The 114,333-nt window shown below is 58.9% G+C and carries 107 protein-coding genes, 2 tRNA genes, 1 pseudogene and 1 riboswitch (1 of these 111 only partly in view); of the genes and pseudogenes, 51 read left to right on the top strand and 59 right to left on the bottom strand.

Translation table 11 applies throughout. The features are described 5' to 3' along the window. Positions 1–1,694 carry the 3' portion of a selenide, water dikinase SelD gene (selD, locus tag LC334_RS00550; RefSeq protein WP_085798291.1) on the top strand. It extends 523 nt beyond the left edge of the window, so only the last 1,694 of its 2,217 coding nucleotides appear in the window; its start codon lies beyond the left edge, outside the window; it ends in the stop codon at positions 1,692–1,694. A 69-nt stretch (positions 1,695–1,763) separates the two neighbouring features. Here selD and LC334_RS00545 read toward each other — a convergent pair whose 3' ends face one another. The 6 genes from LC334_RS00545 to LC334_RS00520 form a co-directional block, all read right to left on the bottom strand. Beyond that, a complete protein-coding gene (locus LC334_RS00545; protein ID WP_085798290.1) occupies positions 1,764–2,525 on the bottom strand; it encodes a hypothetical protein in 762 nt (253 codons plus the stop codon). An 18-nt stretch (positions 2,526–2,543) separates the two neighbouring features. After that, positions 2,544–2,999, bottom strand: a complete 456-nt coding sequence (locus LC334_RS00540) for a glycine/sarcosine/betaine reductase selenoprotein B family protein (protein WP_176237583.1) — start codon at positions 2,997–2,999, stop codon at positions 2,544–2,546. A gap of 472 nt (positions 3,000–3,471) precedes the next feature. After that, positions 3,472–3,840, bottom strand: coding sequence for a bleomycin resistance protein (locus tag LC334_RS00535; protein ID WP_139836248.1), 369 nt, complete (start codon positions 3,838–3,840; stop codon positions 3,472–3,474). 100 nt (positions 3,841–3,940) lie between these two features. Beyond that, positions 3,941–4,471, bottom strand: a complete 531-nt coding sequence (locus LC334_RS00530) for a YecA/YgfB family protein (protein ID WP_085798289.1) — start codon at positions 4,469–4,471, stop codon at positions 3,941–3,943. Positions 4,472–4,626: 155 nt separating this feature from the next. After that, positions 4,627–4,703, bottom strand: a tRNA-Met gene (locus LC334_RS00525). Positions 4,704–4,879: 176 nt separating this feature from the next. Further along, on the bottom strand, positions 4,880–5,647 hold the full coding sequence (locus tag LC334_RS00520; protein WP_085798288.1) for a DeoR/GlpR family DNA-binding transcription regulator: 768 nt from the start codon (positions 5,645–5,647) through the stop codon (positions 4,880–4,882). Between the two features lie 111 nt (positions 5,648–5,758). Between LC334_RS00520 and glpD the strand changes: the two genes are divergently transcribed. The 4 genes from glpD (at position 5,759) to LC334_RS00500 (ending at position 11,359) form a co-directional block, all read left to right on the top strand. Then, positions 5,759–7,330: a glycerol-3-phosphate dehydrogenase gene (gene glpD, locus LC334_RS00515; RefSeq protein WP_085798287.1), complete on the top strand. Its 1,572-nt coding sequence runs from the start codon at positions 5,759–5,761 to the stop codon at positions 7,328–7,330. Between the two features lie 70 nt (positions 7,331–7,400). Beyond that, positions 7,401–8,879, top strand: coding sequence for a glycerol kinase GlpK (gene glpK, locus LC334_RS00510; RefSeq protein WP_085798750.1), 1,479 nt, complete (start codon positions 7,401–7,403; stop codon positions 8,877–8,879). Between the two features lie 102 nt (positions 8,880–8,981). Next, positions 8,982–10,322: a phosphoglucosamine mutase gene (gene glmM, locus LC334_RS00505; RefSeq protein WP_085798286.1), complete on the top strand. Its 1,341-nt coding sequence runs from the start codon at positions 8,982–8,984 to the stop codon at positions 10,320–10,322. 245 nt (positions 10,323–10,567) lie between these two features. Beyond that, positions 10,568–11,359, top strand: a complete 792-nt coding sequence (locus tag LC334_RS00500) for a response regulator (RefSeq protein WP_085798285.1) — start codon at positions 10,568–10,570, stop codon at positions 11,357–11,359. Positions 11,360–11,506: 147 nt separating this feature from the next. Here the strand turns inward: LC334_RS00500 and LC334_RS00495 are convergent, their stop codons facing one another. From LC334_RS00495 to LC334_RS00475, 5 genes are all read right to left on the bottom strand, one after another. Beyond that, the gene (locus LC334_RS00495) at positions 11,507–13,015 is read right to left on the bottom strand and encodes a TIGR01777 family oxidoreductase (RefSeq protein WP_085798284.1); all 1,509 of its coding nucleotides are present in this window, start codon (positions 13,013–13,015) and stop codon (positions 11,507–11,509) included. A 3-nt stretch (positions 13,016–13,018) separates the two neighbouring features. Continuing rightward, entirely contained in the window at positions 13,019–13,678 is a 660-nt protein-coding gene (locus tag LC334_RS00490) for a DUF4166 domain-containing protein (protein WP_217809093.1), read from the bottom strand. 60 nt (positions 13,679–13,738) lie between these two features. Next, positions 13,739–14,299 (bottom strand): GbsR/MarR family transcriptional regulator, encoded by a 561-nt coding sequence (locus LC334_RS00485; protein ID WP_085798283.1) that lies wholly within the window; start codon positions 14,297–14,299, stop codon positions 13,739–13,741. A gap of 124 nt (positions 14,300–14,423) precedes the next feature. Further along, positions 14,424–15,125 (bottom strand): anti-sigma factor, encoded by a 702-nt coding sequence (locus LC334_RS00480; RefSeq protein WP_085798282.1) that lies wholly within the window; start codon positions 15,123–15,125, stop codon positions 14,424–14,426. Beyond that, the gene (locus tag LC334_RS00475) at positions 15,122–15,664 is read right to left on the bottom strand and encodes a sigma-70 family RNA polymerase sigma factor (RefSeq protein ID WP_085798281.1); all 543 of its coding nucleotides are present in this window, start codon (positions 15,662–15,664) and stop codon (positions 15,122–15,124) included. The genes LC334_RS00480 and LC334_RS00475 overlap by 4 nt, the downstream gene beginning before the upstream one ends. Before the next feature lie 512 nt (positions 15,665–16,176). Here LC334_RS00475 and LC334_RS00470 point away from each other — a divergent pair. Next, complete coding sequence (locus tag LC334_RS00470) at positions 16,177–16,620, top strand: MmcB family DNA repair protein (protein ID WP_085798280.1); 444 nt, start codon at positions 16,177–16,179, stop codon at positions 16,618–16,620. On the opposite strand, the gene LC334_RS00465 is transcribed toward LC334_RS00470, so the two are convergent. Then, the gene (locus LC334_RS00465) at positions 16,615–16,803 is read right to left on the bottom strand and encodes a DUF6324 family protein (RefSeq protein ID WP_085798279.1); all 189 of its coding nucleotides are present in this window, start codon (positions 16,801–16,803) and stop codon (positions 16,615–16,617) included. The two genes, LC334_RS00470 and LC334_RS00465, sit on opposite strands and share 6 nt — an antisense overlap. Positions 16,804–16,951: 148 nt before the next feature. Between LC334_RS00465 and LC334_RS00460 the strand changes: the two genes are divergently transcribed. Further along, positions 16,952–17,028, top strand: a tRNA-His gene (locus LC334_RS00460). A 14-nt stretch (positions 17,029–17,042) separates the two neighbouring features. Here the strand turns inward: LC334_RS00460 and LC334_RS00455 are convergent. Next, on the bottom strand, positions 17,043–17,348 hold the full coding sequence (locus tag LC334_RS00455; protein WP_085798278.1) for a DUF6476 family protein: 306 nt from the start codon (positions 17,346–17,348) through the stop codon (positions 17,043–17,045). Between LC334_RS00455 and LC334_RS00450 the strand changes: the two genes are divergently transcribed. From LC334_RS00450 to LC334_RS00440, 3 genes are all read left to right on the top strand, one after another. Continuing rightward, entirely contained in the window at positions 17,347–18,372 is a 1,026-nt protein-coding gene (locus LC334_RS00450; RefSeq protein ID WP_085798277.1) for an RluA family pseudouridine synthase, read from the top strand. The two genes, LC334_RS00455 and LC334_RS00450, sit on opposite strands and share 2 nt — an antisense overlap. A 159-nt stretch (positions 18,373–18,531) precedes the next feature. Beyond that, a complete protein-coding gene (gene rpoH / locus LC334_RS00445; RefSeq protein WP_085798276.1) occupies positions 18,532–19,428 on the top strand; it encodes an RNA polymerase sigma factor RpoH in 897 nt (298 codons plus the stop codon). Between the two features lie 60 nt (positions 19,429–19,488). Continuing rightward, positions 19,489–20,556, top strand: a complete 1,068-nt coding sequence (locus tag LC334_RS00440; RefSeq protein WP_223412829.1) for an alpha/beta hydrolase — start codon at positions 19,489–19,491, stop codon at positions 20,554–20,556. Here the strand turns inward: LC334_RS00440 and LC334_RS00435 are convergent. The 3 genes from LC334_RS00435 to LC334_RS00425 form a co-directional block, all read right to left on the bottom strand. Further along, positions 20,553–22,373 carry a M3 family oligoendopeptidase gene (locus LC334_RS00435; RefSeq protein ID WP_085798275.1) on the bottom strand — a complete coding sequence of 607 codons (1,821 nt, stop codon included), beginning with the start codon at positions 22,371–22,373 and terminating at the stop codon, positions 20,553–20,555. The two genes, LC334_RS00440 and LC334_RS00435, sit on opposite strands and share 4 nt — an antisense overlap. A gap of 61 nt (positions 22,374–22,434) precedes the next feature. Further along, a complete protein-coding gene (locus LC334_RS00430; RefSeq protein WP_085798274.1) occupies positions 22,435–24,033 on the bottom strand; it encodes an ATP-dependent DNA ligase in 1,599 nt (532 codons plus the stop codon). Next, positions 24,030–25,031, bottom strand: coding sequence for a ligase-associated DNA damage response exonuclease (locus tag LC334_RS00425; RefSeq protein ID WP_085798273.1), 1,002 nt, complete (start codon positions 25,029–25,031; stop codon positions 24,030–24,032). The genes LC334_RS00430 and LC334_RS00425 overlap by 4 nt, the downstream gene beginning before the upstream one ends. 95 nt (positions 25,032–25,126) lie before the next feature. Between LC334_RS00425 and LC334_RS00420 the strand changes: the two genes are divergently transcribed. Beyond that, a complete protein-coding gene (locus tag LC334_RS00420; protein ID WP_085798272.1) occupies positions 25,127–25,957 on the top strand; it encodes a fumarylacetoacetate hydrolase family protein in 831 nt (276 codons plus the stop codon). 76 nt (positions 25,958–26,033) lie between these two features. Here LC334_RS00420 and LC334_RS00415 read toward each other — a convergent pair. Continuing rightward, positions 26,034–26,897: pseudogene (locus tag LC334_RS00415) on the bottom strand (alpha/beta hydrolase); the annotation flags it as partial. Continuing rightward, entirely contained in the window at positions 26,897–27,187 is a 291-nt protein-coding gene (locus LC334_RS00410) for an SCP2 sterol-binding domain-containing protein (protein ID WP_085798270.1), read from the bottom strand. The pseudogene LC334_RS00415 and the gene LC334_RS00410, both read right to left, overlap by 1 nt. A 70-nt stretch (positions 27,188–27,257) precedes the next feature. Between LC334_RS00410 and LC334_RS00405 the strand changes: the two genes are divergently transcribed. The 5 genes from LC334_RS00405 (at position 27,258) to LC334_RS00385 (ending at position 32,302) form a co-directional block, all read left to right on the top strand. Further along, a complete protein-coding gene (locus LC334_RS00405; protein ID WP_085798269.1) occupies positions 27,258–27,821 on the top strand; it encodes a tetratricopeptide repeat protein in 564 nt (187 codons plus the stop codon). A 19-nt stretch (positions 27,822–27,840) separates the two neighbouring features. Further along, the gene (locus LC334_RS00400; protein WP_085798268.1) at positions 27,841–30,690 is read left to right on the top strand and encodes a helicase-related protein; all 2,850 of its coding nucleotides are present in this window, start codon (positions 27,841–27,843) and stop codon (positions 30,688–30,690) included. 16 nt (positions 30,691–30,706) lie between these two features. After that, positions 30,707–31,099 (top strand): RNA-binding S4 domain-containing protein, encoded by a 393-nt coding sequence (locus LC334_RS00395; protein WP_085798267.1) that lies wholly within the window; start codon positions 30,707–30,709, stop codon positions 31,097–31,099. A 58-nt stretch (positions 31,100–31,157) separates the two neighbouring features. Continuing rightward, positions 31,158–31,496 carry a ferredoxin FdxA gene (fdxA, locus tag LC334_RS00390; protein ID WP_085798266.1) on the top strand — a complete coding sequence of 113 codons (339 nt, stop codon included), beginning with the start codon at positions 31,158–31,160 and terminating at the stop codon, positions 31,494–31,496. Between the two features lie 296 nt (positions 31,497–31,792). Next, entirely contained in the window at positions 31,793–32,302 is a 510-nt protein-coding gene (locus LC334_RS00385; RefSeq protein WP_085798265.1) for a CarD family transcriptional regulator, read from the top strand. Between the two features lie 178 nt (positions 32,303–32,480). Here LC334_RS00385 and cobS read toward each other — a convergent pair whose 3' ends face one another. Next, positions 32,481–33,239 carry an adenosylcobinamide-GDP ribazoletransferase gene (cobS, locus tag LC334_RS00380; RefSeq protein ID WP_085798264.1) on the bottom strand — a complete coding sequence of 253 codons (759 nt, stop codon included), beginning with the start codon at positions 33,237–33,239 and terminating at the stop codon, positions 32,481–32,483. A gap of 78 nt (positions 33,240–33,317) precedes the next feature. Between cobS and cobT the strand changes: the two genes are divergently transcribed. Then, the gene (cobT, locus tag LC334_RS00375) at positions 33,318–34,337 is read left to right on the top strand and encodes a nicotinate-nucleotide--dimethylbenzimidazole phosphoribosyltransferase (RefSeq protein ID WP_085798263.1); all 1,020 of its coding nucleotides are present in this window, start codon (positions 33,318–33,320) and stop codon (positions 34,335–34,337) included. Here cobT and LC334_RS00370 read toward each other — a convergent pair. The 12 genes from LC334_RS00370 to LC334_RS00315 form a co-directional block, all read right to left on the bottom strand. Then, positions 34,334–36,286, bottom strand: coding sequence for a monovalent cation:proton antiporter-2 (CPA2) family protein (locus LC334_RS00370; RefSeq protein ID WP_085798262.1), 1,953 nt, complete (start codon positions 36,284–36,286; stop codon positions 34,334–34,336). The genes cobT and LC334_RS00370 overlap by 4 nt on opposite strands. A 127-nt stretch (positions 36,287–36,413) precedes the next feature. Next, entirely contained in the window at positions 36,414–38,822 is a 2,409-nt protein-coding gene (locus LC334_RS00365) for a hypothetical protein (protein ID WP_085798261.1), read from the bottom strand. A gap of 146 nt (positions 38,823–38,968) precedes the next feature. Beyond that, entirely contained in the window at positions 38,969–40,264 is a 1,296-nt protein-coding gene (locus LC334_RS00360) for an O-acetylhomoserine aminocarboxypropyltransferase/cysteine synthase family protein (protein WP_085798260.1), read from the bottom strand. An 81-nt stretch (positions 40,265–40,345) separates the two neighbouring features. Then, entirely contained in the window at positions 40,346–41,332 is a 987-nt protein-coding gene (locus LC334_RS00355) for a hypothetical protein (RefSeq protein ID WP_085798259.1), read from the bottom strand. Positions 41,333–41,420: 88 nt separating this feature from the next. Next, positions 41,421–42,935 (bottom strand): sulfatase-like hydrolase/transferase, encoded by a 1,515-nt coding sequence (locus LC334_RS00350; protein WP_085798258.1) that lies wholly within the window; start codon positions 42,933–42,935, stop codon positions 41,421–41,423. Between the two features lie 34 nt (positions 42,936–42,969). Then, the gene (locus LC334_RS00345; protein ID WP_085798257.1) at positions 42,970–43,974 is read right to left on the bottom strand and encodes an ABC transporter ATP-binding protein; all 1,005 of its coding nucleotides are present in this window, start codon (positions 43,972–43,974) and stop codon (positions 42,970–42,972) included. After that, positions 43,971–44,972: an ABC transporter ATP-binding protein gene (locus LC334_RS00340; RefSeq protein WP_176237581.1), complete on the bottom strand. Its 1,002-nt coding sequence runs from the start codon at positions 44,970–44,972 to the stop codon at positions 43,971–43,973. The genes LC334_RS00345 and LC334_RS00340 overlap by 4 nt, the downstream gene beginning before the upstream one ends. Continuing rightward, on the bottom strand, positions 44,969–46,102 hold the full coding sequence (locus tag LC334_RS00335) for an ABC transporter permease (RefSeq protein ID WP_377150195.1): 1,134 nt from the start codon (positions 46,100–46,102) through the stop codon (positions 44,969–44,971). The genes LC334_RS00340 and LC334_RS00335 overlap by 4 nt, the downstream gene beginning before the upstream one ends. A 14-nt stretch (positions 46,103–46,116) precedes the next feature. Continuing rightward, positions 46,117–47,121, bottom strand: a complete 1,005-nt coding sequence (locus LC334_RS00330; RefSeq protein WP_085798255.1) for an ABC transporter permease — start codon at positions 47,119–47,121, stop codon at positions 46,117–46,119. A 93-nt stretch (positions 47,122–47,214) separates the two neighbouring features. Then, entirely contained in the window at positions 47,215–49,254 is a 2,040-nt protein-coding gene (locus LC334_RS00325; protein ID WP_085798254.1) for an ABC transporter substrate-binding protein, read from the bottom strand. Between the two features lie 339 nt (positions 49,255–49,593). Then, positions 49,594–50,484: a phytanoyl-CoA dioxygenase family protein gene (locus LC334_RS00320; RefSeq protein ID WP_085798253.1), complete on the bottom strand. Its 891-nt coding sequence runs from the start codon at positions 50,482–50,484 to the stop codon at positions 49,594–49,596. Between the two features lie 18 nt (positions 50,485–50,502). Then, positions 50,503–51,285: a maleate cis-trans isomerase family protein gene (locus tag LC334_RS00315; protein WP_085798746.1), complete on the bottom strand. Its 783-nt coding sequence runs from the start codon at positions 51,283–51,285 to the stop codon at positions 50,503–50,505. 130 nt (positions 51,286–51,415) lie between these two features. Between LC334_RS00315 and argE the strand changes: the two genes are divergently transcribed. The 6 genes from argE to LC334_RS00285 all read left to right on the top strand — a co-directional run bounded on the left by argE (position 51,416) and on the right by LC334_RS00285 (position 57,274). Beyond that, positions 51,416–52,579, top strand: a complete 1,164-nt coding sequence (argE, locus tag LC334_RS00310; protein ID WP_176237580.1) for an acetylornithine deacetylase — start codon at positions 51,416–51,418, stop codon at positions 52,577–52,579. Positions 52,580–52,672: 93 nt separating this feature from the next. Beyond that, a complete protein-coding gene (locus tag LC334_RS00305; protein WP_085798251.1) occupies positions 52,673–53,488 on the top strand; it encodes an MBL fold metallo-hydrolase in 816 nt (271 codons plus the stop codon). 44 nt (positions 53,489–53,532) lie between these two features. Continuing rightward, on the top strand, positions 53,533–54,957 hold the full coding sequence (locus LC334_RS00300) for an FAD-binding oxidoreductase (RefSeq protein WP_085798250.1): 1,425 nt from the start codon (positions 53,533–53,535) through the stop codon (positions 54,955–54,957). 90 nt (positions 54,958–55,047) lie between these two features. Then, the gene (locus LC334_RS00295) at positions 55,048–55,752 is read left to right on the top strand and encodes an ABC transporter permease (protein ID WP_085798249.1); all 705 of its coding nucleotides are present in this window, start codon (positions 55,048–55,050) and stop codon (positions 55,750–55,752) included. After that, entirely contained in the window at positions 55,749–56,462 is a 714-nt protein-coding gene (locus LC334_RS00290) for an ATP-binding cassette domain-containing protein (protein ID WP_085798248.1), read from the top strand. Before LC334_RS00295 ends, LC334_RS00290 begins: the two co-directional genes overlap by 4 nt. A gap of 14 nt (positions 56,463–56,476) precedes the next feature. Further along, the gene (locus LC334_RS00285; RefSeq protein WP_085798247.1) at positions 56,477–57,274 is read left to right on the top strand and encodes a substrate-binding domain-containing protein; all 798 of its coding nucleotides are present in this window, start codon (positions 56,477–56,479) and stop codon (positions 57,272–57,274) included. 87 nt (positions 57,275–57,361) lie between these two features. Here LC334_RS00285 and LC334_RS00280 read toward each other — a convergent pair whose 3' ends face one another. The 4 genes from LC334_RS00280 to LC334_RS00265 form a co-directional block, all read right to left on the bottom strand. Further along, complete coding sequence (locus tag LC334_RS00280; protein WP_085798246.1) at positions 57,362–58,369, bottom strand: extracellular solute-binding protein; 1,008 nt, start codon at positions 58,367–58,369, stop codon at positions 57,362–57,364. Positions 58,370–58,486: 117 nt separating this feature from the next. Continuing rightward, positions 58,487–59,284, bottom strand: coding sequence for an iron chelate uptake ABC transporter family permease subunit (locus LC334_RS00275; protein ID WP_085798245.1), 798 nt, complete (start codon positions 59,282–59,284; stop codon positions 58,487–58,489). Further along, entirely contained in the window at positions 59,284–60,027 is a 744-nt protein-coding gene (locus LC334_RS00270; RefSeq protein ID WP_085798244.1) for a metal ABC transporter ATP-binding protein, read from the bottom strand. The genes LC334_RS00275 and LC334_RS00270 overlap by 1 nt, the downstream gene beginning before the upstream one ends. After that, positions 60,024–60,503 carry a Fur family transcriptional regulator gene (locus LC334_RS00265; RefSeq protein ID WP_085798243.1) on the bottom strand — a complete coding sequence of 160 codons (480 nt, stop codon included), beginning with the start codon at positions 60,501–60,503 and terminating at the stop codon, positions 60,024–60,026. Before LC334_RS00265 ends, LC334_RS00270 begins: the two co-directional genes overlap by 4 nt. A gap of 91 nt (positions 60,504–60,594) precedes the next feature. Between LC334_RS00265 and LC334_RS00260 the strand changes: the two genes are divergently transcribed. From LC334_RS00260 to gcvP, 6 genes are all read left to right on the top strand, one after another. Beyond that, positions 60,595–61,551: a zinc ABC transporter substrate-binding protein gene (locus LC334_RS00260; RefSeq protein ID WP_085798242.1), complete on the top strand. Its 957-nt coding sequence runs from the start codon at positions 60,595–60,597 to the stop codon at positions 61,549–61,551. 112 nt (positions 61,552–61,663) lie between these two features. Continuing rightward, positions 61,664–63,547, top strand: a complete 1,884-nt coding sequence (locus LC334_RS00255) for an acyl-CoA synthetase (protein ID WP_085798241.1) — start codon at positions 61,664–61,666, stop codon at positions 63,545–63,547. Between the two features lie 76 nt (positions 63,548–63,623). Beyond that, on the top strand, positions 63,624–63,938 hold the full coding sequence (locus LC334_RS00250; protein WP_223412828.1) for a cupin domain-containing protein: 315 nt from the start codon (positions 63,624–63,626) through the stop codon (positions 63,936–63,938). A 467-nt stretch (positions 63,939–64,405) separates the two neighbouring features. Beyond that, positions 64,406–64,492: riboswitch (glycine riboswitch) on the top strand. Between the two features lie 156 nt (positions 64,493–64,648). Continuing rightward, the gene (gcvT, locus tag LC334_RS00245; RefSeq protein WP_085798239.1) at positions 64,649–65,773 is read left to right on the top strand and encodes a glycine cleavage system aminomethyltransferase GcvT; all 1,125 of its coding nucleotides are present in this window, start codon (positions 64,649–64,651) and stop codon (positions 65,771–65,773) included. Positions 65,774–65,794: 21 nt separating this feature from the next. Then, positions 65,795–66,154 (top strand): glycine cleavage system protein GcvH, encoded by a 360-nt coding sequence (gene gcvH / locus LC334_RS00240; protein ID WP_085798238.1) that lies wholly within the window; start codon positions 65,795–65,797, stop codon positions 66,152–66,154. 103 nt (positions 66,155–66,257) lie between these two features. Continuing rightward, entirely contained in the window at positions 66,258–69,107 is a 2,850-nt protein-coding gene (gene gcvP / locus LC334_RS00235) for an aminomethyl-transferring glycine dehydrogenase (protein WP_085798745.1), read from the top strand. A gap of 81 nt (positions 69,108–69,188) precedes the next feature. On the opposite strand, the gene LC334_RS00230 is transcribed toward gcvP, so the two are convergent. From LC334_RS00230 to LC334_RS00220, 3 genes are all read right to left on the bottom strand, one after another. Next, on the bottom strand, positions 69,189–69,611 hold the full coding sequence (locus LC334_RS00230; RefSeq protein ID WP_139836246.1) for a CBU_0592 family membrane protein: 423 nt from the start codon (positions 69,609–69,611) through the stop codon (positions 69,189–69,191). A 164-nt stretch (positions 69,612–69,775) separates the two neighbouring features. Then, entirely contained in the window at positions 69,776–72,295 is a 2,520-nt protein-coding gene (locus tag LC334_RS00225; RefSeq protein ID WP_085798236.1) for an ABC transporter permease, read from the bottom strand. Further along, positions 72,292–72,990 carry an ABC transporter ATP-binding protein gene (locus LC334_RS00220; protein WP_085798235.1) on the bottom strand — a complete coding sequence of 233 codons (699 nt, stop codon included), beginning with the start codon at positions 72,988–72,990 and terminating at the stop codon, positions 72,292–72,294. Before LC334_RS00220 ends, LC334_RS00225 begins: the two co-directional genes overlap by 4 nt. On the opposite strand from LC334_RS00220, the gene LC334_RS00215 reads away from it, so the two are divergent. After that, positions 72,989–73,663, top strand: coding sequence for an arylesterase (locus LC334_RS00215; protein ID WP_085798234.1), 675 nt, complete (start codon positions 72,989–72,991; stop codon positions 73,661–73,663). The genes LC334_RS00220 and LC334_RS00215 overlap by 2 nt on opposite strands. 38 nt (positions 73,664–73,701) lie before the next feature. Here LC334_RS00215 and gatB read toward each other — a convergent pair whose 3' ends face one another. Beyond that, positions 73,702–75,213: an Asp-tRNA(Asn)/Glu-tRNA(Gln) amidotransferase subunit GatB gene (gene gatB, locus LC334_RS00210; RefSeq protein WP_085798233.1), complete on the bottom strand. Its 1,512-nt coding sequence runs from the start codon at positions 75,211–75,213 to the stop codon at positions 73,702–73,704. Positions 75,214–75,598: 385 nt separating this feature from the next. Here gatB and LC334_RS00205 point away from each other — a divergent pair, with 385 nt between their 5' ends. Both LC334_RS00205 and LC334_RS00200 read left to right on the top strand, forming a co-directional pair. Next, a complete protein-coding gene (locus tag LC334_RS00205) occupies positions 75,599–77,146 on the top strand; it encodes a matrixin family metalloprotease (RefSeq protein WP_085798232.1) in 1,548 nt (515 codons plus the stop codon). Between the two features lie 337 nt (positions 77,147–77,483). Continuing rightward, complete coding sequence (locus LC334_RS00200; RefSeq protein WP_176237579.1) at positions 77,484–78,623, top strand: matrixin family metalloprotease; 1,140 nt, start codon at positions 77,484–77,486, stop codon at positions 78,621–78,623. 179 nt (positions 78,624–78,802) lie between these two features. Here LC334_RS00200 and LC334_RS00195 read toward each other — a convergent pair whose 3' ends face one another. Further along, positions 78,803–80,083, bottom strand: coding sequence for a hypothetical protein (locus LC334_RS00195; protein ID WP_085798230.1), 1,281 nt, complete (start codon positions 80,081–80,083; stop codon positions 78,803–78,805). 138 nt (positions 80,084–80,221) lie between these two features. On the opposite strand from LC334_RS00195, the gene LC334_RS00190 reads away from it, so the two are divergent. Beyond that, positions 80,222–80,896, top strand: coding sequence for a transglycosylase SLT domain-containing protein (locus tag LC334_RS00190; protein ID WP_085798229.1), 675 nt, complete (start codon positions 80,222–80,224; stop codon positions 80,894–80,896). 21 nt (positions 80,897–80,917) lie between these two features. Here the strand turns inward: LC334_RS00190 and LC334_RS23245 are convergent, their stop codons facing one another. After that, on the bottom strand, positions 80,918–81,451 hold the full coding sequence (locus LC334_RS23245; protein WP_223412866.1) for a hypothetical protein: 534 nt from the start codon (positions 81,449–81,451) through the stop codon (positions 80,918–80,920). On the opposite strand from LC334_RS23245, the gene LC334_RS00180 reads away from it, so the two are divergent. Continuing rightward, on the top strand, positions 81,348–82,463 hold the full coding sequence (locus LC334_RS00180; RefSeq protein ID WP_223412862.1) for an NnrS family protein: 1,116 nt from the start codon (positions 81,348–81,350) through the stop codon (positions 82,461–82,463). The genes LC334_RS23245 and LC334_RS00180 overlap by 104 nt on opposite strands. A 28-nt stretch (positions 82,464–82,491) precedes the next feature. Here LC334_RS00180 and LC334_RS00175 read toward each other — a convergent pair whose 3' ends face one another. After that, a complete protein-coding gene (locus LC334_RS00175) occupies positions 82,492–83,022 on the bottom strand; it encodes a flavodoxin domain-containing protein (protein WP_085798226.1) in 531 nt (176 codons plus the stop codon). Between the two features lie 251 nt (positions 83,023–83,273). On the opposite strand from LC334_RS00175, the gene LC334_RS00170 reads away from it, so the two are divergent. Next, a complete protein-coding gene (locus tag LC334_RS00170) occupies positions 83,274–84,491 on the top strand; it encodes an MFS transporter (protein ID WP_085798225.1) in 1,218 nt (405 codons plus the stop codon). Positions 84,492–84,609: 118 nt separating this feature from the next. Here LC334_RS00170 and trhO read toward each other — a convergent pair whose 3' ends face one another. Continuing rightward, positions 84,610–85,524, bottom strand: coding sequence for an oxygen-dependent tRNA uridine(34) hydroxylase TrhO (gene trhO, locus LC334_RS00165; protein WP_085798224.1), 915 nt, complete (start codon positions 85,522–85,524; stop codon positions 84,610–84,612). Between the two features lie 98 nt (positions 85,525–85,622). On the opposite strand from trhO, the gene pncA reads away from it, so the two are divergent. The 9 genes from pncA to LC334_RS00120 all read left to right on the top strand — a co-directional run bounded on the left by pncA (position 85,623) and on the right by LC334_RS00120 (position 91,646). Continuing rightward, positions 85,623–86,219 (top strand): bifunctional nicotinamidase/pyrazinamidase, encoded by a 597-nt coding sequence (pncA, locus tag LC334_RS00160; RefSeq protein WP_085798223.1) that lies wholly within the window; start codon positions 85,623–85,625, stop codon positions 86,217–86,219. 68 nt (positions 86,220–86,287) lie between these two features. After that, positions 86,288–86,743, top strand: a complete 456-nt coding sequence (locus LC334_RS00155; protein ID WP_085798222.1) for a universal stress protein — start codon at positions 86,288–86,290, stop codon at positions 86,741–86,743. 89 nt (positions 86,744–86,832) lie between these two features. Continuing rightward, the gene (locus LC334_RS00150) at positions 86,833–87,396 is read left to right on the top strand and encodes a NifU family protein (protein ID WP_085798221.1); all 564 of its coding nucleotides are present in this window, start codon (positions 86,833–86,835) and stop codon (positions 87,394–87,396) included. Continuing rightward, entirely contained in the window at positions 87,386–88,054 is a 669-nt protein-coding gene (tsaB, locus tag LC334_RS00145; protein WP_085798220.1) for a tRNA (adenosine(37)-N6)-threonylcarbamoyltransferase complex dimerization subunit type 1 TsaB, read from the top strand. The genes LC334_RS00150 and tsaB overlap by 11 nt, the downstream gene beginning before the upstream one ends. Then, positions 88,041–88,460: a GNAT family N-acetyltransferase gene (locus LC334_RS00140; RefSeq protein ID WP_306372149.1), complete on the top strand. Its 420-nt coding sequence runs from the start codon at positions 88,041–88,043 to the stop codon at positions 88,458–88,460. The genes tsaB and LC334_RS00140 overlap by 14 nt, the downstream gene beginning before the upstream one ends. Positions 88,461–88,562: 102 nt before the next feature. Beyond that, entirely contained in the window at positions 88,563–89,198 is a 636-nt protein-coding gene (locus LC334_RS00135) for a LysE family translocator (protein ID WP_085798219.1), read from the top strand. Between the two features lie 22 nt (positions 89,199–89,220). After that, a complete protein-coding gene (locus LC334_RS00130; protein WP_085798218.1) occupies positions 89,221–89,841 on the top strand; it encodes a LysE family translocator in 621 nt (206 codons plus the stop codon). A 135-nt stretch (positions 89,842–89,976) separates the two neighbouring features. Then, positions 89,977–90,891, top strand: coding sequence for a sulfite exporter TauE/SafE family protein (locus tag LC334_RS00125; RefSeq protein WP_085798217.1), 915 nt, complete (start codon positions 89,977–89,979; stop codon positions 90,889–90,891). Continuing rightward, on the top strand, positions 90,891–91,646 hold the full coding sequence (locus LC334_RS00120; protein WP_085798216.1) for a TIGR02186 family protein: 756 nt from the start codon (positions 90,891–90,893) through the stop codon (positions 91,644–91,646). The genes LC334_RS00125 and LC334_RS00120 overlap by 1 nt, the downstream gene beginning before the upstream one ends. Positions 91,647–91,755: 109 nt before the next feature. On the opposite strand, the gene LC334_RS00115 is transcribed toward LC334_RS00120, so the two are convergent. The 10 genes from LC334_RS00115 to gpmI all read right to left on the bottom strand — a co-directional run bounded on the left by LC334_RS00115 (position 91,756) and on the right by gpmI (position 101,208). Next, positions 91,756–92,490 carry an SDR family oxidoreductase gene (locus LC334_RS00115; RefSeq protein ID WP_085798215.1) on the bottom strand — a complete coding sequence of 245 codons (735 nt, stop codon included), beginning with the start codon at positions 92,488–92,490 and terminating at the stop codon, positions 91,756–91,758. Next, positions 92,487–94,010: an AAA family ATPase gene (locus tag LC334_RS00110; protein ID WP_085798214.1), complete on the bottom strand. Its 1,524-nt coding sequence runs from the start codon at positions 94,008–94,010 to the stop codon at positions 92,487–92,489. The genes LC334_RS00115 and LC334_RS00110 overlap by 4 nt, the downstream gene beginning before the upstream one ends. A 152-nt stretch (positions 94,011–94,162) precedes the next feature. Next, positions 94,163–94,747 (bottom strand): acyl-homoserine-lactone synthase, encoded by a 585-nt coding sequence (locus tag LC334_RS00105; protein WP_085798213.1) that lies wholly within the window; start codon positions 94,745–94,747, stop codon positions 94,163–94,165. Positions 94,748–94,912: 165 nt separating this feature from the next. After that, the gene (locus LC334_RS00100) at positions 94,913–95,638 is read right to left on the bottom strand and encodes a helix-turn-helix transcriptional regulator (RefSeq protein WP_085798212.1); all 726 of its coding nucleotides are present in this window, start codon (positions 95,636–95,638) and stop codon (positions 94,913–94,915) included. Then, positions 95,577–95,786, bottom strand: coding sequence for a hypothetical protein (locus LC334_RS00095; protein ID WP_139836245.1), 210 nt, complete (start codon positions 95,784–95,786; stop codon positions 95,577–95,579). The genes LC334_RS00100 and LC334_RS00095 overlap by 62 nt, the downstream gene beginning before the upstream one ends. Positions 95,787–96,085: 299 nt before the next feature. Further along, entirely contained in the window at positions 96,086–96,565 is a 480-nt protein-coding gene (locus LC334_RS00090; RefSeq protein ID WP_085798211.1) for a hypothetical protein, read from the bottom strand. Beyond that, positions 96,562–97,044, bottom strand: a complete 483-nt coding sequence (locus tag LC334_RS00085) for an RNA pyrophosphohydrolase (RefSeq protein ID WP_085798743.1) — start codon at positions 97,042–97,044, stop codon at positions 96,562–96,564. The genes LC334_RS00090 and LC334_RS00085 overlap by 4 nt, the downstream gene beginning before the upstream one ends. Before the next feature lie 174 nt (positions 97,045–97,218). After that, positions 97,219–98,556 carry a S41 family peptidase gene (locus LC334_RS00080; RefSeq protein WP_085798210.1) on the bottom strand — a complete coding sequence of 446 codons (1,338 nt, stop codon included), beginning with the start codon at positions 98,554–98,556 and terminating at the stop codon, positions 97,219–97,221. Between the two features lie 7 nt (positions 98,557–98,563). Beyond that, the gene (locus LC334_RS00075) at positions 98,564–99,694 is read right to left on the bottom strand and encodes a murein hydrolase activator EnvC family protein (RefSeq protein WP_085798209.1); all 1,131 of its coding nucleotides are present in this window, start codon (positions 99,692–99,694) and stop codon (positions 98,564–98,566) included. Beyond that, on the bottom strand, positions 99,685–101,208 hold the full coding sequence (gpmI, locus tag LC334_RS00070) for a 2,3-bisphosphoglycerate-independent phosphoglycerate mutase (protein WP_085798208.1): 1,524 nt from the start codon (positions 101,206–101,208) through the stop codon (positions 99,685–99,687). The genes LC334_RS00075 and gpmI overlap by 10 nt, the downstream gene beginning before the upstream one ends. Positions 101,209–101,387: 179 nt before the next feature. On the opposite strand from gpmI, the gene LC334_RS00065 reads away from it, so the two are divergent. The 4 genes from LC334_RS00065 to LC334_RS00050 are packed head-to-tail and all read left to right on the top strand — an operon-like array spanning position 101,388 to position 103,975. Beyond that, on the top strand, positions 101,388–102,149 hold the full coding sequence (locus LC334_RS00065; protein ID WP_223412826.1) for an energy-coupling factor ABC transporter ATP-binding protein: 762 nt from the start codon (positions 101,388–101,390) through the stop codon (positions 102,147–102,149). Further along, positions 102,124–102,738, top strand: coding sequence for an energy-coupling factor transporter transmembrane component T family protein (locus LC334_RS00060; RefSeq protein WP_085798206.1), 615 nt, complete (start codon positions 102,124–102,126; stop codon positions 102,736–102,738). The genes LC334_RS00065 and LC334_RS00060 overlap by 26 nt, the downstream gene beginning before the upstream one ends. Continuing rightward, positions 102,739–103,302 (top strand): biotin transporter BioY, encoded by a 564-nt coding sequence (locus LC334_RS00055; RefSeq protein WP_085798205.1) that lies wholly within the window; start codon positions 102,739–102,741, stop codon positions 103,300–103,302. Further along, a complete protein-coding gene (locus LC334_RS00050) occupies positions 103,292–103,975 on the top strand; it encodes a nitroreductase family protein (protein ID WP_085798204.1) in 684 nt (227 codons plus the stop codon). The genes LC334_RS00055 and LC334_RS00050 overlap by 11 nt, the downstream gene beginning before the upstream one ends. A 16-nt stretch (positions 103,976–103,991) precedes the next feature. On the opposite strand, the gene LC334_RS00045 is transcribed toward LC334_RS00050, so the two are convergent. The 5 genes from LC334_RS00045 to LC334_RS00025 form a co-directional block, all read right to left on the bottom strand. Then, positions 103,992–105,104 carry a thiolase family protein gene (locus LC334_RS00045; RefSeq protein WP_085798203.1) on the bottom strand — a complete coding sequence of 371 codons (1,113 nt, stop codon included), beginning with the start codon at positions 105,102–105,104 and terminating at the stop codon, positions 103,992–103,994. After that, positions 105,101–106,324: an ANL family adenylate-forming protein gene (locus tag LC334_RS00040; RefSeq protein ID WP_223412825.1), complete on the bottom strand. Its 1,224-nt coding sequence runs from the start codon at positions 106,322–106,324 to the stop codon at positions 105,101–105,103. Before LC334_RS00040 ends, LC334_RS00045 begins: the two co-directional genes overlap by 4 nt. Positions 106,325–106,423: 99 nt before the next feature. Beyond that, complete coding sequence (rlmH, locus tag LC334_RS00035; protein WP_085798202.1) at positions 106,424–106,894, bottom strand: 23S rRNA (pseudouridine(1915)-N(3))-methyltransferase RlmH; 471 nt, start codon at positions 106,892–106,894, stop codon at positions 106,424–106,426. Next, on the bottom strand, positions 106,895–107,260 hold the full coding sequence (rsfS, locus tag LC334_RS00030) for a ribosome silencing factor (RefSeq protein ID WP_085798201.1): 366 nt from the start codon (positions 107,258–107,260) through the stop codon (positions 106,895–106,897). Between the two features lie 233 nt (positions 107,261–107,493). After that, positions 107,494–108,888 (bottom strand): mechanosensitive ion channel family protein, encoded by a 1,395-nt coding sequence (locus LC334_RS00025; protein ID WP_085798200.1) that lies wholly within the window; start codon positions 108,886–108,888, stop codon positions 107,494–107,496. Positions 108,889–108,984: 96 nt separating this feature from the next. Between LC334_RS00025 and LC334_RS00020 the strand changes: the two genes are divergently transcribed. After that, positions 108,985–109,911, top strand: a complete 927-nt coding sequence (locus LC334_RS00020; RefSeq protein ID WP_085798199.1) for a histone deacetylase family protein — start codon at positions 108,985–108,987, stop codon at positions 109,909–109,911. Here the strand turns inward: LC334_RS00020 and LC334_RS00015 are convergent, their stop codons facing one another. Beyond that, complete coding sequence (locus LC334_RS00015) at positions 109,912–110,841, bottom strand: LysR substrate-binding domain-containing protein (protein WP_085798198.1); 930 nt, start codon at positions 110,839–110,841, stop codon at positions 109,912–109,914. A gap of 420 nt (positions 110,842–111,261) precedes the next feature. Between LC334_RS00015 and LC334_RS00010 the strand changes: the two genes are divergently transcribed. Together LC334_RS00010 and LC334_RS00005 are read left to right on the top strand one after the other, a co-directional pair. Then, positions 111,262–112,290 (top strand): quaternary amine ABC transporter ATP-binding protein, encoded by a 1,029-nt coding sequence (locus LC334_RS00010; protein ID WP_085798197.1) that lies wholly within the window; start codon positions 111,262–111,264, stop codon positions 112,288–112,290. Between the two features lie 205 nt (positions 112,291–112,495). Then, a partial coding sequence (locus LC334_RS00005; RefSeq protein WP_223412860.1) for an ABC transporter permease occupies positions 112,496–114,333 on the top strand: 1,838 nt, incomplete at its 3' end.

Genomic DNA, 114,333 nt, shown 5'->3' with positions numbered 1-114,333 from the left:
ACCGATTGAGCACAGCGCTTGAGACCGCGCAAAAATCCTTGGGGATCACCATCCATGTCATCACGGATAAAGCCGATATTCTCACCAACCATTCAGCAGCGGTGCGCAAACGTCTACGGGCCGCCCTGCGCCGCAAGAATGTGCAAGTCCACACGCGGCAGAAGGTGGATCGCATCACTCAGAACGCGGTGCATGGCTCAGACGGGTTCAGGCTGAGCGCAGATGCCACGGTGATTTCAACCCACGCCAGCGCGCCTGGCTGGTTGCGCGACACCGGGCTTGCGCTGGACGGCGCCGGGTTCATCCGCGTAAACAACCAGCTTCAATCCGTTTCAGATCCGCGGGTTTTCGCCGCTGGTGATATCGCGTCGTTAGATCCTCCGCTGGCCAAGAATGGTGTTTATGCCGTGCGTCAGGGGCCGGTTCTGGCTGAGACGATGTTCAGAATTCGAAGCACGGCACCTCCGGCAGTTTTTTCGCCGCAAAAACGAACCCTTGCGCTGATATCTACCGGGGATCTCAATGCGATTGCTTCTTACGGGCCCTTTGCGGTTGAAGGGGCTTGGGTCTGGCGCCTGAAGAACTGGATCGACCAGCGCTGGATGGATAAATACCGTTTACTGGGTATGGGTAGTGCCACAGAGATGTCACCGATGCGCTGCGGCGGGTGCGGCGCGAAGGTATCAGCCGACATACTGGGCCAGGTACTCTCTGAATTCCAAACCGATATGGATGACGATATCCTGGTTGGCCTTGCAACCCCTGACGACGCTGCTGTGACCCGCCCGCCGCAGGGTAAGGTGGCAGTGCAGACTGTGGATCACTTCAGAACCTTCATTGATGATCCGTATCTTTTTGGCCGGATCGCCTCGACCCATGCGCTCAGCGATATTTATGCGATGGGCGCTGATCCCAGCACGGCGTTGGCTATTGTGACGCTGCCTTTTGCGAATGAGGCCGCGTTAGCGGATGACCTGCGTCAGGTGCTGACAGGCGCGCGTGAAACCCTGCATGACGCGGGCGTTAGGTTGGTGGGTGGCCACACCGGAGAAGGGTCGGAGTTGTCATTTGGCCTGTCCGTCACCGGATATGCCGATGAAGATCAGGTGATGAAGAAGTCCGGTATGCGCGAGGGCGATGTACTGGTCCTGACGAAACCACTGGGCACCGGTGCGCTGTTGGCAGGCTGGATGCAGGGCAGTGTCAAAAATGACGATCTACAGACCGCAATCGCATCGATGCGGGTCTCTAACCGGGATGCGGCCCGCATTTTCGTAGCAAACGAGGCGTCTGCCTGCACAGATGTAACCGGATTCGGATTGATCGGGCATCTTGGAGAAATGGTCAGGGCCTCGGGTGTCCATGCTGTGATTGACCCGCTGGGCATTCCGATATTGCCGGGGGCTGCCGCAATGCTGCGCCAAGGTGTCCAGAGCACGCTGCATCCCGGCAATCGTGACGCGGCCAGCCGATACACTAACATGGGTATTGATCTTGCCGATGCGGACATCCTGTTCGATCCGCAAACCTCGGGCGGATTACTTGGCGCGGTTCTAGACCAGTCTGTTGAGAATGTGATAGAGGTCCTAAGGCAAAGCGGTGCATTCCACGCTGCCGCCATTGGCCGCGTGACCGAAGGTGAACCCGGACGTATCAGCCTAAAGCGCCACCGCGCTGGAATTTCACCCTTATAACCCCACACAAACGAGTAATGATCAGTGCCACGCCCCAATGGGCAACCAAGTGACAAAGGCCCCTGAAATTCACCACCCAGCGGCGGATGTGCCGGGCAAGGGACCCTCGGACCAGAAACGAGGCGCCATCAGGGACATTTCGACAATCTGAAGCATCACTTTGTTGTCGGATGCGATCGATACGGCTTCCAGCAAAAGCAACATCCGTCCGGTCTTACTCTCTTCCCAAAACCATTTACCCATTAGCTCCAGATCATCAATGCTGTCGCGGTGCGTTCGCGTCTCGGTGAAATAGGCTTCCAGATCCTCTACCACGAGCTTCAGCAATGGAATGGCCGGCATGCCCTTTCTGGGGCTTTGGGGCATTTCCCCATTCAGGAAGCCGGCCACAAAGGGCGCAAACTCTTCGATCTCTAACCCACTGGCCCCGACCGTGGTGCGTCCTCGTGCGGCGACCGCAGCCTCATAATCCGGTCGCAGAGCAGCCATTTCAGCCTTCACCTCGGCCAGAACAGCGTCCACATCGCCAATATCTTCGACACTCAAAACAAGCTCTGGCGGCAGCGCATACCCCATGCGCCCGTCTTTCACGGGGATGACCTCTGGGAAATCGCTGATCACCGGGCCGCTATCTGTGTCCAACAGGCCAAACGCCTCGCGTATGACTTTTTTCTGGAACACCGGATCATTCGGCTTGCCCATGCCGCGCCCCATTGGGAAATCCAGAAACAGCGCCCGAGGCGGTTTTATCGCTTCAATATGCTCGCGCACAAAGCCAACCAGAACGGTCGATAAGCCTTCGGATTCAAAGTAATGAGCCAGCCCGCACACGGCGCGCGTGCAAAACGGTCATATAGGTATCAGAAAAACCGTATTCACACCGTCCTGCTTCATTCGCGCGGCGGCTTGGCGGGCGGATTTCTCCATGGTGACCGGGTCAGCGGCCCCCATGAAGGAATAGTGCTCTTCTGCAACCGAACCGATTTCGCCGTCATCGGCCATCTCTTCAAGCCGTTCAAGTGGAATGATAGTGTTCAGGTCTTGCTGCCAGGCCGAGCGGTCAAACTCCACTGCGACATGGGTCATCACCAGATCGCGGTCCGTTTTATCAAAGGCCCGGAAATCTTTGGCCAACCAGGAAAAAGGCTTGTCCCCGCGCCGATGAACGGCTGCTGTCGAGACAATTGAAATCCGCCGCTTATTCGCGGGCACGGGTTGCGTCCATGAGGGATCGTCAACGACTGGCAAGTCGAGATTTGAAATGAAACCCCGGGCAACAGCGGGCATCTCTGATATCTTGGTCAAATCACATCTCCTGCGAAGGAATGGAACGCGGTGTTGCCCGACAATGAAACGCCAGGAGCGATGCTGCAAGCGAAACATACTGAATACCACATTCAATGTAGTTGAACTATTGTTAGACGAATTTGACCCCATGCCAGCCGCAACAGAGGCATTGTTCCTGAAACGGCACCCGTATCGCGCCTTGGTGCAGCAACGGCAACACTGCAGGATAAGCCAACACAATGAACCCAGACCCTGTCGGATAGTTTGGGCGACTTTCGCCTAATCCAGTCTTGTCAGAAGCCTCATTAGGGTATCAGCCAATACATCAAAACCGGCTATCTTTCAGTTGCTAATTTCAGCCTACCAGGCGCCATACCCGAAGTCGCAAAATGCCAGAACCAGACTGTGGTGCAAAGTGCAGCAAACGGCAGCAAAGTCCGCTCTCCAGTCATTCATCAGCCCGTGGCTCTAGGTCAGCTTTGCGGCCCATTCACCTTTCCAAGATATGTCCTATCCGCAGCAGATTGCCATCCGGATCGATGACGGCCAATTCGCAAATGCCCCAAGGTTTGATTTCGGCCTTACCAACTCTTGGTATGCCTTCATCGGGTAAGTTAAGAGCCAGAAACTCAGTGGAAACAACGTTGGCATTGTCAACGCGTACGAAAACACCATGGTCCGAAGTTTCCGCAACATGCTGTGGAGCGCTGAAAAAATGCAGCTGGACGTCATCGCGATCAAGTATCAGATATCCATGTTCGGGATATTCAGAAGCTGCTCGAAAGCCAAGTAGATTATAGAAACGCTTGGTCTCCTCAAAATCTGAACTTGGTAGTATTGGACACGCGCGGTTAAGCAATGATCAGGCCTCCGTATGTTGACCGCATGCTACCAGGTTCTATGGAAATGCCCGCGTCGTCTGAATAGCCGACTACAAGAGCCATCCTCTGGCAAAACGTTCAGTTCAATTTCAAACCTCTAATTTCCCGATATATGGTGGGAAGGATTGTAGGTATGGCTTCGGATGCCGCATCCAACATCTCATCCAACTCTTCCTGAGGAATGTTGAATAGCGAATTGCCGTTTTCATCCAGCAGATGAACCAGGATAGGCATCATCATTTTCAAACCATTGGCCGTGCTGGTGAATTTATCCCATGTCTCGTGACGGCACTTCACGGCTTCCATGAAACCCTCGCACCAGTCCATGGCGATAGCGTGGCCTTCCTTTGCCTGCCAGAATATTGGTTCTGCCGCTCCTGGCTGTGTATGTAGCCGAGTGCGTATTTCATTTAGCCTTGATGATACGATGGACAGTATAGTATCGGGAATGTCTGCTGCGCCCCCGCATGCAATATCGAGCCATTCATCTATCGGTACAGGCGTACAAGCGACGCCATGCAGGAATCCGTCTAACTCTGACAACAACATGCGGTTCTCGGAGTTATCTTCTGAGCTTAGATAGCAATCAAGCTTGTCGAGGTCTTCCATACGGTTGGAGTAGACGGATTCGCCGCATTTTGGAAGCTGAGGGGAAGAGGACGCCAATCACCACGAAACCACACCAATTGTCCCCCATATGTCCCCCAGAATCACTTTTGAGTCGCAGAGTTCAGGCTGTTTGTCACGTAAATAGTTGATATTGTTGGTAGCGGAGGAGGGACTTGAACCCCCGACACGCGGATTATGATTCCGCTGCTCTAACCGACTGAGCTACTCCGCCAAACCGAGCCGGTAGGTAAGACAGGTGATGGGCCGCGTCAAGTCTCAATCGCGGGGAAAAGTGGATGGTTGGTGGGCGAGGTGAAGGTCAATACCGACGACGGCGCGATTAGCAGCGCGCAGGTCATCACTGGTATTCCGCGCGCGGGCAGCTTGTTCTGGTGTTGAGCAGCAGGGTCAACCCCCAGAGGTGAGGATCACTTCGGTGCCGGAACTGGCGCATCTGGCCGCAATCGCGTCCGGCAGCGGGGCGTTGGTGACGATGGTGTCTATCTGATTGACCGACCCGATGCAGATCGGTGCGTTGCGGGTGAATTTCGAGGCATCGGCCAGCAGGATCGAGTGTCGCGCACGCGAAAGCGCGTGTTGGCTGACCATCACCTCCTGCGGGTCGTAGTCGAGCAGCTCACCATCATCATCGACGCCGGAGCAGCCGATGATCGCGATGTCGAACTTGAAACTGTCGAGGGATGCCGCGGCCATTTCTCCGACCAACCCGCCATCTGTGTGGCGAAAACTGCCACCGGTCAGAGTGGTTTGGCAATTCCTGTTCGCGCCCATGATCTGGGCCACGTTGATATTATTGGTCACGGTAATCAGGTTCTCGCGGCTGGTCAGTTCCCGCGCCAACGCTTCGGTCGAGGTGCCTATATTCATAAAGATACAGGCATTGTCAGGGATGAATTCCGCGGCCCGGCGCGCCATCGCCTCTTTTGCAGCGCTGTTAAGCTGACGGCGCTCTTCGTAGACGATGTTGCGGATGCCCGAGGGCAAGGTGGCCCCGCCATGCACCCGCGTTAGCCGCCCGGCATTGGCCAGATCGGTCAGATCGCGGCGGATGGTTTGCACGCTGACGCCGAAGCGCTCCGCCAGCCCCTCGACGGTCACCTTACCCTCGGCGCGGGCAATCTCAAGGATATCCGGATGGCGGAAGCTCTGTGGCATTTCGGGTTCCCTTAGGCACTGTATAGTCAAAGCGAAAGTAAACGAACGCGCGATATTGACAAGTTTTATGTTTTCAGAGATCAATGATGCTCTGAGCCGGGGGGCCATTCCATGTCTGCACTGTCACCCAATTGCGATGTCGATCTTTTTGTGATCGGCGGCGGCATCAATGGCTGCGGTATCGCGCGGGACGCGGCGGGTCGGGGGCTGCGGGTGGAACTGGCCGAGATGGGTGATCTGGCCTCGGCTACGTCCTCTGCCTCGACTAAACTCTTTCATGGCGGACTGCGCTATCTGGAATATTTCGAATTCCGGCTGGTGCGCGAGGCGCTGATCGAACGCGAGGTGCTGCTGCGCGCGATGCCCCATATCAGCTGGCCGATGCGCTTCGTGTTGCCCTATCACCGCGATATGCGCTTTGATGTGGAAACGCCGACCTCGCGTCTCTTAGGCCGTTTGATGCCCTGGATGCGCGGACGCCGGCCCGCCTGGCTTATCCGGCTCGGACTGTTTCTTTACGATCATCTGGGCGGGCGCGAGATTTTGCCTGCCACCAGCGTGGTCGATCTGGCAAGCGATCCGGTGGGGCGCCCGTTGCAGGAGCGATTTGCGAAAGCCTACGAGTATTCCGATTGCTGGATCGAGGATAGCCGTCTGGTGGTGTTGAATGCCCGCGATGCTCAGGCGCACGGCGCGCGGATCAATACCCGCACAAGGGTGACAAAGGCCGAACGTCGTCCGGATCACTGGGTGGTGCATCTTGATGGGGCCGATGGTACGCGACAGGTCAAGGCTCGCATGTTGATTAATGCCGGCGGGCCGTGGGTCAAAGATGTGATCGAGGACGTCGCCGGGATGGACGCAACCGCTGGCGTGCGTCTGGTGCGCGGCAGCCATATCGTGACCCGCAGGCTTTTTGATCATGACAAGTGCTATTTCTTTCAAGGCGAGGATGGGCGCATCATCTTTGCCATTCCCTATGAGACTGATTTTACACTGATCGGCACCACGGACGCCGAACATCGCGAGTTGCGCGAAAAACCTGCCTGTACCGAGGAAGAGGCGACATATCTGCGCAAATTCGCGGCCTCCTATTTCCGCAAACCGATCGAGGCTGACGATATCGTCTGGACTTACTCGGGGGTGCGACCGCTTTATGATGACGGTGCCAGTTCTGCGACTGCCGCCACGCGGGAATACGTGCTGAAGCTACGCCAAGAAGGCGGTGCGCCGATGTTGAATGTGTTTGGCGGCAAGATCACGACTTACCGCAAATTGGCCGAGGCGGCGATGGAGAAGATCGTGCCATTCTTTCCCGGGACGAAAGGACCTTGGACTGCAGGCGTGGCATTGCCGGGAGGGGATTTCCCGGTGAACGGGTTTGAGGCGCAGGTGATGTCACTGATGCAGGACTATCCGTTTCTGGAGCCGCGCCAGGCGCGCCGTCTGGTGCGCGCATATGGCACCGAAGCGCGGGAGCTGCTGGGTGATGCCAAAACCTCCGACGATCTGGGTCAAGATTTTGGCGCGAGCCTGAGAGCGCGCGAAGTACGTTGGCTGATGACCCGAGAATTTGCCCAAAACGCCGAAGATATCGTCTGGCGGCGCACTAAGCTGGGCCTGCGATTGAGTGCCGATCAGATTGCTGCGCTGGATGAGTGGATGCGCGAGGCGCACAACTAGCCCCTCGCGGTTATTGCCTTCTGCCGGTGCCATTGCCAAACTGTTCGAACAAAGCAGCAGGGGGCACGCGGTGACATATATATTGGCGATTGACCAGGGAACGACGTCCAGCCGGGCGATTGTCTTTGATGGCGAGATGCAGGTTGTCGCCGTGGCGCAGCAGGAATTTCCCCAACATTTTCCCGCCTCCGGCTGGGTTGAACATGCGCCCGAGGATCTGTGGGAGACCACGCTGAGCACCTGCCACGAGGCGATGGCACAGATTGACGGCAAGATCGCAGCGATCGGCATCACCAACCAGCGCGAAACGACGCTGGTCTGGGATCGTACGACCGGCGAGCCAGTGTATAATGCCATCGTCTGGCAGGACAGGCGCACCGCTGACTATTGCCGGGAATTGCGCAAAGCCGGGCATGGCGAGATGATCAGCGAACGCACGGGCCTGCTGGCCGATCCCTATTTCTCGGGCACCAAGCTGCGCTGGATCCTCGAAAACGTCGACGGCGCGCGGGCGCGGGCGGAAAAAGGCGAGTTGCTTTTCGGTACGGTCGACAGTTTCTTGATCTGGCGGCTGACCGGTGGGCAGGTACATGCCACCGATGCCACCAATGCGGCGCGGACCCTGCTTTATGACATTCGCGAGGGCTGCTGGAGCAGCACAATATGCGAGCTTCTGAACATCCCAATGCAGATGCTGCCAGAGGTGCGCGACTGCGCGGCGGATTTTGGCCAGACACAGGCTGATCTACTGGGGTACGAGATACCGATCCTCGGTGTTGCGGGTGATCAGCAGGCGGCGACCATCGGGCAGGCCTGTTTCAGCCCGGGCATGATGAAATCGACCTATGGCACGGGCTGTTTCGCACTGCTCAATACCGGTGACACGCCGGTTGCGTCCCAGAACCGTCTTTTGACCACCATCGCCTACCAGTTGGATGGCAATCCAACCTATGCGCTTGAAGGCTCGATCTTTGTGGCCGGGGCAGTGGTGCAGTGGTTGCGTGACGGGTTAAAGATTATTGAGGACGCGGCAGAAACCAAACCGCTGGCCGAAGCGGCGGATGACGAGCAATCCGTGGTGATTGTCCCGGCCTTTACCGGCTTGGGCGCGCCGTATTGGGACGCCGATTGCCGGGGTGCGATCTTTGGTCTGACCCGCAATTCTGGGCCAGAGGAGTTCGCCCGCGCGGCACTGGAAAGTGTGGGCTATCAGACCCGTGACTTGCTAGAGGCGATGCGCAATGACTGGCCTGGCGCCAGCGACCATGCGGTGCTGCGGGTTGATGGCGGGATGAGCGCCTCGGACTGGACGATGCAATTCCTGTCGAACATCATCAACGCCCCTGTCGACCGGCCGAAAGTGCTTGAGACTACGGCGCTTGGCGCGGCCTGGCTGGCAGGGATGCAGGCGGGTCTTTATCCAAAGCTGGAAGAGTTTAGACAAAGTTGGGCCTGTGACCGACAGTTCACGCCCGATATGGAAGAGGCAGCGCGCGAGCGCAAATATGCCGCCTGGAAGCGCGCCGTTGCCGCAACAATAACCTACTGAGAGCATAATCAGGCCAACATGCTGCTAGAACTCAAGCCGATCAAAGGATAAAGGCTTAGGCGCCCGATATGCGGGCTGGTATTTTCAGCGAGTGGATTTGACATGGCGGAAAAACTCTTTGGCACCGATGGGGTGCGCGGGCGCGCAAACAGCTGGCCGATGACAGCTGAGATGGCGCTGAAACTTGCCGCGGCTGCGGGCAGGTATTTCCGCCGTGATAAGAACGAGCACCGCGTTGTGATCGGTAAGGACACCCGGCTGTCGGGCTATATGATCGAAAACGCGCTGACGGCGGGATTCACCTCTACGGGTATGAACGTATTTCTTTTGGGGCCGGTGCCGACACCGGCCATCGGGTTTCTCACCCACTCCTTGCGCGCTGATCTTGGGGTGATGATCTCGGCCAGTCACAACCCGGCCTCGGATAACGGGATCAAGTTTTTCGGCCCGGACGGGTTCAAGCTGAGCGATGAGGCCGAGGGCGAGATCGTCCGGCTGCTGGAGGCGGGTGTGTCACCGGTGGCGCCCGAAAATATCGGCCGGGCCAAGCGAATAGACGACGTGCGCGGTCGCTATATCGAATATGCCAAAACCACCTTCCCGCGCGGCAAGCGGCTTGATGGGCTGCGCGTCGTACTGGACTGCGCCAATGGCGCGGCCTATCGCACTGCGCCCGAGGTATTATGGGAATTGGGCGCCGATGTCATCCAGTTAGGGGTGGAACCTAACGGGTTTAATATCAATGAGAATTGCGGATCGACCCATCCCGAGAAAGCGGCGCAGAAGGTGATCGAAACCCGAGCTGATCTGGGTATCTGTCTGGATGGCGATGCCGACCGGGTAATCCTGATCGACGAAGCGGGGCGTGTGTCGGACGGGGATCAGATCATGGGGCTTATTGCGTCGCGGTGGGCGCGCGACGGACGCCTGAGCGGTGAGACGCTGGTTGCGACGGTCATGTCGAACCTCGGCCTGCAACGCTATCTCGAAGATCAGGGGATCGGATTGGAGCGAACGGCGGTCGGCGACCGCTATGTCGTCGAAAAGATGCGTGAAGGCGGGTTTAACCTTGGCGGTGAGCAATCCGGCCATATCGTGATGACGGATTTTGCCACTACCGGTGACGGGCTGATCGGAGCGTTGCAGTTCCTGGCGGCTATGGTCGATACCGGTGAAAGGGCCAGCAAGCTTGCGCGGGTCTTCGAGCCGGTGCCGCAGAAACTGATCAATGTCACCTATGAGCAGGGTAAGGCCCCGCTGGAGGCGGATCGCGTGAAACAGGCAATCGCAGCGGGAGAGGCAGCACTGGGATCAAGCGGCCGCCTGCTGATCCGCAAGTCGGGCACCGAACCGCTGATCCGGGTTATGGGTGAAGCCGAAAATTTGCCGCTGCTGGACCAGGTACTCAATAGCGTGACCGAGGCCGTGCGCGGTGCTAGCTAGCGGTTTTGCGTCGCGACCCTGGACCGGGAATCATGTCCCCGCCAACACGTACTGACCCGTCAACAGGCTGATGCCTACATTTTTGGATCGCATCTTTACCGCAAATTCACCTTCGAACGCGCTTTGAGCGGCTTTTCCGGCCAATCTAGATTCAATTGAATGGAACTGCGTGTTTCTTGGCATTTCCTTAGTGAAATTGCTTCTTTTCTGTCGCAACACGAACAAGGAGCAGAACTGTGATAAGTATGCAGGAAATACGCCAGAGGGCCCAGACGGTCGCAATAAAACCCCCGGACTTCGCGAGTATTTTGATCGTTGATGATCAGCGATTTGACCGTGCGCGTCTCAGGCGCATGTGCAAGGAGCTTGAGTTTGACGTAACTATCTCTGAGGCCGATAGTCTTGAATCCTTAGGGACGGCGATGGGGCAAGATGCGTTTGATCTGATTTTCCTAGATTATCACATGTCGGATGGAAGCGGATTGCAGGCGCTGGATGCCATACAGTTTGATCCGCGTAACCGGAATGCAGCGACGATCATGGTCACCGGAGACGAGCAAACCGAAATCGCTATCAACGCGATGAAAAACGGCTGCAGCGACTTTCTGAAGAAGGATGATTTGTCGAACGCATCCGTCCGGCGCGCCGCCATTAACGCGCTTCAGAAAGCGAGCCTCAACCGAAGCCTTGAGACGCAACATGTGATGCGCAGCAAGGTCGAAGCGGTGCTTGATAGCTTTACTGAGGAATGCGCCAATGAACTAAAGCCTATGCTTTTCAAGATGATGCGGCACGTTCGTGATCTGTACACCATCAGAGATGATGATGTTAAATATCAGGCAACGATTCAGCAAATTTCCAATGCCTGTAACCGGCTGTTTGATTTCATGAACGATATCGACGATCAGGAACGCAAAGAGTTTTCACTGGTCGAAGTCGGTGAGGGTCCGGCATCCTCGGTGGAGAGCGAGGCGCTTGAGGAATTGCAGGGCGGCAGACCCCGCCTGTTCGGACGTCAACCCATACGGCCAAACTGACTTAGTTGATCACGCGACTGGGGCAACTGGATTGAGCGAGTGCGGCGGCACGGGAAACCGGTGCCACCGCCTCCACCTCATGGGTTTTGTTGCTTAGGACGGTGCTGGACGCGGGCGCATGGCTCATACGCTGTGCCCATCGCGCCGTTAGGCCGTCCGCGCTGGTTCGGGTTTTGCACTCTCACCTTCGACGGCAACAGGTTTTGCGCCGCTGGCCCCGGTGATCTGGCGCAGCATTGGCGCCAGCATTTGGTGCCGGAACACGAAGCCGTGGTCGAGAAGTGTCTTCGGCCGCACGTATTGCCCACTGAGCATGGTTTCGCGCGCCATATCACCCAGTCCCAGGCTCAGTATCCACGCGGGAAATCGCAGGAACAATGGACGATGCAACGCAGCGGCAAGATCGCGTGAAAACTGGGCATTGTGAACTGCCTTTGGCGCGACGGCATTGATAGGGCCGCCGATCTGCGGATTGCCGACCGCGAAGGCGATCACGCGGATCAAGTCATCATGCTCGATCCACGACATCCATTGCTGTCCGTCGCCGATGATACCACCGCCGCCGAACTCAAACGGGGTGAGCAGTCGCGCCAGCATGCCGCCATCAACGCCAAATACCAGGCCGATACGCAGCACCACCAATCGCACGCCGTGATCAGTGATCGGCAGCGCTGCCTTTTCCCACGCTGCACAGACGTCATGGGTAAAGGCCGGAGCCGGGTTCGATGCTTCGGTAAGCTCGGTGTCCCCTTGCGGCCCGTACCAGCCGATGGCCGAGCCGTTTATGAAGCATTCGGGCTTGTGGTGCAGCCGTGTGACCAGCGCTATCAACGCCTGAGTCATCTCGACCCGGGAGGCAATGATGCGTCTGCGCTTTGCCACCGTCCAAAGCCCGTTGGCGATGGGTTCCCCGGCTAGATTCACGATCGCGTCGAAATGATCTTCATTCTGGACCTGATCAAGGCGGGAGATGATCCTGACAGGATGCACAAGCGCGTCCGCTTTTCGCGGGTCGCGTGTCAGAACGGTGACATAATGTCCGGCGGCGACAAGCGCTTGTACCAGACGGCTGCCGACAAACCCGGTGCCGCCGGTGATCAGGATATGCTGCCGGGGTTTCAGCGCGGCGACCAGATCGGCCGGATCGCCCCGGTCAAGCCGGTCGCTGCGCGCCGCCGCCAGCAGATCGCGGGCACTGAACAGGCCAACACCGATGGCAGATGCCGTAGCCATCACGCTCCACCAGCTATAGCTTACGGGCACCATCTCAGACGGCAGGAACGCCCATTCCCAAAGATATGGCGTCGCGAGCGCAAGGATGGCGCCGTAGTTTAGGGCCAGAAGCGTATGGTTGATCCGCTCGGACGCCGGGAGTTTGCGGGTCAGATCCTCTTCGACAAAATCCCACAAGGTGATCAGAACCTCAGTGAGCAGAATACCCGCCAGGATCATCGTGAATACGCCATGCGGCTCGAACCAGGCAAGGCACAGGAAGATCAGCGCATAGAAGAAATTGCGCACGCCATGCAGGCGCAGCTCGTGTTTCTGCGAGGGCCGCCAGGCCAGTCGCTCGGTTCCTTCGTGATGCACCAGCGTGTCGAATGCGCCCATGAAAACCTGAACGGCAATCAGGGTCCAGAGAAGAGGGTTATCCATGACTTACTCCTTGGAATCGTTGAAGAGGGCGTCCTGGCGGATCAATTCTCCGAACAGGCGGTTTGTGAGGCTTAGGGAAAAGACGAAGCGGCCATCGCCCAGATCGTGATGTCCGATCACCAGCGCGCCGGGGCTGAGCAGACGCGGCAAGCGCAGCCGATATCCGAGAACCTGCAGGAAATAGTGATCGCTTTTGAAAAGCAACGCGTTGGCCTCGGCCTCGATCCGCAGGGCCATGCCGATGCCAAAGCCCACATATTCCTCAAGCCTGGTAGGACCAGAAAAACGTTTTAAGCTGTGGACGACCTGCGGGAAACTGGTCGCACGGCCATATTGGCGGATCCAGAATTGCCCGTCGCTCGTGGCATCTTCGGTCACGACCACGACCGCGGGTTGCCCGACCGAGGACAGATCATAGGGCAGTGGGGCGCCAACCAGCCGGGCGATTTGGGCCAGGCACTTGCCTGCCAGGTTCATTTTCATAGACGTGACCTTGCCCTGATAGGCTATGCTGGCGCCGCCGCTTAATCGTTTGCCAAAACGACGACGAATGGCGGCGGGTAGGCCGTTCCATGCCTTTTGGCCAAGCAGGGTGCTAAAGCGGCTATCTGCGTGCAGGGCTTTGGCGGGGGAGTTAGGGCACATCTTCATTATATCACTCATTCAGTATTGTCGTTTATTTCTGTATAAAGAGAAATTAAGGAGCAAAAAAAGGAGGGGTGACTACTCCGATTTCTTGCCAGCCAGTTTCAGCAGCGAAAACACCTTGTCGCCCATTTTCATCAAGGCGTTCAGTCTGGATTTGGGTACTGACAGCATTTGGCTGGACCAGTGGTCAGCGGTTTTCAGGAATTCCTGCATTTCTTTCATTCGGCTCAGAACAACCGGATTGAGATCAGGTTCGTCATCGGCCTGACGAATGCACATTTCAATTGCGGCCATCGCCGGATCAATCTCGCGCTCCTTGCGGCCCCGGGCGATCAGTATGGCCATTTCCCAGACATCGACCTCGGCGATGAAATGTTCACGTCGGTCACCGGCGACGGGCACCCGGCGGATGAGCTTCCAGCCCACAAGCTCTTTCAGGGAGTTGGAAACGTTTGACCGCGCGATCCCGAGAGCATCGGATATCTGTTCCGCGTTCATCGGGTTTATGCTTAGGAAGAGCAGCGCATGAATTTGCGCGACCGAACGGTTCACACCCCATTGCCCGCCCATGTCGCCCCAGTAAAGGATGAACTGATCCTTAGCGGTCGAATCTGATATGTCTTTAATTTCTGTCATAACAGAAATATCGGTTATTGCTGTATGAATGTCAAGTGACGGCACCTGCGCCACAAAAAAATGGCTGGAACCCCGTTTTCGGCTCTGCCCGAAAACCCAATAGGGTGGCCCGTCTCTTATCTATTTACAGTTCCGTCACCGTCCCGACGGCCAGTACGGCGCCGGTGGGCTGTCCGGTCGGTGATCCGCCCGGCGGTTCATCCGATATTGCCAACGTCAGGCTTGCCACATCGGCGCGGAATTCCTCGGGCAGGAGCAGGCCTGCGGTTTGGGTGTCGGGCAGTACGCCCAACGAAACCGGTGCATTACCCTCTGCAATCGCCCATAATTCCAGTGCGCGGCCGGCTGCGGCGGCACCGGCGGTACGATTGATCTGCAGTTCCCCTACTGTGCTGTCATACACCGCCAAAACCCGGAGGGACTGATCTTCCGCGGCGATTTCCGAAACATAAAGCGGGCCGCGCGCAGGCGTGTCGATGGGTCCGAACTGTACCACCTGCCAAGCGAAGAATCCTGCCAGCGCTAGCGAGGCAAAACTGAGCCCCTGCCACAATCCCAGTTTTTGCCAGAAGGGCACAGCGGACTCGGGCGCACCAAAGAGGCGTTGCATCAACTCGGCTTTGACAGCTGCCCTCGGGTTAACCGGCGCAAACTCCGTGTCCATGCCCGACAACCTCTCGGCCCAGGCGTTGACCTCTTTCATCAAATCAGGCTCATGCGCCAGTCGCGCCTCAAAGGCGCGCTCCTGGTCGGCGTCGAGCAGGCGCAGCACATATTCTGCCGCCAGCAGGTTGTCGTCGCGGTCGGGCGGATCAGCGTCGGTCATTGGTCCATACACTCCCTCAGACTGATCAGGCTGCGCCGCAGCCATGTCCGGATCGTATTGAGCGGCACGCTCAGTTTTTCGGACAGTTCTGCGTAGCTCAGGCCCTCAAGATAGGCGCCTCGAACCGCTTTGCCGCGCGGTTCCTCTAACTGATCCAGGCAGTGGTTGATGCGTCCAACTTCGCCGCTGGCGATTGCAACCTGTTCCGGTGTCGGCCCGGAAGAGGCCAGCGTTTCAACGACTCCATCGAGATCCTCGCTGTCGCGATGGGCGCGCAGCTTGTCGATGGCGGTGTTCCGCGCGATGGTGATCAGCCAGGTCATCGGGCTTGTGCCTTTGGTTGCGTATCTTTCGGCATGGCGCCAGATTTTCATATATGTCTCTTGCAGAGCATCTTCGGCGCCAGCCCTGTCATGTAAGATACGAAGGCAGACGCCAAAAAGTTTCGCATGCGTTAGATCATAGAGCCTGGAAAAGGCATGACGGTCCCCCAGAGAGGTTTTCCCGATCAGTGCTTCGATCTCTTCGAGTGAGCTCATCTGGGCATTCTCCTGCAAGCCGGTCGCGACGGAGCAAATACAAGTTTCAAAATAAGCCCTGCGCGTTGAAAACTGATATCCAATGACATGGATACGCAGCCGGGCGAGATCGGATCAGTTTTAGCTACGAAAATTGCGATCAGTGCGACAACCAACCGGCGCGCCTTTGGCGCAAGACATAGGCTGGCGTTCCGGCTACACGGCCTTTGGGGGACCTAACTCGGTCGCGTTTTGCCTGCGGGAACGGCGCGTTTGCTCTGTTTCTCGGGAAGTTAGAAGTGGCGGGACCGCGCGGACCGTGGGGTTATCTCATTCCCGAGGACCTGTATATACAGGTGGGCGCCGGGTAACCGGACCAGGGCCCGGACAGAGCCAGCTCCCTCGGAATTGCTTAAGGCCACCGGAATGCAACCGTTCACAAGAAGCGCAGAACCCGCCAGTTCCCTACCTAGTGTGTCCCTAGTCTGGCGGCAAGGGGTTGCAAATGTTCATCTTTTGTTCATAATTCCGGCATGGACGTTCTGAGCGATAAACTCCTGATGCCCGGGCAGATGCTGGCACGCGGTGTGTGCCGTCATTTACTTGAGTATGACTTTGTTTCGATTGAGGAATTCACACCCGAGCGGGGTAAGCGCGTTGATGTGATGGCGCTTGGCCCGAAGGGTGAGATCTGGGTGATCGAGTGTAAATCCAGCCGGGTGGATTTTACGTCGGATGCCAAATGGGAAGGCTATCTGGAATGGTGCGATCGGTATTTCTGGGCCGTGGATGAGGAGTTTCCGACGGACCTGCTGCCTGAAGGTACCGGTCTGATCATCGCTGACGCCTATAATGCCGAGATCATCCGCATGGGGTCGGAAACGCGGCTTGCGGCGGCACGCCGCGCCGTTCTGACCCGTAAGTTTGCCCGTCACGCAGGGCGAAGGCTGAAAGCGCTTCGCGATCCTGAATTATGATTTGCGGCTGTCGGCAATCTTCGCGGCGGAGAGAATTTCCGAGGCGATCTCCTCTGCTTCTTCGGGGGTGAAGTCCATTGGTATTTCAATGCTTTGCGCTTCGATGTAGAGGCGGACCATGCCTTGATCGGTAGGGCCGATCTGAAGATTTGCTTCGATGTCGCTTTCCGAATTGATGCCCATGGTGGCCTCCTTTGTCAGCGGTTCAGGTACTGGTTTTGCCGGTGTTTGGCAAGGCGTCAGCCCGGCCGGAAAATTCTGATTTTTACACTGGTTTTGCGGTGCATCGGGCTTGCATTTTGCCGGTTGAAAAGCTACATCGCCCAGTAGTGCCGCCTTAGCTCAGTTGGTTAGAGCGCTTGATTGTGGATCAAGAGGTCCCCCGTTCGAGCCGGGGAGGTGGTACCACCCTAAATTTTCGCTTAGTGTTCGATCGCGATGGTTTGACTCAAGTCGCCCGTTTTCTGATTGTATATCAGTATCTTGTTGCCGTCTGTTACCACCGCGTACCAGCCCTTTCCTTGGGTGAAGGCCGTAGCCACGCTGCCATCTGGCAGGGTGATCACATCGGGCAGATCCGCACTGAACGCATCCGAGAACTTGGTGACAAACAGCACCACGATCACTATGAAACCCAGAATCATCGTAACGGTCAGAACGGTGACCAGTATACGCAGATATTTCACCAGGGCCGGATCGACCGGTTGCGTCTCAGGGCTGTTATTCATGGGTTCCACACCGCTTCTCGTCCGGATCGCCGCCGATCCACCTGCGCGCCTTGATAAGGCGCTTTCGCGGGATGTGCCAGAGGCCGCAAGCCTGTCACGCACGCGGTTGGGCCGGCTGATCGCGGGCGGGCAGGTGGCGGTAAACGGTGCGCTAGTGACGGACCCCAAGGCCAAAGTCACAGAAGGTGACATTGCCGAAATCAACATTCCCGAGTCGATCGAAAGTCATATAGGCCCCGAAGACATACCACTCGATATCATCTTTGAAGATGACGATCTGATTGTGATTAACAAGCCCGTGGGTATGGTGGTGCACCCGGCGCCGGGAACGCCGGGCGGGACGTTGGTCAATGCGCTTTTGCATCACTGTGGTGATGATCTTTCGGGTGTGGGTGGGGCAAAACGGCCTGGAGTTGTTCACAGAATTGACAAAGATACCAGTGGCTTACTGGTGGTTGCTAAATCTGATCAGGCGCATCACGGATTGGCCGCGCAGTTTGAAGCCCATAGCGTTGAACGCTACTACCGCGCTGTTGTGTATGGTACGCCGGATGCCAGCGATCCGCGGCTGCGGGGCATCAGGGGCGTCAGTTTCGAGCCTGGCAACATCATGCGGATCACCACTCAACTGGCGCGGCACCGGACCGACCGGCAAAAACAGGCGGTGCGCTTCGAGGGCGGCCGTCACGCGGTAACGCGCGCGCGGATCGTTGATGCTTTTGGCCAACCCCAGGTGGCGGCCCTTATCGAATGCTGGCTTGAGACCGGCCGCACCCACCAGATCCGGGTACATATGGCGCATGCGGGTCATGGGTTGATCGGGGATTCGACCTATGGCGGGCGGCGAAAGTTGCCATTGAAATCTCTGTCGGAGGCGGGGATCGAGGCGGCGCGAAATTTCCCCAGACAGGCGCTGCATGCGGCAGTTCTGGGATTTGAACATCCTGTAACAAAAAAAGAAATTCGGTTCGAGGCGCCTATTCCGCAAGATATGGCCGATCTCATTACAGCGCTGAAAAGCTGAAGTTTTTCGCACTTCTGTGTGAAAATGCAGAGGTTGGTCTCGCAAAATGGCAACTGTGCATTCATAATTTGTTAAACTATTCAGTTCACGTGCCTTGAACGGGCATTATGGCGACCCTACATTGATGTTAACACCCTAAACATTGGGAGGGACAGAAGCTTGAGTAATTATAAGAATTTGCCGGCACCGACGCCCGAAGGCGGTTTGAACCGGTACATGCAGGAAATTCGCAAATTCCCGCTTTTGGAGCCGGAAGAAGAATATATGCTGGCCAAAGCCTGGGTCGAAAAGGAAGACACCGAGGCGGCGCATCGTATGGTCACGAGCCACTTGCGTCTGGCGGCAAAGATTGCCATGGGGTATCGCGGCTATGGGTTGCCGCAGGCCGAGGTGATCTCGGAGGCCAATGTGGGTCTGATGCAGGCGGTGAAACGTTTTGATCCGGAACGCGGTTTCCGGCTGGCGACCTATGCCATGTGGTGGATCCGTGCCAGCATTCAGGAATACATCCTCAGATCGTGGAGCCTTGTGAAACTCGGCACGACGAGCGCACAAAAGAAACTGTTCTTCAACCTGCGCAAAGCCAAGGCCAAGATCGGTGCCTTGGAGGATGGCGATATGCATCCCGATAACGTCAAGCAGATCGCGACCGATCTGGGCGTGACCGAGGATGAAGTGATCAGTATGAACCGCCGGATGTCCGGTGGGGATGCATCGCTGAACGCTACCGTCGGCTCCGAAGGCGAAGGGACCATGCAATGGCAGGATTGGCTGGAAGACGAAGATGCCGATCAGGCGGGCGACTATGAGGCGCGTGACGAGCTGGAGGCGCGGCGCGAGTTGCTGGCCGAGGCGATGGATGTGCTGAATGACCGTGAACGCGACATCCTGACCCAACGCCGGTTGAGCGACAAGACCATCACGCTAGAAGATCTGAGCGCCGAATACGACGTCAGCCGCGAGCGTATCCGCCAGATCGAGGTGCGCGCCTTTGAAAAGCTGCAAAAGCGCATGCGCGGATTGGCGCAGGAAAAGGGCATGCTGGCGAAGGCTTGACCCTTTAAGACGGCTGTATTTCAAAGTAACCTCTGCCGGGCAACCGGGAGAGGTTTTTTGATGTTCGATATGGGTAGGGTTTCGGCGATAAAGCGGGCCAGATTACAGGCCGTCCTGGTGTTCTGCCTGTTGTCGGTCGTCGCCTGTACACCGCGTTACGCAGCCAAACACGGACAACCGCACCCTTCGGCCACGATACAATCGATCTATGTGGCGACCACTCGATCGCTCGATGACACGGGGCCAGCCTTTGGGGCGGCCCGCGCCAAGAAACTGAATTACTTCCGGGCTGATATCTCTGTTCCGCCCACCCATGAAGTTGGGCAGATCGAGTGGGCAAAGAACGCGCCCGACGCCCGCACAGATTTCCTTTTGACCGATACGCTACGCTTCGGCAACGCAGGGGCGATGGCGCGGAGCGTTCAGCGGGCCACTCCGGGGAATGAGACCATGGTGTTTGTGCCCGGCTACAACAACACGTTGTCCGAAGCGATGTACCGACTAGCACAGATTCGTACAGATTTTGACCAGGGCAACCCGGCGGTTTTGTTCTCATGGCCGTCGGCGGGTGATCCGCGCGGCTATGTTTATGATCGCGACAGTGTGCTCTTTGCTCGGGACGATCTAGAACATGTGCTGCAGTCGCTGACGGCTGCGCCCGGCGAAAAGGTTTTTTTGTTGGCGCATTCTGTCGGCTCGCACCTGACGATGGAAGTGCTGCGTCAGGCCGCCCTGCGAGGGGACCGGCGTTTGTTGAACCGGATCGGTGGCGTTGTGCTGATGTCGCCTGATATTGACCCGGACCTTTTCCGCCGTCAGGCCGAGGCCATTGGAAAACTTCCGCAGCCGTTCCTGATTTTCACCTCGCAGCAGGATCGTGCATTGGGCCTTTCGGCATTGCTGAGTGGCCGCAAACCCCGGCTGGGGGTTGTCGATAGCCCGGAAGCGGTCGAGGGGCTGGGTGTGAGAGTGGTTGATTTTTCCGAAGTGTCAGACGGAAAAGGCCTGAACCACATTGTGCCCGTTACCTCGCCCGCTGCCGTGCAATTGCTGAAGGGTTTGATTTCACAATCCGAGCGGCAGGGCAGGTGGATGAACGACTTTATCGTCCTGCACAAGCAGCCCTAGTTTTCCATTTCTTCAAGCTGATCGATGAAGCCTGAAATCATGCTCAACCCCTTGTCCCAGAAGGTTGGATCCGAGGCGTCGAGGCCGAAGGGCGCCAGCAATTCCTTGTGGTGTTTTGAGCCGCCCGCTTTCAGCATGTCGAAATACTTGTCCTGGAAACCGTCTGGATTTTCCTCGTAAACCGCGTAAAGCGCGTTTACCAACCCGTCGCCAAACGCGTAGGCGTAGACGTAGAAGGGCGAGTGCACGAAGTGCGGGATATAGGCCCAGAAACGCTCGTAACCGTCCATGAACTCAAATGCGGGCCCAAGGCTTTCGGCCTGAACTGACATCCAGAGCGCGTTGATATCATCCGGTGTCAGCTCGCCTTCGCGACGGGCAGCGTGCAGTTTGCATTCAAAATCGTAAAACGCGATCTGGCGGACGACAGTATTGATCATATCCTCGACCTTGCCCGCCAGCAGGACCTTGCGTTCCTGATCGGTCTTGGCGTTATCCAGCATGGCGCGGAAGGTCAGCATCTCTCCGAACACGCTCGCGGTTTCGGCCAGGGTCAGCGGAGTTGACGACAGCAGCTCGCCCTGGTCGGCGGCCAGCACTTGATGCACGCCGTGGCCCAGTTCATGCGCCAAGGTCATCACATCGCGCGGCTTGCCCAGATAGTTGAGCATCACGTAGGGGTGGACATTGGTCACGGTCGGATGGGCAAAGGCACCGGGCGCCTTGCCAGGTTTTACGCCCGCGTCAATCCAGCCCTTGTCGAAGAAGGGCTGCGCCAGCTCACCCATGCGCGGATCAAATGCGGAATAGGCGTCCATCACGGTCTTGCGGGCGCCGGTCCAGTCGACGGTTTTAGTATCCTCGATGGGCAGGGGCGCGTTGCGGTCCCAGACCTGCATCACGTCCAGCCCCAGCCATTTGCGCTTAAGCTCATAATAACGATGGCTGAGTTTGGGGTAGGCGGCCACAACCGCATTGCGCAGCGCCTCGACTACCTCCGCTTCGACATCGTTGCTGAGGTGCCGGCCGGTCTGCGCTGTGGGCATCTTGCGCCAGCGATCAAGCACCTCTTTTTCCTTGGCGGCGGTGTTGTGGACGCGGGCGAAGATGCGGATGTTTTCGCCAAAGACCCGTGCCAGCTCACGGCTGGCGGCCTCGCGTTTGGCGCGGTCCTGTTTGGTGAGCAGGTTCAGCGTGGCTTCGATACCAAGCTCTTCGCCGTCAACCGTGAAGCTGAGACCGGCGATGGTTTCATCAAAAAGCCGCTCCCAGGCATCGCCCACAACGCCCAGATCGTGCAGGAGTTTTTCCAGTTCATCGCTCAGCTGATGCGGCTTCATCGCACGGATACGGTGGATCACCGGTTCGTACCGGGCGAGATCGGCGTTTTCGGCGTACATCGCTGTCAGGCGGTCTTCATCCAGACGATTCAGTTCCAGCGTGAAAAACACCAGCGGCGTGGTAAAATTGGTGATCTTTTCCTGGCAATCCGACAAGAACTTGGTGCGCCCGCCATCGGTAGTCAGCTGGTGATAGCGCAGCCCGGCATAGGACATGATACGACCGGCGATGTTGCTGATCTTCTCGTCGCGGTGGATGCATTGCAGCAGGCCCGCCGCATCGAGCGTGTCGAGTTTACCTTCGTAATCGGCAGCAAAGTCCGCGCAGGCTTTCTCCAGCCAAGCCAGATCGCGTTCGAGCTCGGGCGCGTCTTCGGAGGCATAAAGGTCGCTCAGATCCCATTCCGGCAAATCACCCAAACTCTTTCCACCGCTGGCGTCGGTGGCATCGAAAACGGGCTGAATTTTGCGCAACATATGCTTCTCCTATTGGCGTTTGATCTGACATAGGCGGGACCGGCGTGGGTCTCAACCCCGGTTAACCATATTGCGCCAGCATCTCCTTCAGATCACCGAGCGTATTGGCCTGTGCGGCGGATTTGTCGTGACGCCAGCGTGCCATCCGCGGGAAGCGCAAGGCGACGCCGGATTTATGCCGTTTTGATGCGGCGATGCCTTCGAACGCGATTTCGAACACATGCTCGGGCGTGACGTGCCGTACGGGACCAAACCGCTCGATCGTATTCTTGCGGACCCATGCGGTGATCTTGCGAAACTCGGCATCGGTCAGGCCGGAATAGGCCTTGGCAAAGGGCACCAGTTCGTTCCCGTTCCAGACCGCGAAGGTAAAATCGGTAAAGAGGTTGGCGCGTCGTCCGTGGCCTTGCTGGGCATAGATCATCACGGCGTCGATGGTCAGCGGATCAAGTTTCCATTTCCACCAGTCGCCCTTCTTGCGGCCCACGTGGTAGGGGCTCGCGCCGCGTTTAAGCATCAACCCCTCGGCGCGTTTGTCACGCGCGTCATTGCGCAGATCAGCCAACGCTGCCCAATCGTTATTCGGCAGCAAGGGCGCCAGTCGAACTGGCGCCTCGTCGGGCACCGTGCTGAGCAACCTCTCAAGCCGCGTGCGCCGCTCGGTAAAGGGATGGTCGCGCAGGTCCCGGCCGTCGTGTTCCAGCAAGTCATAGGCGATCAGCATGGCGGGCGCGTCTTTCAACAGCTTTTTCGGCACTGTCTTGCGGCCAATACGCTTTTGCAGATCGCTGAAGGGCAGGGGGGCGTCGGCGGTATGATCCCAGGCCAGGATTTCGCCGTCCAGAACTATGCCGTCGGGCAGATAATCGCAAAGCCGGGCGAATTCCGGAAAACGGTCAGTCATCAATTCTTCCCCGCGAGACCAGGTGAACTGCGTGCCACCGCGCCGGATGATCTGGCCGCGGATACCGTCCCACTTCCATTCGGCCAGCCAGTCCTGCGGCGGCCCCAGATCGTCGGGCACTCCCTCAAGTGCGTGGGCCAGGCAGAAGGGGTAGGGGCGCGAAAGGCCCGCAGACGGATCGGAGGCCATGATCAGCGCATTGTAGCTTGTCGTGTCGGGCTGCCAGTCCCCCATCAGGCGGTGTGCCAGTTCGGCCTCGTCCTGTCCGGTGGCTTGTGCCAGTCCGCGGGTCATCAGCTTGCGGCTGACGCCCAGACGAAACCCGCCTGTCAGCAGCTTGTTGAAGACCAGCCGTTCGGTGGTTTCCATCTGGTCCCATGCTGTAAGAATGGCGGCTTTTCGATCCTCTTCCCCGACGCGTTCCAGCGCGCGCAGATACGTGATCCAGTCCGACAGGCTCCGCCGCTGCATAGCCGAGGGCGGTGGCAGGACCAACGCGATGGTTTCCGCCAGATCACCAACGATGGGATAGCTTTCCTCGAAGAGCCAAAGCGGGATGCCCGCCCGTTCGGCGGCCCATTCGCGCAGTTTGGTGGTGGTGATTGCACGACGCGGGCGGCGGCCGGAAAAGAGCGCGATAGTCCAGAGCTTGTCGGCGTCAGGAGCGGTGGCAAAATAATCAGCCAGCGCCGCCACCTTGGCGCTGGTCTTGGTGGTCTGGTCGATGGCAGCATAAAGCGCGACAAAGCGTTTCATTCGGTATCCCCGTCATCAAGGGTTTCACCGGTGAATTCCGTCGGGACGATTTCAGCGTCATAGCCGCGCTCGCCCAGCCAGCGCGCGAAAATATCTGTGTACCCGTGCGTCACGAATATTTTTTCCGCGCCAGTCTCGGCGATGGCATTGTTCAGCCCGTCCCAATCCGCGTGATCCGACAGGACAAAGCCGCGATCTGCTGCACGTCGTCGGCGTACTCCCCTTAATCGCATCCAGCCCGAGGCGAAGGCTGTCGACTGGGCGCCGAAACGGCGTGCCCAGGTCGAACCGAGCGCCGAAGTAGGGGCTAGCACCAGTGCCCCGGGATACTGTTTGGGGTCGGTGTCGGGCGTCACATGAATAGTATCCGGAAGCGTAAGACCTTGATTGCGCATCACGATATTGGTGTTCTCAACCGCGCCGTGGGTCAGGATCGGGCCAATATTGGGGTCAAGCAAACCGAGGACACGCTGCGCCTTGCCAAGTGAATAGGCCCCCAGCAGGCTGGCACGCCCTTGGGCCCTGTTATCCGCCCACCACTGGTTGATCTCGTCTTTGATCACGTCGTCCTTGAGCCATTTGAAGACAGGTAGGCCAAAGGTGCATTCCGAGATGAAGGCGTGGCATTTCACTGGCTCGAACGGGGTTGAGAGCGCGTCCGGCGTGACCTTGTAATCACCTGACACCACCCAGACCTCGCCCGCGACCTCGACTCTGATCTGGGCTGAGCCGGGAACGTGCCCTGCCGGATGAAACGATACACTCGCTGACCTGATATCCTTTTTTTCACAATAAGTTATGGTCTCTAGTTCGATCTCGCCCAAGCGGTGCCGGATGATTGGGGCGGCGATGTCTGTGCTCAGATAGCGGGCGTGGCCGGGGCGGGCATGATCCGAATGACCATGGGTGATAAGTGCGCGATCAACCGGTCGCCAAGGATCGATATAGAAATCGCCAGCAGGGCAGTAGATGCCATTCGGGGTGAACGTCAGAACCATGATGCTAGGGTAGACCGTTTGTCGCAGATGGCCAGACTTGCGGTGGGCCGCTCGTTGCCTATGCTGATAGCGCAAACATTCGAAGAGGGCGGGATATGCGATTTGTGCGATATGGCGACGCGGGGCAAGAGAAACCTGGCGTTCTGGATACCCAGGGAAGGCTGCGTGATCTGTCGGAGCATGTGGGCGATCTGGCGGGCGATGTTCTGGCCGATTTGCCTCAAACCGATCCCGAAAGCCTGCCCCTGGTCGAGGGCAATCCGCGCCTCGGGCCGCCGATTGCTGGCACGGGCAAGTTTATTGGTATTGGTCTGAATTTTTCGGACCACGCGGCTGAGGCCGGGTTAAAACCACCGCCCGAGCCGATCGTTTTCATGAAGGCCACGTCGTCGATCATCGGACCCAATGACACTGTTAGCCTGCCGCGCGGATCGGCAAAATCGGATTGGGAGGTCGAACTGGGCGTGGTGATCGGAAAACGCGCGAAATATGTGAGTGAAGCGGATGCGCTGACCCATGTAGCAGGCTATTGCATCGTCAATGACGTGTCCGAGCGGCATTTTCAGACCGAACGCAAGGGCCAGTGGACCAAGGGTAAAAGCTGCGACACGTTCGGACCGATCGGGCCTTGGCTGGTGACACCTGACGAGGTAGCGGACCCGCAGGCGCTTGATATGTCTCTGGATGTCAGCGGTGAACGCATGCAGACCGGCAATAGTGGTGCGATGATCTTTTCTGTTGCTCAGATCATATCGTATCTGAGCGGGATGATGAGTCTTCTTCCCGGTGATGTGATCGCCACCGGCACACCGCCCGGGGTAGGAATGGGAAAAAACCCGCCCCGTTTCCTGCGCGCAGGCGACGTGATGACCCTAGAGATTTCCGGGCTTGGCCGCCAGCGGCAGACCGTGACGATGGATTCCTAGAAACCTCGGGACTGTTGTCAAACATATCGCAAAATGCGTGGACCGCACGATGGCGAATATCGCTGTTATCCATCAGCAGCTCGTGCTTGCCATCGTCGACGAGCTCAAGCTGGCCCCCGCGCCAGTTTTCCATGCGTTCGTGAATACGCGGAACATCAACAATCTGCTCGTCCGTGCCCAGAAATGTCACGCAGGGTAGATCGGGCGAGGGAAGGCGGGACAGGTCGCGGCATTCCCGCAGCGCCTCGTAGAGCCAGCGCAGGCTTGGGCCGCCCAGCCCGAGGGCAGGCTGCGCCCGGGTTTGATCAATCAGGAACTGATAGCTGTCGCGATCATTCGTTAGCTTGTTGGTCTCAAAAGGTTCGACCAGGACATAGCTTTCCGATGAGGTGCCGGGCGCAAAAATATGCCCCATGCCAAGTCGACGGCCGCTCCACGAAAGCGACCAGGCGACCGGGCGCAAAGCCTCAGACATCTGGATACCCCACATCGGCGCCGAGAAGGCACAGGAATTGACAGGCAGGCCGTCCATTACCGCCCTGAGGCCGATGCACCCACCCATCGAATGCGCCAGCAGGTGCCAAGGTTTCGGCAGATCAAGTTCTTTCGCGGCGGCAACCATCGCGGCCACGTCGCGCTGGTAGTCGTTGAAATGGATGACATGGCCCGCCATCGCATCGCTGACCAGACGATCCGCCAATCCCTGGCCCCGCCAGTCGATTGCAAAGGTTGCATAGCCACGCTCAGCCAGGTCAGACGCTGTCCGGCCATATTTTTCGACATATTCAGTGCGGCCCGGGAACAGAAGTACCGTGCCTTTTTGTGCGTCTCTCGCCCAGGCCGACACGCGAATGCGCACCCCGTCATCGGTTTTCAGCCACCAGGCCTCGCCGCCGTCTGGTCCGTCGGCGATCTCCGAAAACAGGGGTGCGTTTTCCATCAACTCAGTACACCGCCCAGTTGCATGGCCATCCCCATGTCACCGTCAACGCTAAGTTTGCCCGACATGAAGGCAGCAGTGGGGTCAAGATCACCATCGAGGATAGATTGAAAAGTTTCGGTGTCGGCAGAAAGAGTTACCTCTGCCTCGTCATCGCCCGCACGGGCGCCATCGCCGTCCACCATGATGGCACCTTCGCCTTCGATCACGAACTTGGCTGTGCCTGAAAATCCGTCACCGCCCATTTTGTCGTTCAGGGCCGCCACTGCGGATGTGATTACGTCGCTCATTTGCGCTTCCTCCAATTTTGACACGCCGGGGGTTTGATTTCCGGCTGCGCACGCTAAACTCTACGCTGTTATGAGCGCACTGAATCACTTCCTCAAGAATATCCTTACGGCACTTCTGGCAACAGTCTGGTTTTCCATACCTTGTTTTGCTGTGGAACAGGCCCGTCTCGAGCGGCTCTATTCGGAATTGCAAGAGGCCGAGGCCGAGCAGGCGGTCAAAATCGGCAATGAAATCGTGCTGGAACTGTCGAAATCGGGCTCGTCTGCGATGGACCTGCTTCTGAAACGGGGTCGCGATGCGCTTGAAGCGGGCGAAAACCGTACCGCGATTGAGCATCTGACGGCTCTGACCGATCATGCGCCGGACTTCGCCGAAGGCTGGCATTTACGCGCCGTCGCCTTTACGCGGGCCGGGCTTTACGGACCTGCGATTGACGATCTGGAGCGCGCGCTGGCGCTTAGGCCGCGTCATTTCGAGGCGATTTATGGGCTGGGTGTCGTTCTCGAAGAGCTGGACCGCCCGAATATGGCCTATGAAGCGTATGAGAGAGCAGCAGAAATCCACCCGCATTACAGGGATTTAGCCGAAGTTCTGGAACGACTGGGTGAATCGCTGGACGGTGAGGACCTCTAATACCGACAGGAGCAGGCCGATGGCCGAACAGTCACGGGTCCTGGCGGTGCTGGGGCCCACGAATACGGGCAAGACCCATTACGCGATCGAACGGATGTTGGGTTATCGGACCGGCGTGATCGGGTTACCGCTGCGCCTTTTGGCGCGCGAGGTCTATGACAAGATCGTTGCCATTCGCGGCCCGTCGGTGGTGGCGCTGGTCACCGGCGAAGAGCGGATCGTGCCCAAACGCACGAAATACTGGGTCTGCACGGTCGAGGCGATGCCCGAGGGGATGGGTACGGATTTCGTGGCCGTTGATGAAATCCAGCTTTGTGCCGACCCCGAGCGGGGGCATGTCTTCACCGACCGGCTGCTGAAGATGCGCGGGCTGCGCGAGACGCAGTTTCTGGGCGCGCAGACCATGCGCAAGACCATAGCGGCGCTGGTCCCAAAGGTCGAGTTTCTGAGTCGTGAGCGGATGTCACAGCTTACCTATTCGGGGTCGAATAAAATCAGCAAGATGCCTGCGCGCAGTGCAATCGTCGGGTTTTCGGTCGATAACGTTTATGCCATCGCCGAGCTTCTGCGTCGTCAGAAGGGGGGCGCTGCGGTGGTGATGGGCGCGCTCAGCCCGCGCACACGCAACGCCCAGGTGGATCTCTATCAGAATGGCGATGTGGATTATCTGGTGGCCACCGATGCCATCGGCATGGGCTTGAACCTGGATATCAATCACGTAGCTTTCTCGTCGCTGACCAAGTTCGACGGTCGAAGGATGCGCGCTTTGGCATCTAACGAACTGGCTCAGATTGCGGGCCGGGCCGGGCGCGGGATGAGTCACGGTACCTTTGGTGTCACGGGGGAGGCGCCAGACCTGCCGGATGAAGTAGCGCGTGCGATCATGGACCATCAGTTCACCCCCATTCGCAAGCTGGAATGGCGCAATTCAGACCTCAGATTTGGCTCGGTCGAGGCGCTGATTGCCTCGCTTGAGGCGCGGCCCGAGGACGAATTGCTGGCGCGTGGACGCGAAGCTGATGACCTGAATGCTTTGAAAACACTGGCGGAACAGGCGGAAATCCGCGTGCGAACCAGTGACGGCCCGTCGGTCAGGCTGCTTTGGGATGTCTGCCGTATTCCGGATTTCAGGGGAATCAGCCGGGCGGAACATGCGGGTCTTCTAAGCGTTATCTATGGTGATTTGCACGAAAAGGGCAGGATTTCAGATGATTGGCTGGCACGGCAAGTGCGCCGCATTGATCGTACAGATGGTGATATTGACACATTGTCGACACGGTTGGCCTTTATCCGCACCTGGACTTACGTCGCGCAACGAAAAGGGTGGGTTGACGACGAAAACCATTGGCGCGATGCAACGCGCAAGGTAGAAGACCGCTTGTCGGACGCGCTGCACGAGCGTTTGACCCAAAGATTTGTGGACCGGCGCACATCCGTGCTACTGCGCCGGCTCAAACAGAAGGAGGCCATGGTGGCCGAAGTAAACGAGAGTGGTGACGTCACGGTCGAGGGCGAATTCGTCGGTCGGCTGGAAGGGTTCCGGTTCATTCAGGACAAGGGTGCAGCAGGACAGGAAGCCAAGACGCTTGCCCAGGCCAGCCTGCAGGCGCTGGCGCCGCATTTCCACCTGAAGGCAGACCGGTTCTATAACGCGCCCGATACCGAGATTGATTTTACCGAGCAGGGCGGGTTGGTCTGGGGCAAGGATGCCGTTGGCAAGCTGGTTGCCGGTGCTGATCCGCTCAAACCGCAGGCGGTTGCCTTTGTCGATGATGAGGCGGGCGCAGACGTTGCGCAAAAAGTGCAGCGCCGGTTACAGCATTTTATCGACCGCAAGGTCACGACTTTGTTTGAACCGCTCTTGAATATCCAACGGGACGAAACCCTGGGTGGGCTTGCCCGCGGCTTTGGCTTTCGCGTGGTCGAAAACTTCGGAATCATTCCGCGCGGCGAGGTTGCCGACGAGGTCAAAGCGCTGGATCAGGACGCCCGTGGTGCCCTGCGTAAGCACGGTATCCGCTTTGGTCAGTTCACCATCTTCATGCCGCTCTTGCTGAAGCCTGCGCCGACGCGGTTAAGGCTGGTTTTGTGGTCCCTTTCCAACGGGTTGGAGGAGTTTCCTGAAGCACCGCCGCCGGGGTTGGTGACCGTGCCCGCGTCGGATGCGTCGGCGCAGAGCGCGCATACAATGTCGGGCTATCGCGCCGCTGGCGAACGGGCAATCCGGATCGATATGCTGGAGCGGCTTGCGGACATGCTCAGGGTCGAAGACAGCCGGGGCGGGTTCGAGGCCAAGGCCGACATGCTGTCGATCACCGGTATGACACTTGAGCAATTCGCCGATCTGATGCAGGGCCTCGGGTATCGGGCCGAGCGCGCAGAGCGGGCCAAGGTCAAAGCCGTTGAACCGGCGGCCGCTGATGCTGTTGAAAAACCCATCGACGCAGCCGCGTCACCTGAGGCAGCAAGCGACAGCGCGATTGAGAAGACCGTGACTGCTGATGCTGAGGTATCACAGGAAGATCAGGTGGCAGCAGTTGATGCCCCGACTGACGCTCCGGCGACAGCAGAGGATGCATCCCCGGAGGAACGCGCCGCATCAGTTGCGATTGCCGAGCCGGAGGTTGAGGTCTACTACACCTTTAGCTGGGCGCCGAAACCGCGCAGCAATCGTCCGCAGCAGGGCGGCAAGCCGCGCGGGCAGGGTAAACCCGGGGGTAAGCCGGGCAAAGGTAAGCCACGCGGCGGACAGGGACGCCCGCAGGACAAGGGCGCGAAAACCTATTCCTCGAAGCCGCAGAAAAAGGACCGAATTGATCCGGACAATCCTTTTGCCGCCGCCCTGATGGGCTTGAAGGACAAGACCTGAGAGGATCGCGCCTCGCGTGAGTGCCGCATCGGAAAAAATAAGACTGGACAAATGGTTATGGCAGGCGCGGTTTTTTAAGACCCGCAGCCTGGCCGCCAAAGTGGCAAGCGCGGGCCATGTTCGTGTGAATGGCGAACGTGTCGGTAAATCCGCACATCAGGTACTGGTCGGCGACGTCCTGACCTTTCCACAGGCGCGGGTGATCCGCGTGGTGCGTATCGCGGGGCTTGGCGTCCGGCGAGGTCCCGCATCCGAGGCAAAAACCCTGTACGAAGATCTGACGCCGCCCACTGAAAACGAGTCGTCGCAGGAAATTCTTCCACCTGCGCCTAAATTCGAGGGAAAAGGACGGCCAACCAAGCGTGATCGCCGCAAACTCGATCTGAATAAGCGGGATACGCTTGATTGATCCCTGCCGCTGGATTAGGTGAGGCGCAGCGCAAGTGTGATAAAGACATGAGACCAAGATGACCTATATCGTCAACGATGCCTGCATTGCCTGCAAATACACCGACTGTGTCGAGGTGTGCCCGGTGGATTGCTTTTACGAGGGCGAGAACATGCTCGTCATCCATCCGGATGAGTGCATCGATTGCGGTGTTTGCGAACCGGAATGCCCTGCGGACGCGATCCGACCGGACACCGAGCCGGATATGGAGAAATGGGTCGAGTTCAACCGCAAATACTCGGAAATGTGGCCGGTCATTATCACCAAGAAAGATCCGCTGCCTGAGGCAGAAGAGCGCGACGGCGAAGAAGGTAAGCTTGAGAAGTACTTCTCGGAAGCACCGGGCGAGGGCGGCTGAGCCCGATTGATACGATTCGTTTAGCTGTGTCCGAAATGTTTCATTTTGGCGTAAATGACGCGCCGTAAAGGCTTATTTGACGCGCCACGCAGCAAATGCGCCGCCGCCGGACTTTCGCAAGCGGCGTTTTTATGGTATGGTTGTTACGTAAATGTAGATAACTGCCAGATATCCATCCACCCGCGCCACTGTTCGGGGATGGATTTCTTTGCGCCGTATCAAACGGATTAATGGCTGGATGCCTGACGCCGCGATACGGTGATTGAACTGGCGCCACCCGCACGAGGAAGATCTGAATGAGCAAGTCCAAGAAGTTCGAGTTTCGGCCTGATGAGTATGTTGTATACCCCGCACATGGGGTCGGCCAGATCGTTTCGATCGAAGAGCAGGAAATTGCCGGCATCACGCTGGAGCTTTTTGTTATTTCCTTCGAGAAAGACAAGATGACCTTGCGTGTACCCACCAACAAGGCAACCGAGATCGGCATGCGCAGCTTGTCAAGCCCGGATGTCGTATCAAAGGCGATGACGACGTTGAAGGGCAAGGCCAAGGTTAAGCGCGCCATGTGGTCGCGCCGGGCACAGGAATACGAACAAAAGATCAACTCCGGTGATCTGATCGCCATTGCCGAGGTTGTTCGCGACCTGCACCGCACCGATGATCAGCGCGAGCAGAGCTATTCCGAGCGTCAGCTTTATGAGGCCGCGCTGGAGCGTTTGACTCGCGAAGTGGCTGCCGTCAGCGGCGGCGACGAAGTGTTAGCAACCAAGCAGGTCGATGACGTGCTGGTGTCGCGCGCCGCGTAACCCTATCTCTTTTGGCAACACCAAGACCGCACCCGAACCGGGTGCGGTTTTTCTTTGGCGTGATACCGTCCTTCCGTGTTGTTCATTGCGCGGAATCAAGGTCGCAGGTCGCCGCGTATCGGTCGTTCGGCCGGGTGCCACTGGTCTCGGTCCTCTTAAAGCGACTGACAAGGCCCTGCTAAACCAACAGGCAAAAAAGGACAGCGACTTCGCTTACCTGTTGCGCCGCGCCCAGCGTGTCGCCCGTCTGCCCCCCGATCTTGTGGCGTGCCAGGCGGGCGATGCCCAGCGTGACGACCGCTGCCCAGATCGCGGCCCAGAATACGCCCCAGCCGGTAAGGACAAAAACGGCAAGAAAGGCAATTCCCCACGCGATCCAGGCGGTGGATTTTGACGTGGCGCCAACACTGTGTGACAAGCCCGTCGTACGGGCATGCGGCAGGTTGGCCATCAGGCTGGGCATGCTGGCGCGAGACAATGTGCAGGCGGCAACAAGCGCGGCGGTGGCAGTTCCGGCACCTATGTCAAAGAGATGCCACAGCGCCAGCCAGCGGGCCGCAGTGACAATGATAAGGCTGAGAACGCCGTAGGTGCCGATATGGCTGTCCTTCATGATCTCCAAGCGCGCCTCGCGGGTCCAGCCGCCCCAGAATCCATCGGCGGTGTCCGCCAGACCATCCTCATGCATTGCGCCGGTCAGCAGGATCATGGTCGCAAGGCTTAGCAGGGCCACTGCTGCGGATGGAAGCCCGACCCAAAGGCCGATCACGCCGATGAGCGCCGCCAGCACACCGATGATCAGCCCGACGATGGGATAAGCCCAGGCTGTGGCGGCCCCCCTTGTATTCTCACCCACGGGGAGGGGCAGGCGCGTCAGCAGGGCCGCTGCATGCGCAATATCCGCAAACTGCATCTTCCTGGTGTCGTTTTCTACCATTGCGCGCGCCTTTTCAGCCCTTGTCTACCGCCGCGCCTGCGATACACAGGCATCACCCAACATGCAATGAGCCAGCCTATGTGCCAAGATTTCTCGACCCTCGCCGATTTCGCGCATATCTTGCACCGATTGCCTGGCCCGGATGAGGTGGCAACTCATGCGGCGGCCGAACGCAATGCGCAACTGACCAAACCACCGGCAGCCCTGGGGCGGCTTGAGGGGCTGGCGCAATGGTATTGCGGTTGGCGCGGCGACCCCCGGGCACAGATCAACCAGCCGCAGGTGGTGATTTTTGCTGGAAACCACGGTGTGACCGCACAGGGAGTTTCGGCCTTCCCGCCCGAAGTGACGGCGCAGATGGTTGAAAATTTTCGCCAAGGCGGTGCCGCGATTAACCAGTTGGCAAACGCCTTTGGCGCGCGTCTGGATGTGCATGCCCTGTTGCTGGACACGCCCACCACCGATTTCACTCAAGGCCCGGCGATGGATGAGGCTGCGCTTGTCAGCGCCTTGCGCACCGGGTGGGACGCGGTCGACCCGGAGTGCGACCTGCTGGTGGCCGGTGAGATGGGGATTGGTAACACGACTAGCGCCGCCGCTATTGCACTGGCGCTCTTTGGCGGTAATGCCAGCGATTGGACCGGGGCCGGGACGGGGGTTGATGAGGCGGGCATTGCGCTGAAATCACGGGTCGTCGAAAAGAGCGTTGCGCTCCATGCCGCCGCGAAAGGCAACGGTTTGGAAGCGTTGCGCTGTCTGGGCGGGCGCGAACTGGCCGCGATGGCGGGAGCGATCACGCGGGCACGCGTGCTGCGTATCCCCGTCATCCTTGACGGATTCATCTGCAGCGCGGCGGCAGCGTGTTTGCAAACGGTCAGCCCGGACGCGTTGGAACATACGGTAGCGGGGCACCGAAGTGCCGAGACCGCCCACAGGGCATTGCTGGACCGGATGGGAAAGGCGCCGCTGCTGGCACTTGGCATGCGGCTTGGCGAAGGTTCGGGCGCGGCACTGGCCATCGGGGTGCTGAAAGGCGCGATCGCCTGCCACTCGGGCATGGCGACCTTTGCCGAGGCCGGGGTCGCCGGGGCCGATTAATCCGTTTGCTCGGCTTTGCTTTCAGGCGGTGTGTCGGCTTTTTTCTTTACCTTTTGCTCGGCTACAGCTTCTTCCAGCTGCGACAGCAGCATGGTTTCGAGATCCTTCTCGAGCTCCATCGCACGTTCGATATACGCGGTGTTGTCGACCGTGGGGATGTTCGGATTCCAAAGCGCGGCAAGTTCCCGCACCGATTGTCTGTCATGCTGGTAAAAGGCGCGTTCAAGCTGTGATGCCTCGTATTCACTTAAGCCAATGTTTTCCAATACATAACGGCCCGCACGCAGAGAGCTGTCAAACAGTTCGCGGACAATATCATTGGCCCCGGCCTGATAGAGGCGGAACACGTGGGTGCGGTCGCGCGCGCGCGCGACAATGTGCAGGTCCGGGCGTTCCCGTCGTGCAAAGGTGACTAGACGTATTGCTGCGTCGACATCGTCTAGTGCTACCACCAACACCTTGGCCTCTTTCAACCCGGCGGCCAGCAGGAGTTCAGGCCGCGACGGATCGCCGAAGAACCCCTTGACCCCGAACCGGCGCATCCGCTGGATCGCGGCCAGATCATGATCCAGCACCACGGTGTCAAAGCCGCTGGAGCGGACCAGCCGGTTGACGATCTGCCCGAACCGCCCGATCCCGGCGATGATCACCGGGCCTTCGTGGTCGATCTCATCGGGTTCGTGGGCCACGCCGGTTTCCTCCATCCGGTGCGACAGCCAGTCATATAGGATGAAGAGGAGCGGTGTGATCAACATAGTGATGGCAACAACCAGCAGTAAAAGCTCGGTCATTTCGCGCGGGATCACGTTGGTCTGGCTGGAGAATGAGATCAGCACGAAGCCGAATTCACCTGCCTGCGCCAGTGACAGGGTAAAGAGCCAAAGATCGCGCCCACGCAGCTTGAAGAAGCGGCCCAGCATATAAAGCACGGCACCTTTCAGCAGAATGATGGCAAGGGCCAGGCCGAAGACGATCACGAATTCGCTGAACAGTACCTTGAAATTGATCCCCGCGCCGACCGTGATAAAGAAAAGCCCCAGAAGCAGGCCCTTGAACGGCGCGATGTCGCTTTCCAGCTCGTGCCGGAATTCGCTGCTGGCCAGAACCACGCCCGCGAGAAATGCGCCAAGAGCCGGGGACAGGCCTACGAGATTCATCAGGAAGGCGATGCCGACCACGATCAGAAGCGCCAGTGCGGTGTACATCTCGCGCAGGCGTGCGGCGTGGATGAACCTGAAGACCGGTTGCGTCAGGTAGACGCCAGTCAGAATAATCGCGGCGATCACACCGATAGTGAGAAGCGTGACACCCCAGCCAGGCAGGCTCTGGACGAAGGAAAGCGCGGCCTCATGAGTGGCATTCGTAGCTGTGTGCGCCTTTTCCGCGCCATCGGCGCCCTGCTCCAACGCCTCTTCTATCACTTCTCTGGGGGTTCTGGGCAGCGCTAGAAGCGGAAGAAACGCAAGCATCGGGATGACGGCGATATCCTGGGTCAGCAAGACAGAGAAGGCCGATCTGCCACCCCCGGTCTGCATCAGGCCCTTTTCCGATAGGGTCTGCAGCACGATCGCAGTCGACGACAGGGCGAAAATCAGGCCTATCGCCAATGAGATGCTCCAGATCTGCCCCAGCATCATAGCGCCAGCCAGCACCAGAATCGTGGTCAAAACGATCTGTAAACCACCCAGTCCAAGCAATCGGTGGCGCATGTCCCAGAGCGCCTTGGGTTCCAGTTCAAGGCCGATGAGGAAAAGCATCATCACTACGCCGAATTCGGCGAAATGCTGTAGCTCCTCGGTTTCGTGCCCGACAAGGCCGATGACCGGGCCGATCAGAATGCCCGCAGCGAGATACCCCAGGACTGATCCCAGGCCCAATCGTGCGGCCAGCGGAACCGCAATGACCGCGGCGGCCAGATAGATCGACGCCTGGAACAGAAACCCTTCCATTCAGATATCCCTTGATGGCGATCACACCTGAAAGCGCGCGTTTGGTGGTGATCGCGGAGTTTTACCGCCCTGATGCGTGAAATAGTATTTGGTTCTACATCTTTTACAAGATGTAGCGTGGGTTTGTTCACCCTTTCGGCATTTCCAGGACCACGTTGCGCCCGCGTTTGAGATAGCGCAGTTCGTGATCGCCGATGGCCGAGACCTTGCCGCCATCCAGACGGTCGCCGACCTTGACCTTGCGATAGCGGCCGTTTGGCAGACGCACCAGCGCGCGGCGGCTGCTGGGCGCGCCGTAGACGCCGATAAGGTTGATATCACGCATGCGCAGCACGTTGCGCTGCGTGGCCTGCTTCGCGACGCTCGTGGCGGTTGGAATGCGCGGCGCTATCTTCTGCGCAGCGCTGACAGCAACCGTCGTTTGCTGGCTGGCTGTGCTCCGGTTTACGATCGCGTCGAAATTTCTGGGGCGGGTATTGGGTTTAAGCGACGATGCTACCGCCTGAGCCGTAGGGCTGACAAAGGCCAGATCGGTTTCCACGGCTTCGGTGACGGCGCTGTTCACGGCATCAAGATCGATGAATGGCTTCACAGCGGTTTCAGCGGTTTCAGCGGTTTCCTGGGCGCTTTGTGGCCTGAGCCTAGGCCGAAAGGAGGCCAGTTCGTTCAGGGTTCGGCCGCTCAGGTTATTACGTTCGTTCTGTTCGGACAGATCGATGGGTCTGACCTTGGGCTTGAAGGCCGCTAGTCGCAGCACTTCCGCTTCATCGGGTTTGACGACATCTGCCACCAACTCGCGTTTCGGCATCGCCTGCGGTCGTACCGGCGGCTGACCTGCGTAGATGATGATTCCGTCGGGTGACAGAGCACCTTCGGGCGTTGCCACCACCAGTCCCCGTTGATCAAGGGCAAATACCGTGCCTGCCTGCGCGGGTGAGCTGGGAGTCTGCGGGCGCGTATCGGCCAACAGATCATCCACATCGGGCAGGGCGATCGCATCCTGGAATTCTATGCTGCTGTCGATTGATGCCTGGTAAAACTCGTCCAGGTTGCCGGATGCAGGTGCGGGCGGCATCTGCGGTGCGACCAACCAGATTCCGGTTGCTGCGTAACGTGCACGGGCCTCGTCCTCGGTCAGTTGCAGCGGTTTGGGTTGGGTTAGCGCCTCGCGCAGCGTACCCTCCACGTCATCGCCGGTTATGTCCAGACTTGCCGATGTGTCAGGCACGTCGGGCACGTCGGCTATGATGATTTCCGGATCGTCACCGAAGAGTCCGGACAGGCCATCATCCAGGAAAATCGCAGCCCATGTTGCGACCCCGGCCAGAAACAGAAGCAAGACGGCAGTCAGGATAAGTCCCAGATATCTGGGTTTGCCACCAATCGGCTCGGCGCCACGCGCGCCGAAAACGGTCATGCGTTCCTGTTCTTCGAGGGATGGTATGCCGTAGCCTGAACGTGGTGCCGCCGCGACAGCGGTCACGCGTGGCGAGGAAAAACCAGCGTGATCCGGTGGCGCAATCGCTATGGGTTCGGTCGGGGCGGGGGGTATGCGCGCGTGTTCAGCTTCGGGAAGGTCTTCAGTGACCGGTTCGGCAGCGGCAAGTCTTTCTGCCTCGAGATCGGGATCATTGGGCAGGCTATCGGCGACCACGGCGGCCGAGACCGGGGCCGGGGTGAAGTTACGTGCAACCCCGTCGAGCTTTGGCGCCGTGCTGCTTGCCGTCCCGCGTAGCGCGCGAATGCTGGCAAAGCTTGTGCTGTCCGTGGGCTCCTCGGGCGCATACAACTGGGCTGTTTCAGTTTCGTCCTGCTCGCCTTGTGGTTCGAAAACTGCGGCGGGTTCAGCAAAATCAGCCACTGTATCTGACGTTTCGGGTGACGCGGCTTCGTCGGCACGCCGTGTCGATACGAAAGGTGAGGCTGGGATGTCTTCAGCTTCTTCAGGCTCGGTTTGCGCCAGCTCTGCCAGGGTATCGGACATTTTAGCAGAACCGATGATACGGACCGGCACCGGATCACGCTCGACGGCTGCGCCATCTTCCGCGATCTCGGCGGCATATGCGGTTTCGCCAAAAAATGGCTCGCGGACGAAGTCGCCCCCTTCCGGAATGGCGACAAAACTGATCGGGTTGAAGGAATGCTCCTTGGCAAAGGCCTCTGCCTCACGCAGGGTTTCGCGGGCCACGGCGGCAACCGAGACCATATCGTCCCGTTCTTCCCAGTCATAGGCGAGGTCTGACAGCGCATAAGGTGTGGCGCCGTCCAGATTTTTTTTGACAAGCGCCGAAATATCGTCTGATGCATCACTTGCTTGTGCAAACTGAATGTATCGGACCTGATCGTTGGGAATGACCAGCTTGCTGCGTAACCCCGACGGATCAAGAGCGACGGCCTTGTCGCGCAAGGCCTTGAGGCCCTGGAGAAGATCCGGGTTGTCGAGGGAAATTTCACCAACAAGATGCCATCCGGGGAACGCCCGGTGTAGAAGGCCGATCCCTTCGAAGGACAGGGTTAAGGCGAAATTCGGTTTCATCGTCAGTGCTCTAACACCTAGGCAGGATCTGCGGGAGATCAACTCGTGCTGTCGAGAAGTTACAGCACTTCCCCGCCGAGGCAAAGAAAAAGCCCCGCTGCATCGAAAGGGTCAGTGCAGCGGGGCAGGTTATTGGCGGTGTAAGGTCAGGCCGAAGCTTTGGTAAGCGCCTGATCCAGATCGGCGATGATGTCGTCCAGGTCTTCGGTGCCGATTGAAATCCGCACGACATTCGGGCTGGCGCCCGCGGCCTCTTGCTGTTCCGGCGTCAGTTGCCGGTGGGTGGTGCTGGCCGAATGGATGATCAGCGAACGGGTGTCGCCCAGATTGGCCACATGGCTGAAAAGTTCGAGGTTATCGACCAGCTTGACGCAACCGTCATAGCCCGACTTGAGCGCTACGGTGAAAAGGCCGCTGGCACCTTTGGGGCAGAATTTCTTGACGCGCGCATGGTAGGGCGAGGATTTCAGGCCGGCATAGGTGACCGCCTCGATCCGGTCGTCCTTTTCCAGCCATTCGGCGACGGACTGCGCGTTCTCGCAATGGCGTTGCATGCGCAAGCTCAGTGTTTCGATGCCCATCAGCGTATAATGCGCCGCCTGTGGATTCAGGGTCATGCCCAGATCGCGCAGCCCGATGGCAATGCCATGAAAAGTAAAGGCCAGCGGGCCGAAGGTTTCGTGGAATTTCAGGCCGTGATAGGCGGGTTCGGGTTCGCTGAGCGAGGGGAATTTATCGCTGGCGGACCAGTCGAACTTGCCTGAATCCACCACTACGCCACCGGTGACCGAGCCGTTGCCGGTCAGGTATTTGGTCATCGAATGCACCACCAGCGTGGCGCCATGTTCGATCGGACGGCAGAGATAGGGCGACGCCGTGGTATTATCCACAATCAGCGGCAGGCCAGCGGAATCTGCGACCTTGGCCACCGCAGCGATATCAGCGATGTGACCGCCCGGGTTGGCGATGGATTCGCAGAACACCGCGCGGGTGTTGTCGTCAATCGCGGCCGCAATCGCATCCATGTCGTCGATATCGACAAATTTCGCCTCCCACCCGAAACGTTTGATCGTCTGGCTGAACTGCGTGACCGATCCGCCGTAGAGCCGGGTCGAGACCACAACGTTCTTGCCGGGCCCCATCAGCGGGAAGAGCGCCATGATCTGTGCCGCGTGCCCCGAGGAGCAACACACCGCCCCAACGCCCCCTTCCAGCGTCGCTATCCGTTCCTGCAGCACTGCGACCGTGGGGTTGGTCAGCCGAGAGTAGATGTAGCCGACTTCCTGAAGGTTAAATAAAGCGGCGGCGTGTTCGGCGTCACGGAACACATAGGCCGTGGTCTGGTAAATCGGCGTCTGCCGCGCGCCGGTCGCCGGGTCGGGCCGGGCGCCTGCGTGAATTTGCAGCGTGTCAAAGCCAAATTCGTGAACGCGATCGGACATGGTATTTCCTCCCTGAAATGCTTTGTGAAAGGGTTAGGGGAAAGCGGTTAACAGGACAACCGCTGTTTTGTTGCATTGGTTTCAGCGCATCCAGAAGCCGTTGCGCTTGATTGTGTTGCGGATGGCCTGCTCTCGGCGGGGCAGGTTTTTGCGGTCAAAGAGATCGCGCACCTTGTGGCCACGTCCCTGATAGATCATCCGCTTCATGGGGTCGTATTTCTTGAGCACTTTCTTGACCCAATTGGGCGCGGTCACCTCTTCCAGCACCTCGATCACCCGGTCGGACTCGCGGGCATAAAGCAAGGGCAGAATGCGGTAGTGGCAGGTGATCTCTCCGTCCAGAAGCCCCGGGGGCAGGCTGTGTTTGCCGCCGCCGAGCGCGTGGATGACCAGTGGCAGGGCCACCTGATCCAGCCACGGGTCGAGCTCCTGCACGATCAGTTCGGGGGGCGGGTTGTCGCGGATGGCAAGAGCGTATTCAAGGAACTTTTTGCCGAAGAGATGCGGGCATTTGTAGAAGAAGAAACCGGCATTGAAATAGAGGTAGCGCTGCCAGTACTCATCAGGAAAATCCGGGTCGAGCGAGCTTGCGAAATCGAGTCCGAACTTGTCGTAGAGTGATTTCCAGATTTGCGTGTAGCCAGGGCCGTAAAGCTCGAGCTTGGGCCAGGTGCCTTCGCGTCTGAGCGAGGCAGTAGGACGGTCAAAATCGAACGGCACCTGGGTGATGTCGCCGGTAAAGAGCGTGTCGGTGTCGAAGAAGACAAACGGTTCGCCTTCGGGCAGGGCAAACAGCGCCTCGATCTTGTTGCCATAGGGGTAGGATTGGCCGAAATGCCTGTTCTCGAACGGAACGATCTCGATCTCGAGGCGATCCATCAACTCGCGCGTATCGTCGCCGCGGATGCGTGGATCGTTTTGCCACTGCCTGCCGGGCTGTGGCTCGGCCACGATCAGGCGGCCTTTGAAATCAGGGCTGGTGGCGCGCAGGGAGGCGGCAAAGATGATCGCCTCGTATTGCAACCTGCCACCCTGACCGACAACCATGATGTTGTAGGAGTTTGTCATTCCTGCCTGCCGGGCCTTGTCTTTTTGCTACTGCTTTACTGCCTGCCGCCACTATACGGATTTATCAGCGTCAAAGAAGAGGGCAGTTTCAGGCGCCGGTCACGGGGCCTTTATCCGTGATCATGATCTTTGAAAGCGTCGTGTCCGGGTATCGCATGCGATGACGGAGCAGTGCCTGGGTCATCTTCAGCAGGTCGCCAGCGTAACCCGGGTCGTTCGCGACGTTGCGCACCTCGCCAGCGCCTTTGTGATCAAAAAGAAGCGGGGGGAGGTCGCCGCTGAATTGTACGAGCGTCAGGCGATCGGTTCTGAGGATGGCAAGGTTCGCCTCGGCCTCAGTGAGCCCCAGTTCGGTCTGCCAGAGTGTCGGCGTGACCGGATCGCCGAAGGCCAGTTCGGAATAGCTTTCTGTCCGCCAGGTCTCCGGTGTGCGCCCATCGAGGAACGGCATGAGTGAGATGCCGTTGACCGAACCCGGCACTGGCGCATCGATCCAGTCGAGGATTGTTGGCATCACATCCACCGATTCCGTAGGCGCACTGATCGCATTGCCATGAGCGGAGGGGCGCAACGGATCACGAATGATGAGCGGCACGTGGTAGGCTGCGTCATAGGCCGTCATCTTGCCCCAGCAATTGCAATCGCCCAGCATTTCGCCGTGATCGGCGCCGACGATGAGCAGGGTATCGTCATATTGCCCGGTCTCTTTCAGAAAGCCGATCACGCGGCCGATGTGATGATCGACTTCCGAGGCCAGCCCAAAATAGATGGCGCGGAGGGACTGGGCGATCTTGTCGCTAGCGTCGAGATTGTCGAAGCCCTGAACGATATCGCTCGGCGCCACGCGCCTCCGGCAAATATCATGAAAGGGGTGGGGGGTGTCATTACCTATCTGACGGGGCAGCGGCAGGGCCGCTGGATCATACATCGTATTGTAGGGCGCGGGCGCGACCAGCGGCGGATGTGGGCGGATATAGGTCAGATGCGCAAACCAGTTTTGCCGCTGCAGTCCGCGCAGATGATCCAGGCAGCGATCGGTCAGAAAGGCGGTGTCGCTATCCTCGGCCCGGTAGAAGGCCGGATCGGTCAGGTGGCGGGGCTGGCCGGGCGCGGCCTGTGGTTCGTAAAAGCGCGAGAAATCGGGCAGGTCATACCCTTTGGCGGCCAGATCAGAACGCCAGGGAAAAGACTGTTCGAACCGCATTTCCACGGCCTCTTCAAACCCTGGCAGCACCTGTTCATAACTGCGCATCTCGGGCGCATTCGGGGCGTGAACACGAGGGTCAAGCGCAGTATCGGTATAGCCGAAGAGCAGCGGTTCGTATCCCGCCTTGCGGATCTCGGTTGCGAGGTTGGGCGTGTCGTGTCGCAGCGGGGCGCCATTGCGCACCGAGCGGTGGTTCATCGCGTATTGCCCTGTCAGGATGGACGCGCGCGATGGACCGCAGGGGTTGACGACGGAATAGTGGCGCTGAAACGTTACCGCGTCGGCCATCAGCGCCCGTAAATTTGGTAGTTTGACGTGATCGGCCAGTGCGCCATGTAGCAGATCGGCGCGCAACTGGTCGATCAGGATGAACAGCACGTTTCTGGGTCGCGCCATATCCGGTATCCTTTTGGATGGGGTCGAATTGCCGTCAGGCGGGAACGTTTTCGCTCAGCTCCTGCCAGTGGTGGCACGACACAGCGTGACCTTCCTCGCAGGTATCCAGCGGTGGCTCTTCGCGTTTGCAGATATCGGTGGCGAAGGGGCAGCGGGTGTGAAACTTGCATCCGGGGGGCTGATTGGTGGGCGAGGGGATCTCGCCTTCGAGCTTCTGTGCCTTGCCGCGATCATCCGGATCAAGTGAGGGGATCGCCGAAAAGAGTGCCTTAGTATAGGGGTGGCGCGCATTGTCGAAAAGCTGTCGCGTCGGTGCGCTTTCGACGATCCGGCCCAGATACATCACCGCCACATGATCGCAGGTATGGGCCACGACGCTCAGATCATGGCTGATGAACATGAAAGTAAGCCCCATCTCGCGCTGGATGGATTTCAGCAGGTTCAGCACGTCGGCCTGGATCGACACGTCAAGCGCCGCAACACTTTCGTCCGCGACGATGAATTGCGGGCCGGACACCAGCGCGCGGGCGATGGAAATCCGCTGCCGCTGGCCGCCCGAGAACGCATGCGGGAAACGGCGCAGGTGTTCGAGGTTCAGGCGGCATTTCTCGGCGATTTCACGCACCCGGGAGTCGGTTTCCTCGCGGCTTTTGGTGAGCCCCATGACTTCGAGCGGCTCGGCGATGATATCGCGCACAGTCATGCGTGGCGAGAGCGCTGCATAGGGGTCCTGAAAGATCAGCTGCGCGCGCTTGCGGTAGTCCTTTAGGTCCGGCCCGGCAAGGGTGGTAAGGTCATAATCAACCTCGCCATCATTATACCTGGCTTCGCCATGAGCGATCGGCACCGCCTTGAGCAATGCCCGACCCAGGGTGGTCTTGCCTGACCCGCTTTCACCTACGACGCCAAAGAACGATCCGCGCGGAATGTCGATGGAAATGCCGTCGACCGCCTTGAGAATTTTCTTTGAAAAGACCCCGCTGCCGATCTTGAATTCGACCGACAGATCGCGGGTTGAAATCAGAAGCTCTTCGCTCATGCGGCTGCTCCTTCTTCGGCACTGCATAGATGGCAGGCGGTGCGATGGTTCTCGCCGGTATCCACCCATTGCGGAATGTCACGCTTGCAGACGTCACCGATGATCTTGGGGCAGCGCGTATGAAAGACGCAGCCCGGGGGACGTTCGAGCGGCGAGGGGATATCGCCTGCCACCGGGGTCAATGGCGCCTCAAGGTCATCGAGCTTCGGCAGCGCATCCAGCAGCCCTTGCGTATAGGGGTGTTGCGGGTGGCGGATCACGTCGCGCACTGGACCCTGTTCGATCATCCGGCCCAGATACATCACTGCCACCTTATCGGCGGTCTGCGCCACGACGCCGAGGTCGTGGGTAATGAAGATGATGCCCATGTGGAATTCGTCAACAAGGTCTTTCATCAGGTCGATTACCTGCGCCTGAATGGTCACATCCAGCGCGGTGGTCGGCTCATCCGCGATCAGCAGTTTCGGCTTGGTTGAAAGCGCCATCGCGATCATCGCCCGTTGCCGCATGCCGCCCGACATCTCGAACGCGTATTGCCCGAATCGGGTAGAGGCGTCTGAAATGCCCACACGGTCCAGCATCTCGATCGACAATTCTTTCGCCTGCGCCTTGTTCATGTCCGAATGGATCAAAAGCTGCTCGACCATCTGTTTGCCGATGGTCATGGCCGGGGCAAAACTGGCCATCGGCTCCTGAAAGATCATCGAGATCGCGCCGCCGCGTACAAGCTGCATCTCGCGCGGGGTTTTCAGGGACATGACGTCAATCGACTGGTCTTCCAGGTTCAGCGTGATCTTGGTATCGGGCGCGTAATGGGCGTTGCCGGCATTGAGCTTCATCAGCGCTTTCGCAGTCACCGACTTGCCCGAGCCGCTTTCGCCGACCAGCCCCATCACCTCACCGGGTTCAAGCGAGAACGAGACATCATCGACTGCGGTGATCCGCCCCTCGTCGGTGTCGAACTGGAGGGTCAGGTTCTCAACGGTCAGCAGGCTCATTTCTTGGCCTCCGAATAGGGGTCGGCCGCGTCGCGCAGCCCGTCACCGACGAAGACGAATGCCATGACCAGCGCGATGAAGAAGATCACCGGGATGAAGTACCATTGATAGTTCAGCAGAACGTCGGCGCTGGTGGCTTTCTGCAGCATCACGCCCAATGAGCTGACCGGGTCCTTGAGGCCCAGACCGATGAAGCTGAGCGCCGTTTCCGAAAGAACCATGTATGGAAAGGAAATCACCAGATCGACGATGATGTAGCTGGTGAAGCTGGGCAGCAGGTGGCGGCGAATGACGTGGCCGGGCTTGGCGCCGCAAAGCTGTGCGGCCAGCACATATTCCTGATTGCGCTCGGTCAGCAGATGGGTCCTGACCCGTCTTGCCAGCGTGGGCCAGCCGATGAAGCCCAATATGAGGGATATGTAGAAGAACCTGGCCTCGGCGGTCATCTCGGGCGGCATGAAGGCCGCCACCGCCATGAAGAGCGGGATAGCGGGCACCGTTCGGACTGCATCGGTGATCATCTGTATCACCCCGTCGATCCAGCCGCCGTAATAGCCGGACACCCCTCCGATAATCAGCGCCAGAACAAAGGCGATGAACACGCCAATCGAGCCCACTTTCATCGAAGTCCAGATCGCATGAAGGGTACGAGAGAAGATATCCTGCCCGTCTTCGTCGGTGCCAAAGAGGTGAATTTTGCCACCCTCGACCCCGAAGAGATGCGTGTCCATCGGGATGAGGTCAAAGAGCTTGTACCTGTCCCCTTCAGTGAAGAACTTCATATAAAGACGGGTGTCTTCGTCGACGGTTGTGACCCAGCGGAAGTTAGTCTTGATCGAGCGTTCACGCTTGACCGCATGGATAAAGGGACGGGCGGAACATCCATTGGCGTCGCAGAACTGAGGCATCTGCGGTGCGCCGTTGGTGTAATCCTTGTCGCGGCCCGCAATCGTTGGATCATAGGGCGACAGAAAGGGCGCGAAGATGCCCGAGAGGATCAGCGCCATCAGAATGACGGCGGCAATCAGGGCGGCGCGTTGCTTTTTGAACCGCGCCCAGATCAATTGCCCCTGCGATGCGGTGAAATAGGCCTCTTTGGCCTTCTGATCCTGCATATTATCTGTGGTCATGTCTGTCATGGTGATTACCTCAGAATGCTTTTGCGGACGCGGGGATCAATCACGGCCAACAGGATGTCCGTAAAGAAATTCAGCGTCACGATGGAAGCGGTCAGCAGGAAGATGATTGCGCCGGCAAGCTGTTGGTCATTGGATCGCGCCAGCGCTTCGATCAGCAGAGCGCCTGCCTCAGTCAATGTCAGGATCAGCGCCACGATGGGCAGCTCGTTGAAGATGCGGTTCAGGTCAAACCCCAGCGAGTTGACGATCGGCCCAAGCGCGTGCCGGGCAGGGTAGCGCCAAAGCAGCTTGCGGCCAAAGACACCGCGGGCCGCGGCGGCCGTGACATAAAGCTTGCCGATCTCGTCCGACATCAGGGCGCGCACCGTCTGGAGCGCGAAGGCGGTGGCCGACCAGCCAAGGATGAAAATCGGCAGCCAGGCGTGTTTCATCAGATCAACGAATTTGTCCCAGTCCCAGGGCGCATCGCGATATTCCCTGCTGAAAAGCCCGGTCAGCGTTTCGCCGAACCATACGGTCGAAAACAACATGATCATCAGCGCCAGCAGGAAGTTCGGCATCGCCAGACCCAGGTAGCTGAACAGACGCAGCCCGTTGTTGAGGTAGGGGTTGTTTGACGCGGCCGAGATGATGCCGACCGGAATGGCAATGGCATAAGCCAGCGCCAGCGAGGCAAGGCAGACACCGAGAGAAACCCAGAATTTCGCGCCAAGCAACTGGGCGATGTTGACCCTCAGGATGCAGCTGTCGCCATATTCGCCCTGAAAGGCGTTCACGATCCAGCTGGCCCATCGGGTCAGGAAAGGTCGGTCGAGACCAAGCCGCTGCCGCTCGTTTTCGATGTCTTCAAGTGAAATCCCCGACCCTTGGGTGTTCTTGAAGGCAAGATAGCGCTCGGCGCAGTCGCCCGGCACAAGTTCCATCAGGGTGAAGACGACCAGTGACACGATAATCAGCGTTATAATCGCCATCATCGCCCTGACCATCACGAAGCGGCCGAATTGCAGCATGATCCCGTTCCGTATTTGCGCGGTTGCCGCGCCTGAGCATTAAGGTCGCGGCCAACCGAAGCTGGCCGCGAACGCGATGTGCCTAAAGGCGGCTCACTCGGTCAGCCACCATTGCGAGCCGCGATACGGGTAGGTCCGATAGTATTCGTAGGACCAGGTCTTGAACTCGGTGAAGTTCTGCAGCTTGTTGCTGGAATAGACCGGTTCGGGTGCTGCGACCGTGCCGATGAGGACAAGGTTTTCCACGATCCCCTGCACCAGCGCATTACCCAGTTCGGCAACCTCGGGCGACCCCGGTGAGGCCGACTGGAATGCGTCGATATCCGCCGCGAGCTTTTTCACGAACTCCGGCGGTTCGACACCTTTGGCGCCGTCCGAATCCAGCCATTCACCCCAGAGCATACCTGTGCGGTGTTCGAAATACGTCCCGAACGGTGCCCGGAAGAAGGTGTTAAGCCCCAGATGGATCGCCAACGGCGCCCCATACTGCCAGAGTCCGACATCCAGCTTGTTCGAGCTTTGCGCCGAGCGATACTCGTCCGGTGTCACCTCTTTCACAGTGGATTCGACACCCACATCAGCCCAGTACTGGCTGACGAGTTCAACCACCTGGCCCGAGATGCCTTGGGTCGAATAGTTCATGGTCAGGACCAGCTTGTCGCCGTTCGGCAATTCGCGGAAACCGTCGCCATCGGTATCTTTCATACCGATTTCATCCAGCGTCGCCTTGGCCCCATCCGGATCATACGCAGCCTTGTAGCTGCTCCACTTGGGATCAATGAAATCAGGCGTCGGCAGGAAAGGTGCGATCTGGCTGGGCGTGCCCTGACCAAAATACGCTACCTCGTTCAGCTCTTCCCGGTTGATGGCCACGGACATCGCCTCGCGGAAGCGGTAGTCGGCAAAAACCGCGCGCTTGGCTTCATCCTCAGCCGTCAGGTTGAACGAAAACGCAGGCATCGCCACGGTCGGCTTCAACTGGATCGTATAGCCGCCTGCTTCCTGGTTTTCGAGCAGGATCGGTGCCGATTCCAGCCGAACCGATTGCGACTTGTAGTCGACCTCGCCGTTCACCAGCTTGAGGATTCGTACTTCCTTGTCGTTGATATAGACCTCATCTTGCTCGCTGATATAGGGCAGTTGCTGGCCCGTGGGGTCGACCTGGTGGAAATAGGGGTTGGCCACCAGTTGCCGGCCTTCGGTCGTATCATTGATGTAGATATGGCTTTCCAGCGTTGGCACGGTGTGCTTGGTCAGCCCGTCGACAAGCTCTGGCTTGCTGAGCATCGGCGTGGGCGTGTCGGTCCAGTCCGAATTCCCGTAATAGGCCTTGATCGCATCGTAGCCGTTCTCAAAGCCAAGACCCTGCGCCACGCTGTCGGCATCATCGCTCAACCCCGGGTGAAACTGACCCAGGAAATGCATGGGCTGGAAGCCCTGCGCATAGGAGGTGGCGAAGTGCGCCAGCAGGCCGGGTTTGGGCGCGGGCAGGTTGAAGACGACGGTTTCCTCGTCGGGTGCATCCACCGTCATCGTCGCGCCACCCACCGTGACATAGTCTTTGGGGGTTTCGTAGATGTTGGTGTCCAGCATCAGGTTGTCATGCCAGAATTTGACGTCTGCAGAGGTGAATGGCGCGCCATCCGACCATTTGTGGCCCTTGCGCAGCTTGAATGTCAGCTGGGTGTAGTCGTCATTCCAGGTCCACGATTTGGCGATATTGGGAACGATGGTTTGCAGGTCGTCCGAGTAGCGCACCAGATTGACATGGCGCACCGACAGAAAGTCGGATGTACCGGCCTCGGTCGCGTTCGACAGAACATCCAGCGTGCCGCCGTATTGACCTATGGAATCGTAGGGAACCACCACCAGCGGATCTTCGGGCAGGCGGTCGGCCAGCGATGGCAGTTCACCATTGCCTGCGATCTGGCCGTTCAGCGTGGCGATATCAGGATTGGCCGAGAATTCCATCGTGCAGCCAGCGGCCGCCTGGAATTCGGAAAGATCGTATTGCTGCGGATAGGCCCCCGCGGCAACGCCCTGCATATCCGCGACCGAGATCGCGGGGCAGTTGGCGTAAGCAGCCATCGGCAAGGCGATGACGGCTACTCCGGATAAAAGTAGTCTTTTCATGTTTCCTCCTTTGGACGTCTAGTCAGACAAAGGGGGATTGGCGCGTGTTGTTGACGTTTTGATGACAGCCATCCCCCGAATTATTTTTTATTATTGTTCCCCCAGTTTATGCCTTGTGCTGCGATTCAGTCACCGGCTTAACCGGACAGTAGGTCAGAAGGCAGCAAAGCCACAATCGGATAAAATCTATGATTAGAAAAGAAAAAACTATAACCTAAGACTATAATCAACGCCCGCTCTCTCAAGGAGAGCAAGCAAATGGATTGAAATTCACAGGATACTATACAAGCAGAGCGTGAATGGGTTGCTGATCGTCCGGATTTCGACGCTATGGTCGGACTAGCCAGCTGCCTTGTGCTGCTGGTGCTCGAAGATCGAAGTGTAGCCGCCCGACCAGTCTGGTGGCAGGCGCATGTCCACCGGTTCATGATGAGAAAACCGCGCTTCCTGGCCGCGCACGACCGTGCCGTAATGCGTCGAACGGTAGGCTGGCGCGGTATATGGCAGGGCATCGCAGGCGGCAAAACCCACGATCAGCACCGGACGGCCCTGTTGGCTGAGATTGGCGCGGGACGCATGAAGTGTCGCGCAATGATGCACCGTAACCGTGCCTGCCGGGCCGGTCAGGTCGACCGCGCTATCGATACCTGCGTCGGCGAGCCGATTATCGGGGATGTAGCCCAGCCAGTTATCCGCGTCGTCGTAGTGATTGTAGATCGGCCCCTTGTGGCTTTGCGGAACCACCTGCAACGGGCCTTGCTCGGTGCCGACATCCTTGAGGCAGACCAGAAACTGCGCGACAGAAAAGTTGGTCAGCGGGTAAAACGGAATGTCCTGATGCCACCTTACCTCTTGCCCGCCACCTGCCCATTTGATGTTGATCATGCATTCGCGGAAACGGACATCGGGGCCCATCAGATCGGCGGCAAGGTCGGCCAGGTTCGATTCGGTGCAGAACTCCCAGAACACCGGATCAAGATCGTCGAGATATGATATCCGGCGCAGGCGCGGATTGTCGGCACTGTGCCCGGTCTCAAGATCGAACGTGCCGTCTGATGCTGTTAGTTGTCTTGATCTGTCAACCTGGGCATCGATCGCCGCGTTGAGCCGGGCCAGCCAGTCATCGCTGATCGCCTTTTCCCGAACGACATAGCCCTGATCGAAAAAGAATTCGCGCTCAGTTTGACCAAGCACACGGGGAGGATGCGATAAGATATCTGTGGGGCGCATGTCTTCCAAACCTTCTTTCTACCAGGGAGTTGCGTGGTGAAGTAGCCGCCCGTAACCAGCGATGGGCGCTGCACATCCGGCCAGTCGCAATGCCTGCCAGATCATCGCCTGATTGGCGGTCACTACCGGTTTTCCTATGGCGTTCTCGATCTGCTCGACAACATCCACGGCGCGAATGGCGGTGCAGGAGATGAATAACGCTTCAGCCTCGAGCCGGTCCGCTTCAAGAGCTGCTTGATAAATTGCATCCGGGGGCAGGGCGGCCATCACCTCATTGTCGTCAATGTGGAATGAAGTGAAGGCGCATATCTCCTTGTGATGCGCCGTAAGATGATGGGCGATAATCTGGTTCACATCGTCGGTATAGGGCGTCAGGACAGCCAGTTTGTGCGCGCCCAGCCCGTCCAGCGCCGCCAGCGATGCAGTGATCGGCGTCACGACTTTCGCGCCGGGCCGGACCGCGTGGATGCGTTCGCAAACGGTGTCGTACCCCATCGCGATCGTACCCGACGTACAGGCATAGGCCACGACATCGAGCCGTCCTTCCGGGACCAACAACGCGGCCGCATCAGATATATGCGGCGCCATCTGCGGCAGGGTCTCGATTGAACAACTTTGCGTATTTCTTATCCGGCTGGCGAAAATCGTCACATCATCGCTGGGACGCAGATTGACGAAATCGCGCTCGGTCACGTAGTCGTTCGACAGAACGATCAGACCGATGCGATGTTTGCCCGGCCCTTGATCCGGTTCAAATTGACCTTCGATACGGGTCGTGCTGAAGGGTGGCGTGCTGTCCATCTTGCCTAAACTCTGCCACCAGATCATCTGGCCTGACTAGCCTATCCGCGACATCGCACAATTTTGGTTAGGAGAATCAAACCCGGCGGCTATAGGGTCCGCTCGGTTGACTGCAAAAGGGAATGCGCGCGTGGCCGACAATCTGAAATCCGCGACTGAAATTCTTGAACGGCTGGTTGGGTTTGACAGTGTTTCGGGCCGCCCAAATCAAGACATAACCGGCTACATCAAAGAGATGCTGGAAGCGCAGGGCGCAGAGGTCACGCTGAGCCATGATGCCGATGGGCAACGCGCCAATGTCTTTGCCACGATCGGGCCGCAGGTCGATGGTGGGGTGGTGCTCAACGGTCATACTGATGTCGTCCCTGTCGAGGGCCAGGTCTGGGGCAGCGATCCGTTTACCCTGACGCCGAAAGACGGCAGGCTCTATGGGCGCGGGTCGGTGGACATGAAGGGTTTTCTGGCCTGTGTCATGGCCTCGGTGCCGGTGTTTCAGGCGGCTGACCTGGCCAGGCCCATCCATATTGCGTTCACCTATGATGAGGAAATCGGCGGAATCGGCATGCCAGTGTTGTTGAACAGCATGGAGAGCTTTCCCTATCGTCCATCGGTGGTGATCGTGGGCGAACCCACCGATATGAATATCGTCACCGGCCACAAGGGCGGCGACGAAATGCGAACCGAAATCGTCGGGCACGAGGTGCATTCCTGCGACCCGAGGCACGGTGTCAGCGCGATCTCGGTGGCCATGCGCCTGATTGCCAAGATCGAAGAGATCGGTGCCCGACTGGCGGCCGACCCCGCGCCGAACTCGCCCTATGTGCCGCCTTATGGCACTTTCAATATAGGCACGATCGAAGGCGGTGCAGCCCGCAACGCAACCGCCGGATGGTGCAATTTCGACTGGGAGTTCCGCGGGATGCCGGGTCAGGACAGCCGTGCCATCATCGCCGAGATTGAAGACTATGCCACGCAAGAATTGCTGCCTGCGATGAAGGCAATCAGCCCGAGGGCCGGGATCGATATCATCACCGAGGTCGCCGTGCCGTCACTGGACGACCGAAACGCTCAGGCCGCCGCGGCTTTCGTCAGCGACATTACCGGTCAGAACAGCCAGAGCGTCGTCTCCTTCGGCACCGATGCGGGCTATTTCAGCGATGCGGGCCTGTCGACAGTGGTGTTCGGTCCCGGCACGATCCGGCGGGCTCATGGCGCGGATGAGTATATTGAAGTTGCAGAGCTTCAGCAGGGGCTGGATTTTCTGAGCGCGGTGGCCGGAAAACTCTCGCGCTGAGGGATTTTCGGCCTTGCGGTCGCAACGTGTCAAAGACCGCAGGTGGTTTAAGCCCCACCTGTGCTATTCTTGGTGCAAAAGGGATGCGCCGTGATGATCCGACTTGTTCTTGTCCTGATATGTCTGGGCGCATCGCTCAGTGCGCAGGAGCGCCCGCCCAGCCATTGCCTTGCGGTGGCCGGTGAAGCCCCCGGCGTGACCTATCTACACAATGCGGCGTTCACCGACCCGGTCGAGACCGACACTGTCCGATTGCAATACATTGCGCATGCCAGTTTTCTGCTGCAAACCCACGGCGGGCTGTCTGCGGTCACGGATTTCACCGGTTTTGTGGGTAACGTGGATTTCCTGCCCGATATCGTGACGATGAACCACGCGCACGCGACCCACTTTACCGCGTTTCCGGACCCGGTGATCCCCCACGTGCTTCCCGGGTGGGGCAAATTCGGCGAGGGGATAGATCATCACCTTGATCAGGGCGAAATGCTGATCCGCAATATTTCAACCGATATCCGCTCGGGCGCAGGCATTGAACCGCGCGGCAATTCCATTTTCGTCTTTGAGGTCGCAGGTCTGTGCATTGGACATCTGGGTCACCTTCACCATGAACCGTCGCCAGAACAATATGCCGCGATCGGGCGGCTGGATGTGGTGATGGCAGCAGTGGATGGCGGGGTGACGCTTGATCTGCCGACGATGCTGAAGGTGATGCGCCGGTTTCGCGCCCGGATCGTCATTCCGATGCACTGGTTTGCCGATGGCTCGCTAAGCCGGTTCCTGGCGGGGATGGAGGCGGAATTTGATGTGGTTGATACCGGTGGCAGCAGTCTTGCCGTGTCGCTCTCCCGTTTGCCTAGGCGGCCCACAGTAATGCTCCTGCGCCCGTCCTATCTACGCACGGACGAGTGACAGACGGCGCTGGACCCGGCGCGGGAAGATGGTAGGGATAGGGCATGACGCTCAACCCTGCCGATCCCGATTTTATTGCCCATCTGCATCAGCTTTTGCCGGGCGCGGCTTTTCGCGAAGTTGAGCCAAAGTACCTCGAAGAACCGCGCGGTCGCTGGATCGGGCAGGCCGGTGTGGTAGTGGCCCCGGCCACGGTTGACGAGGTGGCGACCGTGATAACGGCCGCATCGAAGGCGCGTGTCGGTGTGGTTCCCTATGGCGGCGGCACCGGTCTTGTGGGCGGTCAGATCCTGTCCGACGGCTCGGCGCCCGTGCTTCTGAGCCTTGAGCGGATGCGTGCTATCCGTGGAATTTACCCCGACGAAAATGTGATGGTGGTCGAAGCCGGAGCGATCCTGGCCGATATCCACGCGGCGGCGGCAGAGGTCAACAGGCTCTTTCCACTGACCATTGCCGCCAAAGGGTCCGCCCGGATCGGTGGCAATCTGGCAACCAATGCCGGCGGCGTGAACGTGCTGCGGTATGGCAATGCGCGCGATCTGTGCCTCGGGCTGGAAGCGGTTTTGCCCAGTGGCGAGGTCTGGCACGGGTTGAAGCGGCTCAGAAAGGACAATGCGGGTTACGACCTGAAAAACCTGATGATCGGGTCCGAGGGAACATTGGGTGTGATCACGGCAGCCACGCTCAAGCTCTACCCGCGCCCGGCGACTGAAGGCACGGCTCTGATCGTGGTCAACAGCCCCGAGGCTGCGCTTGCCCTACTGGCCCGGGCTCGCGACCATCTGGGCGAAGCTGTCAGCGCGTTCGAATTGATGCACCGGACCGGTCTGGAGTTTCTTGCCGAAACGCTGCCGGATCTTCGCCTGCCTTTTGCAGATCTGCCGGAATGGTTCGTACTGATTGATGTCGGCCTCGCGCGTGGCCTTGATCCGCAGGCATCGCTGGGCGCGCTTTTTGCCGACGCCCACGAGGCAGGGCTGGTCAGCGATGGCATGATCGCCCAGTCCGAAGCGCAGCGGCAGCAATTCTGGGAGGTCCGAGAGAACATCCCCGAGGGCAACCGGCGCATCGGGTCGATCAGCTCACACGATATCTCGGTGCCGATTGGTGCGATTCCTGACTTCATCATTCGCGGCAACAAGGTGATTGCCGCGCTCGGGGCGTTCCGGATCAACTGTTTTGGCCATCTGGGTGATGGGAATCTGCATTACAATATCTTTCCGCCCAAGGGTCAAAGCCGCGAAGCACACGTGGAAAAGCGCGAGGCGATCAAACGCGCTGTGCATGATTTGGTGCATCAGATGGGTGGCTCTGTCAGCGCCGAGCATGGTGTCGGGCGGTTAAAAGTCGAAGATCTTGAACGATACGGCGATCCGGTCAAAATGTCCGCGATGCGGGCGATCAAGGCGGCACTTGATCCCAAAAGTATCATGAATCCCGGCGCGGTGCTGCGCGATCCTTCTGACTGACGTTTTGCGGTTGTTTCCGTCTGGTTCGCGCGGTTTACTGCGCGTCAGACCTATCGGTTGCGCCGGGGTGAAGGGGAAGAACTGCCTGCAATGTCAGAGCTTTGGGATGGGATCACACAGGCCTTCTGGCTGATTTTCACGCTGGATGCTGATCTGGTGGAAATTACGCTGCGCTCGCTCCAGGTGACGCTGACCGCGCTTTTGATCGCCTGCCTGATCGCGTTGCCGCTGGCAGCCGTATTATCGGTGCGGCGTTTCCCGTTCCGGCGGATCACGATCGCTGTGCTGAACGCGTTGATGGGGCTGCCACCTGTGGTCGTGGGGTTGATCGTCTACATCTTTCTGTCGCGGTCGGGGCCGTTTGGTGTCTTCGGGATTTTGTTCACGCCCACGGCGATGATCATCGCGCAGGTCATTATCATCGTGCCGTTAATTGCGTCGATTGCTCATCAATCATTGCGTGATCTCTGGGCGGAATATCACGACCTGCTGATTTCGATGAATACGACTCAGGGGCAGCGGATCAGGACGCTTCTCTGGGATAGCCGCCGCGCGCTACTGACCGCGGCACTGGCCGGGTTTGGACGGGGCATCGGCGAGGTCGGCGCGATCATGGTGGTGGGCGGCAATATCGACCACGCCACGCGGGTGCTGACCACGGCTATCGCGCTTGAGACAGGCAAAGGCAACTTTGCCCTGGCACTGGGCCTCGGCTTTGTGCTGATCGCGCTGGCGATCGCGGTGAACCTGACCATCCATTGGCTAAGCCACACGGAACGAGAGGGGCGCTGGTGAGCGATTTGTTTCCTTTGCAAGTCTCAGACGCGCAGGTGCGTCGGCGCGGCAAGGTGCTGGTCGGGCCGGTGGACCTGACGTTGCAGGCTGGCGGCGTCACCATTGTCATCGGCCCTAACGGATCGGGTAAAACAAGTCTTCTTAAAATGTTACACGGCATACTTCGTCTAAACCGAGGCGTCGTGAAATGGGCCTGCACCACCGACGAGGCGCAAAAGCGGCAGGCTTTCGTGTTCCAGACACCGGTGATGCTGCGCCGGACGGTACTGGAAAATCTGGTCTATCCGTTGCGACTGCTCAAAGTTCCGAAAACCGAGGCGCATCAGCGCGCCGGGGATTGGGCAGGTCGTGTCGGGCTGGGGGACGCTCTGAGGCGGCAGGCGACTGTCTTATCCGGCGGCGAGCGGCAAAAGCTCGCTATGGCCCGCGCGCTGATCCGCGACCCGGACGTGTTGTTTTTGGATGAGCCGTGCGCGTCGCTTGACGGGCGCGCCATGCGCGAGATCGAGACGATCCTGCAAAACGCCGCCGCCAGCGGCACGCGGATAATCATGTCGACACATGATATGGGTCAAGCCAGGCGTCTGGCCGATGAGGTACTCTTTATCCTGCATGGGAAAGTGCACGAATTCGGCCCCGCCGCTGGTTTCTTTGACACGGCGGAGACGCCGCAGGCCCGGGCCTTTCTGAACGGAGACATCGTGGAGTGAAGAGGACCAGTGCGATGATCAGATTTTTGACTGCATGTGTTGCAGCATTGACCATTTCCTCTGCCGTCTGGGCGGAAGAGATGAAGATGGCGGTCACAACCTCGTTTCACAATTCGGGGCTGGCCGAGGTGCTGTTGCCCGAAATTACGAAAGATATTGGGATCGAGGTGCAATTACTGGTGGTCGGTACCGGGCAGGCGCTTCGTTTGGGCGAAGCGGGCGATGTGGATGCCATTCTGGTCCATGCCAAAGCTGCCGAGGAAGAATTCGTGGCCCAGGGCCATGCCACCCACCGAACCGAGATCATGTATAATGATTTCGTCGTGATCGGCCCTGCTGCGGACGGTGCGGGCATTGGTGCGGCCACCGATGCCACCGGGGCGCTGCAAAGGATCGCGGCTGCCAGCGCTGCCTTTGTCAGCCGGGGCGATGATAGCGGCACCCACAAGAAGGAACTCAGCCTGTGGGCCGCCGCAGGCGTGGAACCCGAAGGCAAGTGGTACAACGCCGTGGGCGCGGGCATGGGGGCGGCGCTCAACACCGCCGCGGGGATGAATGCCTATATCCTGTCGGATCGCGCAAGCTGGCTGAATTTTGGCAATAAGGGGGATCTGGCACTTTTGTTCGCGGGCGATCCGGTGCTGTTCAATCAATATGCCTACCTGCCGGTGAACCCGGATAAACACACCCATGTGCAATCCGGTCTTGCGGCACAGCTTGAGACTTGGCTGATCTCGGACCGAGCTAGAGACCTGATTGACGGATATCGTCTTGAGGGTGAGCAATTGTTCACGTTCAATGCTCAGCAATAAGGGTTCCGGCGCGATCCGAATCTACCCGGAGACGAAAAAAGGTGGCGCTGACTGCGCCACCCGTCTAATTCGGATTTTAACCTGAAGTCAGTCCCAGCCGACCTGATTGAAGATTGCCTGTGCTGCCGCGGCATTGCGGCTGAAGGCGGCAGTATTAGTGCTGGTATCGGCTTTGAAATCTCCCAGACGGTCGGTGCTGTCATCATCGGGGCCGTCAACCACGGCAGCGTATTCATTGTTCTGAGAGGCGAATTGCGCCTGCGCGAAATCGCCGGCCAGGAATTCAAGCAAAGCGGCCGCCTGTTCGGGGTTGGGGGAGGCGGCAGTCATGGAGGCGGTGGCAAGGTTTATGTGTGCGCCCCGGTCCTCTTGGTTGGGCCAGACCCAGCCGATCGTGTCGATGCTTTCCGTCAGGCCGTCGACCTCTTTGTCGAAACCGCGCAGGAAATAGTAATGGTTGGCCACCGCAACGTCGCACTCGCCCGAGACGATCCCGCGCAGCTGATCGGTGTCGCCGCCTTGCGGGGCGCGCGCCATGTTGTCGACGACGCCTGACGCCCAGTCTTTCGCCGCCTCCTCGCCATGCACTTCGATCAGCGAGGCCAGAAGCGACTGGTTGTAGATGTTCGATGAGGACCGGATGCAGACTTTGCCCTTCCAGGCAGGGTCGGCCAGCTCTTCATATGTTTGCGGAGGTGTTTCGACGGTTGCCTTGTTGTAGAAGATGATGCGCGCGCGCTGCGACAGGCCGAACCAGAGGTTCTCGGGATGCTGAAGGTGATCGGGGATGCGCGCCTCGATCGTGTCCGAGTTGAAGGGCTGCAGCAGGCCGGCCTCTTCGGCGCGGGCCATGCGGCCCACATCAACCGCGATGAAAACGTCTGCGGGGCTGTTCTTGCCTTCGGCTTCCAGCCGGGCGATCAACTCATCCGCCTTGGCTTCGATCCGGTTCACCTTGATACCGGTCTGCTCAGTGAATTTGGCATAAAGCGCGTCGTCGGAATCGTAGTGGCGGGCGGAATATACATTAACCTCCTGCGCCATCATCGGGGTGGCGAAAGCAAGAGTGGCAGCGGCGAGTGTCAGGGGTCTCATTGGCACAGTCCTTTTTCTGACTTAATTACTTGGGTATCTCTGATTAATCTGACAAAAATAGTCAAGTCGAAAAATCCGAGAGCCTCTCCGACGCATTTAACCGCTTGTTTTCTGAGTTTAAGCAGCGTTTCGGTTGATCAGTCCAATGGTGCTGGTGGCAGAAAAAATGATCGCGGCAACGCAGACAATCGTCGGGCCCGTGGGGGTATCCAGCATGAACGACAGTTTCAACCCACCCAGGGCCGATACCATGCCGATTAGCACGGCGATTGCGGCCATCCTCTCGGGTGTGGATGAAAGGGGCCGGGCGGCTGCGGCGGGAATAATCAGCATCGCGGCGATCAGCAGAACGCCAACAACCTTGATTGCAACCGCGACCACCAGCGCTAAGGCCAGTGTCAGAACCAATTGCTCTCGCTTCGGATCGACGCCGCTGGCATAAGCCAGATCGCTGCCCAACGTGGCGGTCAAAAGCGCCTGCCAGCGCCAAACCAGCAGCGCCAGCACAAGCATCGCGCCACCCCAGATCACCATCAGGTCGGTTTTGTCGACCGCCAGAATGTCGCCAAAGAGATAGGCCATCAGATCAATCCGGACGCCCTGCAGGAACGACACCGCCACCAGCCCGAAGGCCAGCGCGGAATGCGCCATGACGCCCAGAAGCGTGTCCATCGCATAGCCGCGCCCCGACAGGGCCGAAACGGTCAGCGCCATCGCCAGCGCCACCACCAACGCCCCGGTAAAGACCGACATCGAAAACCCAAGCGCCAGCGCCACGCCAAGGATCGCCGCATGGGCCGTGGCGTCACCGAAATAGGCCATGCGCCGCCAGACGACGAAACAGCCCAAAGGGGCGGCGGCGACCGCCACTCCGAGGCCCGCAAGGGCCGCGCGGATCAGAAAATCATCCAGCATTATTCAGCCGCCTCGTGGTCATGATCGCAGGCGTGATCGTGGTGATGGTCATGGTCATGGCGATAAAGCGCCAGCGCGCCGCCGGTGCCGGAACCAAAGATCGCACGGTATTCCGGGGCCGAGGCCACGACCTCGGGCTTGCCTTCGCAGCAGATATGACCGTTGAGGCAGATCACCCTATCAGAGGCGCTCATCACCACGTGCAGTTCGTGGCTGACCATCAGTACGGCGCAGCCCAGATCGCGCCGCACCTCCTCAATGCGGCGGTAAAACGCGGCCGAGCCGGGTTGATCAAGGCCCTGCGTGGCCTCGTCAAGGATCAGCAGATCAGGCTTCTCCATCAGGGCGCGTGCCAGCTGGACACGCTGGAACTGACCGCCGGAAAGATCGGCCATCTGCCGGTCATGCAGATCGGGCAGGCCCGCCTGTTCAAGCGCCTTGTCCACGTCAGCACTGGCGTGGCGCCGGGGCAGGGACAGAAAGCGGCGAGCGGTAATCGGCAAGGTCAGATCGATATGCAGCGATTGCGGCACATAACCGATGCGCAACCCAGGTTTCCGCGTGACAGAGCCACGTGCAGGCCGGATCGCGCCGATCAACGCCCTGAGCAGAGAGGATTTGCCCGACCCGTTGGGGCCGACGATGGTGACAATCTCGCCGCGCTCGATGCTCAGATTGACATCGTGCAGCACCGTGTTGGCGCCGTGACGGATTTCGACGCTGCGGGTTTCAATTAATGTCATGGCGCTACCGGTGCACAGTTGGGGCAGAGGCCCAGCACCTCGACCACCGCCTGCTCGATGGTGAAGCCGGTTTCAGAGGCAGCCTTGCCCAACATGCCCCGGGACGGCTCTGCATGGGTTTCGGCCACCGCATCGCATTCACGGCAAATCAGAAAGACGGGTGTGTGATCATGGCCGGGATGGGTGCAGGCGATAAAGCCGTTTACCCGTTCGATCTTGTGAGCGAACCCGTGACTGATCAGGAAATCAAGCGCCCGGTAGGCTACGGGCGGCTGCGAGCCCAGCCCGTCTTCTCGCAGCTGGTCGAGGATTTCGTAGGCGCCCATCGCGCGATGCTGCTGCAGCAGGATCTCCAGCGCACGGCGGCGCACGGGGGTAAACTGCAGACGGTTGGTTGCGCAATAACCGGCGACAGCCTCAAGCCCGTCGCGGATGCAACTGTGATGATCGTGGGTTTCAAACCCGATGGCGTCCATGGTGATCCCTTAAAGCGCGCTTACAGGGTTGATATGTTATAAAGTAACAACTATCAAGCCCGGCGAATACCCTGCTTCAGGAGACTTGCACATGCGACCGACAATTATCCCAGCTATGTTTCTTAGCGCGTCGATCGCGCAGGCAGAGGTGCCGCATGTCGCGGTCGATATCGCGCCGGTGCATTCGCTGGTGGCGCAGGTGATGAAGGGGGCGGGGACACCGGACCTGATCATGCGCCCGGGAGCGTCGCCACATCACTATGCTTTGCGCCCCTCCGAGGCGGCGGCTCTGTCAGAGGCCGATCTGGTAGTATGGATGGGTGAGGGGCTGACCCCCTGGCTTGGCAGTACCATTGATAAGCTTTCCGGTGAGGCGCGCTCGATCGAACTGCTTGAGGCCGATGGGACGCGCCTGCTGCCTTTTCGCGAGGGTATAGGATTTGATCTTGGCGATCACGACGACGAGGCTGAACACGATAACCATGACGAGCACAACGACGATGAGCACGGCGATCATGAGGCCCACGATCATGCGGGTGACGTGGATCCGCATGCCTGGCTTGATCCTCAAAACGCGCGGCACTGGCTTACTCTGATCGCCGCCGAGCTTTCTGAGTTGGACCCGGAAAATGCCACGCTTTATCAAACAAATGCCAGCCACGGTGCAGATCAGATTATGGCGGTCGAGCAAGAAATTGCGGCGCGACTTGCCGCGCTTGAGGAGGTGCCATTCCTTCTGCAGCATGATGCCTATCACTATTTCGAAGAGGCGTTTGATATACCCGCAGCAGCCGCGATTTCGCTGGGCGATGCTGCCCGGCCCGGCCCGGCAAGAATTGCGGCTTTGCGCGATCTGATCGCGGCCCACGGGATAACCTGCGTTCTGACTGAACCGCAGTTTGATCCGAAACTGGCGACCAGCCTCGTGACCGACAATCTGCAAACCGGTATTCTTGATCCGATGGGTTCGGCGTATGAACCCGGCGCAGAGCTTTATGCTTCGTTAATGCTGGGGTTAGCAGACGGCTTCGCAGCTTGTTCACGTTAGGGACAATTCACGGCTACGCCGCGTAAAACTTGCACGACGGACCAAACACACCCATGCTGGCAGCTAAGGGAAAAGTCACGCTGGATTACACGGCGGTTTGGGAGGAACGTGAATGAGCTTTTCGACACGGGCAGATGTGCTCAAAATTGAGGAAGAAATGCCGTGGGACGCGCGCGAGCGGCCCGAGACGCTGTATCAGATGTTGCGGGAAACGACGAAGGCCTTTCCCGACCGCCCCGCGATTTCCTACCAGCTTTTCTCGGGGCCGGATGACAGCGCGAAAACCCTGACCTGGCAGCAGTTTCATGATCAGGTCTGTCGGGCGGCTAACCTCTATCGCAGCCTGCGGATCAGTGAAAAGGATGTAGTGGCGCTGGTATTGCCGAACTGTCTTGAAACCGCCGCTGCCACGATCGGTGGTATGGTTGCGGGTATCGTGAACCCGATCAACCCGCTGCTGGAGCCCGAGCAGATCGGTGCCATCCTGCGTGAAACAAACGCGAAAGTGGTTGTTACGCTCAAGTCCTTTCCCAAGACCGACATTGCCCAGAAAACCGCCGAGGCCGTGCGCCATGCGCCTAAGGTTCACACCGTGCTTGAGATTGACCTGAACACCTATCTCAGCCCGCCGAAAAGCTGGATCGTGCCGTTTGTGCGGCCGAAAAACCCGACCGGCCATCATGCGGATGTGCTGAATTTCAATAAGGAAATGGCGAAGCAGAACACCACGCTCGATTTCGACGACCCGAGTGCCGACAGGGTCGGGGCCTATTTCCATACCGGTGGCACGACGGGCATGCCCAAAGTGGCGCAGCATCGCTATTCGGGCATGGTCTATAACGGCTGGCTGGGGGGTAAGCTGCTGTTTGACGAAACAGACGTGATCATGTGCCCGCTGCCGCTGTTCCACGTCTTTGCCTGCCATGTGATCCTGATGGCGATGATAAAATCCGGGGCACATGTGGTGTTTCCCACTCCGGCAGGGTTTCGCGGCGATGGCGTGTTCGACAATTTCTGGAAGCTGTGCGAGCGCTGGAAAATCAGTTTTGTGATCACCGTCCCCACGGCCACTGCTGCGCTGATGCAGCGTAAGGTCGACGCCGATATCTCAACCGTCAAGAACGCGTTTTCCGGCTCGGCCCCGATGCCGCTGGAGCTTTTCAAACGGTTCGAAAGCGCCACCGGCATGACCGTTATTGAAGGTTACGGACTGACAGAGGCCACCTGTCTGGTCTCCTGCAACCCGCCCACCGGCGAGAAGAAGGTCGGCTCGGTCGGGGTGCCGCTGCCCTATACGGATGTCAAGATTTTCAACAACACGCCGGACGGTCCCGCGGAATGTGCCGTGGACGAAGTGGGCGAGATCTGCATCGACAATCCTGGTGTTTTCGCAGGCAATACATACACCGAGGCGGCCAAGAACCGCGACCTCTATCACAAGGAAAAATACCTGCGCACCGGTGATCTGGGGCGGATAGACGAGGACGGTTACCTATGGATTACGGGCCGTGCCAAAGACCTGATCATCCGCGGTGGTCACAATATCGACCCGGCGGATATCGAAGAGGCGCTGATGGCGCATAAGGCAGTGGCGATGGCGGGCGCGATTGGTCAACCAGACTCGCATGCCGGCGAAATCCCCTGTGCCTATGTCGAGCTGGTGGAGGGCGCCAACGTGACAGGCGACGAACTGCGCGAGCATTGCAAGATACATGTGCACGAACGCGCCGCCATCCCGAAATATATCGAGGTGCTGGACGAGTTGCCCAAGACAGCGGTCGGCAAGGTCTTCAAGCCGGATCTGCGCAAACGCGCCATCACCCGTATTTACAATGCCGATCTGGAAAAGGCCGGGCTGTCCACGCGGGTCACACAGGTGATCGACGACAAAAAGCGCGGGCTGGTCGCGCAACTGGAAAAAGTCGATGGCGCGGACGAGACCAAGCTGGCCGAGGTTCTTGGGAATTACACGCGACCGTGGGAGTGGGCGGAGTAAGCGACTGCCTGCGCGTAGATAAATGGGGTGAAACATGACAAATCGAGATTTCAGATTACCCTCGCATCCGGCAACGATGGTCCCATCCGACCTGACCGCGCCTGAGGCGTTTACCACAGACGATCACACAGAGACCATCCATTCAGTCTTTGAAACCGAGGATGAAAGTGTCTTGACCGGCGTCTGGGAATGCGCGCCGTGCCGAGAAGAGATCGAGGCTTATCCGGTACACGAGATGATGACCGTGATCTCGGGTTCGGTGACGCTGACGCATCCAGATGGGCGTGCCGAGACATTCAGCGCAGGCGATACGTTTTTCATCGCCAAAGGCGATCCGGTGATCTGGGAGATCACCGAGAAGCTGCGGAAATTCTATATGATCGCCGAATAGCAGACGCTTTGATGCCGTCTGAAAACCTCTTGGACTAGGTTAGAGACGAGGTTGTGCGCCGAGGGCGTTGGCGGGAAAATTGTGGTGTTGGCGGCGAACCGCCAGTCATGGCAATTGTCGCACGGGTCTCGTTCTCCGATTCGCCCTAGGCCGGGCCGATAGCCAGCGAGCCAATATGAACCTGCCAAGATCACCGATTTTCGGCATCACGCCGCCGGTGGCAAACTTGGAATTCGAAATTTTCCCGCCCAGTTATGCAATCAGAGCCCGGGTGGGGCATCTCTTGCAACCTTAAGGTGAATGAGCGCGATCCGGAGGCGCCGCGAGCGCTCATGAAAAGGCCGTATAATATGGCCCGAACCCGGCTTTTTTCCGTAGATACGCTGTCCGATCTGGGTGCAGGAAAAAGATGCGGGTGGGAAGAAAATATGGCTTGCGCCGACTCAGCTTGTATACTAGAGCACACTCAAATCTGATTGGGAGAACCGGTTAATCCGGTGCCGAAGGAGCAACCGCCCCGGAAACTCTCAGGCCATCAGGACCGATCAGATTGCAAAACTCTGGAGAGTGGTGCAGGCTTGCACCCGCCGAAGGGATAGCGATCTCAGGCGAAAGGACAGAGGGGGCATCGTGGCAGACCAATTATGGTTTGCAAAACCGATGCCGGACAGATCGACAGATTTCCCCGGCCAACCAATGGGAGGAAAGCGATGAGCGATCTGAAGACGACTCCGTTGCGTGACCTGCATGTCGAACTGGGCGGAAAGATGGTGCCCTTTGCCGGTTATGAAATGCCTGTGCAATATCCGCTGGGCGTGATGAAGGAACATCTGCACACCCGTTCAAAGGCCGGCCTGTTTGACGTCAGTCATATGGGGCAGGTGATTGTCTATGCCGGTGGCAGCTACGAAGCCGCAGCGCTGGCAATGGAGAAACTGGTGCCGGTCAATTTGGCAGGCCTCGGTGCGAACCGGCAACGCTATGGTTTTTTCACCAATGACGAAGGCGGTATTCTTGACGATCTGATGATTGCAAACCGCGGGGATCACATGTTTGTTGTCGTCAATGCGGCGTGCAAAGAAGGCGATATCGCGCTGATGCGGGCGGGGCTTGATGACTGTTCGGTCGATGTGATCGAAGACCGTGCGCTTATGGCCCTGCAGGGCCCGGCAGCCGAGGCCGTGCTGGCCGGTATCGTCCCGGAAGCGGCAGATATGAAGTTCATGGATGTGGGCATTTTCGGCTCGGAATTCGATGAGCTGTGGATTTCGCGGTCGGGGTATACCGGCGAGGACGGGTATGAAATTTCGGTCAGCAACGAAAAAGCTGTTGCCCTGGCCAAGGCGCTTCTTGCGCATGAGGATGTGGAGCCAATTGGGTTGGGTGCGCGTGATAGCCTGCGGCTGGAAGGTGGACTTTGCCTTTATGGCAATGACATCGACACCACCACCAGCCCGGTTGAGGCCGCGCTGACCTGGGCAATCCAGAGGGTACGTCGCAAGGGCGGCGACCGCGAAGGTGGATTTCCCGGTGCGGATCGCATTCTGAACGAGTTCGAAAACGGCACCAGCCGGACCCGTGTGGGCCTGCGCCCCGACGGGCGCGCTCCGATGCGCGAAGGCACCCCGCTTTATGCCACCGCCGAAGGTGGTGAGCAGGTCGGTAACGTGACCTCGGGCGCGTTCGGGCCAACCATCGAAGGGCCGATGGCGATGGGTTATGTGTCCAGTGACCTGGCCGCTGAGGGCACACAACTATTTGGGGAAGTGCGTAACAAGCGCCAGCCGGTGACGGTGGCCGCGATGCCCTTTACCCCCGCCAATTTCAAACGCTGATCAACCAAGGGAGAGACCCAGATGAAATACACCGAAGAACACGAATGGCTGCGCGTCGAAGATGATGTTGTGGTGGTGGGCATTACCGCCCACGCCAGCGAGCAGCTGGGCGATGTTGTCTTTGTCGAACTGCCCGAGGTGGGCACCGAAGTGTCGAAAGATGACGATGCGGTGGTGATCGAATCCGTGAAAGCGGCAAGCGACATCCTGTCTCCGCTCGACGGTGAAATCGTCGAAGTCAACGAAGTGCTGGCTGATGAGCCCGGCAAGGTGAACGAAGACCCCGAAGGTGACGCCTGGTTCTTCAAGATCAAGGCCAGCGACCCGTCCCAGATGGACGATTACATGGATGAAGCGGCCTATAAGAAATTTATCGGCTGATGCTTCGGCACTCCCGCCGGGTGCCTTTGGCGGGAGTATTTTTTGAAAGATGAAGAATGGGCGCGGTGCTGCGATGCCTGTTCGTGACCTGATGGAGAGTGGAATGCCATTCGAACCGACAGACTATCTGCCCTATGATTTTGCCAACCGACGCCATATCGGACCCTCGCCAGAGGAAATGAGCGAGATGCTGGAGACGCTTGGCGTGGACAGCCTGGACGCGCTGATCGACCAGACCGTGCCCAAGAATATCCGTCAGGACGAACCGCTTGATTTCGGGCGGCCAATGTCCGAGCGCGAGCTTTTGCATCACATGCGCCTGACCGCCGGCAAGAACAAGGTTCTGTGCTCGCTGATCGGGCAGGGCTATCACGGCACCGTGACGCCTCCGGCGATTCAGCGCAATATCCTGGAAAACCCGGCCTGGTACACGGCCTATACGCCTTATCAGCCCGAGATTTCGCAGGGCCGTCTTGAGGCGCTGTTGAACTTCCAGACCATGGTCAGCGATCTGACCGGGCTTGAGATTGCCAACGCCTCGCTCCTGGACGAATCCACCGCCTGCGCCGAAGCGATGACCATGGCGCAGCGGGTGTCGAAATCGAAGCAGATGGCGTTTTTCGTGGACCGCGATTGCCATCCGCAGAACATCGCCGTCATTCAGACCCGCGCGGCCCCTCTGGGGATCGAGGTGATCGTCGGCAACCCCGACAAGATGGATGCCAGCAAGGTCTTTGGCGGCATCTTCCAGTATCCCGGCACCTACGGTCACGTGCGCGACTTCACCGATCACATCGCCAAGCTGCACGAGCACAAGGGTATTGGCATCGTTGTCGCCGACCCACTGGCATTGACCCTGCTGAAAGAGCCTGGTGCCATGGGTGCCGATATCGCCGTCGGCAGCACGCAGCGCTTTGGCGTGCCGCTGGGCTATGGCGGCCCGCACGCGGCATATATGGCGTCGAAAGATGCCCATAAACGCTCGATGCCGGGACGCATTATCGGCGTCAGCATCGATGCCAATGGCAACCGCGCCTACCGCCTGTCGCTGCAGACCCGCGAACAGCATATCCGCCGTGAAAAGGCGATGTCGAATGTCTGCACGGCGCAGGCCCTGCTGGCGGTCATGGCGTCGATGTATGCGGTGTTCCACGGGCCCAAGGGCCTCAAGGCGATCGCGCAGCGTATCCACCGCAAGACCGTGCGTCTGGCCGAAGGGTTGGAAAAGGCCGGTTTCAAGGTCGACCCCAAAGTGTTCTTTGACACGATTACTGTGGATGTCGGCCCCTTGCAGGCGGCGGTGATGAAATCTGCCGTGGATGAAAAGATCAACCTGCGTAAGGTCGGTGAAACCCGTGTCGGCATCAGCCTCGATGAATGCACCCGGCCCGAGAATATCGAATCGGTTTGGCGCGCCTTCGGGATCTTCAACAAGGACGACGATTTCGAACCTAAATACCGTGTGCCCGAAAACATGCACCGGAAGACCGAATATCTGACCCATCCGATTTTCCACATGAACAGGGCCGAGACCGAGATGATGCGCTATATGCGTCGCCTCGCGGATCGTGATCTGGCGCTGGACCGGGCGATGATCCCGCTGGGAAGCTGCACGATGAAGCTCAATTCGGCTGCCGAAATGATGCCGGTGAGCTGGCGCGAGTTTTCGCGGATGCATCCGTTTGTCCCAAAAGATCAGGCGGAGGGGTATCTTGAGCTGATCGATGATCTTAGCAAAAAGCTTTGCGATATCACCGGCTATGACGGGTTGTCGATGCAGCCCAACTCGGGCGCGCAGGGTGAATATGCCGGGTTGCTGAGCATCGCTGCCTATCACCGCGCCAATGGGGAAGGCCATCGCAATATCTGTCTCATTCCAATGAGCGCGCATGGCACCAACCCGGCAAGTGCGATGATGGTGGGCTGGAAGGTCGTGCCGATCCAGTCAAAGGAAAACGGCGACATTGACGTCGATGATTTCCGCGCCAAGGCCGAAGAGCATTCGGAAAACCTTGCAGGCTGCATGATCACCTACCCCTCGACCCACGGCGTGTTCGAGGAAACCGTGAAGGATGTCTGCAAGCTGGTGCATGATCACGGCGGGCAGGTCTATCTGGACGGTGCCAACATGAACGCCATGGTGGGCCTTTCCCGCCCAGGCGATCTTGGCGGCGACGTGAGCCACCTGAACCTGCACAAGACCTTCTGCATCCCGCATGGCGGTGGTGGCCCCGGCATGGGACCGATCGGCGTCAAGGCGCATCTGATCCCGCATCTGCCGGGCCATCCGGAAACCGGTGGCACTGAAGGTCCGGTTTCGGCGGCACCCTTCGGATCGCCGTCGATCCTGCCGATCAGCTGGGCCTATATCCTGATGATGGGTGGCGAAGGGCTGACTCAGGCAACGCGGGTTGCGATCCTGAACGCCAACTATATCGCCAAGCGGCTTGAGGGCGCCTATGACGTGCTTTACCGCGGCAAGAACGGCCGGGTGGCGCATGAATGCATCATCGACACGCGTCCCTACGCGGATTCAGCCCATGTGACGGTGGACGACATCGCCAAGCGGCTGGTCGATAGTGGCTTCCACGCCCCGACGATGAGCTGGCCGGTGGCAGGTACGCTGATGGTCGAGCCGACGGAGTCGGAATCCAAGGCCGAACTGGACCGTTTCTGCGATGCGATGCTGTCGATCCGCGAAGAGATACGCGCGATCGAAGACGGCAAGATCGATCCCGAGAACAACCCGCTGAAACACGCCCCCCACACGGTCAACGACCTGGTGGGTGACTGGGACCGGCCCTATAGCCGCGAACAGGGCTGCTTCCCGCCGGGCTCGTTCCGGGTCGATAAGTACTGGCCGCCGGTCAACCGCGTCGACAACGTTTTTGGCGACCGGCACCTGGTCTGCACCTGCCCGCCGATGGAGGAATATGCCGAAGCGGCAGAGTGATCAGGGTCGATCATTCGAGCATAATAGGGCGGCCTTTTCACGGGCCGCCCTTTTCATTGGTGCTGAAAAGGTTTGTTGAAATCAGGGACAGAGCGCATGAGATTTCGGGGAATCGCTCTGATCAGATGTATGTCGGAACAATGTTGCAGGCTCGTGACAATCGGTGTCGAACCGGATCTGCGTCCGCAATCGGGCATCGCGTGCGGGATCGGCAGGGCGATAGCGATTCGACCGGACCCGACGCAGTCGCAGGGCAATGCCGAATACCCCGATGGCGATATAGCTGGTCTGGATCATGAAGGCAGGCAGGTTGTAGGCGGTCGTCAGGCTGACAAGGACAAAACTTGCAGCGGTGACCTGAACGACCGGGAAGGCGATGCCGTTGCCGCACATGAACCCGCTCTGGACCGAAAAGAAACCGCCTATATAGATCATGAAGCCGATGATCCCGATCAATTCCGCAATGTCGGGATAGGAACGAATGAACTCGATAACTGTCTGCACGCTGTGCCCCATTAACGTCCCGAAAACTCGCGGACTCAAATCAATAAATAAACATGTCCGACGATATGGCCGGTATTAATATGGTTACACTATCGAGGAGGGGGCAGGAGGGTTAGTCAGGTTTCCCTTACCCTCGGGGAAACCAGTGTTTCGAATTGCCGGGATCAGTCCCGGGCGCGCAGAATGCGGGAGGGCCGGGCGGAAAGCGGACCCATGGCAAACCCCAGGCCCGCCAACAGGGATACGCCAATCCCACCAGTGATGATCGCCAAGGCTGAGGGCCAACTGATACTAAAACGGGTCTCCATGATGTAATGGCTGACGGCCCAGCCACCAAGCAGCCCGGCGCCAAGGGCCACGACCCCGGCGGCGACGCCCAGCAACAACGCCCGGAGGGCGAGGCTTGAAAGAATCTGCGCGCGTGTCGCGCCCAGCGTCTTCAGGACCGCAGCCTCGTGTCGTCTGGCCTGTTGATCGGCTGCCGCTGCGCCGATGAGCACAAAGAACCCCGTCAGCAATGTGGCCGCCGCACCCCAGGTCGAAGCGCGCGCCAGCCCAGCCAACAAATCGGCAACCCGATCGACCGCGTCGCGCACCCTGATCGCAGTGACATTGGGATAGGTGTTGGTGATGTCAGTCATGATCGCGGCTTCGGCACCGGGTTCGGCATAAGTGGTGGCGATGAACGTGTGTGGCGCGCCTTCCAGCGCGGTGCGGTTCATTACCATGACAAAACCCATTCCGGCGGTGGAAAAATCGACCTCGCGCATGCTGCTGAGGGTCGCGATGATATCGCGGCCCAGAATGTTGACGGTGATCTCGTCCCCCAGCTTAAGCCCTAATTCGGACGCTTCTTCTGCGGCAAAGCTGATCTGCGGCGGGCCGTCATAATCTTCGCCCCACCATTCACCCTCGGTTATGGTCGTGCGTTCGGGCAAGGGGCCAGCATAGCTGATGCCCCGATCACCTTCGACTACCCAATGGCCACCGGCGACCTCGCGCGCGGGTCGGCCATTGATCTTGCTAAGAATGCCGCGCAGCATCGGGGCGCGGTCGATTTTTGACACAGCAGGGTCTGAGGTCAAACGTTCCAGAAATCCCGGCATCTGATCTTTTTGCAGATCGACAAAAAAGAAACTGGGCGCGCGACCGGGCAGATCGCGTGAGATTGCGCCGCGCAGGTTGCTGTCAATCTGGCCGATGGCCGCCAGTACCGACAGGCCCAGCCCCAGCGAGAGGACAACCGGGATGGTGGTTGCCCCGGGTCCACCGATGGCGCCAAGCGCCCAGGCTAAGGTTGGGCGGCGGCGGATGCGGGGGCGGGCGCGGTGTGCCAGCCAACGGATGGCCCCGGCCGACAAAGCCAACAATACCAGTGCCGCCGTCACGCCACCCAACATCCAGAGGGTCAGTTGGGCATTGCCCGACAACCAGATCGCGGTGGCCAGTAGCGTCGCGATCAGCGCCGCGGTCGCGATCAGAAAGATCGGGCGTGGTAGCCTGGCATTGGGCGGTAGGCCGTCGCGGAAAAGCGTGGCGGCGCGCACCTCTTGCGTGCGAGCCAGCGGCCAGAGGGTAAAGATCAGGATCGTAAGCGCGCTATAGAGCGCGGCCTCGGCAATCGGCGCGGGATAAGCGCCAAAGATCGCGGGCACGGGCAGGGCGGCTTTGATCAGTGGCGCCAGCATCATGGGCAGGCCGACACCAAGAATAAGCCCTGCAATCAGGCCCACAATGGCAAGCGCCGCGACCTGCAGGAAATAGGTCAGGAAGATGGTGTTCTGATCCGCCCCCAGCGTTCGCAGGGTGGCGATTGTCTGGGTCTTGCCTGCCAGAAAAGCCCGGAGCGCGGCCGAGATGCCAACACCGCCCACAGCCAACCCGCTTAGCCCGACAAGCACCAGAAAGGCACTGAGCCGGGTGACGAAACGCGAAACATTAGGCACGCCATTTCGGGCATCAAGCCAGCGCATCCCGCTACTTTCAAACAGCTTTTCCGCCTCGCCCTGCAAGGTGGAGAGGTTGGCGCCATCAGGCAATAATAGGCGGTATTTTGTGGAAAAGAGCGTGCCGGGTTCCAGCAGACCGGAGTTTTCCAGCGACGGAGTGGCGACAATCGTGCGCGGCCCTAGGGCAAAGCCGCTGGCAATGCCATCCGGTTCATTTATCAGTCGCGCCATCAACCGGAAATCCTGCGTGCCCAGGCGGAAATTGTCACCGGGCTCAAGCCCAAGCCGATCTGCCAGCAGGGGTTGCATCACCGCGCCGGGCATGCCGTCCTGATCCGCGAGGGCCGTCGCGAGCGGCATCTCGGGGTCAAGGACCACCTGTCCTGCCAGCGGATAGGCACCGTCCACGGCCTTGATCTGGCTCAGGCTGCGTTCGCCGCCGGGGATTGTTGCCATGGACCGGAAGTCAACGATCTCAGAGGTTCGTTCGGCATTGTTGCGCATCCACGCCTTCTCTGCCTCATTGGCGAAGCGGTAGGTGAATTCCATTTCCGCGTCACCCCCCAGCAGGGTCGCGCCCTCGGCTTCTAGACCAGCGCTGATGCTTTCGCGGATCGTGCCGACCAGCGCGATGGCGGCAACGCCAAGGATGATACAGGCCAGAAAGATGCGGAACCCGCGCAAGCCGCCGCGTAGCTCGCGCCGGGCCAGGCGCGTTGCGGTGCGCAGGCTCATTCGGCGGCCTCGGACGCGGTCTCTTCAGGGGCGATCCTGCCATCATGCAAGGTGATCACGCGGTCGCATCGGGCCGCCAGATCGGGGGCATGGGTGACCAGGACCAGCGTGGTGCCGTGGCGCTCTTGCAGGCCGAAAAGCAGCTCGACGATCGCCTCGCCATTGGCGCTGTCGAGATTGCCCGTGGGTTCATCCGCCAGCACGATATCGGGGCGCGGTGCTGCGGCGCGCGCCAGTGCCACCCGTTGTTGTTCGCCGCCCGACAGCTGCGAAGGATAATGTCCCGCGCGGTCAGACAGACCTACGGCAGCCAGTTCATCGGCGGCGCGGGCATGGGCATCTCGGTGGCCCGCCAGTTCCAGTGGCGTGGCGACGTTTTCCAGCGCGGTCATCGTGGGGATAAGGTGGAAAGATTGAAAAACCACGCCGAAATGATCGCGGCGCAGGCGCGCTAGCTGATCTTCGGACATGGCCGACAGATCATGGCCAAGCGCAGTGACCGATCCGCCGGTTGCCTGCTCCAGCCCACCCATCAGCATCAGAAGCGAGGATTTTCCCGACCCGGATGGGCCGACAAGGCCCACGCTTTCGCCCCGGTGGACATCCAGCGTGATCCCCTTAAGTATCTCAACCAGGCCGGCATTGCCCCTGAGTGACAGTGTGGCACCGGAAAGAGACAGAACGGGGTTGTCCATGGATTTGCGCCTGATTACAAAAGATTTTCTGACATATGGGGGTTTCGCCCTTCAAGGCAAGGTTGCAGCCCTGTTTCTTTTGCTGTCGGGGCCGGTCTGGGCCGACGAGGTCACAGTGCTGGCGCTTGGTGACAGCCTGACGCAAGGCTACGGGTTGGTAGAGGAAGACGGCTTTGTCCCACAGATGCAGGCCTGGCTGGACGGGCAGGGGGTCGATGTCAGGCTGATCAACGGCGGTGTTTCAGGCGATACCACGGCGGGCGGAGCCGCGCGGGCAGCGTGGAGTATGACGCCTGATGTTGATGCGATGATCGTGGCGCTTGGAGGAAATGATGTGCTCCGGGGGATCGACCCGGCGGTCAGTCGCGAGAACCTGTCGCAGATCCTGCAGGTGGCAAGCGACAAGAACGTCGAAGTACTGCTGATAGGCCTGCGCGCCCCGGGAAATTACGGACCTGATTACAAAGCTGATTTTGATACGATATACCCGGAACTCGCCGCGCAGTACGGCGTCGCCCACGTCGAGAGCTTTTTTGCCGGGATCGAAAAGTTAGACCCGGCGGAATGGCCCGCGTTTTTCCAGGCGGACCGGATTCATCCCAATGCTAAAGGTGTGGCGCGGATTGTCGAGCAGTTGGGACCGGACGTATTGGAGCTGGTGCATCCCGGGTAGCGCGCGAAAGACCCCTCGCGCCACATGGTTGCGAAATTTTAGAGCCCCAGCTTGGCGCTGACGATCTGGTTGACGGCTTTGGGGTTGGCCTTGCCACCGGTCGCTTTCATCACCTGACCCACGAACCAGCCAGCCAGTTTGGGATTGGCCTTGGCCTTTTCCACCTGTGCCGGATTGTCGGCGATGATCTGGTCCACCGCGGTTTCGATCGCGCCCGTGTCGGTGACCTGCTTCATGTCGCGATCTTCGACGATCTTCGCCGGATCACCGCCCTCGGTGTAGACGATCTCGAACAGGTCCTTGGCGATCTTGCCGGAAATCGCGTCTGAGGCGATGAGATCGACAATACCGCCCAGTTGCGCGGGGCTGACCGGGCTTTCGGTAATGTCGTGGTCATCTTTCTTGAGGCGTCCGAAAAGCTCGTTGATGACCCAGTTTGCGGTCAGTTTGCCATCACGGCCTTGCGCGGCCTCTTCGAAATAAGCAGCGTTGGCCACGTCGGCGGTGAGGACGCTGGCATCATATTCGCTAAGGCCGAATGTGCTGACGAAACGGGCTTTCTTGGCGTCGGGCAGCTCGGGCAGGGATGCGGCAATATCGTCAACCCAGCCCTGCTCAATCTCCAGCGGCAGCAGATCGGGATCGGGGAAGTAGCGGTAATCATGCGCCTCTTCCTTGGAACGCATCGAGCGGGTTTCATTCTTGTCCGGGTCATATAGCCGGGTTTCCTGCGTGACCTCTCCGCCGCCTTCGACGATGCCGATCTGGCGGCGGGCTTCATAGTCGATGGCGGCCTGAATGAATCGCATGGAGTTCATGTTCTTGATTTCGCACCGCGTACCCAGGTGCGAGAAATCACCGCTTTCGCGGTATTTCTCATACTGACCCGGAAGGCAGATCGAGACGTTCACATCGGCGCGCAGATTGCCGTTTTGCATGTTACCATCGCAGGTGCCCAGATAGCGCAGGATCTGGCGCAGCTTGGTGACGTAAGCCGCCGCCTCTTCAGGGCCACGAATGTCAGGACGGCTGACGATTTCCATCAGGGCGACGCCGGTGCGGTTCAGGTCGACGAAGGACATATTCGGATCCATGTCGTGGATGGATTTACCCGCATCCTGTTCCATATGGATACGTTCGACCCGCACAAGCCGCGCGATGCCGGGTTCCATGTCCACCAGGATTTCGCCTTCACCGACAAGCGGTTCATAAAGCTGGGAAATCTGATAACCCTGCGGCAGGTCGGGATAGAAATAGTTCTTGCGGTCAAAGGCAGATTTCAGGTTGATCTCAGCCTTGAGGCCAAGACCCGTACGCACCGCCTGTTCAACGCAATACTCATTGATCACTGGCAGCATGCCAGGCATGGCGGCATCAACGAAGGCGACGTTCGAATTGGGTTCCGCGCCAAAGCGGGTCGAGGCGCCTGAAAACAGCTTGGCATTGGACGAGATCTGGGCGTGCACTTCCATCCCGATCACAAGCTCCCAATCATGCTTCGCGCCGGCAATTACCTTGGGTTTTGGGCTTTCATAGGTCAGGTCAAGCATTGTCTCGCCTCTCGATTTTCTGTCGGCTCTTCTATGCCAGCGACCCTGCGCGGGCAAGAGGGCGAAACACGTTGTTTCCACTAGCTTTTGTCAAAAGCGATGGCATTTTGCCGAATTTCGGGTTTAGTCGTGCGCATGTCTAATTGGAGTTCATGCATTGCCCCATCGCTCCGAAACCAGATGCAAAAGCCCCGCGATTGAAACACATGACCGGATCCGGAGGAAAGGTGCCGCGAAACATAGCAGGCGGTTTTACCTGCGGTAGCAGCTTTACGTGAGGGCAGAGGGAAGAAATTGGTGACATCTAATTCCTATTTTGTTTTGTTAACCAATACAGGGGCGGCATTCCGATGTGCCCACAGCACTTTCTTGGGGAGGCTCGCAGATGGCTAATGTGATTGGCACCAAGTGGGGGCCGAACAAGATCGGGACCAAGGGTGGTGTCGTTACCTGGAGTATTGCCGGTGCTGGTGAAAGTACGAATAACTTTGATGCTGGTGGTGGCAGGTCGGTCAACGGCAGCAGTTTTCTGAATTTCGATTTCCGCCAGGTGATCAGTGACGCCTTCGCGGCATGGTCGAGCTATGGCAACATCGAGTTTATGCAGGTTGCTGATCCCGGTGGCGCTGCCGGAGCGTCCGCCGCATCCGATATCCGCATATTCTTTGGCCCAATACCCGGTCGCGTTATCGGATACGCTTTCTTTCCAACAAGAGACGACTCGGCGATCGCAGGTGATATCCTGCTGGACACCTTAACGTCGTTCAACTCGAACAGGGCCGATTTTCGCGCCTTGGTTTTGCACGAGATAGGGCATGCACTGGGGTTGGGACATGTGGCCGCCAACTCGGTTCTGACGCCAGTTCTCTCGGCAACGAGCCTGCAGCAAGATGATATCCGGGGCATTCGACAGATTTACGGACGACAGGATAATGCTGATCCGGTTTACAATATCAAAGGCGGCGGCACGGTTAGAATTCTTGAAAGTCCGGCTAATCTTACGATTAAGGGCAATAGCAGGGACAATAGGGTTATCGGAGCCAGCGACGACGATTCGATCAACGGTGCACAAGGCGACGATACCCTCAGGGGTGGCGACGGTGCGGATTCGCTGAACGGCAGTAGCGGGAACGATGACTTGTCGGGCGGAGCCGGTGCAGATGTGCTGAAGGGGGGTATCGGGCGTGACAAACTGGCGGGCGGTGCCGGTGCGGATGTGCTGAACGGTGGCCGCGACAAAGATACCGCCGATTACAGCAGCAGCTTAGCCGCAATCGCATTCGATCTGGCGGTGTCGTCGACTGGCACCGCCGGTGATGCGCTGGGCGATACACTTATCAATATCGAGAAGATCCTGGGTGGCGCCGGAAACGACACTCTGCTGGGCAGCAACGGTGTCGACCGTTTCGCCGGTGGCGATGGCGCCGATTTCCTGAGCGGTCGTGATGGCAATGATAATCTGGCCGGCGGAAACGGGACCGATACGCTGGATGGTGGGGCTGGCAACGATAATCTTGTCGGCGGTTCAGGTGCCGATCTGTTGCAGGGTATGGCCGGCAAAGATGTGCTTAAAGGCGATGCTGGCAATGATACGCTGGAGGGTGGCGACGGCAACGACACTCTGGACGGCGGTCATGATCAGGATGTATTGAACGGCGGTGCCGGTAATGATGCGCTCACGGGAGGGCGCTCTGCCGATACTTTCGTTTTTGTCGACGGTCATGGCAATGACAGGATCACCGATTTCAAGCCGAGTAGTACGGTCGAGTTCATAGATCTGAGCGGTGTTACCGTGTTGAATAGTTTTGGTGATGTCGTGGCGGCTTCCAGCAACACCGCAAAAGGTGTGCTTATCGATACCGGTGGCGGCGATTCAATCCTGGTGAAAGGTATCCGGTTGAACGTATTAGAGGTTGACGACTTCCTGTTTTGATGCCGGGCCTTGCTGTCGCGGTGATGCAAGCTGTCCGCTGGGCAGAAAACACATTATTTTCAGTTGGATCGCATCAGTTTTGATAGTCCGGCCAGCCGGTTGGAAGGTGGTGTTATTTCGCAACCGTGCCGTATCAGAGCATCTCGCCCATCGACCGGCTTTGCGGCAACCTTTGGGCCGCCCGACCATAATTCTGCCAGTATTAACCATTAGCTTTTAATGTGCTGTGCGCTGCTGCGCGGTTATGGGGGTGACGGACAACGCCGGCAGATGATGACCCAGCACATGCGCAATGCGCGGTCGGGGAGGGCAGGCGATAAACGCTGAGGGATGTGATTTGGCCAATATCTTCGGAACGAAATGGGGATCGAGCACGCTTGGTACTCCGGGTGGAACTGTAACCTGGAGCATCGCTGGCGCTGGGCTGGACATTTCACGCTTTGGCATAAATACGCTGCAGTCGGTTTCGGGTAATTCATTCCTGAACTACAATTTCGTGAATGTAATCGCGGACGCCTTTGCCGAATGGTCGACATACGGCGATATCGAGTTTCAGCAGGTCGCCGATGGTGGCGGCGCGGCAGGTGTAGGGTTAGACGCAGATATCCGCATCTTCTTTGGTGCGATTCCGGGCAGCACCGCAGGCTATGCGTTTTACCCTTCCTCGCACGGGTCGGCGATTGCTGGTGACATTCTGCTGGACACGCTGACTGTCTTCAACACCAATCAGACATTGTTCAGGTCCATCGTCTTGCATGAAGTGGGGCATGCGTTGGGTCTTGGGCATGTGGACGACAATTCAATCCTGACTCCGACCATTTCCGAAACGACGCTGCAACCCGATGATATTGCCGGCATTCAGGCGATTTACGGCGTGCAGGATAATGTGCCGCCAAACAATAACAACAGTATCGACCAGACCCTCGTTGGTACCGGCGGCAGGGATACGATTAAGGGCAACGATGGCGACGATACGATTGATGGCGGCGGTGCCCGAGATACGCTGTATGGCGGTGACGATGACGATATCGTGGATGGTGGTACCGGCAACGATCTGTTGTTCGGCAATTCCGGAAACGACTCGCTTCTTGGGGAAAATGGCAAAGATATTCTGAAAGGTGGCAGCGGGGATGACACGCTTGAGGGTGGCGCTGGTGACGATGTCCTGAAGGGTGGCAGAGACTCCGATGTGCTTATTAGCGGTGACGGAAATGACATACTCTGGGGCGGTAAGAATGCTGATCAGTTCGTCTTTGGCGATAATCACGGTGTCGACCGAATTTTCGACTTTGCCGCAAAGAATTCGCTGGAAAAGATTGACCTCAGCGGCGTCACCGGATTTGACAGCTTTAGCGATGTTCGTGCCGCTGCCACCAAGAAAAACGGCCACGTGCTGATAGACACCGGCCCAGGCAGTCTGATCGTGATAAAGGACACCCCTTTGTGGCAGTTGGATGCCAGTGACTTTCTGTTCTGACGGCGCGCGTTTAGGCGCTTGGGTACCGTTGCGTCTGATTACCAGTCGGCGCCGCCCCAATTGTATGGCGCCGCGCAGAGGGCCGTGACGACGTTGCGATCTCACCAGTCGGAACGTTTTTCCAGGTAATTTAGTTGCCTAACAATGGCTTCAGGCTCGAATGGATGCCGCAGCGCTTCTTATTGTTGAGCCGGAAGCAGATACATTCCCGATCCGGAAAACGCGACGGAGTTGCCCCCGGCGATCTCGTCAGCGAAATGCTCGGCAATCACACGCAGGGCGATTTGGCGGCCCTTGGCGACAAGCGCGTTATTTACGGGCAGGGGCCGTGTCGACCCTGGTGTGAACAGGGCCTGTGCCCATATCATCGGATGTAGCTCCCGCAGGTGACCGGTCAGGATGTCACCGAGCAGGCCGTGCAGGCGTTTACGGGTACGTTCAGCCGCAGCGGGGAGTTTGTCGGGGAAAGCGTCAGGCCCCATCGTGATGGCGCAGAAAGCTGCCATGAGATTGGTGAGATGCTGGTTTCTACACCGGGACAGAATGTCTGTCATTCCCTGAACGAATAAATCGCAATCCAGGTGGTTCAGGGTGTCCGCATCCAGTGCAAGAGCGTCGAGGTAAACCCAAGTGTAGCCCCCGGCGCCCCAGATGTCGGCGGTGCGCGCGACGCAACATTTTCCCTCGCGTTCAAGCTGCTTGTGATCGCCGTACTGCGCGGGCAGCAGAAATTGGCCCAGGGCGCGCATGTGATGCGGACAATCGGGGTCAAGGTCGATCAGGGCCTCGTAATCAGTCACTACGCGAGATCCCGGTCGGGGTCTTGCGGCCTGCAACGCACATTGTGCCGCTGCGAGCGCGGGAGAATCTAGCTCAACGCCGTCGAACGTACCAAGAATGTCCTCCGCGCGCTTGAAATGCTCCTTGAAACGAAGCCGGCGCAGCTGGTCGTCGCTTTCCTGCGCAGCCGTTCGCCAAGCCGTGCCGATGTCGATATGGGCCAGCGCCGTGACCAGTGCACAGGCATAATCGCCATAATGTTCGGCCAGCATCTCCTCTAGAGCGCCGATGCCGTCCGCGCTGGGCTCGGCCTCGTCATAGATCGCATCTTCGGCCATCGCGACCACGTCGTGGCGGGCGCCGGAGGCCAGCAGCAGGGTGGCGGAATTGCCAGCAGGCGTGTGAAGGCGACAATCCTCGGCATGCTGGATACATTGCGACAGCTCCTCCCAGTTTTCCTGGCGGGCAAGTTTCGATCCCTTGGCGCGATAGCGCGCGCACGCTGTTTCTTCATCGGTGATCGGCAGAGAGGGCAGGATGATGCGCTTGCTCAGCGTGCCCAGATCAATCTCCTGATCAGGGTCTGGCTGCAGCGCTCCCTTTTGGCGAGGCAGCGCGGCTTTCAGGGAATTGAGGACCGATCCCGTGAGGGATTTGCCATTTTTAAAAGGGGCGCGCATGGTTCCTCCCGCTCACTCACCCGGTCAGAGTAGCGGCGGTTAAGGGCCAAAAAATGTCGGGCCTTGGGTGAAGGCGGGGAATTTAGCGGGCCAGTCAGGGACGTTGCGCTTGGCCGCCAAACCAGCGAGAATGCCCGGATGAAACGCGCAATTCCCCTTCTTTTACTGGCCTTTTGGCCGGGATTCGGTGCGGCCGAGACTGCCGGGGCGGTTGAACTTGCCATGTCGAAGCCTAAACCACCCGCCCGTGAAGGCAATTTACCGCGCACCCGATGGGAACACCGGCCCGAGGCCCAGCTTTGGACGCGCGCGGCGCTATCGGCCCTGAAAGAACACGGGGCACGGCTGCCACGGACCGTCCCGCGCGACATCGCCAACTGGTGCCCGGCCTATCCAAGCGCGACTGAAGACCAGCGCCGCGCGTTCTGGGTGGGCCTGATGTCTACGCTTGCCAAACACGAAAGCACTTTCCGCCCGCAGGCCGTGGGCGGTGGCGGAAGGTGGTTCGGTTTGATGCAGATTTCACCGGGGACGGCGCGCAGCTACAAATGCCGGGCGCGGTCGGGAGAGGCGTTGAAGAAGGGCACGGACAACCTCTCGTGTGCGATCCGGATCATGGCGGTGACCGTGCCCCGGGATGGCGTTGTCTCGAAGGGTATGCGCGGGGTAGCGGCGGACTGGGGGCCATTTCACAGCCGGGCGAAACGCGATGACATGATGAGGTGGACGCGTCGGCAGACTTATTGCAAACCGATGAATGCTGTGCGGCCCCGGCCTCGTCCGATCGAGGTTGCGAGCGTGGCAATCGATTAGAGCGCTGTTCGTAATCCAAAGTCAGGGACTATGATTTGCCTGGCTGATTGTGCCAGAGCGAAGCGGGATTGCCAGATCTGTAATACCGAGAATCTGTATCCGACCCGGCAGCACAAACAGCAATAGGCCGACTTTCAGACTTTCAGCACGTTTCTTCATTTTTTGCGCCGTAGCTTGACTTTGCACAAAGATAGTCAGGCCCAAGTCATCCAGAGTGATACCAATTCGAGCATGGCGAAACCCGCAAAAGGAAACCGGCATAGGTGTAATGGTTTGTCGATTACTACGGTCATGTTGATCGGGATAAATCCCGTCTTGAATGTAGCGTAGATGCGTAATAGCGCGGCGAAATATGCATATGCAAGAGCTGTGCGTCGAGATTTCATACGAGTTGAGGATGATCAAAAGCCACTTTGCAAATCTCTTTGAGTTGGGGTTCCGCCCGTTTTTCTTGCTTGCTACGGGTTTTGCTGCGCTCGCAATCATCCTTTGGATAGCGATGTGGTCGGGAGAGTGGCAGGTGACCGGGCCATTTTCGCCGGTCGATTGGCACATCCATGAAATGCTTTTTGGTTATAGCTCTGCGGTTATTTGCGGTTTTCTGCTAACCGCCGTGCCAAACTGGACCGGGCTTGACCCGATCAAAGGCTGGCCATTGGCGCTTGCCGCGCTGTTGTGGTTGGCGGGGCGGGGGGCTGTATTCGGACTTACCGGCTTGTCCAATATATGGGTGATGTGGATTGAGGGCAGTTTTCTTGCAAGCCTCGCTGTGGTCACTGCCGTCCAACTGATTGTGTCCCGGAACTGGCGTAATCTTGTGGTTGTCGGGCTGGTGGGACTCTTGCTGGGCGCGGATATCTGGTTCCATTTGGAAGTCAACGCAACAGGCAGCACCGATGCCAGCCGGCGGGCAGGGTTTGCCGTGATCGTGTTGATGATCATGGTGATCGGCGGGCGCATTATTCCGGTTTTCACCAGAAACTGGCTGGTCGCGCAGCGGGTGACGTCTTTGCCAAGGGGTTTTGGACGGTTTGACGGTCTTTCGCTGCTGGTTGCCGTGATTGCGATGGGATTGTGGGTTGCGATGATCGATCATGTGATAACGGCGCTGGCATTGGTGGCAGCGTCGATAATGCATCTGATCCGTATGTCACGCTGGCAGGGGCTGCGCGTCCTGCGCTCGGCGATATTGTTGATGCTGCACATAAGCTATCTATGCCTTGTCATTGGAATAGCGTTGCTTTCGTTGCCGATTGTAAATCCGGATTTCACCCAGGTGGCGGGGCTGCATGTGCTGGGTATGGGCGGGATAGGCGGCATGACCATTGCCGTGATGCTGCGCGCAAGCATGGGTCACACAGGCCGCAAGCTGGCGGCGGGGCCAATGCTCAGCGTGGCATTTGGCCTGATAATTGTCGCGGCATTTATACGGGCGTTGCTGCCGGACATATCACCTGCCAGCGCGTCCGGCATCGTGATCGCGGCACTTATGTGGGTTGCTGGTTTTGTCCTGATAGCAATACGCGTCTGGCCCTGGCTGACGCGCCCCAGGATTGGCCCGTCTTAATCTTTACGACCCGTTCCCGGGATGCCTGTCACGCGTCGTTTTCTAAGAATTCGTCGACTGTCGCATCAAGCGCCACCCAATCCGTGAATTCCCGATCGCCGTCTGCCAGGTTTACGTCCTGATCGGCCAGCAGGACGTGGCGCAGAACCTGACTTTCGAAATAATCGTAGCTATCGCGTCTGACTGCACCCGCCACCAGCGCCTCTTGTGTCGGCGCAAAACCTGTCCGCATCTCCATTTCGGAGAGGTATTCCTGTGCCTCTTCGAGACCGCTTTCAAAAGCGGCTTTCAGGCTGACGGAAATCATCAGCGTGTCATGGGCAGCAAGGTCTTCACAATAGGCTGTCACGGTCCCCTCGAATGATCGCGGATGGCGGCGTTCATGCACCGGGGCAGCTAGAATGACCTTGTCGACCTCGTCAAAGGAAACCTCCAAATCTTCGTCGGAGGTGTTGACGATTTGCACATCATAGCCGGCATTGCCGAGACGTTCGTTGATATGCCGGGATATTTTGCCGGTTTGTCCTTCGATCGTGTCGTAGAGAAGCAGTATGTTCATGGTCGCGTATCCCTGTTCAAGTCGCGTACCCGCAAGAATGCGCGCCTAAACGGGAGGTCGTCCTTGTCTGAGATCAAACTGCGAAGAAAAATGCGATTTCTGATGGCCGGCGACTTATAGGCGCCGCGCCTGAAATGAGACGGTACCAGCCATTGCGTGCTGCCTTTGTCTCGGATTGACATGCGCGCCATGTTGGTCAGGGCCCGAGAATGCCGGTGTACAGTCCCCTATATCGCCCCTAACGTCGCGATATGACGGAAGATGCCGATATCCTCGACAGCCCCTATGCCTGGGCACGTCTGGTGGTGTCGCTGTTGATTGCGGTGATCTGCAGTGCGGGTATCTGGGTCATGGTGCTGATTATGCCTGCAGTGCAGGCAGAATTCGGTGTGAGCAGGGGAGACGTCTCGCTTCCCTACACGCTTACGATGATCGGATTCGCCATCGGCAATTTTGGCATCGGGCGGATGGTCGATGCTGTCGGGGCGACCAAGGCGATCATGGGTGCGGGCATCATATTGGGCGCCGGGTTTGCGCTGGCGGCGATCAGCGGGTCAATCTGGGCACTGTCGCTGGTGCAGATGGTGATTGGTTTCGGCGCGGCGGCGGGATTTGGGCCGTTAATGGCCGATATCTCGCAATGGTTTTTGCGCAGACGCGGCGTTGCCGTGGCGATTGCTGCCAGTGGTAATTACCTGTCGGGCGCGATCTGGCCGCTTTTGCTGACAGGTGTGCTGGAGGATCAGGGCTGGCGCGGCGTTTATTGGGTGCTGGCGGCGGCCACGGTACTGGGCATGATCCCGCTGGCGCTGATCTTGCGGCGGCAGGTGCCGCTGGCGGCGCGGGCAAGGTCCGATACGATTTCACACAAACGCGCGCAGGCAGCGGGGATCAGGCCAGGCGCGCTGATGATCCTTCTGGGCATGGCAGGAATCGGGTGTTGCGTCGCCATGTCGATGCCCCAGGTCCACATCGTCAGCTTCTGTGTCGATCTGGGATATTCTGCAGGGATTGGTGGGCAGATGCTGTCTTTGATGTTGCTTTGCGGGGTTGTCTCGCGCCTGGCCTCGGGGTTTCTGGCAGATTGGCTGGGTGGGGTGAAGACGGTGCTGATCGGCTCGGCGTTGCAATGCCTGGCGCTCTTTCTTTACCTGCCTGCGGGCGGGCTTGTGTCGCTTTATCTGGTTTCGGCGATTTTCGGGCTGGCCCAAGGGGGAATCGTGCCCAGCTATGCGGTTGTGGTACGTGAATACATGCCCAGCGAAGAGGCCGGGCGGCGGGTTGGCTTCGTGCTGATGATGACGATCCTGGGCATGGCCATCGGCGGTTGGATGTCGGGATGGATCTACGACGTCACCGGAGATTATGGCATGGCGTTCCTGAATGGCATTGCGTGGAACTTCCTCAATATCGCGATCATGCTGATGATTCTGACGCGCACAAGAACACGGTCGGTGGCACCCGCCTGATCCATTGCTACCGCTCGCGCTGACCCCAAGCCCGAAGGGCGCCGCGCCGCTCAAAACTCCAAAGAAAAATGTCCGCCCCAGGTCACTCCTGACCAGCCTTGTTCTGTATGACCCTGGCTTAATTGCCGGGCAGGTTCTGCATGTGTTTTTCGCCGCGTGCCTCTGAGAGCGCGATCTGTTTCTGGCGCTCGCGAAAGCGGTTCTTGTCGTCTTCTGAGGTTTCATCAGCGCAATGGTGGCACGCAACACCGTGCTCGTATTCCGGGCGTTTCAAGTCGGCAGGCAGCACCGGGCGGCGGCAGGCATAGCAAAGCTGGTGTGGGCCTTCGCGCAGGCCGTGTCCAACCGAAACCCGCCCGTCGAAGACGAAGCACTCGCCCTGCCAGGTGCTCTCTTCCGCTGGCATTTCTTCGAGATACTTCAGGATGCCGCCCTTGAGGTGGTAGACGTCCTCGACCCCTTGCCCCAGCAGATAATTGGTGGATTTTTCGCAGCGGATGCCGCCGGTGCAGAACATGGCGATGCGTTTATTGTGGAAACGGTGTTTGTTTGCTTCCCACCAGGCGGGGAAATCACGGAAGCTGGCGGTTTCGGGGTCTATGGCGCCCTGAAACGTGCCGATGGCGACCTCGTAATCGTTGCGCGTGTCAATGACGGCCACATCGGGGCTGGAGATTAGCTCATTCCATTCAGCGGGTTCGACATAATGCCCGGTGCCCGCAAGTGGATCGACATCGGGCTGGCCCATTGTCACGATCTCTTTCTTCAGGCGCACGCGCAACCGGCCGAAGGGCTGGGTTTCAGCAAAGCTTTCCTTGTGTTCGAGATCCGCACAGCCGGGCAGGGCGCGCAGATGGGTCAGCACCTTGTCGATGCCCGCGCGTGGTCCGGCGATGGTGCCGTTCACGCCCTCGGAGGCGATCAGAAGGATGCCGCGGATATCTTGGGCCTTGCACAGGTCCAGCAATGGTCCTTGCAGGCTGGCTGGGTCGTCAAATCGGGTGAAGTGATAGAGGGCGGCGATGGTATACATGGGGCTGCGATTTACGCCTTCGGCAGCGTCCGGGCAAGAGGGAGAGATTGACGCACGCCAGACACCTGCGTAGGCATGAGATCAAAGGAGACCCCGCTATGACCCAGGCCTTGATCGTCATTGATGTGCAAAACGATTTCTGCCCGGGCGGGGCGCTTGCAGTGGCGGGCGGAGACGAGATTGTGCCGGGCATCAACGCGCTTATGGCAGAGTTTGGAGCGGTTGTTCTAACGCAGGACTGGCACCCGGCGGGGCACTCGTCTTTCGCGTCCGCCCATGAGGGGCTGGCTCCGTTCGGGACGATTGAAATGCCCTATGGCACCCAGGTCCTGTGGCCGGATCATTGCATTCAGGGCAGCGACGGCGCGGCGTTTCATGCAGATCTGAATACCGACCGGGCCGACATGATCGTACGCAAGGGCTATAACCCGGCGATCGACAGCTATTCGGCGTTTTTCGAGAATGATCACGAAACGCCAACCGGCTTGCACGGCTATCTGCAGACGCGCGGGATTGATCAGCTTACGATGGTCGGGTTGGCAACGGATTTCTGCGTTAATTTCTCGGCCGTGGATGCGGCAAAGCTGGGCTATGGCGTGACTGTACGGTCCGATCTCTGCCGGGCGATTGATCTGGATGGGTCGCTGGTCGCCGCGCTGGACGGGATGGTCGGTACGGGCGTGCGGGTCGCATGATGCCGGGCCGTATTGCCCCCTGCCGGGATTCCCGTCATAGTGGCACGTCGAGTAGGAGGGCCTGAGCCATGCGCAAGTTTCTTGTTGTTCTTGATGACAGCCGTGAATGCCTGAACGCAATGCGTTTTGCCGCGATGCGGGCGGCACATACGGGAGGCGGCGTTGCAGTTCTGGCGGTGATTCCGCCCGAGGAATTCAACCATTGGATCGGCGTGGGCGACATCATGCGCGAAGAAGCCCGGGAACGCATCGAAGTGCATTTCGAGGTCTTCGCCAAATGGATGCGCGATAAGCAGGGTGTCGATCCCGAACTGGTAATCCGCGAAGGCGAGCCTGTGACCGAGATCATGGCGCAGGTGCACGAAGACGGTGAAATCGGCGTGCTGGTCCTGGGTGCGGGCACCGACAAGAAGGGCCCCGGTCCGCTGGTGACACAATTGTCGCGTAATTCGGGCTCATTGACGATACCGATCACTATCGTGCCGGGCGATCTGAGCAAGGAGCGGCTGGAGGCGATTACCTGACAGCTACTGTCAGTTTAGAATCGTTCCAAACCTTGACTTGACGCCCCCCCGGGCGCATATCAGATGCAGACGCGAAAAGGGGCTGCCTCATGTTCATCCAGACCGAATCCACGCCCAACCCGGCGACACTGAAATTCTTGCCCGGCCAGACCGTGCTGGAAACCGGCACCGCTGATTTCCCCAGTGCCGAAGGCGCTGAGCAATCGCCGCTTGCCGCGCGCATTTTCAAGGTGCAGGGCGTTACCGGCGTGTTTTTCGGCAATGATTTCGTGACCGTCACCAAATCGGACGAAACCGAGTGGGACCATGTCAAACCCGCCATTCTGGGCGCGATCATGGAGCATTTCCAATCGGGCAAGCCGATCATGACCGGCGCCAGCGCTGCACCCTCGGGTCATGCCGAACATAGCGGCGAGGATGCCGAGATCGTGGGCCAGATCAAGGAATTGCTGGATACCCGCGTGCGCCCCGCCGTGGCACAGGATGGTGGCGATATTACCTTCCACGGGTTTGAGCGCGGCGTGGTTTACCTGCATATGCAGGGGGCCTGCGCCGGATGCCCCTCGTCCACCATTACCCTGAAGATGGGGATCGAGAACCTGCTGCGGCACTACATCCCCGAAGTGACCGAGGTACGCCCTGTTGGTGTCTGAACCACTGGTTCTGGGATTTGACACATCGGCCGCGCATTGCGCGGCCGCTTTGTTGCGTGGGGACCGTATCGTCGCGGCTAGAACGGAAACGATGGCGCGCGGACAGGCCGAACGGCTGATGATACTGCTGGAAGAGCTTTTGACCGAGGCCAACGAGACCTGGGCAAACCTTCATGCGATCGGGGTCGGCATCGGCCCCGGCAATTTCACCGGCATTCGCATTTCCGTTTCCGCCGCGCGGGGGCTGGCGCTGGCGCTGGATGTTCCGGCGGTGGGGGTGTCCACCTTTCAGGCGCTCGCCTTCGGGCTAGGTAACGCCGTCGCGGCTGTGAAGGGGCCAGCGGACAAGACTTATATTCAGATTTTGAACGGTCAGTCGGAAGGTGCGCCCGTTATTTGCGGTCCGAACGAGTTTCCCGACTATCCCAGCAAGGCGGAGCCGCACTTTGTAGCCTTCCCGTCGGTCGAAGCGTTGTATCTGGAGGCACCGCTGCAGCCTGTAATACCGCTCTACCCTCTGGCGGAAGCGATTGCACGGATTGCCGCGGCGCGACGGTTCAACGTGACGATAACACCCCCTGCACCGCTTTACCTCAAACCGGCGGATGCCGCCCCCTCTCGCGACGTACCGCCGGTGATTCTGGATGATGACTCCTGACCAATTGGCCCGCCTGCATGCACGTGCCTTTGCCGGGCAGGGGCGGGCGTGGTCAGCGCCGGAATTTGCAGACTTGCTGGCAAGTGCGCATGTCTTCCGCGTGGGTGACACAAGCTCTTTTGCGCTAGGCCGGGTAATCGCAGGCGAGTCGGAGTTGTTGACCATCGCCACGGATCCTGACCAGCAACGGCGAGGGCTGGGCCGTACCTCATTGCGTGCCTATGAAGCGGCGGCCAAAGACCGAGGCGCTGAGATATCGTTTCTGGAGGTGGCGCGGGACAACAATGCCGCGCTGGCGCTCTATCTTGCTGAAGGCTACGCAGAAATCGCCTGCCGTAAAGGCTATTACACCCGGCAGGACGGCCATCAGGTTGATGCGCTGATCTTGCAGAAATTACTCCTTTGACGGATTTCGAGCATAGTTCGACCGTTGCCGAAGCATTTGGTCAGTAGGGTCGGTTAACGTGGTTGACAATGCCACCCGGCATATACCGTTTAGGAGACTGATATGGTTGATCTTGCCCCGTTCCTGCCCGGCTTTATTGCTGCGTATGCCATCCTGCTGGTCGGTGCATCCTCGCCCGGACCCTCGGTGGCGATGCTGATCGGTATTGCCACATCGCAGGGCCGTGCACCCGCATTGGTGGCGACGCTGGGTATTGCCACGGGCAGCCTGACAATCAACCTGCTGACGATATTGGGGGTTGGGTTGCTCTTGTCGCAGGCGGCCTGGGCGATGAGCCTGATGCGCCTCATCGGTGCGGCCTATCTGCTCTATCTCGCCTGGGGGGCGTTCCGTAAAGCGTTGAACCCGCCGGTATTGCAACCGATGCAGGGCGAGACGCGTTCGGTATTCAGACACTTCGCAACCGGGTATCTGTTGCAGGTCACCAACCCCAAGGCTATTGCTTTTTGGCTCGCCATCGCCTCTGTCGGCGCGGTCGAAGGCGCCGGTCCTGCTGTCATGGCGCTGTTCATCGCCGGGGCGTTCCTGATTTCGTTTTTCTGCCACGGCGCCTGGGCCGTGGCATTATCGGCCCCGTCTCTGCGCCGCGCCTATGCGGCCGGGCGGCGCTGGATTGAGGGGGGCTTGGGCGTGTTTTTCATTTTCGCCGCCAGCAAATTGGCTACCGGAAAAGTCTGATCAGAGCAGAAGGAGACATCTTATGAGCGACCATCTGGCGAGCCTGTTTCTGGCACTTGGCATTTTCAGCATCGGTTTCATCAGCATCGGGCCGAATATTCTGGCCGTGATCGGCACATCAATGGACCGGGGCCGCAAACAAGGCGCCGCACTTGCCCTGGGTGTCGGTATCGGATCGGGCATCTGGGCGACGCTGACGGTGGCGGGGTTGTCGGCACTGATGACGCGCTATGCGGGCGCAATGGTCGTGCTGAAACTGGTCGGAGCAGCCTATCTGTTGTGGCTGGCATGGAAGGCGTTCCGATCGGCGGCGACACCGGGCGATCAACTGGTGCCCGAGGTGACCCAGGGCGACAACCTTTTCTGGCGCGGGCTGACGGTGCAGATGACAAACCCCAAGGCAGCGTTGCACTGGATAGCAATTGTTAGCATCGGGCTGGAGCCCACTGCGCCAGCGTGGCTGGGTGTGGCACTGATCGTGAGTGCCACGGTGATATCGGTTCTTGGTCATGTTGCCTATGCGGTAACCTTCTCTACCCGGCCAGTGGTCGCTTTCTACCGCCGGGCGCGCCGTTGGATATCGGGGGGGCTGGGGGTGTTTTTCACCGTTGCGGCGGTGAAACTGGCCACAGACCGGGGCTGAACCGGGATTAAACTCGGCAGTCATAGTCCAGATTGATATACAATTAAGTCCAGATTCAGAAAATTGATCAGACCTGCGGCATTTCAGCGGTTCTGGTACCTTGCAATTTGCATGAACTAGGCGCTAGGACAGCCCATGCAAATCTACCTCCCCATAGCCGAAGTGTCGGTTAATGCTTTCCTGCTGCTCGGACTTGGCGGATTGGTCGGGATTTTGTCGGGGATGTTCGGGGTTGGCGGCGGCTTCTTGATGACGCCATTGCTGTTTTTCATTGGCATCCCGCCCGCTGTGGCGGTCGCGACCGAAGCCAACCAGATCGTGGCCTCATCGTTTTCCGGTGTGCTGGCGCATTTCAGGCGAAAGACGGTGGATCTGAGGATGGGTACGGTGCTGTTGATCGGCGGTCTGGCCGGCGCGGCGCTTGGGGTGGTTGTCTTTAACTACCTGAAGTCGCTGGGCCAGGTCGATCTGCTGGTCAAGCTGTGCTATGTGGTCTTTCTGGGCATCATCGGCGCGATGATGTTCATCGAAAGCCTGAACGCGATCCGCAATACGCGATCTGGCAGGGCGCCTAAGCGCAAGAAACACAACTGGATACATGGACTGCCGCTGAAGATGCGGTTCCGGACATCCGGGCTTTATATCAGCGTGATACCGCCGCTGATCGTAGGTGTGCTGGTGGGCATTCTGGCCGCGATCATGGGCGTCGGTGGCGGGTTCATCATGGTGCCTGCGATGATCTATCTGCTGGGGATGCCCACGAAGGTGGTTGTCGGCACGTCGCTATTCCAGATCATTTTCGTGACCGCTTTCACCACGATGCTGCACGCGACCACCAACTATACGGTTGATGTGGCGCTGGCGGTTCTCTTGCTGATCGGTGGCGTGGTAGGCGCGCAGGTGGGCACGCGGATCGGGACCAGATTGCCAGCCGAACAACTGCGCATCCTGCTGGCGGTAATGGTGCTGGCAGTCTGCTTCAAACTGGCGCTTGATCTGCTGATCATGCCGTCCGAGCTCTATTCCATCGGCACGGGAGGCGGGCACTGATGTTGCGGTTATTGCTCCTTCTCTGCCTTGCCGCGCTGCCGCTTCGTGCAGAAGAGGTGGTATTGGGGCTGAGTGCGGACGAGGTGGCGATCACGGCCACGTTCGACGGCTCGGAACTGCTGGTTTTCGGCGCGGTCAAGCGTGAGGCGCCGATTGCCGATGAGCCGCTCGAGGTGATTGTTACCATTGCCGGTCCTTCGGTGCCGCTGACCGTACGTCGCAAGGAAAAGAAGCTTGGCATCTGGGTCAATACCGATGCGGTCGACGTGAAGGAGGCGCCGAGTTTCTATGCGGTGGCCACCACCGGTCCGCTGAAAGAGGTGCTGGCACAGATCGAGGATTTGCGGCACCGGATTTCGATCCCCAAGGCGATCCGGCTGGTGGGCGCGTCGCCGCATGTGAAAAGCCCGCAGAGCTTTTCCGAGGCGGTGATCCGTATCCGCAAGAAAAACAGATCCTATCAATTGCTGGAAGGGGCCGTGGCGCTGGATCAGCAGACGCTGTTTCGCACCTCTATTCAATTACCCTCGAACCTGACTGAGGGCGACTATGCCACTCGCATATTCCTGACGCGCAGGGGCTATGTGGTTTCGCAATTCGAGACGACAATCGACGTGCGCAAAGTTGGCGTTGAACGATGGCTGTTCAACCTGTCGCGCCAGCAGCCGATGATCTACGGGCTGATGTCGCTGGCGATTGCGATTGCTGCGGGTTGGGGGGCTGCGGCTGCGTTCCAGATGTTGCGGCGCGGTTAGGTTTTGGTGTCAGATTGAGTGCGCTTTGCGCACGCAGGATGTCTCGTCGTCTGGCTCCGCCATCCTCCTCGGGCCGCCCACCTCGGGTAGCGGCATCAGGACGACGCGGTCAGCCGCGGCCGATATAGGGCATCTTGGTCGCCATCACGGTCATGAATTGCACATTGGCGCTGGCGGGCATTTGCGCCATGTGCAGAACGGATCGCGCGGCGTCCTCGACATTCATCATCGGCATCAGCGGTTGATCGGGGTTGGCGGCCTGGGCGCGTTTGTTGAGGTCTTCGACCAGTTCGGTTCTGGCATTGCCGATGTCGATCTGGCCGCAGGCGATGTCATAGCTGCGACCATCCAGTGACAGCGTACGCGTGAGCCCGGTGATCGCGTGTTTTGAGGTCGTATAACAGACCGATCCGGGACGCGGATTATGCGCCGAAAGCGAGCCGTTATTGATGATACGCCCGCCCTGAGGCGTTTGTTTGCGCATTTGCGCGAAGGCAAGGCGCGCGGCAATGAACATGCCGCGGATGTTGACGTTCATCACCTCATCGAAGGCATCAACCGGCACCTCGTCAATCGGACCGGAGGGGCCGAAGAGGCCAGCGTTGTTGAAAAGCACATCAAGCCGGCCTGTGGGCCGGGTGAAACTGACGAAGGCTTCTTGCATGGCCTCGGCGTTGGTGACATCGGCCACCAGCGGAACGGCATTTTCAATGCCGTCGGTCAGGGTCTCAAGCCGTTCGGCGCGCCGGGCCAGCAGGCCGACCCGCCAGCCTGCGTCGATGAATGCACGCGCGGTGGCGGCCCCAATGCCCGAGCTTGCGCCGGTGATAAGAATGGATTTCATATCTCAGCCTCCAATTCCAGGGGGGCGGGTGCGACGCGCAGATCGTTAATGCGCAGCGGTCCCGTCGGTTTCGACAGGCGGTTGCGCACCACCCAGTGCAGGCGGGTTTCGGCGCGGGTGATGGCGACATAGGCGAGCCGTTTCCACAGCGGTTGTCCGGCCTCGGTCCGGCCCATGCGCGAGGCGGCATAGAGGTCGGGCGCGAAGACCTGCACATCCGGCCACTGGCTGCCCTGCGCCTTATGGATGGTAACCGCCGCGCCGTGCAGGAAGGTCGCCCCCATGCGGGCGGCGAAGGGGATAAAGGGCTCTTCCTCATCCGGTCTTTCGATCTTCACGATCGAAGCGGCGCTGACCTGCGGGTCCTCGGCACCGATCACGTGCAGGCGGGAAAAACCGGGTTTGCGCCCGGGGCCGAGATAGATCGTCTGCGCCCCCTTGATTAATCCGCGCGCTTCGAGGTCGAGTCTTTTCTTGCGGTGTTTCAGCGGCAGCTCGATGCCGTCGCAGATCAGTGGCTCACCTTCCAGCAGTTCGGTTTCGGGTGCGCCGTGGACCGCGCGAAAGGCGTTGATCAGACGGATGCGGGTGGCGTTGCGCCAGACCAGCACCGGTGAGCGTGCCATCAGATCAACTTCGACCCGTTGAGCCATCACAACACGCTCATCACGCGCGGCGGCCGTTTCGATCAGCTGCTCAAAGGCGTGGAAATCGACATCGGGGTCGGCCAGAGAATGCGCGAGGTCAAGAATGGGATTGTCGGCATCCTGACGGTGGACGCGGTGCAGTTCCAGCTTGGTGGGGGCGGGTAGCGCATCAAACACCATCGAGCCGGACTGGTTGACCGGTGCAAGCTGTGCCGGGTCGCCAAAGAGTAGCAAGGTCGGGAAGATTTCCTTGAGATCCTCGAACTGCTTGTCATCCAGCATCGAGGCCTCGTCGACAAAGCCAACATCCAGTGCTTCTTCACGGCGCTTCCAGCCGGTGATGAAATCCGAGCCGCGCAGCCCGGCGGCGGCAAGCGCGCCGGGAATGGATTTGTTGGTCTGATAGAAGGCGTGCGCGCGGTCGAGCGCCTGATCGGTCAGGTCTTCGATCTCGGGGCGTTCTCCCTGACCGGCCAGCCATTCGGCGATCTTTTCGTATTCCGGGTCGTAGACGGGGGTATAGAGGATGCGGTGAATGGTGGTGGCAGGCACCCCGCGCATTCGCAAAACGCTGGCGGCCTTGTTGGTTGGGGCAAGGATGGCGAGCGTGCGGCGATCCTTGCGACGTCGGCCCTCATAATCGCCTGAGACCACGTCAACGCCTGCGTCTGCCAACGCCCGGTAAAGTGCTGCCAGCAGAAGGGTTTTGCCCGATCCGGCTTTGCCGACTACGGCCATGACACTGTCTTTGCCGTCCCGTGGTGGGGTCAGCAATGCATCGTCCAGATCAATCCCGGCACCGCGCAACATTTCAGTTATCCGGTCATGGGCATCGGCCTGATCGTGGGAGAATGTGAGGCTGGAGTCGGACATGGCGCGACCCTACAGCCGCGCCATCCCAGAGGCCAGAGTTAGAAGAAATTTCAGGCAGATGCGGCTGCTGCAGATTGCAGTGATGTGATCGGGGCATGTGCCATCTGGCGATAGGGGTGTCTCGGCGCGTTAGGGCCAAAGCTGGTCTGGAATCACGCCTCAGAGGTTTCCGGGCTGATATCGGCGCGTTTGGCGACTTTTTCCCGCGCCGCATCGGTGAATTCCCACAGACCTACGCTGATCTGCTCCCGCCCTTCGCCCTCGGAGCCGACGATATCGGGCGAGGATCCGATGGCGCGATAAATCCGGACCATGCGGGCATCGAAAACGCCGACATAATGCTTGATGGCGAAGTTGTGCATCACCTCGCCTCCGGCAAGCATCAGGGCCGCGGCGATCCGCGAACTGGCGTTGCGCGCCAGGCAGAATCGGGTGCATTCCCAAATCAGGGGGCTGACAATATGGCCGCCGCCGCTGAGATGGCTGAAATGGTCGTTCACCATGGTAGGGCCGGTGGTGGGCAGCAGCCGCATGGAGCCGCCATGGCAGCCATCTTCGCCTTCCCAGATCACGTAAAGCGGGTTCAAACTGTCATAGTTGTCGCGCTCATGGCCTGCTTCATCTACGCTCACGTCCCATTCCAACCTGGTCTTGAACTGATCGGCCCGATCCTGAAACATTGTCTCGGCGAGGGTCGGATACTTATCCAGGTCGTTTCCGTAAATGTAGCGTAGCATCGGCTTCCCCTTTTCTGGTTATCGAAGCCAAAGCTGGAGAATATTGGTTAACAGCTGATCGGTGTGGCGTACGGTGCGTCAACACTTTCACGCTGCTCTGGGCCGCATGGCACAAAGCGGGTCCGCCGGTAGCTGGTTGGCGTAACCGGCGTTACCGCGATGCAATCAGATCACAATTAGGCCGCGGCTGAGGGCGCGGGCGACCGCATGCACCGTGTTCATCGCGCCCAGTTTGAAACGGGCGGATTCGATATAGACCCGCAACGTATGTTCCGAGATGTTGAGGGTCTCGGCCACCTGGGCGCGGCTATACCCCATGGCCAGCAATGTCAGCGCGTCTACTTCGCGCGGGGATAGTGGCTGCGCCGGTTCGGGTTTTCGGTCGGGTTCGAAATCCAGCGCTTTCTGGTTGAAGTAATGCGCAATCAGGATCAGGTCGCGACGATTGGTTTCGGTAAAGGCCGCCCAGATGTCGTCGTCGCAATTGTGGCTAACCGTATACAGGGCGAATTGGCCGTTTGGCCCGCGTACCGGCACGGAAAACCCTTGGTTTCCAATGCCATGTGCAATTGCTTCTTTCTGAAATCCGCGCGCTGCCTTACTGGACCAATCCAGCCTTTTCCAGTCGACCGGATGAAATCGCTGGTAGCAGCCTTGTATCACAGGGTCGATCCGCAGGTATTCTTTTTCGAGATAGCGCTGCACCCATTCGGGGGAGTAGGTGCCACAACCATACTGATCGCCTGCACCGCTTACCCAGTGGTAGACCATATGATCAACCTTGAAGTGATCGCGCAGATTTTCAATAGCGGTCTGCAGCTCGCTCAGTTCAGAGGCGCCTTCCAAGTCCTCCAATATTATATCCAGCCGCATAGGCGGGGCCGCGTTCATCTGCAATCTGTCCTTCCCCAATCAACGCCAGCTCACTTGCAGCCACCAGTTGTGTATCATCCAACTGTTCGGCCAGAACACCTAACCCGTTTTGCTGGGCAAATGTCTTAAGGTCGGCAAGAACGTCGAGTATCCATTCGTTTTGCATGTTTAGCCTCGTTAACGGGGGTTAATGAATAGTTAATACAACTATAGCATGTTAATATTTTCTTTCGTATTCGCGGATTTTAACTCCCCAGAAATAGCGAGAGCGGTATTGAGCCGGCTTTTTGAGCGATGCTTACCTGTGCGCCAGACCGTGAGCAGCCTGGCGTTGCCGCCGATTCGCTCTCAATTTACACTCGGAGGATAGCGTTTTGGTTAAGTTGTGCCGTTGCAGGCGCAACCCGCCGCAGATCCGAGTCGGGCGGCAATACATTTTCCCAATCACCGCGTTTCTGTGCTGGCTCAAGGCGTGCAGCTATCGCCTTTGAAACACCGGGCGGCCTTGCGCAGCATCTCTTCGGTTGGGTCGATGAAATCGTATCCGCCACATGGGGTGACGGCCAAAAGGTAGCCATCGTCGGTTTTCTCGAGAAAGGACAGATAGTCGGCACCCGACACCGCCCGGCCGCACCACGGCCCGAAACACTGGGCGCGCAAAGTTATTGTACGGTCGAAATCCGCGTTGAAGCCCGCGCGCGACAGGGATTTTCCGGTTAACTGCGCTTTGATGTCTACGTGCGGCGGGGTTTGGGCTTGGTTCTGAAGATCGGTCTCGGGCAGCTTGCTTTCGTCAAAAACGAGCTTACCGCGCACGACAATATACTGTTTTTCCGATGCGGCAGCTTCGTTGAAGGACGTCGCGACGTTTGGCGGCAGACATGAAAGCGCCAGGGCCGGCCCGGCAAATAAGGTGAAGGCGATTGTGAGGGCGATGGATTTCACAGCAACTCTCCAAACTGGTCCAGAACAGATTTATAAACTTCACGTTTGAACGGCACGATGCTGGCGACAAGCTGATCCGGTGCCAGCCAGCGCCAAGCGGAAAACTCGGGATGATCGGTCTGGATGTTCACATCCGCGTCGTCGCCGAGAAAACGCACCAGAAACCATTTCTGTTCCTGCCCGCGATAGCGACCTTTCCAGATACGGGGCACCAATTCATGCGGCAGATCGTAGGGTATCCATCCTTCGCTTTCGGCTTCTATCGTGACCAGCTTAGGCCGCACGCCGGTTTCCTCCCAAAGCTCTCGTAGCGCGGCATCACGCGGGGCTTCGCCGGGGTCGATACCACCCTGGGGCATCTGCCAGGCGGCAGTATCATTGTCGAGCCGCTGACCCACAAAAACATGGCCTACCTTGTTCACCAGCATGACGCCAACACAGGGCCGATAGGGCAGCCGGGCAATTTCGTCAGGCGTCATTCTGTGATCCAGCACTGTTTCGTCCAAAACATAACCATTGAGGGGCGGCCCTTCCAGTCGGCTGACCAAATTAGCGAACCGCTAAACTGGCAAAGTATCGGATCATAGGGATCTTATCAAAAAGCGCCGCAACCCGAACAGGTTACGGCGCCCAATTGGCGTCACTGCGGCAGATTATTCGTTGCCGTTGAGTGCTGTCAGGCCCTTGAGAATATCTATGGCATAGGCCAGCTGATAGTCTTCTTCGCGCAGTTTCGCAGCCTCTTCGGCGCGGGCGTTATCCTCTTCGATCTGCCGGATTTCATCTTCGCTGAGGCTGTCATTGTTCAGCCGCCCCCGCAGATCGGCCTCAGACCGCGCGCCGCGCGCGGCCGCCTCTTCATCATCCTCGGATTCAGGTGCGCGGCGGGGCTGTTCGACGACGATATCGGGCGATACACCAAGCGCCTGGATCGACCGGCCCGAGGGGGTGTAATACCGCGCGGTTGTCAGGCGCATGGCGCCATCGCCGCGCATCGGCATCACTGTTTGAACCGACCCCTTGCCGAAGCTTTTTGTGCCCACGACGATGGCGCGGCGATGGTCCTTGAGCGCGCCCGCCACAATCTCGGAGGCGCTGGCCGAACCGCCATTGATCAGTACCACGATGGGTTTGCCCTGGGCCAGATCGCCCTCGGTAGCGTTGAACCGCTCGCCGTCTTCGAGTTTGCGGCCCCGTGTGCTGACAATCTCGCCTTTTTCAAGGAACGCGTCCGACACCCGGATCGCCTGGTTAAGCAGTCCCCCGGGGTTATTGCGCAGATCCAGCACGATGCCGCGGATATTGTCGATGCCGCCCGCCGTTTCGATCTGTTCGTTCAGGCCGGCTTCGAGGTTCTTGTAGGTCTGGTCGTTGAAGGTGGTGACGCGCAGCACAACGGTGTCCTGCTCGGTGCGGGTGCGTACGGCAGTCAGCTTGATCGTGTCGCGGATGATCGAGACATCGAAAGGTTCGGTCTCGCCTTCGCGTACAATAGTGATCACGATTTCACTGCCCACCGGCCCGCGCATCAGGTCAACGGCCTCGTCCAGGGTCAGGCCCAGCACGCTTTCGTTGTCCACATGGGTGATGAAATCGCCGGATTCGACCCCGGCCTCATCCGCAGGCGTATCGTCGATGGGCGAGACGACCTTAACGAAACCGTCCTCCTGGGTGACCTCGATACCAAGGCCGCCAAACTCTCCACGGGTCTGTTCGCGCATGTCGGCCGCATCGTCGGGCGAAAGATAGCTGGAATGCGGATCGAGCGAGGTGAGCATGCCGTTGATCGCCGCTTCAATCAGGTCGCCCTCGTCCACCTCTTCGACATATTGCGAGCGAATACGCTCGAAAATATCGCCAAACAGATCAAGCTGCTCGTAGACGTTGTTGGACTTGGCGGCTTCCTGAGCCAACAGCGGCGCGGCGACCTGTGTCGTGACAACAACGCCGGCCAGCGTTCCGGCCGCGGCGGCCAACAGGAATTTTTTCATCGGTATGTCATCCTTCGTCAGTCTTGAACCACTGTGCAGGGTCCACGGGTATGTTGTCTTTTCTCACCTCTATATAGAGGGTTTCCGTCTGGCTGGTAGTCGTTTCCTGCCCGTCCCGCGGCAATAATGCGCCGGGATCGGGGTCAGCACCGCCCATCAGCCCCAGCGGACTACCGGCTGACAATACCTGACCGGTTCGACCATAAACCACATCAAGCCCGGCAAACACCATGAGAATCCCGGATTGGGGCTCGAGGATGATAACATTTCCGTAATCCAGCAGCGGCCCGCTGTAGCGCAGGGTCGCGGCGGCTGGCGTGCTTACCAGCGCGCGCGGGCGCGTCGCCATCACGATGCCTGGCCGGGCAATGCCGGCGGCATCGGCCTCATTCGCGCGGCGCAGAATCCGACCGTTCACCGGTAGGGACAGGGCGCCTTTTCGGTCGATGATGTCGGGCAGGTTCGCGGGCGTCTCGTTGGTGGCAATCTGGCTGAGGCCGCTGGCAAAGCCTTCGAGTGTTTCGGTCGATGCGATCAGCAATGCGGTTTTCACCGGATCTTCGGTAAAGCGTTGCGGCAGATCAGTCCGATCGGAAATGGCCTGGGACAGCGCAATGCGGGCTTCCTGCACACCGTTCAAGCCGTCTTGCAGCTTATTGGCGGCGCTTTGCTGGAGCGCGCGCAACACGCTGACTTCCTGCAACTTGCTGCGTATCTCATTGGCGCGGGCGTTGAGCGCCGGTGTGACCTCGGCCAGGATCATGCCAGACCGCGCCGTGCCGACCGGCCCAGACGGATGCAGCAGAAGCACCGGCGACGGGGCGCTGTTCATGGATTGCAGCACGCCCAGAAGCTGGGCGATCTCATCTTCGCGTGCCGCCAGTTCGCGAGATAGCACTTCTTCGCGAATGGCGGCCTGACGCAGCCCGTCGCGCATCGCCTCAAGCCCGCTTTCAAATGCATGCACGGTTTCCGACAATGCCTTCACCCGGTCGCGCGCGCCTTGCGCTTCGTCGAGTTGGATCGCAGCCTCGGCCAGCCGGTCGGCAGCGGCGCGCGCATTATCGGCGGCAATATTGTCCTGGGAAAGCGCGGCCCCTGCAAGACAGGTCGCGGCCAGGGCCAATGCTAGTCGCATGTGATCAGGCTCCTGCCGGTCATCTCGGGCGGGGTTGGCATGTTCATCAGCTCAAGCAACGTGGGCGCCAGATCGGCCAACCGGCCGGGGCGCAGCCGTGCGCCTTCCGGGCCGCCCGTCAGGATCACCGGGACGGGGTTCAATGTATGCGCCGTATGGGGTTTGCCACTATCAGGGTCGATCATGACCTCGCAATTGCCGTGGTCTGCGGTCACGATCATTGCGCCGCCGACCTTTTCCAGCGCGGCTACAACCCGTGCAAGGCCCTGGTCAACGGTTTCGCAAGCCGCCGTCGCGGCTTGCAGATCGCCGGTATGGCCCACCATATCCGGGTTGGCGTAATTGACCACGATCAGGTCGTAACCCTTCTCGATCGCATCGACGAAATGATCGGTCACTTCGGGTGCGGACATCTCGGGCTGCAGGTCATAGGTCGCCACGTCTGGCGATTTTGCCAGATATCTGTCTTCGCCCGGCTCAGGTGTTTCCTTGCCACCATTAAGGAAGAACGTGACATGGGGATATTTCTCGGTTTCGGCGGAATGATACTGAGTCTTGTCGTGTTTTCCCAGCCACTCCGCCAAAGTGTTATCCGGGCGCTCATCCGGGAAGATGCAGTCCATATAGCTGGAATGGCGGCGGGAATATTCGGTGAAACCGCTGACTATTGCGAAATCCGGGCGCGCGCCGGTGTCGAAATGGCCAAAATCCGGATCGGCGAAGGCGGCGAGAATCTCGCGCGCTCGGTCTGCGCGGAAATTCAGACATAAGATACCGTCGCCATCTTTCATGCCCTCATAATCGCCCAGCACACGCGGCTTGATGAACTCGTCGGTGCGGCCCTTGCCATAGGCATTGTCAATCGCGTCCGATGCGGTTTCGGCGGTATATCCCTTGGCGTTGGCCAGAGCCTGAAAGGCCAGCTCTACGCGATCCCAGCGGTTGTCGCGGTCCATTGCGTAGTAGCGGCCCGATACGGTGGCGATATAGGCACCATCGGGCAGGGCGTCGCGCAGTTCTTCCAGATAAGACTTGGCCGAGATCTGTGCCACGTCGCGCCCGTCGGTGAAGGCATGAAGGGCTACGCTCAACCCGTGATCTGTAAGTGCTTTGGCGGCAGCAATCATGTGGTCGATATGGCTGTGCACCCCGCCATCGGACAGCACGCCCAGCAGATGTGCTGTACCACCAGTCGCTTTGAGCTTGCTGGCAAAACGCTGCACGCCGGGCAGGGAGGCAAAGCTGCCGGTGCGGATCGCCTGGTCGATCCGGCGCAAATCCATCTCGACCACACGGCCGGCACCGATATTCATGTGGCCCACTTCGGAATTACCCATTTGCCCCTCAGGCAGGCCCACGTCCGGCCCGTGGGTGACAAGCGTGCTGTTGGGGCAGGTGGCCATCAGACGATCGAACGTGGGCGTCTTGGCCAGCGCCGGGGCATTGCCCCTGGTTTCGTCCGAAAGGCCCCAGCCATCTAGAATGCACAAGACCACGGGTTTTGGTGTAATCATAACTGCTCCTGCCTGATGGACGCCTTCTAGCGGTTTCGGCGGGCAGGGTGAACAGCGTTTGCGATAACAGCAGGGCGAATTTTAAGATGCAGCCTTTATGTTCATACTCGCACGGCCTGCGTTAAACTGCGACGGAATTTCGGCTTGTTAAATCTCGTGCGAAAGGCAATGAGTGTTCGATGAAAATGGACCGACCACACGTCAATATGAACCCGGTGACCGGAAGCGACATCGCGCTGGACAATCTTTGCTATTCTGCCGATGGCAAGGATATCCTCAAGTCGATTTCGTGGCAAAGCGATGCCGCGCGTGTTGGGGTCGTCGGGCGGAACGGATCGGGTAAGTCCACCCTTGCGCGCATCCTGGCGGGGCTGATTGAGGCCAGTTCAGGGTCGGCACTGATCAACGGCCATGACCTTGCCAAGGATCGCAAGGTGGCGTTGACCGAGGTGGGCATCCTGTTTCAGAACCCTGATCACCAGATCATTTTCCCGACCGTTCAGGAGGAGATATCTTTCGGCCTTCGACAGCTTGGGCAGTCCAGGAACGAGGCAGAACAGACGACACAGGCCACGCTTGCCTATTTCGGAAAATCGCACTGGGCCGAGGTCTCTGTGAGTGTCCTGTCGCAGGGTCAGAAACATCTGGTGTGCCTGATGGCGGTTTGCGCAATGAAGCCTCGGATGATCATTCTCGATGAGCCATTTTCGGGCATTGATATCCCGACCAAGATGCAGTTGAAGCGTTATCTTTCTCATTACGAAGGCGGTCTTTTGCACATCGCCCATGATCCTGACGACCTGTCGGGCTATGATCAAATCATCTGGCTTGAGAAAGGATCAGTGGTGCAGACCGGCAAGGCCTGTGATGTCCTGCCTGATTACATTTCGGAAATGAACGCCCTTGGAGGTTCGGATGATATCTCTGACCTCGCCCGTTAGGACAAAGGCACATGATTGGCCGGCCGGTTTGAAGCTGGCCGGTCTTTGTGCATCAACGCTGGTCTTGTTCTACATTAGAGACCCGGCGATGCATTTTGGTCTTCTTTTGCTTGTGCTGGGGCTCTACGCGCTGCCCGGTCGTAGATTTATGGACGCGGGGCTTCGCCAACTGCGTATCCTGTGGCCCTTTGCCCTTGTGGTGGCGGTCTGGCACCTCTGGAGCGGGGAGATCGCAACGGGCGCAACTGTTATACTGCGGCTCGTATCGGCAGTGGCGTTGGCAAATCTGGTTACAATGACCACGCGCCTTTCGGATATGATTGATGTCCTGCACGGATTGAGCCGCCCGCTGAGAAGATTTGGCTTGCGGCCACGCGTTTTGGAGCTTGCCATTGCGCTGGTTATCCGGCTGACGCCGGTCCTTTTGCAAAAAGGAACGCTACTCTCCGAGGCGTGGCAGGCGCGATCACGAAGGCGATCGGGGTGGCGAATTATCCTCCCCTTCACGGTTCTTGCGTTAGATGACGCAGAGCATGTAGCAGAAGCGTTGCGCGCACGCGGCGGATTTAACACTCAGGAGTGCCACTAGATGGAAAAAAATGTAGCTCTCATTGCTCTGTTCGCCGCGCTTATCGCGGCGCTTGGGCTGATTCCCAAGATCACACTGGCCTTCGGGGTGCCAATCACGGCGCAAAGCATGGGTGTCATGTTGTGCGGTGCCGTACTGGGCTCCAGAAAGGGTGCGCTTTCGGTGCTCTTGTTCCTGCTGCTGGTGGCCATTGGCCTGCCGCTCTTGTCCGGTGGGCGCGGTGGTTTGGGTCTTTTCGTGTCACCCTCTGCCGGGTTTTTGATCGGCTGGCCCGCGGCCGCCTTCGTCACCGGCTGGATTGTCGAGCATTGGCGCCTCGCGCCCCTGACACTGGTCGCCTGTGTTGCTTCGGTCATAGGTGGGATCGTTGTGCTCTATCTCTTTGGTATCATCGGCTTGTTGATTACGCTGGATAAAACCCTGTCGGAAGTGATCTGGCTTGTCGCCGCTTTTGTGCCGGGCGACCTGCTGAAGGCGATAATCGCAGGCATGTTGACCGCAGCACTGGCCAAGGCGCGCCCGGGCAGTGTTCTGTCGCGCGCAAATCGTACCGATGCCGTCTGACTTCAACCAGCTTCTGTCGCAACGGCGATCGATCCGGGCCTACAAGACCGACCCCGTCGATCGGCTGGTGGTGGAACGGATTTGCTCGGCCGCACGCCGTGCGCCCAGCGGTGCCAATCTTCAGCCTGGAAAGTTCCACGTTCTGTCGGGCACTGCACTGGACAGCCTGAAGACACGTCTGGACAAAGCCCAGCAGGATGGAACGCCGATAGAGCAGGAATATTCGTATTTCCCAAAGGTCATGTCTGCCGATCTTAAGGATCGGCAAAGAAGGGCGGGGTTCGCGCTTTACGAAGCCTTGGGCATCGCAAAACGGGATGTGAAAGGGCGAAGAGAACAATTTGCGCGCAACTACCGGTTTTTCGACGCGCCCGTGGGGATCGTGGTCACCATAGATCGCGACATGGGCAAGGGCTGTTTCATGGATTTGGGCATGTCGCTGATGACATTCCTGCTGGCGGCAGAAAATGAAGGGCTTGGGGCAACAGGCATCGGGGCGCTTGCGAATTACGGGGGCGTGGTGCACGACCACCTGCACCTGCCGGACGACGAGATGGTGGTGTGTGGCATTGCCGTTGGCGTGGCTGATATGTCCGCCGAGGTGAACCATTTCAGGACCGAGCGGCTGGCGCTTGAGGAATTCAGCTCGTTCAGCGGGTTTGAGCGTAAGTAGCAGAGGCAGACGGGCCCTAGCCTGACCGGGCTACCATAGCGGTGCCCAGCCCGCCTGCGGCCGCGATGGCCGCCAACCCGACACCTTTGCTCTCTTTCAATCTATGAAACAGGCTGACCGCCAAAATCGCTCCGGATGCACCAATGGGGTGCCCACGGGCCAATGCGCCGCCGCGTTGGTTGACGATTTCGTGCGGGATGCCCGCGCCCTGCTGGCAGACGATCGCCTGAACCGCAAATGCCTCCATGATTTCGGCGCAGATAAGATCATCCGCTTGAATGGCTGAGATGTTCAAGATATGCCGAATGGCATCCACCGGCGCAACTCCCGGCAGTTCCGGATCGCCGCCCAGGGTCTTCCCGGCGATAAATTCGACACCATCGATACCGGTGGCCTTCATGTAGGTATCCGAGACTAAGACCACGAAGGCTGCACCATCGGCAGCGACCGCCATATTTGCCGCCGTAATATTGCCGCTTACTGGGCGGGCGCGGTCACAGTGATTTTGCGTCAGGTTCCGCGTGAATGTGTCCTTGTAAGCATCTGCTACCGATACGATTTCTGCGGCGCCAGTGGTTGCCTGCGCCGCCATTGCCTTTTGATGGCTCAAGACCGCCCATGCATCCTGCACCGATTTTCCGATGCCATATTTTCTGGCCAGCAGATTCGCCGCATCGGCCATGTCGGGGTCGCGGTCGGGCCAGGGGGTGAATTGCGCCTGATGATATTCCAAAGGCGCCTGCCCATCGGCGAAGGTGCGAAATCGAAGCGGTCGTCGCGAATAGCTTTCGACTCCACCGGCCACCACAATGTCATGACTTCCCGCGCGGATCATCGCATCCGCCAGCAGGATCGCATCAAGGCCGCCCGCGCATTGTCGGTCGACCGACAGGCCCGCAACAGTTTCCGGCAGGCCAGCGTGCAGCGCGATGATGCGGGCAGGATTGCCGCCAGCACCCAGCGAATTTGCGACGATAAGCTCGCCCACGTCCTCTGGCGCGATACCCGCATCTTGTAGCGTTTCGAGCAATACCGGTCTTGCCAGATCTTCGATCGAAAGATGCGCCAGCGCGCCATTCCGCGGTGCAACGGGGCTTCGCCGTGCCGATATCAGAAATGACCTTGTCATCGCCCAGAACCCAGCCCGGCATAGAGTGCGCGCAGGTCGGGTTTGCCGGATCGGAGCACGGGCATGGCGTCGCTGCAATAGACCTCTTTCGGAACCGCGTGAGAGCTTAGATGTGTCCGGCAGTGATTGCGTATCGTTGTCGGTGAAAGACCGGTACTGGTGGTTTTGACGAAGCAGACAAGCCTGTTTCCCCTTGTCTGGTCAGGGACTGAGAGAACCGCGCATAGATCGACCCCCTTCATCTGGCCGATGAACGCCTCGATCTCTTCGGGGAACACATTCTTGTCGGCGACAGTGACCATGCGGTCCTTACGGCCCCTAAGAAAAAGATACCCTTCGGCGTTCAGATATCCCATGTCGCCCACGCTCAGGTAGGCGCCGGAGCGTGTGATGCCATCGGTTGTATCCGAATTGTAGCCATCAAACAGATACGGGCTGGATACCCAGATCTCGCCTGTCTCGTTCGGCGCAGTGCCTGCGCTGTCTCCGATCCGCACAGAGACTTCAGGATAGGGAAGGCCCACGGAACCCGCAGGCGTGTTCGCATCGGAAATGGTGATGAAACTGGTCTCGCTCGCGCCGAAAAATTCGTGGATGCTGGCGGCGGGAAAGAGACTGCACAGGGCATCGCGCACCTCATCCCCAAGCTTGCCGCCACCGGAAAAGATATGCTGGACAGAAGGAAGCGCCGAGCGCTTTGTCGCCACGGTGCTTTTCACCAGAAGTGTGAGTTGCGTGGGCGTTGCATAGATTACCGTTACGGCCGAATCGGCAAGATGCTGGACCTGCCGCCGTGGTGCCATCTTGTCCAGCGAACAGATATCTGCGCCAAGGCTCAAAGCTTCTATGGTCGCAAAAAGCGTCAGTGAATGGCCCAGGGATCCGAAGGTGGCATAGGTGTCTGCCGGGGATAGCCCATATCGCTCGGCGTTGATGTCAAAGCTCTTGATCCAGGTTTCCGGGCGGCGGCGTATTGCCTTGGGCCGCCCGATTGTGCCCGAGCTTTCGCAGATCAGCCACTGCCTGTCGGTGTCCTGCAATTCGATCGGATGCTTCTTGGATTGGGAGGCCAGAATGGATGTACCGCGCCTCACGCCATCCACAAGCACCCGCAGGCCCGGCGCATCGGGCGTCAGCACGGCGCTGCTTGGGTTGAGTGTGAAGCTGTCACCGATCGTCATCTTGATTTCTGCGTTGCTCCCGTCGCGATGAATGCACATCCAAATGCAAGGGTATTGCAGGATTTCACAGGCGAACGCAAAGCGGATATCGCGGATCACGTCCCGTCTGGTGGCGTGTCACCTGCATGGTCGAGGAGTTCAGCTTCGGTGATAGGGGCTGCCGCTCAGGATCGTGGCCGCGCGGTAAAGCTGCTCGGCTAGCATGACCCGCACCAGCATATGCGGCCAGACCATCTGCCCGAATGACAGACTGAAACCGGCACGCTGTCGCAGTTCAGCCGCCAGCCCGTCGGCACCTCCGATGACAAAGGCCACGTCGCCGCACCCGTCATTGCGCCAGCCAGTCAATTTTGCTGCAAATTTAGGCGAAGTAAGGATATGCCCGCGTTCATCAAGAGCCACTATCGCGGCCCCCGCCGGTACCGCACGCTCCAGCAACGCAGCTTCGGCCCGCATGCCGCCGCCTTTGCGGTCCTCGACCTCATGTATAGCGGCGGGGCCAAGACTAAGCGCGCGGCCTGTTCGGTCGAATCGCTTCAGGTAATCATCGATCAACTCACGCTCGGGCCCGGCGCGAAGCCGGCCCACAGCGCAGATATGAACGCGCATTCAGGCCTGAGAGGCCGCAGCCTGCCCGGCGGGCAGCCACATCTTCTCAAGCTGATAGAACTCGCGAACCTCGGGGCGGAAGACATGGACGATCACATCGCCAGTGTCGATCAGCACCCAGTCGCCCGTATCCTTACCCTCGACCTTGGCCAGAACACCCAGGTCATGTTTGAGCCGATCGACAAGCTTTTCGGCAATGGCAGCAACCTGACGGGTCGAACGGCCTGAACAGATGACCATGTAGTCGCCGATGGCCGATTTGCCGCACAGGTCAATTTCCACGACGTCTTCAGCCTTGTCTTCGGTCAGTGAGGAAAGAATGCGCGCAAGTTGAGTTTCGCTGTTTGCGCTCGGTGCGGGGGCCATTACCGGCGCCCCTTTGTCAGCGGCTGGAGCCGCATCAGTAGTAAAAGACAGGACATTGTCCTCCTCTCTGGCGCACCGTCAAAACCCCGGTGCCGGGCACAGTTATAAGTTAACAATCCATTTATGAACTTTCAATGAACGGTTGCGTACGCTCGGCGTTTCATCGCGCAATTGTGCGCCAAAAACATCAGCTTGCAACATATCGTGACAAAAAGGCGCAGCGCTGCAACGGCTCAGGTGGTCTTTGTTTCCACCGGGTCAGCGATTGTTTCGCCTTCGGCAACTTCAGCGGGGTTCAGATCATCGTCCAGCAGGCGAACCTCGCGCTGCGGGAATGGGATCGAGATGTTGTTGGCCTGGAAGATATCCCAGAGCGCCAGATAGACATTGCCACGGATATTCGTCAGCCCCCCTGTGGGATCCGAGATCCAGAATCGCAGGATATAATCCACCGAGCTGTCGCCAAAACCCACGATATGGCAGACCGGTGCCTTGAAGCTGAGCACGCGATCAACACCCTTGGCGGCCTCAATCGCCAGCTTGCGCACGTTATGCGGGTCGCAGCCGTAGGAGGTGCCGAAAAAGATGTCGAGGCGCACGAAATCGTTAGAATGCGACCAGTTGACCACCTGACCGGTGATCAGGTCTTCGTTCGGGATCAGATATTCGCGCCCGTCGCGGGTAACCACTGAGACATAGCGCGCACCCAGCGAATTGATCCAGCCAAAGGTTTCACCCAATGAAATCACGTCACCCGGCTTGATCGATTTGTCCATCAGGATGATCACGCCTGACACCAGATTCGAGACCACCTTTTGCAAACCGAAACCAAGGCCAACACCGATGGCACCCGAGAGCACCGCAAGCCCGGTCAGATCAAAGCCGACCGCCCGCAGTCCGATAAAAAACGCCGCGCCGTATAGCAGCACCTGCAGGAACTTGACCGCCAGCACCTGCATCGAGGGCGAGATGTCCTGGTTGCTTTTGATCCGGGCAGTGCTGGTACGCGACAGAAACCGGGCCAGCACGAAAAGCGATGTGATGATCACAATGCCCTGCAGGATCAGCCAGAGCGACAGCCTGGTTTCGCCGATATGAAGCGCGGCGCTGTCCAGGATGCCCTGGGCCTCTTCCGTCAGGTTGAGGATGATCAGCGTTGCCCAGGTCCAGCCGCCATAGCGCACGATGCTGCGCAGGAAACCGTTGGCGATGAGCCGCGTCAAAAGCGCGATCACCAGCCACGCGGTCGCAAGGCTGGCCGCAAGACCCAGCAGGTAGGTCCGGCTGGGCCAGGTATATTCGCGCATGGTCCAGACGACCGGCCAGATCATCAGCACATAGATGATCAGACGGATGCGACGGTGTAGTAGGACGCCCAGACGCATGCGCCACTTGGGCCAGCCTTCGCGGGTTCGCAGCCATTGGTGCAGTTTCGGGCCGACATAGCGAGCGATCAGATGGGCCAGCAGGAATGTCCCGATGGCGATCCCAATCTGATAGGCATTCCACGGCCGCATCAGGCTATCAAGAAACACCTGCGCCTGATCCCACAGCGTCAGGGCAATTTCCTGTGCATCCTGTGCGATTTCCTGCGCGTCCTGCGCGATCTCAACCGTGTCCTGTTCCATGCCGGCACATTGGCATGGGGCGGCGGGTGCAACAAGCCCGGCTGGACAGTTGCGGAAACTTGGCCTTTGCTGGATCAAGAGATGCGGAGGATTCGAATGTCGACAGCGCTGGTGACCCATCCCGATTGCCTGGAACATGTAAACCCGCCGGGCCATCCTGAGCAGGTGGCGCGGCTGGAGCGCATATTAGCGGCGCTTGAAGGCAAGGCGCTTACCAGGGTCAACGCACCGTTGGTGGCCGAAGATGATCTGCTGCTGGTGCATCCGCGGGAATATGTCAACTTGATCCGCGGTGCCGCGCCGACAGAAGGCTGGGCACAGCTTGACGGGGATACCTTCATGTCGCCCGGTTCACTTGCCGCGGCCCAGAGGGCGGCGGGCGGGGCGGTGCAGGCTGTAGATCTTGTGTTGCGCGGCGAGGTGTCGAGTGCCTTCGTCGCCTGTCGTCCGCCGGGCCATCACGCCGAGACCTCGACCGCGATGGGGTTCTGCCTTTTTGGCACTGTCGCCATCGCCGCTAAACACGCGCTGGAGCATCACGGGCTTTCCCGTGTCGCCATCGTTGATTTCGATGTGCATCATGGCAACGGCACGCAGGATCTGGTCGAGAGCGACGCCCGCATCCTCTTTTGTTCGACCCACCAGTCGCCACTTTTCCCCGGCACCGGTCACGCGCATGAAACCGGCGTTGACAACAACGTGCTGAACGTGCCGCTGCCCGATGGCACCGGCAGCATTAAGTTCCGCGAAGTCATGGAGGGCGCGGTGTTGCCCAAGATCGACGAGTTTGCGCCCGAGCTGATCCTCGTCTCGGCCGGGTTCGATGCACATCAAGCCGATCCGCTGGCCGGAATGCGCCTGACCGAGGATGACTTTGCCTGGGTGACAGAAAAGATATGCGATCTGGCCGCAACTCATTGCCAGGGGCGCGTGGTGACAAGCCTTGAAGGCGGTTATGACCTTGATGCGCTGGCCACCAGCGTAGCCGCACATGTGGATGTACTCATCCGGCGGGGCGCATAGCTATTCCGACTGGTACCGTTTGCGCGTGGCGCTTTCCTGCAGCAGCCATCTGGCGACAACTTCGCCTTCGGCGGGCGGCTTGCGATCTTTCCGGGTCAGCAGGTAATAGCCGGCATCTGTCCGGACAAGTTCCGATCCCAGAGGCCGGATCAGGCTGCCGGATTGCAGGTGATGGTCCACCAAATGCCCCCAGCCCAGGGCGATACCCAACCCGTCGATCGCGGCCTGTATTGCCAGTGGATAGGTGTTCACAAAGGTCGAATGGCGCACAAGATCAGGGTCGTGGCCCTTGCGGTCCAGCCAGGTTTTCCAGTTCAGCCATTCGGTATGGTTGTTGCTGACCTCGATCAGCGCGTGATCCATTAACTCACTCGTGTCGGGAATGGTCACATGATTTTCCAGATAGATCGGGGCACAGACCGGAAATACGGTCTCGCCAAATAGCAGCCGTGCGTCGAAACCGGGCCAGTTGCCGTCGCCGCGCAGGATCGTCAGATCGTAATCGTCGGTCAGACACTCGGTGTCCAGATCGCTCGACATCAGCGAGATCGTGATGTTGCGGTTGACCTGCCGGAACTTGTGCAGGCGTGGCATCAGCCAAAGCGAAGACACCGAATTGGTTGCCGACATACGCACCGTGGTGGGGGTGTGGTCGGTCATCATTTCCTGCGAAATGCGGGCTATACCATTTAGCGCCGGGGTTATCCCGTTAAGCAGTTTGCGGCCGTGATCGGTCAGCTGCACCGACCGGTGGCCCCGGACAAAGAGCGCGCAGTCAAAATGCTGTTCCAGTAGTTTCATCTTGCGGCTGATCGCTGTCTCGCTGACGTTCAGCTCCTTGGCGGTCGCGGCGAAGCTTTCAAGCTCGGCGGCGACCTGAAAGGTGATCAGATAATCCAGTCGTGGCAGCGCCGAGCGGTTTTTCAGCATTCGCAAGAGCCTCGGGCGGAATGAACAGACAGGCAGACCGTCAAGAAATACAACGGCACATGCAGTTTGCCAAACTTTTTGTTGGGCAAAGCAAAACCTTTTTAGAATCACACTTTGGAAAAACTTGCGGCATACTTGATCGCATAAAACCGGGTGTCCGCAGTGTACGGATTCCAATGAACGCTACTGGGGAGTTAGGATGAAAACCAAAAAACTAATGACAGCATCTGTGCTGGCAATCGGCTCGGGAATCTAAGGGCGTCGCGCGACGTCAGATGATCTGCCCTGTGCCTTGATTTTGGGCGGATCGGGTAACTGTGCTAAGCTTGTCCGTCCCTGCCGCGTGACGGTACGGGCTTTCATAACCGGGTCTTGAATTTCACCGTTAGTTCGGCTCGCTCAACTGGGAATAACAAATAGATGTCAGACGAAACCCCCGTCATTTCATGCCGCAATGCCTGGAAATTGTTTGGGCCAAACCCAAAGCAGTATCTTGCAGATATGCCTTCCGGACGCAGTTTCGATGAAATCCGCGCCGACGGGTATATCGCTGGCGTCAAGGATGTCTCGCTTGAAGTAACCAAGGGAGAGATGCTGGTCATCATGGGGCTTTCGGGATCGGGGAAGTCGACCCTGGTTCGCTGCTTTTCGCGCTTGCATGACAGCACCGGCGGTACCATCGAAGTCGATGGCGAGAACATCATGGATATGGATGAGAATGCCCTGATCGAGATGCGACGCAGCAAGATGGGCATGGTGTTTCAGTCCTTTGGCCTGCTGCCGCACCGGACCGTTCTCGAAAACGTGGCCTTCCCGCTGGAAATGCGCGGGCAGGACAAGCACGACCGGCGCGAACGCGCGCTGGAGGTGATCAAGCTGGTCGGGCTTGAGGGCCGCGAAGAATATTTCCCACGTGAACTCAGCGGTGGCCAGCAACAGCGCGTCGGTATTGCCCGGTCACTGGCGATTGAACCCGATATCTGGTTCCTGGATGAGCCGTTTTCGGCGCTCGATCCGCTTATCCGCCGCGAGATGCAGGATGAATTCCTGCGTCTGCAAGAGATGCTGGGCAAGACCATCGTATTCATCACCCATGATTTCGACGAAGCCCTGCGTCTGGCCGACCGGATCGCGATCATGAAGGACGGCGCGGTTGAGCAATGCGATACACCCGACCAGATCGTGCTGAACCCGCAGACGCCATATGTTGAGAAATTCACCGAAGAGATTGAAAAATCCCGCGTCGTACACGCCCGCGTTCTGGCAAACCCGGTCAATGGCTCCGCCCCCGAAGGCGAACCTGTGAGGGCAGGGCACACGATCCTGCAAATGGCGCGCCAACTGGTGAATGACCCACGTGATGAACTGCCAGTGGCGAACCGGCACGGTGAGTTGATCGGCGTGATGAACCGGCAAGAAGCGCTGGACGTTTTGCTGGGGAAAGGCTGATATGGCTGTCCTGGACACATCCCCTGTCGCGTCGGACGGCAATCGCAAACAGATTCTGATCGGGCTGGGTGCTGCTGCAATCGGATTTGCGGCGCTTACTTTTCTTGGCATATTCGATATCTGGCTGTTGCCGAAATGGGCCGTGTTCCAGGTGTTGCAGCCACTGCTCTTATGCGCTGTTGTCTTCGCGGTTTCAGCTTCGTCGATGGTACGTGGTTTGGTTGCAATCGCGACGTTGATGGTGATTGCCCGGGCATTCGGGGTGTTGCCCGAGGCGCTGATACGGCTACCCGAAGCGATGATCCCGCCGCTGGCCGACTGGCTGGACGCCTTCTTTAGCTTTTTGATTGATGATCTGAAACTGACGGTACTGACCCGCTGGTTTGCTGAAGGGCCGCTCGACTTTATGCTGGGGCTGACCGCAAACTTGCTGGAAGGCAAGCATCGCTGGCCCTTTATCGGCCCGTTGCCCTGGTCCTGCGTCGCCGCCGTTGCCGCCGTGATCGGCTATTACCTTGGCGGCTGGAAATTTGCCCTGTTGGGCGGCGGTACCTTCGTCTGGACCGCGATGGTGGGCCAGTGGAAGATTGCGATGCAAACGCTGTCGGTCCTCGCGGTTGCGGCGCCATTGGCGTTCTTTATCGGATTGCTGATGGGCATCGCTGCGTGGAAATGGGGTTGGTTCGACCGGGCGGTCAAACCGTTTCTTGCCATTCTGCAGACCATCCCGTTCTTCACCTATCTGCTGCCCGCCGTGATCTTTTTCAAGGTTGGCCCGACGGCTGGGGCGATTGCCACTACGATCTACGCCATTCCGCCGATGGTTCTGATGACGGCGCTTGGCCTCAAGAAGGTCTCGCCCGAGATCGTCGAGGCAGGGAAAATGTCCGGCTCGACCCGGTGGCAGATGTTGACCAAGGTCTACATCCCCTCGGCCCGGACCGAGATCCTTGTGGGTGTCAACCAGGTGATCATGTTATGTCTGGCGATGGTGGTTCTGACCGCATTTATCGGCATGCCCGGTCTGGGCGGCAAACTTCTGGCGATGATGAACAGCTTCAAACTGGGTCGGTCGTTCGAGATCGGGGTCACCATCGTGCTGGTTGCGGTGATGCTGGACCGGTTTTCCAAAGCCTGGGTGGTGAAACTGCCCGAGCATCACGAGCGTGGCACATCCTGGTTTGTGCAACACAAGTATCTGGTGGCCGCTGTCGTCGGCTTTATGGGCTTTCTTATTATTGCTCAATTCATTGGTATCCTGAATGAAGTTGGCCGCAAACAATCCTTGTCGATGGGCAGAGAAATGGACGCCATCATCAAGGGCTTTCTGGCGATTGATGCGGTTCAATGGATTACCGGACAGATGCGGTATGTGCTCAATGTCTGGGTGCTGATCCCGTTCCGCAACGCGCTTCTCTATATCCCGACGCCTGCCTTTATCCTGCTGGTTATCTCTTTCGCCTATTGGCTCGGGGGCAAGCGCCCGGCGATCTTTGCCGCGATCTTTTTTACCATCGTTGCGTTCAGTGGCTGGTGGGACCGGTCGGTGATCACGCTCTATTCCGTGATCTCGGCGGTGATCCTGTCAATGTTCATTGGTATTCCGCTGGGCATCTTCGCATCACGTAGCGACAAGTGGTCGACCCGCATCCTGCTTTTGTGCGACACGGCGCAGACCTTCCCGAGCTTCATCTACCTGCTGCCGGCGATCATGCTCTTTGGTGTCTCGGACGTGACGGTTGTGCTGTCGATCGTGATCTTCACCACCGTGCCGCTGACCCGATACACCATCGAAGGGTTGCGTACGGTACCGCCGGAAATGACCGAGGCCGCGGATATGTCTGGTGCTACCAAGCGGCAAAAGCTGCTGAGCGTACAGCTGCCGCTAGCGCTGCCCACGATGGCGGTCGGGTTCAACCAGGCGATCATGTTCGCATTCTTCATGGTGATCATCGCGGCCTTTATCGGCACGCAGGATCTTGGCCAGGAATTGCAACGCACCCTGGCGGGCACCGATCTGGGCAAGAATTTTGTGCTGGGCAT

Origin of the sequence: Roseovarius aestuarii, assembly GCF_019966515.1 — a bacterium.
In the GTDB taxonomy this organism is placed as follows: Bacteria; Pseudomonadota; Alphaproteobacteria; order Rhodobacterales; family Rhodobacteraceae; genus Roseovarius; species Roseovarius aestuarii.
The sequence above is the reverse complement of the archived record's forward strand: the minus strand, read 5'-3'. Positions and strand labels throughout refer to the sequence as shown.

Coding starts and splice junctions, on each gene's coding strand:
- LC334_RS00125 (WP_085798217.1), top strand. CDS start 89,977: ATGCAAATCTACCTCCCCATAGCCGAAGTGTCGGTTAATGCTTTCCTG.
- LC334_RS00140 (WP_306372149.1), top strand. CDS start 88,041: ATGATGACTCCTGACCAATTGGCCCGCCTGCATGCACGTGCCTTTGCC.
- LC334_RS00130 (WP_085798218.1), top strand. CDS start 89,221: ATGAGCGACCATCTGGCGAGCCTGTTTCTGGCACTTGGCATTTTCAGC.
- LC334_RS00315 (WP_085798746.1), bottom strand. CDS start 51,285: ATGGACAGCACGCCACCCTTCAGCACGACCCGTATCGAAGGTCAATTT.
- LC334_RS00195 (WP_085798230.1), bottom strand. CDS start 80,083: ATGCGCGCCCCTTTTAAAAATGGCAAATCCCTCACGGGATCGGTCCTC.
- LC334_RS00455 (WP_085798278.1), bottom strand. CDS start 17,348: ATGAATAACAGCCCTGAGACGCAACCGGTCGATCCGGCCCTGGTGAAA.
- LC334_RS00060 (WP_085798206.1), top strand. CDS start 102,124: ATGATATCTCTGACCTCGCCCGTTAGGACAAAGGCACATGATTGGCCG.
- LC334_RS00025 (WP_085798200.1), bottom strand. CDS start 108,888: ATGGAACAGGACACGGTTGAGATCGCGCAGGACGCGCAGGAAATCGCA.
- cobS (WP_085798264.1), bottom strand. CDS start 33,239: ATGGTAGAAAACGACACCAGGAAGATGCAGTTTGCGGATATTGCGCAT.
- LC334_RS00520 (WP_085798288.1), bottom strand. CDS start 5,647: ATGCCACAGAGCTTCCGCCATCCGGATATCCTTGAGATTGCCCGCGCC.
- LC334_RS00055 (WP_085798205.1), top strand. CDS start 102,739: ATGGAAAAAAATGTAGCTCTCATTGCTCTGTTCGCCGCGCTTATCGCG.
- LC334_RS00065 (WP_223412826.1), top strand. CDS start 101,388: ATGAAAATGGACCGACCACACGTCAATATGAACCCGGTGACCGGAAGC.
- LC334_RS00405 (WP_085798269.1), top strand. CDS start 27,258: ATGAGCGCACTGAATCACTTCCTCAAGAATATCCTTACGGCACTTCTG.
- LC334_RS00350 (WP_085798258.1), bottom strand. CDS start 42,935: ATGGCGCGACCCAGAAACGTGCTGTTCATCCTGATCGACCAGTTGCGC.
- LC334_RS00300 (WP_085798250.1), top strand. CDS start 53,533: ATGACGCTCAACCCTGCCGATCCCGATTTTATTGCCCATCTGCATCAG.
- LC334_RS00075 (WP_085798209.1), bottom strand. CDS start 99,694: ATGCGACTAGCATTGGCCCTGGCCGCGACCTGTCTTGCAGGGGCCGCG.
- LC334_RS00110 (WP_085798214.1), bottom strand. CDS start 94,010: ATGTCCGACTCCAGCCTCACATTCTCCCACGATCAGGCCGATGCCCAT.
- LC334_RS00100 (WP_085798212.1), bottom strand. CDS start 95,638: ATGAACGCGGCCCCGCCTATGCGGCTGGATATAATATTGGAGGACTTG.
- glmM (WP_085798286.1), top strand. CDS start 8,982: ATGGCGGAAAAACTCTTTGGCACCGATGGGGTGCGCGGGCGCGCAAAC.
- LC334_RS00480 (WP_085798282.1), bottom strand. CDS start 15,125: ATGACCGACGCTGATCCGCCCGACCGCGACGACAACCTGCTGGCGGCA.
- LC334_RS00420 (WP_085798272.1), top strand. CDS start 25,127: ATGCGATTTGTGCGATATGGCGACGCGGGGCAAGAGAAACCTGGCGTT.
- LC334_RS00355 (WP_085798259.1), bottom strand. CDS start 41,332: ATGACAAACTCCTACAACATCATGGTTGTCGGTCAGGGTGGCAGGTTG.
- LC334_RS00155 (WP_085798222.1), top strand. CDS start 86,288: ATGCGCAAGTTTCTTGTTGTTCTTGATGACAGCCGTGAATGCCTGAAC.
- LC334_RS00215 (WP_085798234.1), top strand. CDS start 72,989: ATGGATTTGCGCCTGATTACAAAAGATTTTCTGACATATGGGGGTTTC.
- LC334_RS00285 (WP_085798247.1), top strand. CDS start 56,477: ATGATCAGATTTTTGACTGCATGTGTTGCAGCATTGACCATTTCCTCT.
- LC334_RS00260 (WP_085798242.1), top strand. CDS start 60,595: ATGCGACCGACAATTATCCCAGCTATGTTTCTTAGCGCGTCGATCGCG.
- LC334_RS00150 (WP_085798221.1), top strand. CDS start 86,833: ATGTTCATCCAGACCGAATCCACGCCCAACCCGGCGACACTGAAATTC.
- LC334_RS00010 (WP_085798197.1), top strand. CDS start 111,262: ATGTCAGACGAAACCCCCGTCATTTCATGCCGCAATGCCTGGAAATTG.
- LC334_RS00265 (WP_085798243.1), bottom strand. CDS start 60,503: ATGGACGCCATCGGGTTTGAAACCCACGATCATCACAGTTGCATCCGC.
- LC334_RS00205 (WP_085798232.1), top strand. CDS start 75,599: ATGGCTAATGTGATTGGCACCAAGTGGGGGCCGAACAAGATCGGGACC.
- gcvT (WP_085798239.1), top strand. CDS start 64,649: ATGAGCGATCTGAAGACGACTCCGTTGCGTGACCTGCATGTCGAACTG.
- LC334_RS00370 (WP_085798262.1), bottom strand. CDS start 36,286: ATGGAAGGGTTTCTGTTCCAGGCGTCGATCTATCTGGCCGCCGCGGTC.
- LC334_RS00340 (WP_176237581.1), bottom strand. CDS start 44,972: ATGAGCCTGCTGACCGTTGAGAACCTGACCCTCCAGTTCGACACCGAC.
- LC334_RS00175 (WP_085798226.1), bottom strand. CDS start 83,022: ATGAACATACTGCTTCTCTACGACACGATCGAAGGACAAACCGGCAAA.
- LC334_RS00330 (WP_085798255.1), bottom strand. CDS start 47,121: ATGCTGCAATTCGGCCGCTTCGTGATGGTCAGGGCGATGATGGCGATT.
- LC334_RS00360 (WP_085798260.1), bottom strand. CDS start 40,264: ATGTCCGATCGCGTTCACGAATTTGGCTTTGACACGCTGCAAATTCAC.
- LC334_RS00085 (WP_085798743.1), bottom strand. CDS start 97,044: ATGACGCCTGACGAAATTGCCCGGCTGCCCTATCGGCCCTGTGTTGGC.
- glpD (WP_085798287.1), top strand. CDS start 5,759: ATGTCTGCACTGTCACCCAATTGCGATGTCGATCTTTTTGTGATCGGC.
- LC334_RS00425 (WP_085798273.1), bottom strand. CDS start 25,031: ATGGTTCTGACGTTCACCCCGAATGGCATCTACTGCCCTGCTGGCGAT.
- LC334_RS00530 (WP_085798289.1), bottom strand. CDS start 4,471: ATGGAAGACCTCGACAAGCTTGATTGCTATCTAAGCTCAGAAGATAAC.
- LC334_RS00440 (WP_223412829.1), top strand. CDS start 19,489: ATGTTCGATATGGGTAGGGTTTCGGCGATAAAGCGGGCCAGATTACAG.
- cobT (WP_085798263.1), top strand. CDS start 33,318: ATGTGCCAAGATTTCTCGACCCTCGCCGATTTCGCGCATATCTTGCAC.
- LC334_RS00225 (WP_085798236.1), bottom strand. CDS start 72,295: ATGAGCCTGCGCACCGCAACGCGCCTGGCCCGGCGCGAGCTACGCGGC.
- LC334_RS00325 (WP_085798254.1), bottom strand. CDS start 49,254: ATGAAAAGACTACTTTTATCCGGAGTAGCCGTCATCGCCTTGCCGATG.
- LC334_RS00450 (WP_085798277.1), top strand. CDS start 17,347: ATGGGTTCCACACCGCTTCTCGTCCGGATCGCCGCCGATCCACCTGCG.
- LC334_RS00080 (WP_085798210.1), bottom strand. CDS start 98,556: ATGAAAAAATTCCTGTTGGCCGCCGCGGCCGGAACGCTGGCCGGCGTT.
- LC334_RS00115 (WP_085798215.1), bottom strand. CDS start 92,490: ATGAAATCCATTCTTATCACCGGCGCAAGCTCGGGCATTGGGGCCGCC.
- LC334_RS00270 (WP_085798244.1), bottom strand. CDS start 60,027: ATGACATTAATTGAAACCCGCAGCGTCGAAATCCGTCACGGCGCCAAC.
- LC334_RS00400 (WP_085798268.1), top strand. CDS start 27,841: ATGGCCGAACAGTCACGGGTCCTGGCGGTGCTGGGGCCCACGAATACG.
- LC334_RS00430 (WP_085798274.1), bottom strand. CDS start 24,033: ATGAAACGCTTTGTCGCGCTTTATGCTGCCATCGACCAGACCACCAAG.
- pncA (WP_085798223.1), top strand. CDS start 85,623: ATGACCCAGGCCTTGATCGTCATTGATGTGCAAAACGATTTCTGCCCG.
- LC334_RS00020 (WP_085798199.1), top strand. CDS start 108,985: ATGTCGACAGCGCTGGTGACCCATCCCGATTGCCTGGAACATGTAAAC.
- LC334_RS00095 (WP_139836245.1), bottom strand. CDS start 95,786: ATGCAAAACGAATGGATACTCGACGTTCTTGCCGACCTTAAGACATTT.
- trhO (WP_085798224.1), bottom strand. CDS start 85,524: ATGTATACCATCGCCGCCCTCTATCACTTCACCCGATTTGACGACCCA.
- LC334_RS00120 (WP_085798216.1), top strand. CDS start 90,891: ATGTTGCGGTTATTGCTCCTTCTCTGCCTTGCCGCGCTGCCGCTTCGT.
- LC334_RS00470 (WP_085798280.1), top strand. CDS start 16,177: ATGGACGTTCTGAGCGATAAACTCCTGATGCCCGGGCAGATGCTGGCA.
- LC334_RS00250 (WP_223412828.1), top strand. CDS start 63,624: ATGGTCCCATCCGACCTGACCGCGCCTGAGGCGTTTACCACAGACGAT.
- LC334_RS00320 (WP_085798253.1), bottom strand. CDS start 50,484: ATGCGCCCCACAGATATCTTATCGCATCCTCCCCGTGTGCTTGGTCAA.
- LC334_RS00280 (WP_085798246.1), bottom strand. CDS start 58,369: ATGAGACCCCTGACACTCGCCGCTGCCACTCTTGCTTTCGCCACCCCG.
- LC334_RS00500 (WP_085798285.1), top strand. CDS start 10,568: ATGCAGGAAATACGCCAGAGGGCCCAGACGGTCGCAATAAAACCCCCG.
- LC334_RS00435 (WP_085798275.1), bottom strand. CDS start 22,373: ATGTTGCGCAAAATTCAGCCCGTTTTCGATGCCACCGACGCCAGCGGT.
- LC334_RS00040 (WP_223412825.1), bottom strand. CDS start 106,324: ATGTGCATTCATCGCGACGGGAGCAACGCAGAAATCAAGATGACGATC.
- LC334_RS00190 (WP_085798229.1), top strand. CDS start 80,222: ATGAAACGCGCAATTCCCCTTCTTTTACTGGCCTTTTGGCCGGGATTC.
- LC334_RS00365 (WP_085798261.1), bottom strand. CDS start 38,822: ATGAAACCGAATTTCGCCTTAACCCTGTCCTTCGAAGGGATCGGCCTT.
- LC334_RS00105 (WP_085798213.1), bottom strand. CDS start 94,747: ATGCTACGCTACATTTACGGAAACGACCTGGATAAGTATCCGACCCTC.
- gatB (WP_085798233.1), bottom strand. CDS start 75,213: ATGCTTGACCTGACCTATGAAAGCCCAAAACCCAAGGTAATTGCCGGC.
- LC334_RS00410 (WP_085798270.1), bottom strand. CDS start 27,187: ATGAGCGACGTAATCACATCCGCAGTGGCGGCCCTGAACGACAAAATG.
- LC334_RS00485 (WP_085798283.1), bottom strand. CDS start 14,299: ATGACAGAAATTAAAGACATATCAGATTCGACCGCTAAGGATCAGTTC.
- LC334_RS00465 (WP_085798279.1), bottom strand. CDS start 16,803: ATGGGCATCAATTCGGAAAGCGACATCGAAGCAAATCTTCAGATCGGC.
- fdxA (WP_085798266.1), top strand. CDS start 31,158: ATGACCTATATCGTCAACGATGCCTGCATTGCCTGCAAATACACCGAC.
- LC334_RS00305 (WP_085798251.1), top strand. CDS start 52,673: ATGATCCGACTTGTTCTTGTCCTGATATGTCTGGGCGCATCGCTCAGT.
- LC334_RS00335 (WP_377150195.1), bottom strand. CDS start 46,102: ATGACCACAGATAATATGCAGGATCAGAAGGCCAAAGAGGCCTATTTC.
- LC334_RS00385 (WP_085798265.1), top strand. CDS start 31,793: ATGAGCAAGTCCAAGAAGTTCGAGTTTCGGCCTGATGAGTATGTTGTA.
- gpmI (WP_085798208.1), bottom strand. CDS start 101,208: ATGATTACACCAAAACCCGTGGTCTTGTGCATTCTAGATGGCTGGGGC.
- LC334_RS00255 (WP_085798241.1), top strand. CDS start 61,664: ATGAGCTTTTCGACACGGGCAGATGTGCTCAAAATTGAGGAAGAAATG.
- LC334_RS00170 (WP_085798225.1), top strand. CDS start 83,274: ATGACGGAAGATGCCGATATCCTCGACAGCCCCTATGCCTGGGCACGT.
- rlmH (WP_085798202.1), bottom strand. CDS start 106,894: ATGCGCGTTCATATCTGCGCTGTGGGCCGGCTTCGCGCCGGGCCCGAG.
- LC334_RS00495 (WP_085798284.1), bottom strand. CDS start 13,015: ATGGATAACCCTCTTCTCTGGACCCTGATTGCCGTTCAGGTTTTCATG.
- gcvH (WP_085798238.1), top strand. CDS start 65,795: ATGAAATACACCGAAGAACACGAATGGCTGCGCGTCGAAGATGATGTT.
- LC334_RS00475 (WP_085798281.1), bottom strand. CDS start 15,664: ATGAGCTCACTCGAAGAGATCGAAGCACTGATCGGGAAAACCTCTCTG.
- LC334_RS00220 (WP_085798235.1), bottom strand. CDS start 72,990: ATGGACAACCCCGTTCTGTCTCTTTCCGGTGCCACACTGTCACTCAGG.
- LC334_RS00295 (WP_085798249.1), top strand. CDS start 55,048: ATGTCAGAGCTTTGGGATGGGATCACACAGGCCTTCTGGCTGATTTTC.
- gcvP (WP_085798745.1), top strand. CDS start 66,258: ATGCCATTCGAACCGACAGACTATCTGCCCTATGATTTTGCCAACCGA.
- LC334_RS00490 (WP_217809093.1), bottom strand. CDS start 13,678: ATGAGTGATATAATGAAGATGTGCCCTAACTCCCCCGCCAAAGCCCTG.
- LC334_RS00275 (WP_085798245.1), bottom strand. CDS start 59,284: ATGCTGGATGATTTTCTGATCCGCGCGGCCCTTGCGGGCCTCGGAGTG.
- LC334_RS00050 (WP_085798204.1), top strand. CDS start 103,292: ATGCCGTCTGACTTCAACCAGCTTCTGTCGCAACGGCGATCGATCCGG.
- LC334_RS23245 (WP_223412866.1), bottom strand. CDS start 81,451: ATGTGCCAATCGACCGGCGAAAATGGCCCGGTCACCTGCCACTCTCCC.
- LC334_RS00135 (WP_085798219.1), top strand. CDS start 88,563: ATGGTTGATCTTGCCCCGTTCCTGCCCGGCTTTATTGCTGCGTATGCC.
- LC334_RS00015 (WP_085798198.1), bottom strand. CDS start 110,841: ATGCTGAAAAACCGCTCGGCGCTGCCACGACTGGATTATCTGATCACC.
- rsfS (WP_085798201.1), bottom strand. CDS start 107,260: ATGGCCCCCGCACCGAGCGCAAACAGCGAAACTCAACTTGCGCGCATT.
- LC334_RS00345 (WP_085798257.1), bottom strand. CDS start 43,974: ATGAGCGAAGAGCTTCTGATTTCAACCCGCGATCTGTCGGTCGAATTC.
- LC334_RS00045 (WP_085798203.1), bottom strand. CDS start 105,104: ATGACAAGGTCATTTCTGATATCGGCACGGCGAAGCCCCGTTGCACCG.